Consider the following 113,960-nt stretch of genomic DNA (forward strand, 5'->3'; position numbering starts at 1 on the left):
CCGGGCCGTACAGTTCAGCGGCCTGGCGGCGTGCGGCCGTCACGGCTTCGTCGCTCAGCGCGGACGAGTCCGTACGCATATACGTGATGTAGCCGTTTTCGTAGAGGCGCTGGGCCACCTGCATGGTGCTCTTGGAGGAGAACCGCAGCTTGCGGCCGGCTTCCTGCTGCAGCGTGGAGGTGGTGAACGGCGCGGCCGGACGGCGCGTGTACGGCTTGGTGTCGACGGAGCGGACGCGGAACTCCGCGTCCTGCAGCCCCGACGCCAGGGACGTTGCGAGTTCCTCATTCAGGTGCGCCACATTGCGCGAGGTGAGTTCGCCGTCGTCGTTGAAGTCACGGCCGCTGGCCACCTTGGCGCCGTCGACGGCAGCGAGCTTCGCCTTGAACGAAGAAGCAGCCCCGGAACCGGCCCCGAACTGGCCGGTGAGGTCCCAGTAGGACGCCGACTTGAACGCCATGCGCTCCCGTTCACGGTCCACCACCATGCGTGTGACCACGGACTGGACGCGGCCGGCGGACAGGCCGCGGGCCACCTTGCGCCACAGCACGGGGGAAATTTCGTAGCCGTACAGGCGGTCCAGCACGCGGCGGGTTTCCTGCGCGTCCACGAGGTCCTGGTCGACATCGCGCAGGTTGCCCATGGCGCGCTGGATGGCTTCCTTGGTGATTTCGCCGAACGTCATCCGGTAGACGGGAACCTTGGGCTTCAGCACTTCAAGCAGGTGCCACGCGATGGCCTCGCCCTCGCGGTCCCCATCGGTTGCGAGATAAAGAGCATCAGCGTCTTTGAGCTGGGCCTTGAGTTCGGCAACCTTTTTCTTCTTGTCCGGGGACACCACGTAGTACGGCTTGAAGTCGTTTTCGATGTCGACGGCGAACTTGCCGATGGAGGTCTTCTTGAGTTCGGCAGGGAGCTCCGAAGGCTGCGGCAAATCACGGATGTGACCGATGGAGGCCTCCACGATGAAACCCTCGCCCAGGTACTTGGCGATGGTCTTGCTCTTGGCCGGAGACTCTACGATCACGAGTTTTTTGCCGGTTTTGGCCTTGCTTGGCACGGTGCTCCTACAGAAAAAGGTTGGCTCGGGCAGATGAGCCCATACTCGCCTAGTTCACCATATTTTGCAGGATGATGCGCATTCATGTGGAAAACGGGTGCCGGGCATCACTTACGGTCGTCAGGAACCATGGACCACATTGTGGCCATCCGTTCGGCGCCTTCCGGGACGTGGTCCGGGTCCTCGAGTTCGTATTCCCGCAACAGGCCAAAGACCTTCGCGGTCAGCTCGGAGCGTTGCTCCGAGGTCAGATAGAGCAGGCTGGTGGAGAGCGCCACCACTGAGGACGCTTCGGCCGGCTCTCCTTTCTTAAGCCGTTCATCCCGGACTTTCGCGTACGCATTGACCCGACGACGGAAGGCGTCCAGTTCCAGGTCCAGCACGGCGAACTCGGGACTGGCCACCCCGCCGCCGGAATTGATGGTGAAGTCCGTCCCGGCGGCCCGCCACCTGCGCTCGCGTGCGTCCCCGGCCGTGGCCGCGGGTTCCACGATGCCCCACTTCTGCAGGGCCCGCAGGTGGTAGCTCATGGCGCTGGGTGTCAGCCCTGTTTGGGCGGCAAGCTCGGTGGCAGTCCTGCTGACCTGCGTGGAATACAGCTCCGAAATCACTTCCAGCCGGGCGCCGTGGGCGAGCGCGCGGATGGCCTTGGGGTCGGTGATTTCCACCTTTTTCTCCGGCCTTGCCCTGCGCGTGGCGCCCTCTTCCGGCGCCGGCTCCGTTTCCGGAGTTTTTGCATTCACGCCTCCAGTCTATCGACCAGCTGGCAACTCTGAAAGAAACGCTTGACATTCCATTCGGCGAGGGAGTACTTTCACGGACATGGGGGAGACCGCAGGGCCATCGCCTGCCTTAATACACCTGGATTCACCGCTCTGGCGGAACCGGGATTTCGTGTGGGCGAGCAGCGCCCGCTTCATGGCTGCCGCCGGCATGGGCGCCGTCGTGGTCTGCGTTCTGCTGCATCTCCAGGCAGCAACAGCCGCCGGTGGCATCCCGGTCCCCGGTCCGTGGCTGGTGGCTGCCTACCTGCTGTGTTCGGCCCTTCCGTTGGTTGTCCTGGCCCCGTGGGCGGGCAGGCTGGCGGACACGAGGGACTCCCGGACACTGGCGACGGCGGCCTCCGCCGTCAGCGCCGCGGCCGTGGCCGGCATGGGCCTGGGCATCCAATACCTGGACAACCATATTCCCTTGCTTTTTGCGCTGACGTTCGTGCTGGATGCCTGCCAGGCCGTTGCCGCCCCCACGTGGCAGGCACTGCTGCCGCGGATTGTCGGCGAGGAGCGGACACCGCGGGCCGTCGGCACGATGCAGGCAACCATCATGATCGCGGGGATGGCAGGTCCGGCGGCGGGCGGGGTGCTGAGCGGCTGGGGCGGTTCGGCCCTGGTGTTTACTGTGGCCAGCGCCTGCTATGTCGCCATGGGCGTTGGCGCCATGCTGATCCGGACGCGAAGGGGCACCGCGGCGGAACGTGCCGGCAGGCAGCTGCCTGCGCTGATGGACGGGTTCCGGCTCATCCGAAGGGACAGCCTGGTGTGGGCGCTCGTACTCGGGGCCCTGTTCTTCATTGCGGTCGGCGAAGCCACCAACGTCCTTGAGGTGTTCCTGGTGCGGGGCGAGATGGGCGCCACCGAAACCGAGTACGGCCTGCTCGTTGCCTCATTCGCCGTCGGGATGGCTGCAGGGGCCGCCCTCGCGGCGCTCATCCAGACGCCGCGCGTCCGGCTGCGCGCCCTGTTGGGGGCCATGGCCCTGACGTCGGCGGTGCTTGCCGTCATCGGGCTGGTACCAACAGTAGAGATCATGTTCGTGGCCTACACGGCCATGGGGGTGTCCTGCGGCGTCCTGAACGCCTGCTTCGGCGCGATCGTGATCCTCCGGATGCCGGAGGCAGGACGCGGGCAGGCGATGTCCATGATCGGGGGCCTGACGCGGGCCGTCTCGGTTGCCGCGCTGGCGCTGGGCGGTCTCCTGGGCGCGCTGCTGCCCGTGCGGGCCGGCTTCCTGCTCATCGGGGGAACAGGCGCGGGCGTTTCCCTCGCCATCGCGATCACTGTGCTCTGGCGTTTCCGTTCATCAGACCTGGCTGCCGCACAGGAGGCTGCCTGGCCGGAAGCTGCCGGGCACCAGCCCCGGGGCCGGAAGCGGATTCGCTGCCCGCGCCGGACACGGCCGCGCCGGAAGCGGATTCGCGGCGCGCCGCAGTGGCAGCCGCGCCAGCCGTTGCACCGGGCGCTGCCGGTTCAGCCGCCACGGGCGCTGCAGCCAGCGGTTCAGGCAGGCAGCAGGAATCCGTCGCGGACCAGGTTCCGCACCTCCGCCAGAAGACCGTCCCGGAACGTCCCGCCGTCGAACCCGTCGCCTCCGCCCAGTAGCGCTTCAAGGGCGCCGATGATCTGCCCGACGGACAGGTCGCCGTCGCACGCTGACACGAAACCGGCGAGCTCGGTGCTGAGCAGGTTGGTGCGGCGGAGTCCGGCGCCCTGGCGCAGCAGGATCACGCCGGGGTGTTCAGCCCCCGGGCGCTGGTGCCGTTCCTCGGTGACGTCCTCGGCCACCAGCAAGTGCCCGGCGGCAAGATCGTTGGCCTCGAGCCAGTCGCCCCGCTCCACAGCCGCGCCCAGGTGCGGGCCGACAGGCTGCTCGATGGGGTAGGTGATCACTTCGAAGCGTGCCAGGACCGGCCGGGCACCGTCGGCGGGGCGGCGCAGGTAGATCATGCCGAAACCGATCCCCTCCACGTCTCGTGAGGCAAAGTCGTCCAGGTAGGCGGCGTAGGCGTCCTGGTAATGCTGGCGGTCGCGGCCCTCGGAAGCATCCTGCAGCCACGTTTCGGCGTATTGCTCCGGCCCCACCTGCTCGCGCTGGATGAACCACGCGTCCACCTCCGGACCGGCCCAGCTTTGCGGCCTTTCCGACCACGCCGCCCCTGCCGCGACCTCCCAGTTGCCCAATAGCTGGGCTGTTCCGGCCGGGGCAAGGACGGACGGCAGGGCCCTGACCAGCGAAGCGACGATGTCGTCGCCGGGCAGGCCGCCGTCGCGGTACGTGAACTGGTCGGCGGCCCCCTCCCCCAGGCTCCGGGGCGTGATGACAAACGGCGGGTTGGACACCACCAGGTCGAAGGCTTCACCGGCCACCGGTTCCAGCAGCGAACCCAGCCGCAGGGTCACCCGCTCGTCCGGATCGGCCGGGTCGATCCGAAGGGCCTCGGCGTTCAGCAGCAGGTTGAAGCGGGTAAAGGCCAGCGCCCGGGCCGAAATGTCCGTGGCTGTCACGTGCTCGGCATGCTGCAGCAGATGGAAGGTCTGGATGCCGCACCCGGTGCCGAGGTCCAGGGCTTTCGCCACGTGCCGGCGGACGGTGGTTTGGACGAGGGTTGTGGACGCCTGGCCAATGCCCAGCACATGGTCATGGCGAAGCACGCCGGTCTGCTGATGGGCGGCGAGGTCGCTGGCCACCCACAGTTCCGTGCCGCCGGCCGTGTCGTCCCCCGCGGAGGCCTCCCAGCCGTACGGCCGCAGATCCGCCTTCGCGCGGACAGTTCCAGCGCCGGATCCCGCCGCGGCCGGCTCAACGAGCCCCAGCGTCAGGAGGCCCTCCGTGCGGATCCCCGGGAGGGCGGCGTCGAGCGCGTCAGTGTCCTGCGGTACCGCCAACAGCCAGAGGCGCACGACGGCGGCAAGCGCGGCCGAGTCTGGCGCACCTTTTGCGGCGGCTTCGGTGACAATCAGGGCCGGGATCAGCTGATCCCGGCTGAGGGCCGCATAGGCGGACCCGCCGAGCAGAGCGGCCACTCCGTCCACGGTGTACCCCACGCCGCGCAGGTCGGCGGCAAGCGTGGAAAGTAGCTCCGGCAGGTCGCTGCGCGGGGCGTCGGAGGTGTTGCCGGCGGTGAAGTGCATCGCTGTTTCAGTCACGGTGCAAGTCTATTGTTCCGTCCTGACCCGTTTGGACCCCGCTGCCGCGGCTTGCCTACGGCCGGAATGTCGGCAGCACCACCTAAGCTTCTGACCATGAGCCGCAAAAGTGTGATCTTCGTCGACGCAGGTTTCCTTCTGGCCACAGGCGGGCTGCGGGTCACGGGGAACTCGCTGCGCTCGGCGTTCTCCGTCCAGTACAAGAGCCTGGTGGACGGCATCCAGGGCTTCGTGAGCGAGCGCGACAGCCGGGACCTGCTTCGCATGTACTGGTACGACGCCGCCAAGGACGGCCTGTTCAGCGACGAACACAAACGGATCGGCCTGCTTCCGGGGGTCAAGGTGCGGCTGGGGCGGATGTCCTACAACGGCGAGCAAAAGGGCGTGGACCTCAAGCTCGGCCTGGACCTTGTGGGCGTCGCGCGGAACCGTTCAGCAGACGTCGCCTACCTGCTGTCCGGCGATGATGACCTTGCTGAAGCCGTGGAGGCGGCCCAGGACCTTGGCATGAAGGTGGTGCTGCTGGGGATCGAGAACCAGGGCCACCGACTGGGCGTCACGGCAGTGGCGGAGCATCTTGCGCTGCAGGTGGACGACATCGCAACCCTGCCACAGACCCTCCTTGACCGCTGCTTCGCGAAGTCGGCGCCAGTGACGGAGATCGCCGCGTACTCCGCTGCGCCGGCGGCGGGCGGCGTTTCCGGAAACGGCGCGGGTTCGCCCGGCGCGGGGCCCGTTCCGGGGCCGGGCGTCATTCCAGTTCCGGGAGCCGCCGGGACTAAGCCGGCAGGCACCGCAGCGGGGGCCCGTACCCCGGCCGGTGCTCCCGATGCTGTGTCCGCCGGAGCTTTCGGCGACCCTGCTGTTGCCGGGCCGGCAGGTTCGCCCGGCAGGCCCGTGCCTACCCCCGGCCCGCGGCGCGTGTTTCCGGATACGCGGCCGTTGCCTGCCGCCGCCGTGCGCCGCGAACCGGTGTATTCCACGGAGACCGGCGGCGCCGCGGCCCAGAGCCCGTGGTTCGATCTGGTGGAGAGCGCCGAAGCCGTGGCCATCAGCCTGGCGGATAACTGGCACGGCAGCGTCACGCAACGCGAACTCGCCGAGCTCCTCGCGGAACGCCCGTTGCTCCCGCCGAACATCGACCGCGTGCTGATCAAGGACTGCGCCGCGAAGATCGGCGAGGCAAAGACGGACCTCCAGGACATCCGCAAGGCCCTCCGGGCAGCGTTCTGGAGCCGCCTGGATGAGCTCGTGTAAGCCGGGCCCCAAGTAACTGGACCCCGCACCGCGGACGACCGATGCAGCGGCGCCGGTTGCGGATCCGGGCCGGCCAGTGCACCATGATCCTATGCATTTGCAGCAGCGATTTATCAGCCCTCGGCCGCTTTCCGGCCGCACGGGCTTCTTGTTGCGCGCATAATTCCAGCCGCCGGGGTCCGTCCGGCGCAGCGACTGAGGGTGATTTCTCCCTTGACGACGCTGCAATCAAAGGACCCGCAATGACGAACTACTATCTCTCCCTCACCGAACTCAATTCCGCCTTGGCCCTCCGCGACCTCACGGACCCCGCCTCCGGAGCCCACGCCATGCAGCGGCTGCTGGCGGATGTGATCTCGGCGCTGGAACAGCTCTGGAACGTCCCGTCCGAGATGCACCGGCTAAGCCCGCTGGTGGCCACCGCGGACAACTATGACCGGCTGGGCTATTCGCCCGACGACGTCACCCGGGACTCGCGGTATTCGCGCCACGTCAGTCCCACGGTGATGCTGCGCAGCCACACCTCGGCCGGAATCCCGGCCCTGCTGGACCAACTCCGCAGCGAGCTGGGCCGCTACGACAGGCTGCACGTGCTTCCAGGGCTGGTCTACCGCCGGGACGCGGTTGACCGCACCCATGTCGGCGCTCCGCACCAGCTTGATCTGTGGCGCATCAAGTCACGGGGGCTGCTGGGCCCTGCCGATCTACAGTCGATGATGGCTGCCGTGGTGGAGGCAGTGCTGCCCGCGGCGGAGCATCCCGGTGTCCAGTGGCGGGCCACACCCGCCACCCACAGCTACACGGCGGCAGGCAGGCAGCTGGATGTCCTGGTCACGCTGCCGGACGGCACGCGTGAATGGCTGGAACTTGCCGAGTGCGGCCTGGTGGCGGCGCCGGTCCTTCGGGGATCGGGGCTTGATCCGCGGCGGTGGGCCGGCCTTGCCTTGGGCATGGGGCTGGACAGGGCGCTGATGCTGCGCAAGGGAATGGACGATATCCGGTTGCTCCGCTCCCGGAACCCGGAGGTGCAGTCCCAGCAGCAGGACCTGGCGCCGTACCGGCCCGTTTCACTCATGCCTGCCATCCGCCGGGACCTCTCCCTGGTGCTGAGGGATCCGGCCGATGCGGACGCCGAAGTGCTCGGCGACCTTGCCCGCGGTGCCCTCGGGGCGGACGCCGAGGTCCTGGCAGCCTTGGACATCCGGGCGGTGACACCGGCGTCCGAGCTGCCTCGCGCCGCCGTCGACCGCCTTCGCATGGCGCCGGGAGACGTGAACGTCCTGCTCCGGCTGGTACTCCAACCGCTTGACCGCACGCTGACCGATGCTCAGGCCAACCTGCTGAGGGACCGCGTGTATGTCGCCCTCCATCAGGGGGTGGTGCAGGAGCTGACCGCCGGCTAGGCCGGTCCGGACCGTCCAGCTCCAGCAGGTAAGTTGGAGGCATGTTTCTACGTTCTTTCGGGCCGCACCAGCTGCCTGCGCTGAGGCGCATTATCAGTACGGCGGCTGTCGGCACCTGTCTCGTTGTGGCGGCGTCGGGCTGTTCGTCGGCCGTGTCCATCGAGAACGCCGACGTCCCATCGTGGAAGGCAACCGCCCTGCCCACAGCCAGCGGAATCGTGCTGGAGGACGCCGGCAAGATCCTCAACCGCGAGCCGCTCGTCAAGGAGGCGGCCAGCGTTCCGGCCGGAGGCTACACGCTGACCATGACCTGCGACGGCGGGGGCAAGGCCTTCTTCACCGTCACCTCGGGCAGCACCAAGATTGCCGAAGCCGGCGCTGCCTGCAACGGCAGCCGAGAGCGGACAAAAATCACGGTACCCGCCGCCGGGCCCCTAAATATCAGCACGTCCAGCGTGGACGCCCCGCTCATTTACGCCTACCACCTTGCGGCCGGAAGCTAGCTGTGACTTGCACCGCTGGCCATGCTGCGTATGCTCAGGGGCATGTCAGCTCTTTGGGGGAAGCGGATTGCTAGCGTCGCCGCAGTTGTTCCGGTTCTTTGCCTGCTCGCGGCCGGGCTGGCCGGGTGTGAATACGCGGACGACGCCAGGCCCTCGCCATCCGGCGCCGGCAACAGCAAAGTCACGCATCCTGTCCCAATGGCCTCCGTGGATCCCGAACTTGTGGCTGAGCAGGACCGTAACATGGCTGCCATCGAAATATTGATGGCGGACGTCCCCATCGGTGCTGGCGGGGCTGCGGGCAGTATCAACGGCCAGGGCAACGGTGAAGGCGGGTTGGGGTTCAGCACGCAGCTGACCGATACCGCCACGTACACGGTCACAGCCGGATGCATCGGCGCGCCCGGAGCAAAGCTTACGGTCAGCTCCGGCCCCGGCAACGCCCTGCTGGATCTCCCCACCTCGTGCGCCGGAGTGCTCAGCCACGACATAGAGCTCCAGCCTGGTCCCGTGAGCGTGAGCCTGGTGGCTGCCGGGGAGGGCTACCAGAAGGCGGCCACTGGCGTGGTGCGCGTCTACGAAGCGGCAAGCCTTTCCCCTGGCCCCCACTGACCGGTTCCGCCCCCCAATCCGACTGACCGCGGGCAGGGACCCTGGCCGCGTTGGGCTCTGGTTTGGCGGTGACCGCGGGCCTAAAGTCAGAGTATGCACACCGTGCAGGCACCACAGGTGCCGCGGCAGGCGGCCGCGGCGGCCGCGGGGGCCGCCGTCGTGCTTTCCATTGTGCTTGGCGTCGGGGCTGTACTGAGCGGCTGCGAGTACGTGTATGACGACGGCCGCGGGCCGCTGCCCAGTGCGACGGCGCCGCCTGTCACGGATGCTGCGCTGCCGCAGGACCCCCGACGGGACCTGCCGGTCTCCGGGCCCGAACTTGATGCCTGGGTCCAACAGGTCCTCCCGGAGACGGAGGGCCAGGTCTTCCACACGGGATATGGCCTGGTGGTGGCCGGCGCCACCCGGAAGGAAAGCACTGGTCAGTTGCCCAGCGGGACCTATTCCCTGACGCTGGCCTGCAAGAGTCCGGGGCGGGTGACCTTCACGATACGTGACGGCGAATTTGCGCTGGTGGACCTCAGCCTGCGCTGCGGAACGTCACGGGTGAACGTCATCCATGTGTCCGAGGACTCGGTGCTCAGCGTGGAAGTGGCTGCGCAGTCGGCCGCGAACTTCGCCTACCGGGTGAGCAGGATCTGAACTCCGTGATCCCGGACTAGGCCGCGCAGCCTTCCGGGCAGCGGAGGGTTTCAGGGCTCGAGGCGCAGTCCATGCAGTAGAGCGTGAGTGTGCGGCAGCTCGGGTCCGAACAGTTCTCGAACTTGCTGGTCGGTGCCGAACAGCGCACGCATTCGCCGATGGTCTTGGCGTCCTCGCTGAATTCGAGGTGCATGCGCTTGTCGAAGACGTAGAGGGAGCCTTCCCAGAGGCCCTGGTCCTTGAACGTTTCGCCGTAGCGGACGATCCCGCCGTCGAGCTGGTACACCTCTTTGAAACCGCGGTTCACCATCAGGCTGGAGAGCACTTCGCAGCGGATGCCGCCGGTGCAGTAGGTGACTACCGGCTTGTCCTTGAGGGCGTCGTATTTGCCGGATTCAAGTTCCTTGATGAAGTCGTGAGTAGTGGCAACGTCCGGGACGATGGCGTCCTTGAACTTCCCGATCTGCGCTTCGAAAGCGTTGCGGCCGTCGAAGAAGACCACGTCCTCGCCGCTCTGTTTCTTGTCGTCCACCAACTGGTGGAGCTCTTCGGGTTTGAGGTGCGTGCCGCCGCCCACCACTCCGTTGGTGTCCACCTTGAGTTCGCCCGGAGCGCCAAAGGAAACGATCTCATCGCGCACCTTGACGCTCAGCCTCGGGAAGTCTGCCGCGCCACCGTCGGACCACTTGACGTCGATGCCGTGGAAGCCCTTGTATTCACGGGTGGTCTTTACGTACTGCTTGACGGCATTGAGCTCGCCGCCCACCGTTGCGTTGATCCCGTCCCTGGACAGGAGGATGCGTCCGGTCAGGCCCAGCTTCTCGCACAGGGCACGCTGCCAGAGGCGCACGGCGTCGGGGTCGGCGATGGGGGTAAAACCGTAAAAGAGCACAATTCTGTTCAGAGCCACGTATTTAAGGGTACTGGCTGCCTGAAAGCGGCCGAAACGGGGACTTAGCCTCTACCGACGGCTCCGGTCACAATTCAGTAAGCAAGCCTCATTCCCGGACCACACCCCTGTTGCTGACGGCGGGGCTGGAATACTCTCATCACATGAGCCCAGACGCCATGGTTGAAGATATCACTCGCCTCGTGGAAATCTGGGTGACCGGATGGGCCGGTTGCCGAGGCTACGAGACGCGAGTGGAAGGCCGCTTCCCGGCGGCATTGCGCGCGGACACCACCAAGGAATGGGAGTACTTCGCCCACGATCCCTCCGAGGCCGAGTTCGCGGAACTCGCGGCAAAGACCGCCGAAGCCCCGGCCAGGATCCTGACCGTCCTCACCAATGACGTAGCCCGTTACAAGCACCTGGCACAGCAGCACGGCCTCAATGCCACTTCCGCGTCACAGACCATGATGATCGTGGATATGGAAACCCAGGATTCCGAGGATCCCTGGCTCTCCGACGATGATTTGAAACTTGCCACCTCCTACTCGAATGGAGTGCACCATGCCGTGGTGCACTCCGGCGAATCCGTCGCTGCGAGCGGTCGTGTTTTTGTGGTGGGACACACGGCTGTGTTCGACAAGATCGTCACCGAACCGGCCTATCAGCGGCGGGGGCTGGGAAGCTTCATCATGAAGGCCCTGGCGGCGCAGGCCTTCGAGCATGACGTGGAAAACGGCCTGCTCCTGGCGTCCCTGGACGGACAGAAGCTGTACTCGCACCTGGGCTGGACCACGTTGTGCCATGTGCTGATGCTGTCCGCCTCGGACGAAGGGGCTGACCTTTCCGTCGGCTGACCTTGCCTCACCGGCTGACCTTGCCTCACCGGCTGACCCTGCTTCACCGACGGCATTGTTGATTCCAGCACCGTTGATACCGGGCGATTTGAGCACGGATGAAACAATATTGAAGTGAACCCCCATGACTCCCTGATCCCCCTGCTGGGCCGTGGCCCGGACCCGGAACAGCTGCGTCATGTGCGTACGATTCCTGCCCGCCAGGCCGTGAACGCCCCGTGGCCGGAATGGACCCACCCCGATCTCATCAAGGCCTACGGTTCCCTGGGCATCCATGAGCCGTACCGTCACCAGATCCAGGCCGCGGACCTGGCCCACGGCGGGGAGCACGTGGTGATCGCCACCGGGACGGCCTCCGGGAAGTCCCTGGCCTACCAGCTGCCCGCGCTGGACGCGATCCACCGCTCGGAGCTCCGGGTGCTGTCCGAACCGGGAAAGATCCACGACGACGGCGCTGTTGCCCTGTATCTCTCGCCCACCAAGGCCCTGGCGGCCGATCAGCTCGCCGCTATCCGCTCGCTCAAGCTCCCGACCGTCAGGGCTGAAACGTACGACGGCGACACGGACCCGGCGTCGCGGCGCTGGATCCGGGACCACGCCAACGTGATCCTGGCCAACCCCGACATGTTGCACTTCGGCATCCTGCCCAACCATGCCTGGTGGGCCAGCTTCTTCCGGCGGCTCAAGTACGTCATTGTGGACGAGGCCCACAGTTACCGCGGTGTCTTCGGCTCCCATGTGGCCAACCTGATGCGTCGGCTGCGGCGCATCTGCGCATACTACAGCGGCAATGCCTCCCAACCTGGCCCGGTGTTCATCGCCGCCTCCGCAACGGCGTCCGAGCCGGGCACATCCTTCGGCCGGCTCATCGGGGCTCCGGTCCGGGCAGTGTCCGAGGATTCCTCGCCGCACGGAGCCACCACCGTGGCGTTCTGGGAACCGGCTCTCACCGAGCTGCGAGGAGAGAACGGGGCGAAGGAACGCAGGACTGCCGTTGCCGAAACTGCGGACCTGCTGGCCAATCTGGTCTCCTCCCGCATCCGGACCATCGCGTTCATCAAGTCACGGCGCGGGGCGGAGACCATCTCCGCCATCACCAAGCGGCTCCTGGACGAGGTGGATCCCAGCCTTCCTCAGCGGGTGGCCGCCTACCGTTCCGGTTACCTGCCCGAGGAGCGGCGGGCCCTTGAGAAGGCCCTGAGATCAGGGGAACTCCTGGGCGTCTCCAGCACATCGGCACTCGAACTCGGCATCGACATCTCCGGGCTTGACGCCGTGCTGGTTGCCGGCTGGCCCGGCACCAGGGCTTCCCTCTTCCAGCAGATTGGCCGGGCGGGGCGCGCGGGACAGGACGCCATCGCCGCTTTTGTGGCAAGCGACGATCCGCTGGACACCTACCTGGTGAATCACCCGGAAGCCATCTTTGACGTATCCGTGGAAGCGACGGTTTTCGATCCCTCCAATCCGTATGTGCTGGGCCCACACCTGTGCGCCGCCGCGGCTGAACTGCCGCTGGGCTACGCGGAGCTTGAACTGTTCGGACCCACGGCGGAGAAGCTGTTGGACCAGCTCGTGACCCAGGGCTACCTGCGCAAACGCCCGGCCGGCTGGTTCTGGACCCATCCGCAGAGCGCGGCCGCCATGGTGAACCTGAGGGCTGACGGCGGCGGCCCGGTGAGCATCGTCGATGCAGAGACAGGCTCCCTGCTCGGCACGATGGACTCCCCGCAAACGCATTACCAGGCCCACACTGGTGCCGTGTACGTGCATCAGGGCGACAGCTATGTAGTGGAAGACCTGAACGAGGGGACCATTGCGTGATGGTGCGCCGCGCCAACCCCGACTACTACACCACAGCCCGGGACGTGACCCAGATCGAAGTCCTGGGGACACTGCGGACCGCTCAGTGGGGCGACGTCGCCGTGCACTTCGGGGATGTGAAAGTGACAACACAGGTGGTCTCCTTCCAGCGCAAGGCGCTGATTTCGAATGAGATTCTGGGCGAGGAACCGCTGGAACTCGGTGCCAGGGACCTGTTCACGAAGGCTGTCTGGTTTGTGGTGGACAACCGTTCACTGACCGGGGCAGGGCTGATCGAAGCCCAGTTCCCCGGGGCACTTCATGCGGCCGAGCACGCGGCCATCGGGCTGCTCCCGCTGGTTGCGTCCAGTGACCGCTGGGACATCGGAGGGGTATCCACAGCGATTCACGCCGACACCGGAGTCCCCACGATCTTTGTGTACGACGGGCACCCCGGCGGCGCCGGATTTGCCGAACGCGGCTTCGACAAGGCCAGGGTGTGGCTCTCCGCGACCCGTGATGCCATTGCGGCCTGTGAGTGCGAGGCAGGGTGCCCCTCCTGCGTGCAGTCCCCCAAATGCGGGAACAAGAACAACCCGCTGGACAAGGCAGCAGCAATCACCCTCATAGACGTACTGCTGAAGGATGCGACCGAAGGGCCTGGAGCTTCCCAGCCTGCCCAGACAGGGCACGCGACGCACTCGGAAGAGCACGCAGCCCCCTTCTGAACCGATCGTCTCCCGGCCGATTTCCCTACGGCTTCCTTACGGCTTCCTTCAGGTGGCTCCCCCACCACGGCCGACCCGGCTGTGGCGCAGCAAGTGCCGCCCGTTGGCCCGTGCCGCCCGTTGTGGCGCGGCCACGTGCCGCCCGTTGTGGCGCGGCCACGTGCCGCCCGTTGTGGCGCGGCACACCCGACGTGTGGCACCCGACGCCGGCACCCGACGCCGGCAAGAACCGCAGGGTTGCGCTTCTCCCGCCGCCGGGTGCCGCACGGGCCAGGCCTCCGGCGGTCACGGCGGCGGGCCTGCCCTCGCGTGGCCAGTGGCCGCCCCGAACATGCTTCGTGACACAAGCTCCGTCCGGACCTCCACCGTTTCGCCACCTCCTTCTGTGCAGCCCGTTATGTTCGCCTCCTGCCGCCCGGCAACCTCTGCCGCAACGGTGCACGGCACACCCGGGCTGATCCCGCGCAGCGCATCGGCGGCGGCCAAGGCCGCCAGATCGGCGGCCGATGCGGCCCTGGAAGCCATCACGGCGGACTGGGCAAGTAAGAGCAGCAGGGCAATGGCCATCATCACCACCAACCCCAGCCCGGCGGCAAGGACCGTTCCTGACCCACGCTCGGAGGAACGCCCCGGATCCACCTGTTTTGGAGGATCCTGCCCCGGGTTTACCTGTTTTGGAGGTCCTTGTCTCTGTTCAGGCCGGGCTGGAGTGTTCGCTGGACCACCGGACGTCGGTTTCCCCTGCATCGGATTCCCGAGCGTTGGATTCCCCTGCCTTGGATTCCCCTGCGGGGTCATGACGCCGTGGCCTTCAAGGGGCGCTCCTGAAGTGGCAGCACAGGCGGGAAAGACTGCGGCGCCGCAGGACGGATGCCCGCAGATTCGGCCGTTTCGCCGCGAGCCAGTGCCCGGGCGGACAGCGTCCAAGGCACCATCGTTCCGACCGGACCGGACACCCTGCCCGAGACCGTAACGCTCAACCATTCGCCGTCAGCAGCAACCGACGACGACGCAGACGCACCGGCAAGGTGCCGGACTATGCCATCCACGGCTCCGGCGTCCTCCCCGCGGGCAAGAGCCCGCGCTCCGGCCCGCGCCGCTTCCTCAAGCCGCAACTGCGTGATCCCTGCCGCGGCGCCGGCCAGCAGAAGGGCAAGAAGGAGGATCACGGCCGGCAGTGCCACAGCGAATTCGGCAGTGACAGCTCCGCGGTCCTTCCCCGAACCACGGAGCCCAGGCGCAATAGGCGCCCTGCCGCGCACCCCCGGCGTCATGGCAACGCCAATGCCGTCCGGATCAGGTTCAGCAAGAAGCCCCGGACTTCGTCGCTGCGAAGGATAAACACCAGAATGCCGGCGAAGCCCACCGCAGCGAGTGTGGCGATGGCGTATTCCGCGGTGGCCATTCCCGCCTCGGATCCCAGGAGTCGAAGTCGCGTCCGGGCCGAAACCGGCGCCGCATAACTGGCTCCGGGATAGATTTCCCGGACTTTGGCGTCTGCTTGGGCGGCCGCACCGGAGGGGTCCTGGTGTGCATGCTGGGGGATATCTGAAGTGGTTGACATGGTGGTTCCTTTCGTTGGTTTCCGGCGGAGTTGCCGGCTGAATCGACTCTCCCGGCTCCAGTGAAGGCCGGTAAGGGAAAAGTTCGGCTAAGTGGAAAAGCCGGTCGGGCAACGGCTGTGGAGGAGCACTGGGACGCGGCGCACCTACGAGGGGCCCAGGGTCAGGTTACGGACGGCAGCATCGCGAGCAATACGGGCACCACACCGAGACAGACAAAGGCGGGCAGCGAGCACAGGCCCAACGGGACCACAAGCCTCACGCCAAGCGCGGCCGCCCGCTTTTCTGCGGCGCGGAACCGCTCCCGGCGGAGTCTTGCGGCCTGGGCGTAAAGGATGGCTGACGACGGAGCCCCTGTCAGGGCAGCGAAACCCAGCGCCTGCCGCAGGACCAGCAGCTCGGGTGTCCGGGCCTCGGAGCTGCGCCAGGCCGTTTCCCAGTCCGCCCCGATGGCCAGGGCCGAGACAACCGGCCGCAGCGACTGGTGGTATTCGGCGGAGGCCGAGTCAGCAACGAGCTCCAGTGCCCGGCCGATCCCCGAACCTGCGTCAAGCATGGCGCCGATCAGTTCCAGCATCATGGCGGTATCCCGCAGGCCGCCCTGATCCGGCGTTTCCGGCGCTTCTGCCGTCCCGTCGCCACCCCGGTTTCCGGCCCCGAGACGTGCCCGACGATGCCGGAGGAGTCTCCTGCGCGTCCTGCCGCCGCCCGCCAAAACCAGCGTCACCGCAGCCGCGAGCGCAAGTGTGACCACCAGGGACGGCAGCCCATCCGGCGTCATGGCTTTCCAATCGCGTAACGGACGAGCCTGGCGGACCAGATCCGTCCGGCCACTGTCAGGACCACACCGGCTGCGAGCGCAGCCGTCCCCAGGGGCGTGCCAAGCAGGACGGAGAGAGGGTCCACGCCAAGGGCCATGCCCAAACCGAGGCCCAATAGCGGCAGCCACGTCAGCAGCGTGACGGTCGCCTTCGGACCTGCCAGCGCGGTCTGCCTGGCGGCTTCGGCGTCGTCCTCCACCTCGAGCTGAGCTGCGAAGCGGGTCAGGACGTCTGCCAACGGACATCCGCTGGCCTCCACGATCTCGAAACAGGCGGCAAGCTCGCCCCATATCCTCCGTTCCCGGTTATGGTTTCCGGTGAAGGCGCTTCCTGACGCTGCCCGGATGGCACCGGCAACAGGAGACCCTCTGGTCGCCGCCGCCCGGGCCACAGACAACATGGACCGGGACGCCGGACTAAGGCGGGGACCGCCCTCGGTTGTGGCGGTCTGCTCCTCCTGGGCATATACGAGCCATAGTTCATCCCACAGCCGCGACGGAGTCCGGCCTCCCTTCAGCAGCGCAGCAAGTTGCTGGACAACCACCGTCATGGGCACCTCTGCGGAGCGGTGGCGCGAGAGTGCACGCCCGTTGGCGAGCCAGATCCCGGCTTTCCGCCACCCGCGGGCCCTGCTGTCGCGACCACTCCCGGAGGAATCGGGATGGGCACCGCTGAGGGCCTTCCGGATCCTCCCCGAGCGGCCGCCGGGAGGCCGGGCCACAAGCCAGGCAGCAACCGTCAGGGTGCTGACCAGCAGGATTATCATCGGCTTGCCTCAGGCGCCCCGCCGTCCGGGACACCGCCGCCCGGGACATCGTTGGCGTCCAGGCCAAGCCTGCGCGCCAGCCCCTGCCACGCCGGCCCGAAGGTTACGGTGCCCGCGTTCACTGCCACGGCCACGGTGACCTCCAGGCCGTGGACGCCGTCCTCCACAACGCCGATGCAGGCAATGTGCCGCCCAAGACGGGACCGTTCGACATGGACCACGACGTCCAAGGCACTGGCGACCTGCAACCGCATGGCGTCCTGGCCCATTCCTGCGAGGGCACCCAACGCCGTCAGCCTCGCCGGAACGGCCGCGGCCGTATTCGCGTGGATGGTGCCACCGCCGCCGGTGTGCCCGGTATTCATGGCTGTCAGCAGTTCACGCACTTCGGCTCCGCGGCACTCCCCCACCACCAGCCTGTCAGGCCGCATCCGGAGGGCCTGGCGCACCAGTTCGCCCAGGTCAACGCCACCACCGCCTTCGAGGTTTCCGTGCCTGGATTCAAGCGACACCACGTGCGGATGGACAGGGTTCAGTTCGGAGGCATCCTCAATCAGGACCAGCCGTTCGCCGGGGTGGCTAAGCCCCAGGAGCGTAGACAGGAGCGTTGTCTTCCCCGAGCCCGTGGCCCCGCTGATCAGGAAGCTCAGCCGCCGCGTGACCACGCGTTCCAGCAAGGCCTGGACCAGGCTGCCAAACATGCCGCTCTCCCTGAGCTCGTCGAGCGTGAAGACCTCGTGCCTGCGGACTCGGACGCTCAACAAGGTTCCGGCCGTCGAGATTGGCGGCAGGACGGCATGGATGCGGTAGCCGGCGTCGAGCCTGACATCCACGCAGGGGACCCGTCATCAAGGCGGCGGCCGCCGGCAGCCACCAACCTGGACGCCAAGGCACGGACCTCGCTTTCACCCGAGAATGACACCGGCGCCTGCTCCAGGCCGTTGCCCCGGTCCAGCCAGACAGAGTCCGGGGCGTTGACGAAGATGTCCGTGACTAACGGATCCCGGGTCAGCATTTGTAGCGGCCCCAGGCCGTTGAGCTCGGCGCTGATCCGCTCGACGGCGGCCAGCGACCCTGCTGTTCCCAGCAATTTGCCGGTGGCCTGGACGGCGGCGGCTACGCGGGACGGGGTTACCGGTCCGGAGTCGGCCATGACCGACTCCCTGACGGATTCCAGCAGACCGGCGTCCAGCACGCGGTTCTGCCGTCGTCGCACGTCCCCGGCCGGGCCTGACAGCCGGGAGAAGCCAGTCCGCGGCGGAGGCGTGCTCATGGAAGCTCCCCGCCCAGCAGCTCGAGGACGGAGGCAGCGAAGCGGCGCACCGTGCGGCGCCGGCCCATTTCCAGCAGCCGGCCGAGTTCGGTAGCGCCAGCCGTGCCCCGGACTTCCGGAACGAGTCCATGCAGGGGCAGCCCTACGGATTCGGCAATGAGCGGCCCGTCCAGGACTGCTCCTGCCTTGCCCCTGATCACCAACGCTGTGTCCACCGGCGGAAGCTCCTGCAGCAGCCGTGCGGAAGACACTGCGGCCTTCAGCTGCGCGGGCGCCACCACCAGGATCCGGTCGCAATCCCAGGCGAAGGCCCGCAGCGGCTCGGTTCCGCGGCCGATATCGACCAGGACCAGCTCATAGCCACGCCGGGCGGCGTCCAGCACGCCGCCCACTGTCGCAGCATCCACCGCGGCCTGACGCTCACGGCTGCCGGGCCACGAGAGAAACGAGAATCCCCCTGCCACCGGCAGCGCGTCGGACAGCTGTTCAGGATCTATGCTTCCGCTCGCGTCAGAGAGGTCGGTCCAGCGGAGGCCGGGCGATTCCTCCGCGGCCAGCGCCAGCTCCAAGCCCCCGCCCCACGGATCGCCGTCGATCAGCAGCACCCTGGCACCCCACCCGGCGGCGGCCTGGGCAAGCCAGATGGCTGCCGTCGTGGCACCGGCGCCGCCGCACCCGCCGGTCACCCCCAGAACCAGGCCCCCGGCCTCCGGAGACCGCGAACGGCTCAAATATTCGGCCAGCCAGGCGGCGGCGTCGGGGAGCACAGCCACGCGCTCGGCTCCGAGCGCTGCGGCCAGGTGCCAAAGGCTGTCGCCTTCACCGCTCAGGCCAACCAGCACTGCAGGGGCGCGGCGCCGAGGCGGCAGCTCGCGGACATCGCTGCCGACCAGCACCACCGCGGCGGTATCCCAGAAAGGGGCCGCCTCCGTGGCATCGGCTACCACCCGAAGCTGGCCGCCGGCAGCGGCCACTATCCTCTCAACCTCACCCCGGAGGAAGTCGAAACCCGTCACCAGCAGGGTCTCCGCGGACTCGGCGGGAAGCCAAGCCCCGGGCGACCGTGCGCCGGGTTTGTCGTTGGGGACCGGAGCATCGCGGTGTCCGATTTCCCGAACCGACCGTTCGCTGCCAGGCGGCTGTGCGGCCCGGGAGCGCGCTCCCCGCACATGTTCTGCCTGCACCTGTCCTGGCTGCATCCGCTCTTTCGTGGCACGCCGCTCCCGGGGCTGCCGTCCCGGTGGCTGTCGCCCCTCCGATGGCGGACCGCCTTCCGGCGGCGTTCCCGAGAGGACCGTGGATTCCGGCGTGGGGTTCTTGAGATGTTGCCTGCTCATGCTGCCACTGTGCCGGGCAGCCGGACGGCGCATAAGGCCCCGGGCGAGCCATGTGGACAAACCCGCCTTCCGGACGATTGGGGAGGGGAAGTCCACCCACCGGAAACGCCACCCGGACACAGGCTGTCCGCAATTGGCCGGCTCTGGGCGCTGAGCATGGCATGCCACAGGGCACAATTAGGGCTATGTATCTGCTGCTGTCCGCCCACCCTGACGGCGCAGCCCTACAGGAACTCGCAGCGGACGGCTCCCCTGCCCCAGCCAGCCCCAAACCGCGCCTGATCAGCGCCGGCGAGCTGGCCGGCGTCGTACGGGAACTCGAAAAGCGGCGCCCGCGCTGGATATGGCACCGCACACAGGACTGGTACCCCGCGCTGCTGGCCCGGGGCGTGGAGCTGGAACGCTGCCACGACCTCACCCTTTGCGGCGCCATCCTTGCCCATTCCGAGTTCACCGCCGACACGGCCTACGCGCGGAACGCCGAAAAGATCACCCAGGACGATGACCTGCAGCAGCCGCCCCGCAGCCTCCAGCCGCCGCCCCCGCCTGCCGATCAGGGTGCTCTCTTCGAGGATGCCGGCCTCCGCCCGGCGCCCCGGCATTCACTGGAAGAGCTGCGCGCCGAGTACACCGCCCAGCAAGATGCACTGGGCCACGCCACCACGGATGCCGGCCGCAGGCAACGGCTTCAACTGCTCCTCGCCGCGGAATCCGCCGGGGCCATGATCGCAGCCGAAATGCAGCACGCCGGCGTCCCCTGGCGGGAGGAACTGCACGAACAGATCCTCGCGGACTACCTTGGCCCCCGCCCTCCCCTGGGCCACCGGCCCGCCAAGCTCGAAGCGCTCACGACGGAACTCCGCGGCCTCCTGAACTCGCCGAACCTCAACCCGGATTCGCCACAGGAGCTCATGCGTGCCCTGCACCGGAACGGCATCGAAGTGAAGACCACCCGGCAATGGGAACTCGAGGAATCCAGCCATCCGGCCATCGAACCGCTCCTCGCCTACAAGAAGCTGTCCCGGTTGCATTCGGCCAACGGCTGGGCCTGGCTGGACGCCTGGGTGAGCAATGGCCGCTTCCAGCCCGAGTATGTGGTGGGAGGCGTTGTCTCCGGGCGGTGGGCGTCCCGCGGCGGCGGTGCCCTTCAGATTCCGCGCCAGATCCGGGGTGCGGTACACGCCGACCCCGGACACAAACTCATCGTGGCTGATGCCTCCCAGCTTGAGCCGCGGGTCCTGGTGGCACTCGCCCAGGACTCCAAAATGGCCGAAGCCGCCCGGGACAAGGATCTCTACGCCGGTATTGCCGCGCAAGGTTTCGGCGGGGACCGCGCCAAGGCCAAGATCGCCCTGCTCGGTGCCATCTACGGCGCCACCACGGGCGAATCCGGGCGCCTCATGCCGCAGTTGACCCGCACGTATCCCCGCGCCGTCGGCTTCGTGGAACAGGCCGCCCGCGATGGCGAAGCAGGCGGGACCGTCACCTCGCGGCTGGGCCGCAGCAGCCCGCCGCCGTCGGACCGCTGGCGTCAAAGCCAGAAGTCCACCACCGCCGAGGAGCAGCGGCGGGCAGAGGCGATTGCCCGCTCGCGCGGCCGGTTCACCCGCAACTTCGTGGTCCAGGGCTCAGCGGCTGACTGGGCTGCCTGCTGGCTGGCGGAATTACGACGGCGCCTCCGCGCCATGCGGTCAGCCGGCGAGCCCGCCGGTGAGCTGGTGTTCTTCCTGCACGACGAAGTCATGGTCCACTGCCCCGACGGTTCAGTGGACGCGTGCATCCAGGCAATCGAGGCGGCCGCCGCAGCCGCCAAGGAACTGCTGTTCGGCCCCATTCCGGTGGAATTTCCGGTGAGCGTGGCCGTGGTGGACTCCTACGACAAGGCAAAATAGCCCCTGGAAGTCGCTCTCTGTAACGTACCCGCGGGTAGCTTTGTGAACTGTCTCACCTCCCGGTTAAGCTGAATTAGCCGGTCCGCAGCAGTGGCAGTGCAGCACCGAAAAGGACCGGCCGATGCAACGACGCATGGATTTTTGGGGAGGCACCACAGAGTGGCTGGCACATTTGAAATTGTTAGTACGGAGGAAGAGGCTTTCTACTTCCGGCTCACGGCCGACGACGGCACGTTAGTGGCGGTATCGCCACGGTTTAAAACTTTAAAGGGCGTGGTTGCAGGCATTAATGCCGTCCGTGAGAACGCTGCAACAGGCCTGGTGGTGAACCGTTCCCGACCGAAATTGGCGTCCGGCTAACCGCCCGCCGGACGCGCGCCGGCAAGCTCAGCCGCCCGAATCACGCCTTAGTCGAGATCACACATCGATCCGGTGCAGCCGGGTACGGTCCCAGGGAACCGACCAGCCCACGTGATCGAAGAGTTCGTTCAGGATCATTCCGGTAAACCCCCAGACCACCAGCTCGTTCACCGCAAAGGCAGGGCTAAGGAAGGTCTGGCCGGCGCGGCTGACGGTAGCCATGACCCGGTTGTCGGGATCCAACAGGTCCCGCACCGGGACCCGGAACACCTGGGCGGATTCGCCGTAGTCGACTACGCGGATGGGCGACGGCGAACGCCACCAGGCCAGGACCGGTGTCACCAGGAAGTTCCCGCGGGGCAGCGCCAGCTGCGGCATGGCCCCGAGGACCTCCACGCCAGCGGAATCGAGCCCGGTTTCCTCCTCGGCCTCGCGGAGTGCCGCTTCGATGGGTGATTCGCCGGGGTCGATTCCGCCGCCGGGGAACGCCACCTGGCCTGGGTGGTCATCCAGGGTGTGGGCCCGTTCCAGCAGGAGAACGTCAAGATCGGCCGGGGCGAGCTGCTTTGCGGACGCCGCAGGGACGTTATCCAGCGCGCCGAACAGCATCAGCACGGCGGCTTTGCGGGCGACGGAGTCGTCGACAGTCAGCTCACGCCAATAGGGATTGCGCGCCGGACCGCTCCCGGCATCGATGGCGGCAATGAGATCGACGAGGTCCTGGCGGGCGGTCATTTCCCCCGCTTTTGTGATTCCATCCGGATTTCGGCAGCCCTGTGTGTCTCCGCCAGCAGTTGCGCCAGAAGGGCCTCCTGCCCCGGGGCGAGCTCGTACTTGAGGAGCTTGCGGGCTTTGTCCGGGTCCGTCTCGCCGGCCCCGTAGCTGGGGCACCAGGTGGCCACAGCGCACGCGCCGCAGGCCGGCTTGCGTGAATGGCAGACGCGGCGCCCATGGAACACCACCCGGTGCGACAGCATGGTCCAGTCCCGCGGTTCGAACAGTTCGGCGACGTCCGCTTCGACGCGCACAGGATCATCCGATTCCGTCCAGCCGAACCGGCGGGCAAGCCGGCCAAAATGCGTGTCCACGGTGATTCCGGGAATGCCGAAAGCGTTGCCCAGCACCACATTTGCAGTCTTCCGCCCCACGCCGGGAAGTGTCACCAGGTCCTGCAGCCGGGGCGGCACCACGCCGTCGTACTCGTCCACAAGCCGGTTGCACAGGGCCATCACGTTCCTCGCCTTGGCGCGGAAGAACCCGGTGGGCTTGAGGATGACCTCGAGCTCCGCCGGATCGGCCTCCGCCATGCTCCGGGCATCCGGATACCGGGCGAAGAGCAGCGGCGTGATCTGGTTGACCACCACATCGGTGGTCTGGGCGGAGAGCACCGTTGCCACCAGGAGCTCAAACGGGCTGCGGAAGTCCAGTTCGGCGTGCGCGTACGGGTAGGCCTCCGCCAGCGTCCGGTTAATCCTGCGGGCCCGGCGCTTCAACGCCAGCATTGATTCCCCGGACGCCTGCGGTGTGATGCTGCCCGGCTTCGGGGTGCCGGTTTCGGTGGCCATCGGAGTCGGCTAGCCGCGCTCGATGTTGCTGAGGTCGCGCAGCAAGCCCACCCGGCCATCGGTGTGCTGCACCAGGAATTCGTGCCCGCGGTCCTCCAGGGCAAGAACCCACCCGCCGGGTTCGATCACGAACGCGGGCATGCCCGTCCGCTCGTCGACGGCGGTGCGGGGCTGGGCCACGGCGAACCAGAACGCGTCGTGGACCGGCTGGTCCTCATGCTCTTCCGGGCGGCTGGACGGGTCCACTGTGGCACCGATGGGCTCCTGCGACATGACCTGCGGGTGGAGCATCGTTTCTGCGGGCGCCGAGGCTGCGGAGCCCGCGCCGGTTGCGGACTCCCTTGCGGCGGGAACCGCCGCTGCCCGCGTCGCTTGGGCCGCGGAAGGCTCGGGGGAAGAAGGCGCGGAGGCGGACGGCGCGACGGCGGCTGCGTGCGTCTGCCCGGCAGCGGGAGGCACGACGTCGGCAGCCTGGGTTGGCGGCGACGCGGCAGCCTGGGTTGGCGGCGGCGTGGCAGTGCGGCTGCTGCTGCCGGCGGCATCGGCTGCCCCGGCCGCAACGGCCGCGTTGCCGGACCCGGCGGACCCTTCGGACCCCGCGGTGGCCGGTGTGGCAACAACCGTCTGCGCCGATGCACGCTGCGCCTGGCCCTGCTGGACTGAGCCCTGCTGCGCCTGGCCCTGCTGGACTGAGCCCTGCTGCGCCTGGCCCTGCTGGACTGAGCCCTGCTGCGCCTGGCCCTGCTGGACTGAAGCCGGCTGGGTTGAAGCGGGCTGGGCCGTGTTCCGGGCCGCGCCTTCGTGAGTTACTCCGTCGCCTTCGTGAGTTACTCCGTACTGCGGCGCCCCGTGCTGTGCTTCACCGGCAGAAACTCCGGAATGCGGGCGGTTGCCGTTCAGGCCCGCACCCGTTTGAGGCGCACTTACATGAGCCGTACCGGTCGGGGAAGCACCGGTCGGGGAAGTACCGTTCTGAACCGCACTGCCGGTGGCGGACGCACCTCCAGCAGCACCGGCCCCGCCCGCGGCACCCGCCGTCAGGCGCTTCCCCCAACCGGCCAGCGTGCCGGAGCCGGGCTCTTTGGCGGGCTTGGGTTCCTTCGGGGTGCTGGGCTTGCGGAACGGCGCGGCGGATTCGCGGGCCACCACGTGCGCCGGCACTTCCGCGCGGTCCATGAAGTCACCGGCAAGGAACGGAATGAAGCGGCCCAGTACCGTGGCGGCAAAAAGACCCATGGACCCGATCAAAGCCACCAGCATGCTGGGAACGAATGCACCGGCAACGGCCAGGAAGAAGAACGCCAGGGCAAACGATGCAACCACGGAGGCGAACTGGTCAATGGACAGCGATCCGATTCGCACCTTGGACTCGGGGGTGAGGCGGCGGGCCACAAAAAGCGCCGTCACGATCAGCGGCAGGATGATGCCCAGCCCAAGGAAGAACAGGCTGCCCAGGTTCCACAGGTTGTACCGGGAAGCGAACATCGGGATCAGCGACGCCACAAAAAGAATCAGCGTTGACGCGAATACGGTGAGGTCACGGACGGTGAACGGGCCCAAGACCGTTTCGTTCTTCTTTGCCGTCAGCCGGTTTTCCGCAGGCTTTGGCCCTTTCGCGGCGTCGGGCTTGCCGGGGTCCGGCTGGCCGGTTGCCTGACCGGGATGCGGATGGACGGCCTTATGCTGTCCATGGCTTTGCTGGTTCATTCTGTTCTCCTTAGCATGGTGGCGCCCTGGACAGCGCCTCCTAACGGCAGGCAGGAACAGGACCGCAAGCGGTCCCGTCGCCTCCATCGGATGTCACAACTCCATCTCAGCCTAGCCAAGTGCATGGCCGATCACTAGCTGACGGGCCGCAGGCGGACGTGCCGGAATACGGAGGAATTCACCTAGCACATCCGCCTGTTTGCCGGGTGAAAGTATCGCGTTAGGACTGCCCGGCCCAGCTTCCCAGCGCGCGTGTGTAGCTCGCCGGATCATTGCGCGTCACAGCGGAAACCGCGAGGTGGCGGTTGGTGATCCGGCGGGCAAAGTGCCCCGCATACGGAAGCACAATCACGGTGTCCAGGCCGCCCTGCCACGCCGCAATCAGGGCCGGCAGGCTCTGCGGTTCCGGGGCAGCAGCGGCACGGCGTGTCCTCTGTGGCGGCTGCTCGTAGGCGTGCGGACTGCATCGTCGCAACCAGGCGCTGTAGGCGTCGCCGTCGATGCCCTCCCAGCCATACTCGGACTGCCAAAACGGCGGAATCAATGGGTTGAGGTCCCGGCCCGGCGCCGAGACCTCACGAATGAAGCCTGGCGTCGGACGGACTGTGGGGTCCGGCTCCTGCATCGAGTACCACTGCCAGGCGCGTTCCCAGGCACGGTGCCAGCGGGCTTCCCATTCCGTCCGTCCGGGTGCTTCCGGCAGCTGGGATGCACCGATATCCGGAGCCGGGTCAAGCGGCGGAACATCGGCCCCGTCCGTAATTCCCCAGGCCTGGCGGATGAACAGCAGGATGGTCAGGTGCTGCGGGGCGTCGTCCACCCGGATGATCATGTCGTGCGGCCACGGATTGCGCGGCACCGGTTCCGTGAATCTCATGTTTCCCCCAAGTCATCACGAGTTGTGGAGCTAGTCTGCCGGATGCCCGGCTTCCGCACCAGAGACCGCGGTCCCGGCCGTCCCGGAACCACTCGGCGCTTAATAAACGCCGTTCACGGCTCACTATGTGACCGGGCACACTTGCGGTGAGGGGCAGGCGTTAGTGTGTATTCCGGAACAGCTCTTTGCGGTACAGCCGTGATCAGCCGCTGCCCGACGCCGCGCACGCGGCCCGGGTGCGGCCAAGTGACGGACAGTCCCGCGCAGCAAAGATCGATGAATGATGAGGTTCACCATGTCCCAGGACACACCCAGCTCCACGGCCACCGCTGCCCACGCTGAAGTGCCAGCCAACCATGCCCCCACCGGAGCCTCCGGAGCAAACGGAGCTTCCGGAACAAACGGAACTTCCGGAACAAACGGGAACGGCGATGCCTTCGAGAACCTCTCCCACGAGAACCGGAAGTTCGCTCCCTCGGAAGAGTTCGCCGCGAACGCGGTCGTTACCGCCGCGGACTACACGGAATCCGAAGCCGACAGGCCGGCGTTCTGGGCCAGGCAGGCCCGCGAACTGCTCACCTGGTCCAAGGACTTCACCAAAACCCTGGACTGGTCCAACCCGCCCTTCGCCAAGTGGTTTGTCGGTGGCGAGATCAACGCGGCCTACAACGCCCTGGACCGCCATGTGGAGAACGGGCTCGGGGACCGGGTTGCCATCTACTTCGAAGGCGAACCCGGCGACAGCCGCTCCTACACGTACGCCCAGCTCACCGAGGAAGTGAAGAAGGCAGCCAATGCGTTCGAATCCCTCGGTGTGGCCAAGGGCGACCGCGTGGCCGTTTACCTGCCCATGATCCCCGAGGCCGTCATCACGCTGCTGGCCTGTGCCCGGATCGGCGCCATCCACTCTGTGGTGTTTGGCGGCTTCTCCGCCGAGGCCCTGCGCTCCCGGATCGACGACGCCGAGGCCAAGCTCGTGGTCACCGCCGACGGCACCTACCGCCGCGGCAAGCCCAGTTCGCTTAAGCACGCGGTGGACGACGCGTTGTCCCACGAAGGGGACGGTAGCGGCCACACCGTCCGGAACGTGGTGGTGGTCAAGCGCACCGGCCAGGACGTCGACTGGCACGATGGGCGGGACCACTGGTGGGCAGACACCGTCGGGGCAGCCTCCGCGGAGCACAAGGCCGTGGGCCACGATTCCGAGCACCCGCTGTTCATCCTCTACACCTCCGGCACCACCGGCAAGCCCAAGGGAATCCTGCACACCACCGGCGGCTACCTGGCCCAGGGCGCCTACACCCACAAGGCCGTATTCGACCTGCACCCGGAAACAGACGTGTACTGGTGCACGGCCGACGTCGGCTGGATCACCGGCCACTCCTACGTCGCCTACGCCCCGCTGATCAACGGCGCCACCCAGGTCATGTACGAAGGCACCCCGGACTCCCCGCACCAGGGCCGCTGGTGGGAGATCATCGAGAAGTACAAGGTGTCCATTCTCTACACCGCCCCCACCGCGATCCGCACGTTCATGAAGTGGGGCAAGGAGATCCCGGCCAAGTTCGACCTCTCCTCCATCCGCGTCCTGGGTTCGGTGGGCGAACCCATCAACCCGGAAGCGTGGATGTGGTACCGCGACGTCATCGGCGCCAACGCGGGCAAGAACGGGGAGAAGAAGGAGCACCCGGCCCCGATCGTGGACACCTGGTGGCAGACCGAAACCGGCGCCCAGATGATCGCCCCGCTGCCCGGCGTCACCGCCACCAAGCCCGGCTCGGCGCAGGTTCCGTTGCCCGGCATCGCCGTCGATGTGGTGGATGAACTCGGCGAGTCCGTGCCGAACGGGCACGGCGGTTTCCTGGTGATCCGCGAACCGTGGCCGGCCATGCTGCGCGGCATCTGGGGCGACGCGGAACGGTTCAGGGAGACCTACTGGTCCCGGTTCGAGACGATGTACTTCGCCGGCGACGGCGCCAAGAAGGACGAGGACGGCGACGTCTGGCTCCTCGGCCGCGTGGACGACGTCATGAACATCTCCGGACACCGGCTCTCCACCGCCGAAATCGAATCGGCCCTGGTCAGCCACCCGGCCGTGGCCGAGGCCGCCGTCGTGGGCGCCGCCGACGAAACCACCGGCCAGGCCGTGGTCGCGTTCGTGATCCTCCGCGAAGACGCCACGGACACCGGTGACGCGATCGTCCAGGAACTCCGCAACCACGTGGGCAAGGAGATCGGCCCGATCGCCAAGCCCAAGACCATCCTTGTGGTCCCCGAACTGCCCAAGACGCGCTCCGGCAAGATCATGCGGCGCCTCCTCAAGGACGTCGCGGAAGGCCGTGAAGTGGGCGACGCCACCACCTTGGCTGACAACACCGTGATGTCCCAGATCGCCCAGTCGCTCAAAAAGTAACAGGCACCCACGGAAGCCCCGCTCCAGGGGCACCACTCCGCAGGCACCAGCCGGCCCCGTTTTCCCGCCCATCGGCGGTGAAAAACGGGGCCGCAGTGTTTTGTGACGATTCAAACACGAACCGTGCCCAAAATGTTGTTTCCCGTGCTTTCCTGTTCCCTTTTGAGAGGTTATAGTCATGAATATGTGAGGTGCCTCACATCAGCTATTTTTCAAGGGAGAGAACATGGCAGCACAGTTTGATGCGTCGGCGGCCGGCTACCCGAGCCGGCGGAGCATCCTCAAGACCGTCGGCGTCGGTGCGGCAGGCCTGGCCGGCATCCCGTTCCTCGCAGCCTGCACAGGCGGCAGCGGCCCGTCCGCAACAGGTTCCGAGTCCCCCGGGCTGTCTTTCGGGTCGGGTTCCTCGGACGATGTTCCCAAGCGGGCCTACCAGGCCGTCACCGACGCCTTTACCGCCAAGACAGGGAAGAAAGTCACCACCAACGTGGTGCCGCACAATGACTTCCAGAACAAGATCAATTCCTACCTCCAGGGCTCCCCGGACGATACCTTCACCTGGTTCGCCGGGTACCGTATGCAGTATTACGCGGGCAAGGGACTCCTGGCACCGATCGACGACGTCTGGCAGAGCATCGGCGCCAACTACTCAGACGCCCTCAAGAAGGCCTCCACCGGCCCCGACGGCAAGATGTACTTCGTCCCCAACTACAACTACCCGTGGGGCTTCTTCTACCGGAAGAGCCTCTGGGCGGAGAAGGGCTACGAGGTTCCGGAGACCTTCGATGCCCTCAAGGCCCTGGCCACGAAGATGAAAGCGGACGGCATCATTCCCATCGGCTTTGCCGACAAGGACGGCTGGCCGGCCATGGGCACCTTCGACTACATCAACATGCGGCTCAACGGCTACCAGTTCCACGTGGACCTCTGCGCCCACAAGGAGTCATGGGACCAGCAGAAGGTCAGCGCCGTTTTTGACACCTGGTCCGCACTGCTCCCCTTCCAGGACCCGGCCGCCCTGGGCCAGACGTGGCAGGACGCCGCCAAGGCGCTGGAAGCCAAGAAGACCGGCATGTACCTGTTGGGGTCCTTCGTGACGCAGCAGTTCACGGATCCGGCAGTCCTGGCGGACATCGGGTTTTTCGCCTTCCCGGAGATCGCCATGGAGGGCCGGGACGCCGTCGAGGCCCCGATCGACGGCCTGCTGCTCTCCAAGAAGGGCGGAGAGAACAAGGCTGCCCGCGACTTCATGGCCTTCCTGGGAAGCGCCGAAGCCCAGAACGCCTATTCCGCCGTGGATTCGTCGAACATCGCCACGGTCAAGGGCACGGACACGTCAAAGTTCACCCCACTGAATAAGACCTGCGCGGACACCATCGCAAACGCAAAATACATCAGCCAGTTCTTCGACCGCGACGCCCTTCCGGCTATGGCCAACAACGTGATGATCCCGGCCCTGCAGTCCTTCATCAAGGACGGCAAGATGGACGTCAAGAACCTCGAGGCCCAGGCCAAGACGCTTTACGCCGCGCAGTAGTTCCAGCCCACCAGTTCCAGCCCGGTCAGCCGCGCATCGCACGTGACCAGCAGGGAAGGTACGACGACGGCGGCACTGCTTCCGCCGTCGTCGTACCTTCCCTGCATCCGGACAATTCGAGGGAAGACTTCCATGAGCAGCACTGCAAGAGAACTTATTCCGCCGGAATCCCGGGAACCCGAGGGGGCTTCCGCGAAGCGGGGTCGAACCAGACGGGCCAGGGGCGGGCGGGTCCGACGACTGTCCGGACGCGACAAGCTGGTCCTGTCGCTCATGGTGGGCATCCCCACCCTGATCGAGCTGACGCTGGTCTGGCTGCCGATGCTGATGTCGGTGGGCCTCAGCTTCACCCGGTGGAACGGCCTGGAACTGAGCGACATCCGCCCGGCCGGCCTGGCCAACTACCAGTACATCTCCCAGGACTATCCGCCGTTCTGGCCGGCGGTGCAGCACAACATGCTGTGGCTGCTGTTCCTGGCCCTCGTGGCCACGCCGCTGGGCCTGCTGCTGGCGGTGCTGCTGGACCAGAACATCCGCGGCGGCAAGATCTACCAGAGCATTTTCTTCGCACCGGTCATGCTCTCGCTGGCCCTCATCGGCATCATCTGGCAGCTCTTTTACCAGCGCGACAACGGCCTGCTGAACTTCCTGCTTGGTACGGCCGGGACCCCGAAGGCCGTTGACTGGTTCGGGGACTCCTCCGTCAATATCTGGGCCGCGATGATCGCCGCCACGTGGCGGCACGCCGGCTACGTGATGCTGCTGTATCTGGCCGGGCTCAAGGGCGTTGACCCGAGTCTCAAGGAGGCGGCGGCCATCGACGGGGCCAACGGCTTCCAGACGTTCTTCCGGGTGGTCTTTCCGGCAATGCGGCCCATCAACATCGTGATTGTTGTCATCACCATCATCGAATCGCTCCGTGCCTTTGACGTGGTTTATGTCATCAACCGCGGCACCAACGGCCTGGAAATGCTCAGCGCCCTGGTGATCCAGAACCTGGTGGGCGAAGGCCAGGTGATCGGCGTCGGCTCAGCGCTCGCCGTGGTGCTGCTGGTCATTTCCCTTGTCCCTATCGTCTTCTACCTCAGCCGCACCTTCGGCAAGGAGAACAAAGCATGAGCACCACAGCAACCCCCGCCACCCGCGCGGGCACCGCCGCCGGGGTCCGTTCCGGCAGCCGGCGCAAGCGCCACTATGGAACGCATATCTTCCTCACGGCCATGGCCGTCATGTGGCTGGTCCCACTGGGCTGGTCCCTGTTCACCGCCCTCCGCCCGGTGGCGTCAACCAACGAACACGGATATTTCAGCCTGGCGGGCGATTTCAACTTCGACAATTTCACGCAGGCCTGGACCCAGGGCGGCTTCGCCACCTACTTCATGAACTCCCTTATCATCTCGGTTCCGGCGGTGCTGCTGACCCTTTTCCTGGCCTCCCTGATGGCGTTCGCCGTGAGCCGGGTGAACTGGAAGTTCAACATCACCCTGCTCATCATGTTCACCGCGGGCAACCTGTTGCCGCCGCAGGTGCTGGCCGCGCCGCTGTTTGAGATGGCAAAGCACTTCCAGGTGCCGTACTCCTTCAGCGATTCGGGCAACATGCTGAACACGTACATCGTGGTCATCGCGGTCAACATCGCCGTGCAAATGGGATTCTGCACATTCGTCCTGTCCAACTACATGAAAGCCCTGTCCGCCGACCTGACCGAGGCCGCCCTCGTGGACGGCGCCGGCATCTGGCGCCAATACCGCGAAATCATCATGCCGTTGTGCCGGCCCGCCTTCGCCGCCCTCGGCACGCTCGAAGTCATCTTCATCTACAACGAATACTTCTGGCCCCTGCTGTTCATCCAAAGTGGCAACCGCCTCCCCATCACCACTGCCATCAACAACCTCCAGGGCCAGTTCCTGAACAACTACAACCTCCTCGCCGCCGGCGCCGTCATCACAGTCATCCCCACCCTGGTCATCTACCTCCTGCTCCAGCGGCAGTTTGTTGCAGGCCTGACTCTCGGTTCCAGCAAGGGGTAGACCATGATGGACACTGACGGGGACAGCATTCCCCAGCCGTAGCCCGAAAGGAACTCCATGCTCCCCGCAGCACGCCACCAGGCAATCGTGGACGCCGTCCAGCGCGAGAGGGTGGTCCGGGTTTCGGACCTTGCCCAGCAGCTGGGCGTGTCACTGATGACCGTTCGGCGGGACATTGAGCTGCTGGAAGAGGGCGGCAGGGTGGAACGGATCCACGGCGGCGCCAAACTGCCCGGCGATGCCAGCACGCACGAGCCCGGCTTCGAACAGAAATCCACCCAGCTGACGGCGGAAAAACGCGCCATCGCAGTCGAGGCCGCGTCCCTGGTGCACGAGGGCATGGCGGTGGGGCTCGGCGCCGGCACCACCACGTGGGCGCTGGCGAAGGAACTGGTCAACGGCCCGCGCATCACCGTGGTGACCAACTCGATCCGCATCGCCGACCTCTTCCATCACGGCTCGTCGTCAGGCGCCGGACGCTACGGTTCTACCGTGATCCTGATCGGCGGCGAGCGCACGCCGTCGGACGCGCTGGTGGGGCCCATTGCCACGGCGGCCCTCAAACAGCTTCACCTGGACCTGCTGTTCCTGGGCGTGCACGGGATGGATCCCGATGCCGGCTTCACCACCCCCAACCTGTTGGAGGCCGAGACGGACCGCGCATTCGTGTCGGCCTCGCGCAAAGTTGTGGTGGTGGCCGACCACACGAAGTGGGGCACGCAGGGCATGAGCACCATCGCCGCGTTCGAGGAGGCCGATGAAGTCATCAGCGACGCCGGACTCAGCGGGGACGCACGGCGGATTCTTCAGGAAAGCGTCAGCAGGCTGCGGATAGTAAGCGCCGTGTAGCCCGGGAGCCGGTTGCTACGGGCAGCCGCAGGACTGCCTGACCAGCAGCCGTGTCGGGAAGACGAGGTGACGGGGCGCCCCGCCGCGGTCCGCTCCGACCAGCGCGCGCACCGCGGCGTCCGCCATGTCGCGCACCGGCTGCTCCACGGTAGTCAGCGGGGGCCACGAATATTCGGCCTCCACCGAACCATCGAAGGCGGCCAGGGCAATGTCCCCCGGAACGGAAAGTCCAGCTTCATGGAGGGCCCGGAGGATGCCCACCGCCTGCATGTCCGAACTCGCAAAAATGGCAGTGGGGCGGTGTCCCGACGCCAACAGGCGTTTTCCTGCCGCGTAGCCTCCAACCCGGGTAAAGGCGCTGCGCGCGATCGGGCCCTCCGGCAGGCCGGCGGCCTCGAGTGCCTGCAGCCAGCCCTGTTCGCGATCATCGGCCTCATTGGCTGTGGTGGTACCCATGGCGAGTCCGATGTTTGTGTGGCCATGCCCGATGAGGTGTTCCACGGCAGTGCGGGCGCCCTCGGCAAGATCCACGCCGACGCTGGTGACGCCGGCAGGCCTCTCACTGTGGCTTAGCAGGACCGACGAAATCTCCGCCGCTTGCAGATCCGCAAGATCCGGTTCGGAGAGGACGCTAGCAAGCACGACGCCGTCCACCTGGCGGGCGGCCAGGTTGCGGATGTGCCGACGTTCCTTGGCGAGGTCGCCGTCGGAATTAGTCAGGAACAACGCGTAGCCGAGTTCGCCGGCCGCGTCCTCCACCGCGTGCGCCAGCAACGAAAAGAACGGGTTGCTGTTGTCCGGAATGATCAGGCCGATGGTCTCGCTGGACCCCAGTTTCAGCGCCCGTGCGGCCGCATTGGGGCGGTAGCCCAGAACGCGGATCGCGTCCTGGACTTTTGCCTCCGTGGCCGGCGCAACCCGTTTGGGTCCGCCGTTCACCACGTAGCTGACCACGGCTGTGCTCACGCCTGCGTAGCGGGCAACATCCTTGCGGGTTACCGGGCTTCGAGGTGCGTGCACTGCGGGAGTGGTCATGGAGTACATGCTAACTACTCGACCCGCGGAGCGTCGCCAAAGTCGCGGATGGGCAGGCGTTCACCGTTCTGCTGGGCCGAGGCATGAGCGACGATCCCGGGAAGGGTGAACCGCGCGGCGACCCAGGCGTTAACCGGAGGAAGCGTTCCTTCGTTGACCGCGGTCACGAAATCATCCACCAGGAACTGGTGGCTTCCCTCGTGTCCGTTCGGGGCGCCGCGGAATTCCTCGGGCAGGCGTCCGCGGTCGTGCACAGGGGCGAGGCCGGAGATGAACGCATCACGCAATTCCGGTGCGACGTCCGCGAGCGAGGGGTCATCGAGCGGGATGCTGGGCTTGGTCTCCACCTGTTCAGAGATGTCGTGGACATTCTCCTTGTCCTGCCACACCGTGACCTTGGCGAGCTGCTCGAAGCTGGCCTCGGTGCCGAAGAAGCGGAACCGGGACTCACGGATGTGGGACGGGTAGCCAACGCGGCGCATTTCGTTGGTGCGCATGGCGCCGCCGTCGTTCAGCTCGAAGAGCGCGGTGGCGTTGGAGAAGTCGTTGCCGAACATGCTGACGTCCTTGTCGAAGACGCCGTCCTCACGGTCGTCCTTGACGCCGATGCAGCTGACGCTGACCGCGTGGGACGGCAGCGCACCCAGGACACCACCGATTGCATGCGTGGGGTACAGCATCGGTGGGTAGCTCGCCGTCGACTTCCAGGCGTCTCCGCCGCTGTACTGGTAAGCGTCATAGAAGCCGAGGTCCATGTCGTGGACATAGTCGCCTTCGCTGTAGAAGATCCGGCCGAACTTGCCGGCGGCGTGCTGGTTGCGGGCATAGACCGTCGCAGGGTTGTAGTAGCTGGTCTCCCCCATGGCGTAGACGAGCCCGGTTTCCTTCACGGCCTCGATGATGCGCCCGATCTCCTCTTCGGAAACCGCCATGGGAACAGCTGAGTAGACATGCTTGCCGGCGCGCAGCGCCTGCTCCACCAGCGGCCCGTGGGTCCAGCGCTGCGTGAAAATGGCGACCGCGTCGACGTCGGACGCCAACAGTTCCTCGAAACCCGCCTTTGTGCCGTCAAGCCCCCAACGCTCCAGCGCCGCAGCGGCGCGTTCGGGCCGTTCGTCAACGACGTAAACCTGGCTGACTCCCGGGTGGAGCTTGAAGAGATGCGCGAAATGGCCGCCGAACTGTCCGACGCCGACGACTCCGATTGAAAACGCCATTGTTTGCCTTTCCTTGGCTGGCCCGCGGTTCCGGGCGCGAATTGGCCCTAAGTGGGCTTAGGAAGAGTCTTTCACCGCGATCTACTCGAGTCAACGAATATTCCAACGGGCAACGTAACTTTCAGTATTTGTAGGAAAAAAAGCTTGCCCACCTGAATCTACTCGTGTAGATTTCCATTAGTTGTTACCCACATCACAGTCAGGAAAGGGTCGAAGATGACCACCCTTACCAAGCAACAACAGGACCCGGCAGCCCGGGCCGGACTCCCCAAGGCAGGCAAGACCGCCCGCAGGAGCCTCACCAACCGCCTCGGCGACCTGAAGGTCGCCCTGTTCTTCATATTCCCGGCGATGATCGGCTTCGTTCTCTTCTATTTGGTCCCCACCATCCGGGGCGTCTACCTCAGCTTCACCGAGTACAGCATCCTGGGTGACCCCACCTGGATCGGCATCAAGAACTACACCGCCATGCTGGGCGATGAACTGTTCTGGAACGCCATGGGGGTCACCGTCCAGTACGTCGGGTTGAACATCGGATTCCAGACCCTCATAGCGCTGGGGCTGGCACTCCTGATGCACCGCGTGGCAAAATCCACCTTCATCCGCGGCGCATTGCTGCTGCCCTTCCTGGTGGCCAACGTGATCGTCGCGCTGCTGTGGTTCTGGATGCTCGACTACCAGATGGGCATCGTCAACGAAATCATCAGCTGGATGGGCCTGCCCCGCATCGCCTTCTTCGGCAGCGAGCAATGGGCCATTCCCACCATCGCCGCCGTCAATGTCTGGCGCCACATGGGCTACACCGCCCTCCTGCTGTTCGCCGGCCTGCAGTCCATCCCCAACCACGTCTACGAGGTTGCATCACTCGACGGCGCCTCCCCCACCCGTACCTTCTGGAGCATCACCATGCCGCTCCTGCGCCCCGTCATGGTGCTGGTGTTGGTGGTCACCGTAATCGGGTCCTTCCAGGTGTTCGACACAGTGGCAGTGACCACGGCCGGTGGCCCCGTCAATGCCTCCCGCGTCATCCAGATGTACATCTACCAAAAGGCCTTCGGCGAATCGGACTTCGGCTACGCATCGGCACTGTCCGTCATTCTCTTCCTCATTCTTGCCCTGGTGGCCTTCGTGCAAATGAAGTTCCTCAAGGGCAACGAATCGGATCTGGACTAAGGAACCCCAGCCATGAGCACCTCCACACTCACCCGCAAGAAGTCCGTCAATAACAACTCTTCCCACAGGAATTCCGTAAAGAAGCCGGTCAACTGGCGTCGCGTCGGAGCCTGGGCCCTGGTGGCCATCGCCGTAGCTGTCACCGTGGCACCGTTCCTGTGGATGCTGCGCACCGCGCTGTCCAGCAATGCCTCGCTGGCCTCCAACGCCGGCAACCTGCTGCCCGCGGACTTCAGCTTGGGCGCTTTCAAACGGGTCCTAGGGATGCAGACCCCGGAAGAGGCCATCGCCGAGGGAGGTTCGGGAGCCGCCATCAACTTTTGGCTGTACCTGCGGAACTCGGTCATCTTCGCCAGCGTCACCACTGCGGGGCAGGTCTTCTTCAGCGCGATGGCAGCCTACGCGTTCTCCCGGCTCCGCTGGCCCGGACGGAACGCCGTGTTCGGCCTGTTCCTGGCCACCATGATGGTCCCGCCGATCTTCACCGCGCTGCCCAACTTCCTCATGATCAAGAACCTGGGGCTGCTCAACACCTTTGCCGGAATGACGCTGCCCTTCCTGTTCATGACCCCGTTCGCAATCTTCTTCCTGCGCCAGTTCTTCCTCAGCATGTCCCGGGAAGTGGAAGAAGCCGCCATGCTCGACGGCGCCAAGCACCTGAGGATCTTCTTCCAGATCGTCCTGCCGAATGCCGCTGCACCTCTGGCCACCCTGGCGCTGCTGACCTTCATCGGCCAGTGGAACGAATACTTCTGGCCGCTTCTGGTGGGTCAGGACGAAAGCGTCCGGGTGCTCACCGTGGGCCTGGGCGTCTTCAAGTCCCAGTCCCCGCAGGGCGCCCCGGACTGGACCGGGCTGATGGCCGCCACCCTGGTGGCCGCCGTCCCCGTGCTCCTGCTGTTCATCGCCTTCGGCAAGAAGGTAGTGAACTCCATCGGCTTCTCCGGAATCAAGTAGCCCTTCACTTCACCCCTCCCCTGCAACACCCTCGAAAGGTCCATCATGAAGAAAACCATCGGCGTCGCAGCTGCCGCCGCGGCAATCGCCCTGTCCCTCTCCGCCTGTGGCGGAGGCACCCCCGCCTCGAGCGAGGCCAAGGGTGAAATCAACTACTGGCTCTGGGACGCCAACCAGCTCCCCGCCTACCAGCAGTGCGCTGACGATTTCACCAAGGCCAACCCGGACATCAAGGTCAAGATCACCCAGCGCGGCTGGGACGACTACTGGACCACGCTGACCAACGGCTTCGTCGCCGGCACCGCCCCGGATGTCTTCACCAACCACCTCTCCAAGTACGGCGAGTACGCCGCGAAGAAGCAGCTGCTCTCCCTCGACGACGCCGTCGCCAAGGACGGCGTCAAGCTGGACAGCTACACCAAGGGCCTGCCGGAACTCTGGGTCGGCCAGGACGGAAAGCGCTACGGCCTGCCCAAGGACTGGGACACCGTGGGCCTGTTCTACAACAAGGCCATGACGGACTCCGCAGGCCTCACCGCCGAGCAGATGGCCAACCTCGAGTGGAACCCGAAGGACGGCGGCAGCTACGAAAAGGCCATCGCCCACCTGACGGTGGACAAGAACGGAAAGCGCGGCGACGAAGCGGGCTTCGACAAGAACAACGTGGCCACCTACGGCCTGGGCCTGGCAGGCAGCGGTTCCGGCCAAGGCCAGACCGAATGGAGCTTCCTCAGCGCCACCACGGGATGGTCCCACACCGACAAGAACCCCTGGGGCACCAAGTTCAACTACGACGACCCCAAGTTCCAGGAGACCATCACCTGGTGGGCCGGCCTGATCGAGAAGGGCTACATGCCCAAGCTGGAAACCACTGTGGGCGCCAGCCTGGCTGACAGCTACGGTGCCGGCAAGGCCGCCATCAACACCACGGGTGACTGGCTGATCGGCCAGTACAACACCTATAAGGGCGTGGAGACCGCATTCGCCCCCACCCCCAAGGGTCCTGACGGCAAGCGCGCCAGCATGTTCAACGGCCTGGCCGACTCCGTCTGGGCCGGCACCAAGAATCCCGCCGCCTCCGTCAAGTGGGTCGAGTACCTCGGCTCCACCGCCTGCCAGGACGTCGTGGCCTCCAAGGCCGTAGTGTTCCCCGCCATCACCAGCTCCTCCGAGAAGGCGGCCGAAGCATTCAAGGCCAAGGGCACCGACGTCTCTGCCTTCACCACGCACGTGAAGGAAGGCACCACTTTCCTCTTCCCCATCGCGGACAAAGCGGCCAAAGTTGATGGCATCATGAAGCCTGCAATGGACGCCGTGCTCTCCGGCAAGAAGCCCGCCAGCTCCTTGACCGAAGCCAACAACCAGGTGAACGCCCTCTTCAAGTAGGCCGAACCTGAAGTGGCTGCGTAGTGGTCGCAGTCACGGCCCCGGCTGCCGCCGTTTCATCCTCGCGAAACGGCGGCAGCCGGGGCACTCCACCCATACGCATACGAAACCGACGGGCCAGCGTCACGACACGCTCACCGCCAAAACGAAAGAGAACCCCTATGAATCCCCTGCACCTCCGCTCCGCCGGCACCAGCCTGGTGATCAGCTTCGACAGCGGGGAGGCCGAGGTCATTCACTGGGGCGCCGATCTGGGCGCATCACTGCCTGATCTGGCCATCCTCGGCGCACCGATCCCCAACTCAGCCATCGACGCCACCGTCCCTGCCGGGCTGTTGCCGCAGGCATCCTCCGGCTGGCGCGGACGTCCGGCCCTGCGCGGGCACCGGATCACAGACGGCGTCCCCGGCTACGACTTCTCCGTCCGCCTCCGCGTTTCCGCCGTAGAAAGCGGCGGAAATACCGCCGTAATTCTTCAGTCCGATCCCGATGCCGGCATCACCGTGGAATCCACGCTGGAACTGCACGACGGCGGCCTGCTGGAAATGCGCCAAACCGTCACCAACACCGGCACATCTCCTTTTCAGCTCGACGAGCTGGCCACTGTACTGCCGGTGGCTCCCGACGCCGTCGAACTCCTTGACCTGACCGGCCGCTGGTGCCGTGAACGCCACCCGCAGCGCCGGGCCATCCAGCAGGGCACCTGGGTGCGGACCGGGCGGCACGGACGCACCGGCCACGATTCCTCCCTGCTGCTTGCAGCCGGCACGGCAGGCTTCGGCAACCGCCACGGCAAGGTCTGGGCAACCCACCTTGCCTGGAGCGGCAACCACGAGCAGTTCGCAGACAGCATCGCGGACGGGCGGACGATGATCGGCGGCTCCGAGCTGCTGGGCCCGGCCGAGGTAGTCCTCCAGCCGAACGGCAGCTACACCACTCCCGCCCTCTTCGCGGCGTATTCGGACCGTGGCCTGGACGGCATCAGCGAAGCCTTCTACAGCTGGTTCAGGAACCGGCCGCACCACGTGCTGCCTGCAGCTGGCGGCGGCTCCGGCACCCGCACCGGCAAGCCGCGGCCCGTGGTCCTGAACACCTGGGAAGCGGTCTATTTCGACCACAACCTGCCCACGCTGATCGAGCTGGCCGACTCTGCCACCGACCTCGGCGTCGAACGCTTCGTCCTCGACGACGGCTGGTTCCGCGGACGCCGCGACGACCACGCGGGCCTGGGCGACTGGTACGTCGATGAGGGGCTCTGGCCCAACGGGCTGACGCCGCTGGTCGACGCAGTGACCTCCCGCGGCATGGAATTCGGGCTCTGGGTGGAGCCGGAAATGATCAACCTCGACTCCGACGTGGCCCGGGCCCATCCGGACTGGATCGTCGGACCCGCAGCGGCCTCGCACAAGGACGGCGGCCGTCTGCCCCTGGAATGGCGGAACCAGCACATCATCGACCTCGTCAACCCCGAGGCCTGGCAGTACATTTTCGACCGGATCGACGCCCTGCTGAGCGAAAACAACATCAGCTACCTCAAGTGGGACCAAAACCGGGACCTGACCGAGCACGGCCACGCAGGCCGCGCTTCGGTGCACGAACAGACCCTGGCCGCCTACCGGTTGTTCGATGAGCTCCGCAAGGCCCACCCCGGCGTCGAGATCGAAAGCTGCTCCTCCGGCGGAGCCCGCGTCGATCTGGGCATCCTGGAGCGGACCGACCGGATCTGGGCCTCGGACTGCAACGACGCCCTGGAACGGCAGACCATCCAGCGCTGGACCGGACTGGTGGTCCCGCCGGAACTCGTCGGCGGGCATATCGGTCCCACCACCTCGCACACCACCGCACGCACGCACGACCTCTCCTTCCGCGCCATCACCGCCCTCTTCGGGCACTTCGGCATGGAATGGGACGTGCGGGAAGTCCAGGGCGCCGAGCGCGAGGAACTCAAGCGCTTCATCGGGATCTACAAGGAACACCGCGACCTCATCCACAGCGGCCGGATGGTCCGCGCCGATGTCCCGGACGACTCCCTGATGCTGCACGGCGTGGTCGCCTCAGCCCCTGTCGCCCCCGGCGGCACGGCAGCCCTGTTTGCCCTGGTCAGCACCCGGACGGCCTTCGCGGAACAGCCCGGGCGCGTTGCCATCCCCGGACTGGACGCGGACCGCAGCTACCGGGTGGAGGCCATCTTCCCGGCGCCCGGCGACGCCGATTACGCGCACACGTTCACGCAGATCCATCCGCCGGCTTGGCTGGCCACTGGGGCCGAAGCGACGGGACGCTTCCTGGCGGAGGTGGGCTTGCCGATGCCCGGTCTCAATCCGGAACACGCGCTGCTGCTGCGTCTCTCGGCAGTATAGTTTTCACCGCCGCGTATGAGCCTGCCGGCCGGGTAACCTCCCGGCCGGCAGGCCGTTGCCGCAGCCCGGTTAGCGGGCGTCTACAAGGACAACCTCGTACTTGCTGGCCCCGGGGACGCCGAACTTCGCGTTGACCAAGGCGAGAGTATCGCCGAACAGGGCGGCCGTCGTCGGGACCTGGAAGTCTGTGCTGGTGATGACGCCCTTGACCTCGAAGGACTCCAGCCGCGAATCAAGCCGCACCCGGCTCACCTGGTTGAGCATGTTCTGTACGGCCCACAGGGTGTTCCCGTTCACCACAATGCCGTCGACATAGGGCAGGCCGGCACCGGTGATTTCAGCGCTGGCGCCGGATTCCGGATCCACCGTGTAGAGGGCTTCGTTGGCCGTATGCGCAACTATCAGGGTCCGGCCGCCACGGACGGCCGCGATGCCGTTGAGGTTGAAGTCCCCAGAGGTGGCTGCCGCCGGGCCGGTGAGCGTGAGGGTCTTGAGGTCGCCGGGTTTGCCGTGGCGGTCCACGGGGACAAAGTACAGCTCACCCTTTAGCGAGTTGGTGAACCAGGCGCCGTCATCGGTGACCGCGACGTCATTGATGAACGCCGGCTGCTGCTCCGAGACTTCAGTCAGCTGGTACGTGGCCACCGTCTTGCGCGTGTCGGTGTCGTAGACGTAGGCCTGGCCGGTGGCGCCGCCGGCAACGAAGAGCAGGCTGTTCTCCACGTCCACTTTCATGCCGACTGCCATCCGGCCGTCTGGTACGTCTATGTAGAGCCTGGCCGTCCCGCGACGGATATCGCCGCGGAAAATGTCGCCTTTGGCAAGGTCCCCGGCGAAAAAGGTGGTGCCGTTGCCCTCGGCAATGCCTTCGGCGGATGAGGCCCCGGGAAGCTCAATGACCTTGTCGTGGCCGTTGGCTGACGGGGGTCCGGCAAACGCTACGGGCGCCGGAACGAACAGTGCTGCGAGGGCCACAAGTCCCACGGCGGCACGGCGAACTGCTTTTCCTGATTCCACATTTTTGCAGCGCATGATGACGCTCTCTCCAGATCGGGCTTTCCGCGCGAGCTGACCGGTACGGGAGCTCCGCACGATGGTCCTTCAAGTCTAGGCACGGCGGATCGGAGTGGCCAGAGGCGCGTGCTGGCCTGCGGCCGCCGGCACCGCCCGCCCGCGCCCGAAGCCCGCCCGGGCAGCCCACCCCTGCGGCCGTCCCTGGCGGCAGCCGTAAAGAACCGCTCCCCGGCACGTGAAGCGATAGATTGGCACACATGACTGAAGCCTCCCCCGCCACCGACGCCGGCCGCCCCACCATCCTGGTCCTCAACGGTCCCAACCTGAACCTGCTGGGAACCCGGGAGCCGGAAAAGTACGGCACGGCAACGCTCGCCGACGTCGAACAGCTCGCCAAGGACGCCGGTGCGGCACACGGCGTGGAGGTTGAATGCTTCCAGTCCAACCACGAAGGTGCCCTGGTTGACGCAATTCACGCCGCGCGCGGCAAGGCGATCGGCATTGTCCTCAACGCCGGAGCGTACACCCACACGTCCGTGGCCATCCGCGATGCCATCTCCGCCGTGCAACTGCCGGCCGTGGAGGTCCACATCACCAACGTCCACGCCCGCGAGGAATTCCGGCACCACTCCTACCTTTCGGACATCAGCAAGGCCGTCATCGCGGGCGCCGGCGTCATGGGCTACCGGTTCGCCGTCGAATACCTCGCAGAGCTGAACGCCGGCAGGGCCTGAGATGCCATCCGCCGGCGCGGGGAAGGCGGGCACGGCGGACTGGTACCGGAACTTCGGTACGGTCGATGCCCCGGCCTCGTCGCCGTGTTATGCCGAATGGTCGGTGGGGATCGCCGACGATCCTGAGCTGATCGGGCGCATCGAGCGGTGGCCGCACAACAAACGCCAGCCGCTGCTGATCCTGGCCGCCGCGCGCTTCCTCGGGGCCAAGATCACTCCGTACGCCGAATTCCGGGAATTCCTCATGGCCCGCTGGGACGAGGTCTCCCGGATTGTGCTCTCCCGCGCCACCCAGACCAACGAGGCAGGCCGTTGCGCCACTCTGCTGCCCTCCCTCGCCGCCATCGCCGGCTCCACTGGCCGCCCGTTGGCCCTGATCGAGGTGGGCGCCTCTGCCGGCCTGGCGCTGTATCCCGACAGATATGTCTATGAGTACGACGACGGCGCGTCCGTCACGCGGCTGGCACCGCGGACACGGGATTCCAGCCCCACTGCGGCAGGCGGACCGCCTGTTCTTCGTTGCACGGTGAAGGGCGGCGTCCCCCTGCCCGCGGAGCTCCCGGAGGTGGTGTGGCGGGCCGGGATAGACCTCAACCCGCTGGACATCAGCGATCCTGACGACGTCGCCTGGCTCGAGGCCCTCATCTGGCCGGAGCAGGACTTCCGGCGCGACAGGCTGCGCCGGGCCATCGCCATTGCGCAGCAGGATCCGCCGCTGCTGGTGGCCGGCGACCTCAACGAACAGGTGGAGTCACTGGCCCGGCAGGCGCCGCAGGACGCGACCCTGGTGGTCTTCCACAGCGCCGTTATGGCGTACTTGGACTCGTCCCAGCGGGAAGCGTTCCGCTCCACCATCAGCAGGCTTGCGGCCGAGCGCGGCTGCCACTGGCTGTCGAACGAGGGACACACCGTGCTCGCCCAGGCGGACGGCTCCACGGTGGTGCCGGAAATGGACGAGGCAAGGCTGCGGGGTCGCTTCCTCCTTGTCCAGGACGGGCTCCCCGTGGCCATCGCGGGGCCGCACGGCCAAACCCTGGAGTGGCTCTGGGGTTCATTCCCGGGGTGAGTGGCTGCTGCAGATTGTTCGGGCCGTTACTTTTGGATGCACTGCCCTGAGGAAACGGCACCACTCAGGCCCGCGGCCTGAGCCGCCACGGGAGCGAGATCGTCCATGGTGATGGCGAAGCCGACAGCCGCGTCGGTGGTGGCCTTGGCGAAGATCACGCCGGCCACCTGGCCGTCGGTGGTCAGGAGCGGGCCGCCCGAGTTGCCCGGCTGGACATCGCCGGCGAGCCTGTAGACGTCTTCCGGCGCGGGGTTGTTGCCGTAGATGTCCGGCACGAGCACCGTTGCGATGTCCTGGATTGTTGCCGGCTTGGACTGGAACGGCCCGCCGTGAGGATAGCCGGCGAAGGCTGCGGCGGTGCCGGCAGGCAGGTCCGCCGTCAGCTGCAGCGGTGAGGAAGGCAGGCCGTCCACCGCGAGGACAGCGAGGTCGTGCTGGCTGTCGAAGTAAACGACGCGGCCGGGCATGGCGCCCCCTCCGGGGATCTCCACCACAGGCTGCGACACGCCCGCCACCACATGGGCGTTGGTCACAACCCGCCCGGGCGAAACAACGAAGCCCGTTCCCGTCTGGTTCTGGCCGCATTCGTACGCGGTGCCGGCGATTTTCAGGACCGACTCGGCGGCCCGGTTGAGCGCCAGGGTGTCTGTGCTCGCGTTCGGAATGGCCACCTGCTTGCCCGGGCCGATCCCCTCGATCAGGGTGGGGATGCCGTCGCCGATCACGGTGGAGCGCAGTTGGGCAACGGCGGTCTTCACGGGGACGGGCGTCAGACCGTCAATGAAGCGGATCACCCTGGACTCCGCCAATTGCTGGGAGACGAACGGGACACCCAGCGCGCTGATGCTGAAGGACAGCATGGACATGACCAGCGCAGCGACCACTACGTTGACTCCGCCGCCCAGCACACGGTCCATGGCCCGAAGGGGCTGGATCCGCACGGCGCCGCGGATCCTGCGGCCGATCATGGTTCCCAGCGCATGGCCCAGCACTATCAGCACAACAGCCGTGGCCACGATCGCCGTAAGCCGCCAGCCGCTGTCCGCCACGAGGTTGCTGACGATGGGCACTGACACAAAAGCGGCGAGGGCACCGGCAACGAACCCGGCGATGCCGCCGAGGGTCACCAGGAAGCCATTGCGAAGGCCGTAGATCAGGTAGGACAGCAGCGTCAGGATCAAGGCCAGGTCCAGGATGGTCAAGCCGAACACAAGGGCTCCTCACAAAAACAGGTAAGCCCCAATTCTAGAGGGGAACCCTGACAGTTTCCCGACGAAGGCGGCGGCCAGGGTGACCCGCAAAAACCCAAAAATGCCGTCACCGGACAACGGCAATTGCCACCTGGGAGGCCGTCGGGGCGCCGTTTCAGGCGTTTCACGTGCCAAGTACGTCACAGAACGTTGAAAATTCTGAAACAATGGCTGAAGCGCCCCAGCCGACACATTTACTCAGGAGATTACATGGACATCGAGGTATTGCGCCGCGCACCCTTATTTGCCACGCTCGACGACGAAGCATTCCGCCTGCTCACGGACGAACTTACCGAGGTGGACCTGTCACGCGGAGCATCGGTCTTCCGTGAAGGCGACCAGGGTGATCAGCTCTACTTCATCGTCTCCGGCAAGGTTAAGCTTGGCCGCACGTCCCCCGACGGACGCGAGTCCCTGCTGGCGATCCTCGGCCCGGGCGAGCTCTTCGGCGAGATGGCACTTTTCGACCCGAGCCCCCGCACGGCAACGGCAACGGCCGTCTCGGAGACCCGCCTCGCCGGCCTGAAGAACGAAAGCCTCAACGCGCTACTCCGGACCCGCCCGGAAGTTTCGGCCCAGCTCCTGCAGGCTCTGGCCCGCCGCCTGCGCCGCACCAACGATTCGCTCTCCGACCTCGTGTTCTCCGACGTTCCGGGCCGCGTGGCCAAGGCGCTGCTGGACCTGGCCGACCGCTTCGGCCGCCCGGCAACCGACGGCGTCCTGGTGGCGCACGAGCTCACCCAGGAAGAACTGGCCCAGCTGGTGGGCGCCTCCCGCGAAACGGTGAACAAGGCCCTGGCCGAGTTTGTGCAGCGCGGCTGGCTGCGCTTGGAAGCCCGCGCCGTCGTGATTCTGGACATGCAGCGCCTCCGCCAGCGCTCCCGCTAGTCAGTTTCACTAGGTGAGGCCCTAAGGCTGCCATCCTCCGCGTGCTGCTCCTTCGTCGCTTTGACGCACGCTTCCGGATGCCCGCCTCAGGGCCTCTCTTGCGTCCAACCCGGGATATTGCTGGTCGAGCCTGTCGAAGCCACGATCTCGATCAGCGGGAGAATGACGCGTAAAAATCCCGGGGACACAGAAAATGCCTGGCGACACCCGAATCCCGGTGTCGCCAAGCATTTTCTGCGTCGTCAGCCACTTTGCGTGGCGTCACCGTTCGGCCTCCCGCACCGAGAGCGACAAGAACTGCAGGAGCGTCGCAGAAAAAGCGACGGGAACTGCGAGAGCGTCCGAGAAAGCCGGGCGGCGGTCTTTCGCGTAGGAGCACATCGCGGCGCATCGGGCTCCGGAGGTCGCCAGCGACCGTAGGAGCCCCTATGCGACGTGTCTACGCGACGGCGTAAGGCTGCCGTTCGGCGAACCCAACCAAGGGGCCGGCGCCTGGCGAACCCAGCCTGCAGCGAAGAAAGACTACCGCTCCCTCTGCGGCTCTCCCGCGACGGTCTTTGCGGCCTCGACTTCGAGCATCAGCTGGCCCTCTTCCTGGACCAGCTTCGGCTGGTACACGTGGGGTTTGCGCTTGTAGCTCAGGTAGGCGATGCAGCCGTTGGCGGCCGCCATTTTTTCGAACATGATCTCGGAGCCGGGGACAAGGAGTTGGCCAAGTTTCAGGCCAACGGTGTTTTCCTGGCCCACTTCGTCACCAAGCGCAGTGGTGTCACGCTCCTGGATGACCCTGCTGGCGCAGACCCAGCGGCCCCACACTCCCTTGCTTTCCAGCAGGGTGGGCTGCTGGTTTACAGGCACCGTGGCGGCAAAGTAGCGGGTGTTGAAACGGCGGTGGGCGAAGTCGGGGCTCAGCCAGTTGACCAGCGGCTTGAGCAGGTCCGTCCGGACGGAGAGCCCCCGTTTGGCCAGGACATCCGTGAAGGACTTTTCCTGCCCGGCAACAGCTATCCGGGCGCGCATCCATTCCACCGTGGAAGTGGCTTCCACGGTGGTGGACAGGTCCGGGCCGGCAAGGAGCACGCCGGTTTCCTCGAAGAGTTCGCGGATGGCACCGACGATGTGGCGGCGCGCCAGCCCGACGTCGTTCGTTCCCATCTGTTCCGCCCAATGCTGCGGCGAGGGGCCAAGCCAGCCGACGGCGTCGTCGTCGGACGCCTCCAGCGAGCCGCCGGGAAAGGCGAGGACACCGAGCGGGGAAGTACCCGGGCGGTAGCCCAGCCAGGTTTCCAGACCTGTGGGCGAGTCCCGCAGCAGGACTACGGAGGAGGCGAGGCGTGCGGCGCGGGGCGTCCGCTCGCCGTGATCAAGCCAGCTTTGTGCTGCCCCCTCGAGATCGGGAGGCAGCACAAACAGGCGACGGGCTAATTGGGGCAAGGGAAGTGACCGGCCTTCTAGCTAAATTCGGCGATCAGTTCGACCTCGACCGGCGAGTCCAGCGGCAGGACCGACACGCCGACGGCGGAACGGGCGTGCTGGCCGGCGTCGCCGAGGACCTTGCCCAGGAGTTCCGAGGCACCGTTGATGACACCCGGCTGGCCGGTGAAGGACGGATCGCTGGAGACAAATCCCACAACCTTGACGATCCGGGTGATCCGGTCGAGGTCGCCGATGACGCTCTTGACCGCTGCGAGTGCGTTGACAGCGCAGACGGCGGCAAACCGCTTGGCGTCTTCAGGAGACACAGTGGGCTCATCCGCATGGCCTTCGGTTCCGGTGGACACCTTGCCCGTAGCTTCGAGTTTGCCGTTAATAAAGGGCAGCTGGCCGGAGGTGTAAACGTGGTTCCCGGAGATGACTGCCGGGACGTACGCGGCCACGGGTGCAGCTACCTCGGGCAGGGCCAGTCCCAGCTCGGCCAGCCGCTGTTCGACGGCGGATGCCGGGGCTCCGTTTTCCGGGCTGGTGGCCTGATTTTCGGCGTAGGCCGGGGATTCCGGCGCCGTGCCTGCAGTGCTTGTCATAACTACTGCTTCTCCCTCTTAAGGTAGGCAACGAGGCCGTTGCCGTCAGGTCCGGTGACGACCTGGACGAGCTCCCAGCCGTCCTCTCCCCACTGGTCCAGGATCTGCTTCGTGGCGTGAATAATGAGCGGAATCGTGGCGTACTCCCATTTGGTCATGACCTAAAGACTAGTCCTTGCCGGTAAAGTGGAAAACATGGCGACTGGTAAGAACCCTTTATTCGACACGGCCACCACCCTCGGAAAGATCCTTGCTTTCCTTGGCGTGAGCGCGATTTGTGGTGTCCTGGTGGCAGGCCTCCTGGTCCCTGCGGCGGCTGTTTCCGGCAGCACGGCCAGCGGTTCCATCGAATTCTTCGACACCCTCCCGGCAGAGCTGCAGGTGGACCCGCCCAGCCAGTCCACCAAGATCCTTGCCTCTGACGGCAGCCTGATCGCCAACCTCTACGCGGAAAACCGCACCCGCGTTTCACTGGACCAGATGTCGCCATACATCAAGGACGCCGTGATCGCCATCGAGGACAGCCGCTTCTATGATCACGGCGGCGTGGACACCACGGGCATCATGCGCGCTTTGGTCAGCACCGCACGCGGCAACAAGCAGGGTGCATCCACCATCACCCAGCAGTATGTGAACAACGTCATAAACTCGTCCCTCGAGGCCGAAGGCAAGAACGAGGACGTCAAGCTCAACGGTGTCAACAAGGGCGTCGGGGACAAACTCCGGGAAATGAAGCTGGCCATCGCCCTGGAGAAGAAGTTCACCAAGGAGCAGATCCTCGAGGGCTACCTCAACATCGTGTTCTTCAACCGGGACGCCTACGGCATTGAAGCCGCGTCCAAGCTGTTCTTCAGCACGTCCGCGAAGGACCTCACCCTCCCGCAGGCTGCCCTGCTTGCCGGTGTGGTTAATAGCCCAACTTTCTACGACCCCACCACCAACCCGGACAACGCGAAGAACCGCCGGGACCTGGTGCTTAAGGCCATGTACACGCAGGGCAAGATCAAGCAGGCCGAGTATGACGCCGCGGTGGCCACGCCGGTGGAAACGAAGGTGACCCCTGCCCGCCAGGGCTGCGCCTATGCTGCCACCGCCCCGTATTTCTGTGACTACGTCCTGCACCTGCTGCTGAACAACCCGGCCTACGGCGCCGATGCCACGGAACGCGAGCGGAAGATCTTCCGCGGCGGCCTGACCATCACCACCACCCTTGACCCGAAGGCACAGACCGCGGCGCAGGGCCAGGTGGACGCGTCCGCCGGCGCCAACCCGGACAAGTGGGGCGCGGCGCTGGTGTCCGTCCAGCCGAACACGGGCAAGATCGTCTCGATGGCGCAGAACACCGTGTGGCTTCCCTCCGAGGGAAAGTTCCAAGCTGAGCAGAACTTCAACGTGGACTCCAAGGACGCCAACGGGAACGACCTCAATGGCCTCGGCGGATTCCAACCCGGTTCCACTATGAAGCCGTTCACGTTCGCCGAATGGCTCAACGAAGGCAAGTCCATGAGCACCCAGCTGAACGGTGCTGTGCGGCGCTATCCGCAGAACTTCCCGTGGAAGAACACCTGCCCAGCACAGACCGTCGGCTGGTACGACGCCTCCAATGGCACTAAGGATCTGCAGAACGCGGAAGACGGCTACTACAAGTACATGTCCGTCCTGGACGGCCTGGCCAACTCGATCAACACCATGACATTCGCTTCCGCGTCCCAGGTTGACCTGTGCGGGATCCAGAAGATCGTGGACGCCGTTGGCATCCACGGCGGCCTGCCCAACGCCGAATCACCAAACCCCCAGGTGCCGATGACGACGCTGGGTAACCTGATTGGTTCCACCCAAACGGCGCCGCTGACTATGGCCAGCGCATTCGCCACATTCGCCAACGACGGCAAGTACTGCGAGCCGATCGCCATCGCCTCCGTGACGGACCAGACCGGCGCCCAGCTCCCGGCGCAGGCAACGAGCTGCCGGGACGCAGTCAAGCCTGAGGTGGCCAGGGGCGTCGCCTATGCGATGCAGGAAGTTCTGAACCGCGGCTCGGGGTCACTGATCCAGCCCCGCATCTCTACCAAGACGAACTTCCCCATCGCCGCCAAGACTGGCACCAACGACTCCAACGGCTCCACCTGGGTTGTGGGGTACACCACCGGCCTGGCCACCGCCACCTGGTTCGGGGATGCCTTGGGGACCAGGGCCGAGCCGGGCAGAACGTCACCGTTAACGGCAAGTTCTACAAGGGCATCGACGGCTACATGATTGCCGGCCCCCAGTTCTCCAACTACATGGCGCAAATAGCTCCGGCATACGGCACTAACCCGTTCCCGGCCCCTCCGACGAGCATGATCAGCGGGGCGCCCACCCGCCAGACCACGCCGTCCACGCAGAGTTCCTCGCCTGCGCCGGCACCTTCCACGCCCGCTCCGGAGCCCACCAAGAGCAACGGCAAGGGCAACGGGTAGCGCCGATGGCTGACGCACGGTCCCTGGCAAGCCGCGCCCGTAGCATCGGGCGCGGCTTTGCCGTAACTGCGGCGGCCGGCGCCGCCGCAGGACTGGCAACGGCGGGGTACGGTCTGTGGGAAAAGAACCAGTTCGTCCTGCGTGAGGAATCCCTGCCCATCCTTCCCCGGGTTTTGGTCCGATCCGGATCCTTCACCTGAGCGACATCCACTTTGTCCCAGGGCAGCACCGGAAGGCGCAGTGGCTGTCCTCGCTGGCCGAACTGGAACCGGACCTGGTGGTGAACACCGGGGACAACCTCAGCCACGTCAAAGCCATTGACCCGCTGCTGCAGGCGCTGGCCCCGCTGCTGGAATTTCCGGGAGTGTTCGTGCCCGGTTCAAACGACTACTTCGCGCCCACCATCAAGAATCCGGCGTCCTACCTTCTGGGTCCTTCAACAGCCCAGAAGAAGCCCGTGGAGCTCGACTGGCCCCGGCTGCGCTCCTACTTTGGAATGTCCGGCTGGGTTGACCTGACCAACCGCAACCAGTCCGTGGCCCTGAACGGGCTGCGCTTTGATTTCTCCGGCGTGGACGATCCGCACCTGGGCCTGGAGAGGTACGCCGGTTGGCCCCGCGGGACGAAGGGCCAGGACACCACGCCGCACCTGCGGGTGGCAGTGATCCATGCCCCCTACCAGCGCGTGCTGGACCACTTCACAGAGGATGGCGCCGACCTCCTGCTGGCCGGCCACACCCACGGCGGCCAGATCTGCGTCCCCGGCTACGGCGCTCTGGTGGCCAACTGCGATATCCCCACCTGGCGGGCCAAGGGCCTCAACAACTGGGAAAGCAACGGCAGCACGACGCCGGTCAACGTCTCCGGCGGGATCGGCACCTCCCGCTTTGCCCCGGTCCGCATCGCCTGCCGGCCCGAGGCCGTGCTGCTGACGTTGTCGGAACGCTAACCCACCGGTGATCCGGCCGGGCCCTCGCCAGCCGGATTCGCTGGGCGAGCTTAGGGGCGGGGGGAGCGAGATCCGGGTTTCGACACGCTCAACCACCGGTGGGACCGGGCTCCCCCGCCCGCGCGGGTATTGCAAAACGCAATGACTGGGCAAGATCCGCGCGCCGGGCCGAAACCTGTGAAACGTGTCACTCGATGGCATAGGGTAGTTGCTAAAGGAAACTACATTCGCAGTTGAGCTTTAAGAAGCGGGCATGGCCAAGCAGACTCCATTCTTCACGTCAATCAGCCGACTTTATCCCCATGTGAAGCCGATCATCCCCCGGCTTTTTATGGGACTCCTGTGCGCCCTGCTGGCCAGCGTCGTGGCCCTCGCCATCCCGCAGGTGCTGCGGGTGCTGATCAATGATTCACTCCAGCCGGGCGGCGCCACGGATGCGGTCTGGATCGCCTCGCTGGTCATTCTGGGCCTGGGCACCGCCGAAGCCGGACTGGTTGCCCTCCGCCGCCAGTTCGTCATCAACCCGGCTACCACCGTTGAAACGCGGATGCGGGTATCCCTCTACGGCCATCTCCAGGACCTCACGGTGTCCTTCCACGACCGCTGGGGCTCCGGGCAGCTGCTGTCGCGGGCCATGACGGACCTGAACTTCCTGCGGCGCTGGATGGCGTTCGGCGCCATCATGCTTGTGGTCACCACCCTGACCGTGGTGATCGGCGTCGTCGTGATGTTCTCCATGAGCTGGCAACTGGCCCTGATCTTCCTGGCGGCGGCCGTTCCGATCATGATCTACGGATTCCGGTTCCGGACGCGCTTCAGCAAGGTGGCGCGCCGGAGCCAGGACCAGGCCGGCGACCTGGCCACCACGGTGGAGGAATCGGTGCACGGTATCCGCGTGCTGAAGGCGTTCGGCCGCAGCCGCGAGGCCCTGGAAAACTTCAACGAGCAGGCCGAAGAGCTCCGGCAGACTGAGATCGCCAAGGCGAAGCACCTTGCCACCTTCAGCATGGTGGTCACCCTCCTCCCCGAACTGGCACTCGGCGCCGGCCTTGTGGCCGGGGTGATGCTGGCCGCGGACGGCCAGCTCAGCATCGGTTCGCTGGTGGCCTTCTTTGCGACGGCGGCCGTCATCGCCGCGCCGGTGGAGTTCTGCGGCATGCTGCTGGCCATGGCGCTGACCGCCAAAACGGCCATCGACCGGCATTTTGAGGTCATGGACGCAGCGAACACCATCACCAGCCCGGAGCAGCCCCGGCAGCCTGCCGAGGTCAGCGGGGCGCTCAGCTTCAACTCGGCCACGTTCGCGTTCGAGGACGCCCCGGACAAGCCGATCCTCAAGGACGTCAACCTCGCCATCCGGCCCGGCGAGACCATGGCCCTGGTGGGCATCACCGGCAGCGGCAAGAGCGCGATGCTCCAGCTGGTCCCCCGCCTCTACGACGTCACCGAAGGGTCCGTCACCATCGACGGTGTGGACCTGCGTGACTTCTCCGTCGAGGAACTGCGCACCGTGGTGGCGGTGGCCTTCGAAGACACCACCCTGTTCTCCAATTCCGTACGTGACAACGTCCTCCTCGGTGCCCGTGAACGGAGCGAGGAGGCGCTGGAAGAGGCCCTCGAGGTTGCCCAGGCACAGTTTGCCTACTCCCTCCCCGAGGGCCTGGACACGCTGATCGGCGACGAAGGGCTGAGCCTCTCCGGCGGGCAGCGGCAGCGGATCGCCCTGGCGCGCGCCATCGCCGCGAAGCCCAAGGTGCTGGTGCTGGACGATCCCCTGTCTGCCCTGGACGTGAATACCGAGGAACTCGTGGAGGCCCGGCTCCGCGAAGTCCTGGCCGACACCACCACGCTGATCGTCGCCCACCGGCCGTCCACCGTGGCGCTGGCGGACCGGGTGGCGCTCCTCGAGGAGGGCCGGATTGCCGCCGTCGGGACCCATACGGAACTGCTGGAACACAACGATCACTACCGCTACGTGATCGCCAGCCTGTCAACCGAGCCCCGGGACCTGGATTCCGAACTGTCGGACCTCTCAGAATTAACGGACGAGTCCGAGGAGATTTCCCGATGAGCACCGCAACGTTCGGCACCGCCAACGAGGACAACGCCCACCTGAGCAAAAGCGAAAGCAAAACCGTACGACGCCGGTCGCTCGCCCTGCTGGGCTCCCTGATCCGGCCCGCCCGGCTGAGGTTTTGGCTGACCATAGCAATGGTGGTCCTTTCCCAGGCCGCCCGCGTGGCCGGACCGGCGCTGATCGCCTTCGGCATCGACCATGCTCTGCCGGCCCTCCGGGCCGGGGACAACGTGCCGCTGGTGCTCACCGGGGCCGCCTACCTGGCAGCGGCGGTGGCCACGGCCGGCCTCACGGCCCTGTACGTGACCTCCACCGCGAAGCTCAGCCAGGCGATGCTGCTGGACCTGCGGGTCCGCGTCTTCCGCCAAACCCAGCGGCTCAGCCTCGAGTTCCACGAGAAGTACACCTCCGGCCGCATCATCGCCCGCCAGACCTCGGACCTTGAGGCGCTCCGCGAACTGCTGGACTCCGGCGTCAGTTCGCTGGCCTCTGGGATGCTCTTTATGGTGTTCACTGCCGCCACCATCTTCGCCCTGGACTGGCGCAGCGGACTCCTCGTGCTGGCTGCCGGGGTCCCCATGTTCTTCTTGGCCCGCTGGTACCAGAAGCACTCGCAGATCGTCTTCCGCGAATCCCGGGTCGTCTCGGCACGGCTGATCGTGCACTTCGTGGAAACCATGACCGGCATCAGGGCCGTCAAGGCCTTCCGCAAGGAACGCGAAAACGCCGAGCGCTACGGCGAGCTGTCCGAGGACTACCGCAGGGTCACGGTCCGCTCCATCAACCTCAACGGCATCTTCCAGCCGGGCCTGGTGCTGATCGGCAACGTCTGCGTCGCGGTGGTGCTGCTCTTCGGCGGTTTCCGGGTCATGGGCGGGGAACTGGCCGTCGGCGTGCTGCTGGCCCTGATCCTGTCCACCAAACGCTTTTTCCAGCCCGTGGACCAGATGGCCATGTTCTACAACTCCTTCCAGAGCGCCCAGGCGGCCCTGGAAAAGGTCTCCGGCCTGCTGGAGGAGGTTCCCACCGTGCGGCCGCCCAGGAACCCCGTGGCGCTGCCTGAGGCGCTCGGCACCGTCGACTTCCACGGGGTGGAGTTCAAGTACGGCGACGGGCCGGTCATCATACCGAAGCTGGACCTGCATATCCCGGCCGGGCAGACCGTGGCCCTGGTGGGCCAGACCGGCGCGGGCAAGTCCACGCTGGCCAAGCTGATCGCCCGCTTTTACGACGTCTCCGAGGGGTCTGTGACGCTCGACGGCGTGGACTTGCGCAGCCTCACCACTGCAGACCTGCGGCGGAACGTGGTGATGGTTACGCAGGAAGCCTTCCTGTTCAGCGGGTCCGTGGCGGACAACATTGCCCTGGGCCGTCCCGAGGCCTCCCGTGAGGAGATCGAGGAGGCAGCCCGTGCCGTTGGCGCCCACGAGTTCATCATGGAACTGCCCGATGGCTTCGACACGGACGTGAACAAACGCGGCGGGCGTGTTTCCGCCGGCCAGCGGCAGCTCATCAGCTTTGCCCGGGCTTTCCTGGCCCGCCCCGCCGTCCTGATCCTGGACGAGGCCACGTCCTCACTGGACATCCCTTCGGAACGCCTGGTCCAGCACGGGCTCGCGAGCCTCCTGCAGGGCGTAGCGGGGCACGACGCCGGGCGCACGGCACTGATCATCGCCCACCGGCTGTCCACGGTTGAGACAGCCGACCGTGTCCTGGTGGTCCATGACGGCCGCCTTGTGGAGGACGGCACGCCGGCGGAACTGATCGGCGGCGGCGGGCGGTTCGCTGAGCTGCACGGGGCTTGGAAGGACTCGCTCGTATAGACCCCGCGGCACCGTCGGGACAGCCAACCGGACGCCGATTTCACATCCGGGGCAAGCATCCGCTATTCTTGTAAAGTTGCTTTTGCAGCGGATCGGGATGTAGCGCAGCTTGGTAGCGCGCTTCGTTCGGGACGAAGAGGTCGCAGGTTCAAATCCTGTCATCCCGACCAAAAAGTAAGAGGGTCTTCCATTCGGAAGGCCCTCTTTGCTTTACCTCCGGCTGTTCCGAGAGGCCGGCGGGAGTCCAGAAGCCGTCGACGGGGTTTCCCTGTGTCCCTGGGCAAAAAAATAGCCCCGGGACATGGTTCGCACATGTCCCGGAGCCGGTGTTTCCCTTGCGGGAAGTCGCATCAGCCCTCTACATCGGGTCCGGCCAGTTACCGATGAAAGCCGGGAATGCCATGGGGTCCGGCCAGTTACCGATCGCCTGGGCGGCTTGCATGGGATCGGGCCAGTTGCCGATCGCAATAGTGCTTCCCAGTTGATCCGCCCAGTTGCCGACGGGCCCGGCAGACAACACTGCGGGGGCCGCGGCTGAAAACGCCAGTGCGCCTGCCAGAACGGCGGCGGCTGCGATCTTCTTCAACATTAGGTTTCCTCAATACGAGTCGGATTCGTTACAAAGTCAGCACTGCCCTTGTTGACATACATTGTAAAATGTTTTCCACAGAGACTGTCAAGCATTTGGTATAAAGACTGTCCGGAATAAGGAGGAAACCCGTGGGGAACGGATTCGGGGAGAAGCTCCGCGCCGAACGACTCGAACGTGGGTTGACGCAAGCAGAACTGGGAAAGGACCTCTATTCTCCCAGCTACATCTCCCTCTTGGAAACAGGTCGGCGTGAACCAACCGCCGATGTTATAGAAGAGTTAGCTCGCCGGCTCGAGCTGGCGCCCAAGGCTCTGGAGGCCTGGAGCCAGCCCATCTCGGTCAGCGACGCCGAGTACGTGCTGGCCGGCCTGTACGCCCGCCAGGCCTGGGACCTCCGGGACTACCCCCTGGCGGCCGCCCACGCCGCCACAGCGGCCCAGATAGCCCTTGAGGGGAAGAACACCAGCGCCTGGTGGAACATGACCTACATGCAGGCGGAATGCCTCATGAAGCAGGGCCAGCTGCACGAATGCCAGAACATCATGCAGCACCTCCTCGAACACCCCATGGCCACCGAGTCGGCCGGCCTGGGGGTGCGTGCCCGGCAGATGCTCGCCGCCGTGTGCCACGGGCAGGGCCAGCTGGCCACCGCCGTCGAGCATGCCCAGAAGGCCGTTGAACTTTGCGCCCAGCTGCCCAAGGGGTCAACGCTGATCATCGGTGCCCTGCGTGCGCTGATCGGCGCGCTGGCCGAAAGCGGCCGCCTGGACGAGGCCTGGACGTACTGCCAGGCCATGAACGACCAGATGGACGACCAGTCCATCTCACAGCTCGCAGGCGAAGTGGCGTGGGTGATCGGCAACGTGGCCTTCATGCGGCACGACTACCCTGAGGGCATCAAGTACCACGAGCGGGCGGCCAAACTGCTCTCGCCGGCCAACGACATCGAACTGTGGGCACGCTTCAACAAGGCATCAGCGGCCGTGCGGCTCTCCTCAGGAATTGTGGAACCGGAAACCCTCTCCGCCATCGAGCGCGCCGAACTGGCCCTGTCGATCGTGGGCGGAAACAAGACGGACCAGCTGGAAGTGGCGTTCATCCGCGCACGCTGGCTCTACCTCACGGGAGACATCCCGGCTGCAGTGGAGAAACTCCGCGAAATCCACGCCGAGCGCAAGGCCCTGGCCCGTCACACCGCCGGCGAGGTGTCACTCCTGCTGGGGAAGTCGCTCAAGGCCGCCGGGGAATCCGACGAAGCCCTGGTGCTCCTCGAGGAAGCACAGAAGGAATTCAGTGCCGCCGGAGCCTCGGACCGGGTACAGCAGGCCATGGACGCCGTGCTGGAGATCAAACTGGCCCAGCGGCGCGCTGCCGCGGCCGAAGCCGCGGCAGCGGCCAGCTAAACGAACTTCAGCCCGGTGAGCTTTTCGTAGGCTTCAACGTAGCGGCCGCGGGTGCGGGTCACCACGTCCTCCGGCAACGCCGGTGGGGGCACGTCGGAGGCGCGGTCCCATCCTGACTCGGCGGACGTCAGCCAGTCACGCACATACTGCTTGTCGTAGGACGGCTGGGACTTGCCCGGCTCATAGGTTGCCGCATCCCAGAACCGTGAGGAGTCCGGGGTCAGGACCTCATCGCCCAGGGTGATCACACCGGTTGCGACGTCGAAGCCGAACTCCACCTTGGTGTCGGCCAGGATGATGCCGCGCGTACGGGCGATTTCCTCGGCCTTGGTGTAAATCTTGAGCGTGAGCTCACGCAGGCGTCCGGCAACATCCTCCCCCACGAGCTGCACAACGGCGTCGTAGGTGATGTTTTCATCGTGCTCCCCCACCTCGGCCTTTGCCGACGGGGTAAAGATGGCCTCGTCGAGGCGTGACCCGTCCACCAGGCCCTCCGGCAGCGGAATGCTGCACACAGTCCGGGACTGCTGGTACTCCAGGAGCCCGGAGCCGGTGAGGTAGCCGCGGGCGATGCATTCCACCGGGAACATGTCCAGCTTCTTGCAGATCATGGCCCGGCCCTCCACCGCGGCAGGAACTCCGCCTTCCACGGTGGATGCCAGCACATGGTGCTCAACGTCCAGCTGGCCGAACCACCACAGGCTCAGCTGCGTGAGGATGCGGCCCTTGTCCGGGATTTCGCTGGACAGCACGTGGTCGTAGGCGCTGATGCGGTCGCTGGCGACCACCAGGACGCAGTCCTGGCCGAACTGCTCCTGGATGGACTCATCGACGGGAACGTAAAGGTCCCGGACCTTGCCCGAGTAGACGTGGCGCCAGCCCGGAAGGTCCAGCGCCTCAGTCGCCAGGCCCGCCGTGGCGGCCGGTACAAGCGGGGAATTCTCAGTCATGCTATGCCTTCGTCTTCGTCACGGGCAGCGACCCGGTTGCGCTGGACGATACTTTGATCTCGCCCCGGGCAGCCTTGCGGCCGATGTCCGTGCGGAACTGTCCGCCTTCAAGCTGGACCAGCTCCACGCCGTCGTACGCCCGTTCGCGGGCCTCCACGAGGTCGGTGCCCAGCGCCACCACGGCAAGCACGCGGCCGCCGGCGGAGACCACTTTGCCCTCGTCGTCCAGCTTGGTGCCCGCGTGGATCACGTGCACACCGTCGAGCTCATCGACCTTCTTGAGCCCGCGGATGCGGTCCCCCGTCCGGGGGGTGTCCGGGTAGTTTTCGGAAGCAACGACGACGGCGACAGCGGTGTCCTTGGACCAGCGCAGCTCTTCCGCCTTGTCCAGTTCGCCCTTGGCGGCTGCCATCAGCAGGGAACCCAGCGGCGTCCTGAGCCGGGCCAGGACCGCCTGGGTTTCGGGATCGCCGAAGCGGACGTTGAACTCGATGACGCGGGTGCCGCGCGAGGTCAGGGCGAGGCCCACGAACAGGACGCCGACGAACGGGGTGCCGCGGCGGGCCATCTCATTGACCGTGGGCTGGGCCACGCGGTCGATGACCTCCTGGACCATGCCTTCCGGTGCCCATTCCAGCGGGGTGTAGGCGCCCATGCCGCCGGTGTTGGGGCCTTCATCGTTATCGAAGATCCGCTTGAAGTCCTGTGCCGGGGAGAGCGCCACGGTGTTGCGGCCGTCGCACAGGACGAACACCGAAACCTCAGGGCCGTCCAGGAACTCCTCGATCACCACGGAGCCGCCCACATCAAAGCAGCTCTGGGCGTGCGCCAGGGCTTCGTCCCGGTTGTTGGTGACCACCACGCCCTTGCCCGCCGCAAGGCCGTCGTCCTTCACCACGTAGGGGGCACCGAACGTGTCCAGGGCATCGGCGGCTTCTTCAGCGTTGCTGGCCACGCGCGCCATGGCGGTGGGGACGCCGGCCTCGGCCATGACCTGCTTGGCAAAAGCCTTGGACGCCTCGAGCTGGGCTGCCGCCTTGCTGGGCCCGAACACCGGTATGCCGGCTGCGCGGACGGCGTCGGCGACACCGGCGGCCAGCGGCGCTTCGGGCCCGACCACCACCAGGTCCACGCCCAGCTTGGTGGCCAGGGCGGCTACCGAGTCCGGATCGTTGCCGTCGATGGCGTGGGTGGGAACCAGCTTGCTGATGCCCGCGTTGCCCGGAGCCGCATGGACTTCGGAAACGTTGGGGTCTGCAAGCAGGGAGCGGACAATGGCGTGTTCGCGGCCACCGGGGCCAATGACGAGTACCTTCACAGTCTCCAAGGGTACTTTGTGCACCCGGTCCGCTCCTAAGCCGTGACCTGCCGCCATCAATCCGGATGGCCCGCGGCTACGAACTCCCGGCATGAAGAAGCTCACGAACCGGTTCAAAGGCCCCACCGCGCTGGCCGCGTTGGCCGGCGTCGCTGCCGCCGCCGTCGTTCTTTCCGTTGCGGAACTGATCGGCGCCTTCTTCACGGCGCGGGCCACGCCGCTCATTGCGCTCGGCTCCACCTTTATCGACTTCACGCCGCCGTGGCTGAAGGACTTTGCCATTGCCACCTTCGGCACCAATGACAAGGCGGCACTGTTCGGCGGCATGGGACTGACAATCCTCCTGCTCGCCTGCTTGCTGGGCGTTGCGGCCTACCGGAAATGGGCCCTGGGCGTTGCCGGTGTGCTCCTGATGGGCACGGTCATTGTTGCCAGCGTGGTCACCCGGGCCAGCGTCAAGCCAGCAGACGCCATCCCCTCCCTGATCGGAACGGTGGCGGGGCTGGTGGTGCTGCGCCTCCTGGTCACGCGGCTGTGGCGGATGAGCTCATGGCCGGCTGTGGCCTCGGATGTGGCAGCCAAGGGCGCCGAACGTCCCGCCACCACCCGCCGCGCATTCTTCGCCACCACCGGGATTACGGCAGGCGCCGCGGCCATCGCGGCCACCGGGGGCCGGCTGCTCAGCGCGGCCCGGAGCAACGTGGCCCGGGCCCGCGAATCCCTGCAGCTGCCCTCGCCGGCCAAGGCTGCCCCGGCCGTCCCCGCCGGCGTCCAGTCAGCCACCCCGGGCGTCACGCCATGGGTCACGCCCAACAATCAGTTCTACCGGATCGACACAGCCCTGAGCGTGCCGGAAATCAAGGCACAGGACTGGGAGCTGCGCGTCCACGGCCTCGTGGAACAGGAAGTCACCCTGACGTTCCAGGACCTGCTCGACGCCGAGCTGGTCGAGTCGCACGTAACCCTCACCTGTGTGTCCAATCCCGTGGGCGGAAACCTGGCCGGCAACGCCAAATGGCTGGGCCTGCCCATCCGCGAAGTCCTCAAGATGGCCCGCCCCAAGGACGGGGCGGACATGGTCCTGTCCACGTCCGAGGACGGGTTCAGCGCCTCAACGCCGCTCGAAGTGTTGCAGGATGACCGCGATGCCATGCTGGCGATCGGCATGAACGGCGAGTCGCTTCCGCTGGAGCACGGCTACCCCGTCCGGATGGTGGTCCCGGGCCTGTACGGATTCGTTTCCGCCACCAAGTGGGTGGTTGACCTCGAAGTCACGCGCTTCGCGGACAGCAAGGCGTACTGGACTGACCGCGGCTGGTCCGAGCGCGGACCCATCAAGACCATGGCCCGGGTGGAAGTGCCCAAGTCCTTTGCCCAGGTTCCGGCCGGCAAGGTGGCAGTCGGCGGCACCGCCTGGGCGCAGACCCGCGGCATCACCAAGGTGGAGGTGCAGATCGACAACGGCCCCTGGACCGAAGCCGTGCTGTCCACCGAAGCCTCCCTGGTGACGTGGCGGCAGTGGTCCTTCGAGTGGGATGCCACGCCGGGCCCGCACTACATCAAGGCCCGCGCCACGGACGGCACCGGCGAGGTCCAGACCGACAAGCGGGCCGATCCCGTGCCCGACGGCGCGTCCGGCTGGCAGTCGGTGATGGTGACAGTTCAATAGCCCGGCCATGTGGCCCCGGATTGCCCGGGTTTCCGGCAGCTGCACCATAGACTTTAGGCATGCCGGAAAATCCCCATGCCACATTCACCGTGGAGTCCGCCGTCGAACTGGCAGTCGTGGAACGAAGCGGTTTCGTCGAATCGCGGCACATCGGCGCAGCCGTGGTCCTTGCCGCCGACGGAACGGTGGTCACGCAGCTCGGTGACATCACCACACCCATCTACGCCCGCTCGGCGCTGAAGCCCCTGCAGGCCCTGGCCGCCATGCAGGCAGGCGTGCCCCTGCGCGGTGCCCAGGTTGCACTGGCCTGCGCCAGCCACACCGGGTCGCTGGACCACATGGATGTGGTGGAGGGGATGCTCAAGGCCGCCGGCGTGAAGGAGGAACAGCTGCAGTGCCCCGCCGCCTGGCCGCAGGACGAGAATGCCCGCCACTGGCTCATCCGCTCCGAACAGGGCAGGTCCAAGCTCGCGTTCAACTGCTCGGGGAAGCACGCCGCCTTCCTGTGGGCCTGCACGGAGAACGGCTGGGACACGCACAGCTATCTTGAGCCCAACCATCCGATGCAGCAGCGCGTCCGGTCCGTGATCGAGGAGTACTCCGGCGAACGGATCGCGCACCTGGGCATCGACGGCTGCGGCGCTCCGGTGGCCGCCATCTCCCTGACCGGCCTGGCACGGGCCTACTCGCGGCTGGCCAAAGCTCCCGGCGACAAGAATTCCAACGCGCGTGCTGCCACCATCGCCACGTCCATGCTGGACTACCCGTGGGCCGTGCAGGGCAAAGGCGAGCCCAACACGGTCGTGATGGACGAACTGGAGATCATCGCCAAGATCGGCGCCGAGGGGGTCCTGGCCCTGGCCACCAGCACGGGCGTTTCCGTGGCCATCAAGGTGCTGGACGGCAACCAGCGCGCCACCACCCTGGTGGGGCTCACCCTGCTGGCCGCCTCCGGCGCCGTGGACATCCCGGGCGTCTCCAGCGTCCTGGAAAAAGTCGTGGAGCCTGTGCTGGGCGGGGGACGGCCTGTGGGCAAGATCCGGCTAGGCCACGCCGTGTCGGCGCTGCTGGACTGACATGGCAGTTTCACGCCGACGCATTGACGTCGAAGAAGGCCGCGCCGCGCTGGCCGCCTGGCTGGAAGCGGGCGTCCCGGCGTCGGGCGTTCCGCGTGCGGTGACCGCGACGGCGGTGCGCTACACACTGGAGGAGGTCACCGCGAGGGCACCGGGCAACTCCGTGGAGGTGCGCGTTCCGCCATTCGGCGTCACGCAGTGCGTGGAGGGTCCGCGGCATACGCGCGGCACTCCGCCTAACGTCATTGAGTGCGACGCCGCCACCTGGCTGGCGATGGTCTCCGGCCAGTTGAGCTGGGCCGACGCCGTCGCCTCCGGGAAGGTGGCCGCTTCAGGGCTGCGGGCGAACCTGTCGGAGCTGCTCCCGCTGTAGCGGCCGGCAGGGCGCCTCAGTGGACCTTGGCCGGAAGCTCGAAGGACAACGCGCAGCCCCGCCCCGGTCATTTCCGGGGCGGGGCTGCTGTGGTGCGGTTCTGCTGTTTCGGGTTGCGCGGCCGTTGCGCTATTCGTGGTTGATGGCGGCCGAGCTGTGCTCCGGCGGACCTGCGTGGGCGCCGGGCCGGCTCATTTGGAATCCGGGGATGTCCTCGAGGTTGGGACCGCCGCGGAACTTGGGCGACGGCGACCCTCCTCCGCTGATCCGCTCGAGTTCCTGGTCCTCGAAGTCATCCTCGACGCCGAGCATGATGGCCGAATCATGGTTGGTGATTTCGCCCCGGAACGCACGGAGCATGACGCTGCGGTCGAACTGGCCCTCCCACTTGGAGACCACGAAGGTTGCCACGCAGTTCCCCAGCAGGTTGACCACAACCCGCATGGAGTCCATGAGACGGTCCGCGCCAAGGAGCAGGGCGACGCCGGCAACCGGGAAGATCCCGAGGGCGGCCGCAGTGGCGGACAGCGCGAGGAACGAGGAGCCGGGGACCCCGGCCATGCCCTTGGACGTCAGGAGCAGCACACCGAGGGCGGCCAGCTGCTGGCCAAGGTCCAGGTGGTGGCCGAAGGCCTGGGCAAGGAACAGCAGCGAGATCGAAAGGTAGATCGCGGCGCCGTCGAGGTTGAACGAATAGCCGGTGGGAACCACCAGGCCGGTGGTGGCGCGTGAGCAGCCGGCGTTGGTCAGCTTGGTCATGATGCGCGGCATCACAGCCTCGGTGGAGGCGGTGCCGAGCGCCAGCAGGAACTCCTCGCGGGTGTATTTCAGGAAGTGCCAGAGGGGAACCCGGGCAAATCCCCAGGCCACGAGGAACAGCAGCGCGATGAAGACAATGGCGGCGCCGTAGCAGGCGGCGATCAGCTTGGCGTAGGTGCCCAAGGTACCCAGGCCGTACTGGCCGATGATGAACGCCATGGCACCGAAGGCACCGATCGGCGCCACCTTCATGATCCAGGACATGATCTTGAAGATGAGTTCCAGGACGGTCTCCATGAGGCTGATGACCGGCATGCAGCGCTCGCGTCCAATGACCACGATGGCCGCGCCGAAGAACACCGAGAAGAACAGGACCTGCAGGAGGCTGTTGCTCGCGAAGGCGCCGATCACACTGGTGGGAATGATGTCCAGGATGAAGGACGCCGCATCCTTGGCCACGGCGTGGCCGGTCTTGGCATCCACGGCTTCCTGGGACAGCGTGCTGGGGTCGATGTTCAGCCCGGCACCGGGCTGGACGATGTTGCCTACGATCAGGCCGAAGACCAGCGCGAAGAGCGTGGCCGCGGTGAAGTAGAGAAGGGCTTTGACTCCGACCCTTCCGACCGCTTTGACGTCGCCTACGGCCGAAATGCCGGTGACGATCACCAGGAAGATCAGCGGCGCGATGATCATCTTGATGAGCTGGATAAATCCATCACCGAGGGCCTCAGCTGCGAGCCAAGGTCCGGCCAGAAATGTCCGATAAGAACACCTGCCACGACGGCGATCAGAATTTGGAAGAAGAGCGACCTATACAGGGGCTTCTTCTTCGACGGCGCCGAACTCGCCTTCAGCGCCGCGGAATCTGGGATCTTCATTGATCTGTACCTATCAATCGGGAACAGCCCCGGAGATCGGGGTCTGTTTCCAAAGTAACCCCGCTCACACTATTCCGCAAGGGGAAATTGAGTTTTCACAATGTGAAAACTTACGAAGACTTGGGAGCATGAAAAATCCGCCACGGCATTGGACATCCGCACCCGGGAACGCAGGTGCGGATGTCCGCTTCCGTAGCGGAAAGTTGTGGAGTCTTCTGTTGTCAGCCCCGGCCGATGAACGGCATGCCGGCGGCGGTGATCACCACCGAGCCCACGCTGGCCGACGGCGGCATGCCTGCCATCAGGAGCACGGCACGGGCCGCGTCCTGCACCGGGAACGTGGGCTCCGTCCTGTGGCTGCCGTCCGCCTGCAGGGCACCGGAGTCCACGCCGATGGTGCCCATGATGTCCGTGGCCGTGTTGCCGATGTCGATCTGGCCGCACGTGATGCCAAATTCCCGGCCGTCCAGCTCGATGCTCTTGGTCAGGCCTGTCATGGCGTGTTTGGTGACCGTGTAGGCCACCGTCCGTGGCCGCGGCGAATGGGCGGAAACGGATCCGTTATTGATGATCCGTCCGCCCTGCGGCTCCTGGGCCTTCATGGCCCGCACGGCGGCGGCGGCGCACAGCATGGAGCCGGTTAGGTTCACCGCCACCACGGCGTCCCAGTCAGCCACGGCGATCTCATCCACCGACGCCGCCGGGCCAAACACGCCGGCGTTGTTGAACAGGACGTCCACCCTCCCCCACTTCTGGAGGGTGGCAGCGAAAAGGCGCTCGACGTCGTCGGGCTGTGTGACATCGCAGGGCACCGTCAGTGCCTGGCGGTGGCCCGCCGCGGACTCCAGCAACGGAGCCTCACGGCGGCCGGCCAGCACCACGCGGTACCCCTCGGCCAGCATGAGCCGCGCCACCGCACGGCCGATCCCGGAACCTGCACCGGTCACGACGGCGACCGGCCCCGGCCGGTGGGTGGTACGGGCCGGTGGGTTGCAGTCATTCGTCGCTCCTTGCGTTGGTGCTACGGCGCAGCGGGCACTTCCGCTGCCGTTATTGGCCAGCCTACGACGGTCTTGGGCCGCGGGCTGGCGTAGGTCCGGACTTTGGACGTGGACAGCCCCAGCCGCACGAGGGACTCCGCGATGGTCACGGCCGCGGCCACGCCATCAACCACCGGGACGCCGGCGCGCTTGCGGATCTCCTCGTCCAGCCCGGCCATCCCGCCGCAGCCAAGGACTATGACTTCGGCTTTGTCCTCACGGACGGCAACCAGGGCTTGTTCGATGATCGCTTCGACGGCCCGTTCCGGCTCCTCCTCCAGCTCCAGGACAGCCATGCCGCTGGCCCGCACCGAGGCGCACCGGGCATCGAGACCGGCCAGCTTCAGCCGGTCCTCGATGAGCGGAACCGCCCGGTCAAGCGTGGTGACCACCGAGTATTTGTGGCCAAGGAACATGGCAGTGGAGGCGGCCGCCTCGGTGATGTCGACGACGGGAACGTCCAGGAGCTCCTGCAGCCCTTCCCGGCCGTGCTCGCCGTATCCGGCCTGGATGACGGCGTCGAACGGCTCCGGGTAGTTCACCACGGCGTCCATGACGGCGATGGCTGCCAGGTAGCTTTCGAAGTTGCCTTCGCAGGAGTCCGCTCCGAACCGCGGCGTGAGGCCAATGATCTCGGTCCCTGGTGCCGCAGCGGCCCGTGCCTGGGCGGCGATGGAATCCGTCATGGACTGCGTTGTGTTTACGTTCGCAACAAGAATGCGCATGGCTTGTCTCTTCCGTTCTTCAGTGCCGGGGGCGTCAGTGGGTGCTGGCGACGGCGATCGATTCGCCGTCGACATCTTCGAGCCGCTGCGAGCGGTCCGCGATGAAGTAGTACACCACCGCGGCGATGCCGGCCGCGAAGAACCAGGCGAACGGGGCGGCAACTTCCAGCGCCGGGACGAAGGCAATCAGGAGCGCGACGGCGGCTGCCGGGACGAGCGCGATGATCGCCCGTGGGTTCACGCCCTTCTTGTAGTAGTAGGCTCCGGCGGGGTCAGCCGTGTAAAGCTCGGGACATTGACCCTGCCGCGGCGCAGCAGCCAGTAGTCGGCCATGACGACGCCGAACAGCGGGCCGAGCAACGCCCCGAGGCCGCCGAGGAAGTACACGATCACCAGCGGGTTGTTGTACAGGTTCCACGGCAGGATGATGAGTCCGATCGTGCCGCTGACCCAGGCCGCCTTGCGGAAGTTCAGGTGCCTCGGGAACAGGTTGGTCAGCGCATAGACCGGAGCCACGAAGTTGGCCATCAGGTTCACGGCGATGGTCAGGACGAGCAGGGCGAGGCACGCGAGGACCAGGAACAGGGTGTTCGGAATGGTCTGCACAATGTCCGACGGGCTCTGGATAACCGTGCCGTTGATCTTGAACTGGCCGCCGGCCATGACTACCACGATGGAGCCAAACAGGAGCATGTTGATCGGGATGCCCCAGAAGTTGCCGCGGACCACTGCCTTCTTGGAGACGGCGGACCGGGTGAAGTCGCAGAAGTTCAGGACGAAGGTTCCGTAGATGGACACCCAGAGGGCGCCGCCGGCGAAAATGGTGCGCCACATGTCCGCGCCTTCGAGTGCCTTGTCCGAAGTCCAGGCGATGGAGCCGCCGGCCTCGACGAAGATCCAGATGGCGATGGCCGCCATGGTCACCAGGATGATGGGGCCGGCGAAGGCCTCGTACTTGCGGATCATTTCCATGCCGAAGCTGACGATGACCAGCTGGACGATCCAGAGGAACGCGAAGGCGGCCCAGCCGAGCGTGGACAGGCCGAGAACGGAGTTGGTGTCCAGATCGTGCAGCGAAGGAACCATGGCCACGAGCATGACGCGAAGCACCACTGATGCCAGGTACGTCTGGATGCCGAACCAGGCCACCGCCACCGCCCCGCGCAGGAGGCTGGCGATCTGGGCGCCCCGGATGCCAAAGCTGATCCGGCTCATGACGGGGAACGGCACGCCGGTCTTGACGCCCATGAAGCCCGAGAAGCTCAGGAGGGCGAACAGCAGGACGGCACCGACGCCCAGGGCCAGGAGAATCTGCCAGCCGCCGAGTCCGAGTGCGAAGAGCCCGATGGCAAAGGCATAGTTTCCAAGGCTGTGGACGTCATTGGCCCACAGGGTGAAGATGCTGTAGCTCGTCCAGCGCCGGCCCTGCCGCTTCGTCGGGGCAAGGTCGATGTTGTAGAGGCTGGGGCTGATGGTGCGCCCGGATGCGGCGCTTGCTGATTCGCACAGGGCTTCGATGCCCGTTGCAGGATGGACCGGCTGTCCCGACAACTCTGTCGGGGCGGGAGCCGTTTCGACGCCGACTGATGGGGTCGTCTGCATCTGGATCTCCAGTTCTAGGGGATGGTCATGGGTGGAAGTCTGAGTTTCCGTGAGGCTAATTCCACTAAGCGGAAATTAGGTTTTGAAGAGTGGAATAACTCTATGATCTGGATCACCTTGCGGTCAAGGAGTTTTCGCGGGGCGGACGGTCACAATCGGTCCGCAGGGTCGGCCACCGGCGCGCGGCGGGCCAACCGCGCGCCACCGCCTTGACCGTTCGCCGTCTTCTGCATAATCTCGAATGGCAAGAATGTTTTCTCACAATATGAAAACTTAGAGCCCAGACATTCAAAGATGAAAAGAGGCTGCCGTGGCTGCAGGAGAAGATACCTCCCATATCCTCAGCGGGTTGACTAACCAGCTGCCTGATCGTGATCCGGAAGAGACCGCCGAATGGATTGAGTCCCTGGATACGCTGATCAGGGAACAGGGCACCGAGCGTGCCCAGTACATCATGCGCAGTCTCCTGCAGCGTGCCGGCGCCCAGAGCGTCGGGGTTCCGATGGTCACCACCACGGACTATGTGAACACCATCCCCGCGGACCAGGAAGCGGAGTTCCCCGGCAACGAGGAATACGAACGCCGGTACCGGGCGTACATGCGCTGGAACGCCGCGGTGATGGTGCACCGGTCCCAGCGGCCGAACATCGGGGTGGGCGGGCACATCTCCACCTATGCCGGGGCCGCGACCCTGTACGAGGTCGGGTTCAACCACTTCTTCCGCGGCAAGGACCACCCCGGAGGCGGGGACCAGGTCTTCTTCCAGGGCCACGCCTCCCCGGGCATGTACGCGAGGGCGTTCATGGAAGGACGCCTGACCGAGGAGGACCTGGACGGGTTCCGGCAGGAGAAGTCCAAGGCCGGGCACGCCCTGTCCTCCTACCCGCACCCGCGGCTGATGCCGAACTTCTGGGAATTCCCCACCGTGTCCATGGGCATCGGTCCGATGAACGCGATCTACCAGGCCCAGTCCAACCGGTACCTGCACAACCGCGGCCTGAAAGACACCTCGGACCAGCAGGTCTGGGCGTTCCTGGGCGACGGGGAAATGGACGAGCCCGAGTCCCGCGGCCTGCTCCAGCTCGCCGCGAACGAGAACCTGGACAACCTGAACTTCGTGATCAACTGCAACCTCCAGCGCCTGGACGGGCCGGTGCGCGGCAACGGCAAGATCATGCAGGAACTCGAGGCGTTCTTCCGCGGCGCGGGCTGGAACGTGATCAAGGTCGTCTGGGGCCGGGAATGGGATGACCTGCTCAGCCGCGACTCCGACGGGTCGCTGGTGAAGATCATGAACGAAACCCTGGACGGGGACTACCAGACCTACAAGGCCGAGTCCGGCGGGTTCGTCCGCGAACACTTCTTCGGGAAAACCCCGCAGACCAAGGAAATGGTCGCGGACCTGTCCGATGACCAGATCTGGAACCTCAAGCGCGGCGGCCACGACTACCGCAAGGTCTACGCCGCGTACAAGGCAGCAACCGAATTCAAGGGCAAACCCACCGTGATCCTGGCCAAAACGGTCAAGGGCTACGGACTCGGACCGCACTTCGAAGGCCGCAACGCCACCCACCAGATGAAGAAACTCACCCTGGATGACCTCAAGTCGTTCCGTGACCACCTGCGCATCCCCATCACGGATGAGCAGCTTGAGGGCGATCCGTACCAGCCGCCGTACTTCCACCCCGGCGCGGACGCACCCGAGATCGCCTATCTCCTTGAAAGAAGGAGGGAACTGGGCGGCTACACGCCCGAGCGCCGTCCCAACCACGCGGCCATTGAGCTGCCCGAAGCCAAGACGTTTGACGTCGCCAAACGGGGCACTGGCAAGCAGCAGGCTGCCACCACCATGGCCTTCGTCCGTCTGCTCAAGGACCTCCTCCGCGACAAGAAGTTCGGGCACCGGATTGTTCCCATCGTGCCGGACGAATCGCGCACCTTCGGCATGGACGCGTTCTTCCCCACGGCGAAGATCTACAACCCCAAGGGACAGAACTACCTGTCCGTGGACCGGGACCTGGTCCTGGCCTACAAGGAGTCCACCCAGGGCCAGCTGATCCACCCCGGCATCAACGAAGCCGGCGCCGTGGCAGCGTTCACCGCCGCCGGCACCGCCTACGCCACCCACGGCGTCCCGCTGATCCCGGTGTACGTGTTCTATTCCATGTTCGGCTTCCAGCGCACCGGCGACGCCTTCTGGGCCGCCGCGGACCAGATGACCCGTGGCTTCATCATCGGCGCCACCGCCGGCCGGACCACCCTGACCGGCGAAGGACTCCAGCACGCCGACGGCCACTCCCCCATCCTCGCCGCCACCAACCCGGCAGTGGTCACCTACGACCCCGCCTACGGCTACGAAATGGGCCACATCATGCGCTTCGGGCTCGAACGCATGTACGGACCGGATTCCGAAGGAAACAATGGGGACCGGAACCTGATGTACTACATCACCGTCTACAACGAACCCATCACCCAGCCGAACGAGCCCGAGAACCTCGACGTTAAGGGTGTGCTGAAAGGCATTCACCGGGTATCTGAGTCGGGTGCTGAAGGCCCCAAGAGCCAGATCTTGGCCTCCGGAGTCTCGGTTCCGTGGGCGCTGGAAGCCCAGCGGATCCTGGCCGAGGACTGGGGCGTCTCCGCGGACGTCTGGTCCGTCACGTCCTGGAACGAACTGCGCCGCGACGGCCTCGCCGCCGAGGAGGAAGCGTTCCTGAACCCCGGCGAACCGGCCCGGGTACCGTTCGTGGCCCGGCAACTCGCCGATGCGCAGGGCCCGGTGGTGGCGGTCTCGGACTACATGAAGGCCGTCCCGGACCAGATCCGCCAGTTCCTGCCGCACCAGTTCGCTTCGCTCGGCGCGGACGGCTTCGGCTTCTCCGACACCCGCGCCGCGGCACGCCGCTTCTTCAAGAACGACACCCACTCCATCGTGGTGAAGACACTGCAGCTGCTCGCGGCGAGGGGCGATGTGGAGGAGGGCGCGCCGTCGTACGCCATGGACCGCTACAAGCTCCTGGACGTCAACGCCGGCACCACCGGCGGAGCAGGCGGCGACGCCTGACGGGCCGGTTCGTGCGACAGCCGACGGCGGTGTTCCTTTGGGACGCCGCCGTCACCTGTCATATGGGGTGGATAGGCTGGGGCGATGGCTGACCCGAATGAACCGCGCACGACGGCGGTGCTGCTCGCTGCCGGGGCGGGCACCCGTTTGGGGCGCGGTCCCAAAGCCCTGCTGCCGTTCCGCGGCCGGACCCTGGTGGAAGTCCTGGCCGGCGTGGTGCTCGACGGCGGTTGCCGCGAGGTGGTGATCGTACTCGGCGCCGACGCCGCGAAGGTCCGTGAAACCACCGGCCTCACCCAGTACACCGTCATCGAAAACCCGGGCTGGCAGTCCGGAATGGGCAGCTCGTTCCGGCGGGGAGTTGCCGCGGCGGCAACCGAAGACAATGTGCTGATGGCGCTCGTGGACCAGCCCGGCCTCACGCCGGAAACGGTGGCCCGACTCCTGGACGCCCACCGGCCCGGCCGTGTAACAGCAGCCGCCTACCGCGGACCGGACGGCGCCCTCCGGCGCGGCCATCCGCTGCTGCTGGATGTCACCCTCCGGTCCGAAGCGGCAGAGTCGGCAACGGGCGACGCCGGCGCCCGGCTCTTCCTTCAGGCCCACCCGGATCTCATCGACCTGGTGGACTGCAGCGACCAGTCCGGCGGTGAAGATCTCGACACCCCGGACCAGCTGCGGCTGCTGGACTAGTCCCAACCACGAGCCGGACCACACGCCGGCAGACCGTCCTACTGCCGCATCCCCGCTGAGAGCAGCTCCTCCAACCCCCGCTTGAAGCCGGACCGGCCGCCGTGGGCGGGATGCCTGATTTTCGGCGCCTCCAGACCGCTCCGCTGCAGGCTGCGGTGGGCCACGTTACCCACGGCCACCACGGTTTCGATGGGATACAGCTCTGTCAGCGCCTGCCAAAACGGAGTTCCAAGGGCCGCTTCGGAAGCCGTTGGGGTGCGGTTGGACAGTGGCCGCCCCGGCACATGGGTATGCCAGGGGCAGGCGCTCCACAGCACGGGAAGGAAGTCCAGTTCTGCCAGTACGTCCCACATCACTGTGGCCGTCGGCTCCGCCGCTACCCCCTCAGCCTCTGCCACTGCCGGCAGCACGTAGCCCTTTCCCGGCCCGAACAGTCCGAAGGTGTTTGCGGGCCCCTCGAACATGGTGCGGTTGGTGAAGGGAACGCCGGTGACCCGCATGCCCCTGAAGCCTGGCGCTTCCCCCACCAGCAGCACTTTCGGACGGCGGTCCAGCATCTCCTGCAGGTAGATTCCCAGGTTCCGGCGCCGCTGCGCATTGGCTGGCGTCGCGTGATCGAAGAAGTTGTTGCACCCGTGCCCTGTTGCCACCTCCGCGAGCCGGTCAATAAAGCCATCAATGGAGGATGAGGTCATTGCAACGCCCGCTTCCCTTGTCAGCTCGTACGCCAATCAGAATATCCGGACCGGTTCACCGCACCTCCAAGCTCAGGCCCGCCCGAGTCACCGCCGCCTTAGCATTGGGGCATGACGGACATGACCATCTTCACGATTGGGCACTCCACTCATCCCATCGAGGAGTTCATCGGCATCCTGAAGGCCCACGGCGTCAGGAAACTGATCGATGTGCGCACCGTCCCGAAGTCGCGGCACAATCCGCAGTTCAATTCGGACGCCCTGGCGGCGAGCCTGCGTGCCAGCGGGATCACCTACCGGCGGATGCAATCCCTCGGCGGGCTGCGGCACGCCCGGAAGGACAGCCCCAACGATGCCTGGCGCAACGCATCTTTCCGGGGCTACGCGGACTACATGCAGACCGAAGAATTCTCAACTGCCATCGACCAGCTGATGGAGCGCGGGCGGACCAACAACGCGGTGATCATGTGCGCGGAAGCCGTCCCCTGGCGCTGCCACCGCTCACTGATCGGTGACGCGCTCCTGGTCCGGAACGTCGAGGTGCTGGACATCATGACGGAAAAGTCCGCCAAACCCCACACCCTGACCTCCTTCGCACGGGTCGATGGAGAGCGGGTGTGGTATCCGGCAGGCTAACCGGCGTTGAAGGAAGAAGCGGTCATTCACCGGACCGCGTTAAGACGGCGGCCACACTTTCGGCGGCTGCCTGGTCCGCCTTGGCCAACCGTGACTTCTTGAGGTTCTCCCGCACGATCCAGCGCACATCCTTGTCCTCGCTGGCAGCCCACCTTTTCAGGCGCCCGAAGCCCTCCGCCGGTGCTGCCGCAATTGCAACACTCCAGCAGTAACCCAGCCCCTGTCGCAGCACACGAAACTCTTCGGCACGCCGCGACTGAACATTTAGGCCCCGGACTGACATTGTGATCCGGTCCAGGGCATCCAGGGCCCGGACGGCATCCTCCGTAGCGCCAAGCAGGCGGGGTTCACAGATACCGGCCGCGATGGCGCGTTGTACCAGCGGCGGACCATCCACCCAACCCCGGGCCAAGGCCCACAACCCGGGCATGTTCGCATCTCCAAGCCGCTGCAGGGCCATGGCAACTCCCTCGCGCACCCGCCAGCGGGAATCGGCTGCCAGCGCCCTCAACACTTCCGCGGCCCGCACCTGGCCGTCGGCAAGCAAACGGCCAAAGCCGACGGCGCCGCAGGTCGCCAGGTATTCATCCCGGCTCTCCGCGCACTCTCGGATCAATGCCGGGTCAGCCACATCGGCAAAAGCCTCCGCAAGCTCTATGTTCCCGCGGGGGCCGGGAAGGCCGGATTCGCCGTTCAGGTAGGCCACCCACTGGTCAGGGGGAGCGACTCCAGCACCGCCCTGTAGTCCGCTCGTTTGGTCATAAGCCAATTCCTCGCTCCCGAAGCGCCCCTGACCGTGAAGAAATATTGGCCGCTACCAGCGCGGATGGATCGATTCGCGGAAGTAGCGGTCGTAGATTTCCCGGACGCCGACGTCGAACGTTGCGTCTATGCCGCCGGCATCCGCCGCGGCGGCGTTGGAGCGGGCCTGGTCCACGTTCCGCGCACCCGGGATCACTGTGCTGACGCCGTCCTGCGCCGCGATCCAGGCGATGGCCGCTTGGGCGGTGCTGACGCCGTCGGGCACCAGTTCCTCGAACTCGGCCACCGCTTTGAGGCCCTCTCCGAAGTCCACACCGGAGAACGTCTCCCCAACGTCGAAAGATGAGCCGTCGCGGTTGTAGTTCCGGTGGTCGTTCTCCGCGAAGAACGTGTCCGCAGTGTATTTGCCGGACAGCAGGCCCGAGGCGAGCGGCACGCGGGCGATGATGCCCACCCCTGCGGTCGCCGCCGCCGGCAGCACCTCGTCCAGCGGCTTCAGGCGGAAGGCGTTGAGGATAATCTGCACCGTGGCCGTGCCCTCGTGCCGCATGGCTTCGAGGGCTTCGTCGGTCCGTTCCACGCTGACGCCATAGTTCCGGATGACGCCCTCGGCCACGAGGGTGTCCAGCGCGTCATACACTTCGGCGTTGCTGTACACGGCGGTGGGCGGGCAGTGCAGCTGGACCAGGTCCAGCTGTTCCATGCCCAGGTTGCGCCGGGACCGGTCCGTCCACTCGCGGAAGTTGGCGAGGTTGTAATTCTCCGGCTGCTGTTCCACCCGGCGGCCCATCTTGGTGGCCACCGTGATGTCCAGGCCGGGGTTGTCCGCCAGGAACGCGCCGATGGCCTGCTCGCTCCGGCCGTCGCCATAGACGTCCGCAGTGTCGAAGAACGTGACACCCGTTTCCACGGAGGCGGCCAAGATGGCCCGTGCCTGGGCGGGGTCCACATTGCCCCAATCCGCGCCAAGCTGCCAGGTCCCCAGTCCAACAATGGAGACGTTCCGTCCGGTCTTGCCCAATGTGCGCTTTTCCATCATCCGACTATAGGCCGTTAGCGCTCTCAAGGTGCGAGGCCAGGCCCGCTTCCTTCAGTCCCAGGTAGATCTTGTCCCTCGCGATGGGCAGCTCGGTGAACCTCACGCCCGTGGCGTTCCGAATGGCATTCGCGAGCGCCGGAGCCACCGGATTGAACGGGCTTTCGCTCATTGACTTCGCCCCGAGCGGGCCCAGTTTGTCGCTGGTTTCGGCGAAGTACACCTCGCTCCGGGGCACGTCCGCGAAGGTGGGGATGTGGTACTGCCGGAGGATGTCCGTGGTGACCTTCCCGCCGTCGTCCACTTTGACTTCCTCGTACAGCGCGGCGCCGAGGGCCTGTGCGATCCCGCCTTCGATCTGGCCGCGGCACTGCCGGGGGTTGACCACCACGCCGGCGTCGGCGGCCTGGACGCTCTGCAGGATCTTCAGCTCCCCGGTTCCGGTGTTGACCGCCACCCGGAAGCCCTGGACGTTGAAAGCGACCGACCGCGGAGTCCCGCCCCAGTGCCCTTCGGTGGCAAGCTCGACGCCGGCAGCCTCCGCGGCGTCGAAGATTTCCGTCAGCGGCACCCGGGTCCCTTCGCACACCACGGCGTCCTCCTCCATCACGCAGCCGGAGGACTGCACCCGCCGGATGCCGGCGGCAAACGCACGGATCCGGACAGCCAGCTCTTCAGCCGCGGCCAGGGTGGCCTTGCCGGCCACCACGGTCCCGGCCGAGCCGAAGGCGCCGGTATCGTGCTCCACGAGGTCCGTGTCCGACTGCCGCACGGTGACGCGCCCGGCCGTCGTGGACAGCGCGGTGGCCGCGAGCTGCGCGTGGACGGTAGTGGTGCCGTTGCCGAATTCGGCGGTCCCGACGTCGGCCGCGTACCTTCCGTCCGGAAGGAGCCGGAGCTTTGAGTGGGCAAAGTGGCCGCGCGGGGGGACAGTGTCGATCATGGACAGAGCCGTCCCCTCCCCCGTGACCCAGTCCGGACCCAGGTCGTCCAGCCCGGCGGCCCGGTACCGTTCGAGGCCGCGGGCCAGGGCGTCCTGCACCAGCCGGGTGCACTGGTCCAGCCCGTAGCTGCCGTAGTGGACGTCCTCTTCCGGATCGGAATGGGTGGAGAGCATGTCGTCACCCTCGAGGACCATGTTGCGGCGGCGGAACTCCAGCGGATCCATCCCGATCCCGGTGGCGAGCTCGTCGATGCCGGACTCGATGGCGAAGATCATCTGGCTCAGGCCGTAGCCCCGGAACGCCCCGGACGGAACCGTGTTGGTGTACACCGCGTGGGCGTCCACCTTCTTGTTGGCACACTTGTACACCCCAGGGATTCGCCGCAGCCGTGGAACATCACGCCGGGGGCATGGTTGCCGTAGGCGCCGGTGTTGGTGAGCACATCCAGCTGCAGCGCGGTGAGCCGGCCGTCGCTGCTCGCGCCGGCTTTGAGGTGGATGGTGAAAGGATGCCGGGTGGTGGAGGCCGTGAACTGCTCCGTCCGGGTGAATTCGAGCTGCACCGGACGCTTGAGCTTCAGCGCCGCCAAGGCAACAACGTCCTCGGTGAGCACCTCCTGTTTCCCGCCGAAGCCGCCGCCCACCCGGCCGGCGACCACGCGGATCTGCTCTTCCGGCATGGCAAAGACCCGGGACAGCGTGCGCCGGACCAGGAACGGCACTTGGCTGGAGGTGCGGACCTGGAGCCGGCCGTCAGCGTCCACGGATGCGATGGAGGCGTGCGTTTCCAGCGCGGCGTGCTGCACCCGGTGGGTCCGGTACGTCTGTTCATGGATGAAATCGGCCTCGGCAAATCCCGCTTCGACACTGCCGAGTTCCGAATGCAGCTCCGCCACGACGTTCCGTTCAGGCCGGCCGATGCGTGCGGTGGCCGCGTCCTTTTCGCCGTGGATCGCGGGGGCGCCCGGCAGCATTGCTTCCTCGGGCGTGAAGACGGCGTCCAGCACCTGGTACCCGACGTTGAGCGCGCGCACGCCGGCTTCCGCCGCCGCCACGGAATCGGCGACGACGGCGGCAACCTTCTGTCCGATGAACCGGACGACGTCGTCCAGGACGCGGGTATCGTCCGGGTCGTCCGTGTAGAGCTCATGCTGGGCGGTGGAAAACAGCTGGGCAGGGGCGTCCTCGTGGGTGAAGACGGCCACCACACCGGGGATTTCCAGGGCCGCGGTTGAGTCGATGGAGAGCACCCTGGCATGGGCATGCGGCGAGCGCAGGAGCTTCAGGTGCAGTAGCCCCGGCAGTTCATCCGCGGGCACGTCCAGGGTGTAGCGGGCCTTTCCGGTCACGACGGCGAGGCCCGCGGGGGCCGGAACATCGTCGCCGAGCTGGCCCGGCTTGGGCCCGGGCTGCCCTCCGCCGGCGATCCCCGAACCGAGCCCCTTGGGATCCGGGTGTCCCTCATGGCCGCAGACGGCATCCTCGATGGCCCGGTATCCGGTGCAGCGGCAGAGGTTTCCCTTGAGGTTGCGGGGCAGGTTTTCCTTCTGCTCCTCGTCGAACGTCGCGGCCGTCATCACCATGCCGGCGGTGCAGAATCCGCACTGGAATCCCTGGCGGTCCAGGAACTGCTGCTGCATCGGGTGGAGGGCGCCGGCGGTTCCTGCCGTGTTGGCGCCGTTCCTGTCGGTGCCGTCCGCGTCAGTCGTTCCGGATCCGCAGGTGCGGGCCAGTCCCTCGATGGTGGTGACAGCGTGGCCCTCGGCCCGAACGGCCGGGTAGATGCAGCTGTGCACGGGTGTGCCGTCCACGTGGACGGTGCAGGCCCCGCAATCGCCGCCGTCGCAGCCCTTCTTGACGCCGAAGTTGCCCTGTTCCCGCAGGAACGTGCGGAGGCACTGGCCGGGACGGGGCTCGGCCTCGGCCGTGACGCCGTTGATTTCAATGGCACGCGTGGTGTGGTTGGCCATGCTCAGGCCCCTTCCTGCTGAGGCGAAACCTGCGATGAGGCCGGGTGCTGTGTGTTCCGCTGCTGTATATTGCGCAACGGTGACGTGCGCCGCGGCGGCCAAAAATCCCCGGAAACGCGGGCAGGCGGAACACCGGCCGGTGCTTCCAGTTCAGCGCGGATTTCCTCGGCGAGGCGGTACGTCATGTCTTTCCGCCAGGCCGGCAGGCCGTGGATGTCGTCGTGGTACAGCTCGGTCGGAATGGCGGCGTCGAGCGCTTCGACGAGGGCAGCTGCAGACGTCGAAGCGCCGGACTGAGCATCCCCCGTCGGAGCCGGGAAGCGCAGCTGCACGGGGCGCTTGGTGGCCGCGGTGACCGTGAGGACCAGGGTGCCGCCGGCGTCGAGCCTTCCTATGAGCAGCACCCCCGACCGGCCCATGTTGCTGAGCGACAGACGCCGGAACGCCACCCGGGCGGCGAGCGCTGAGGCCGGGAGGTGGAGGCCGCGCAGGAGTTCGCCGGGGGCAAGGCAGTTCTTGCCGTCGCCGGTGACGAACTCGGTCACGGGCACGGTGCGGCGGGCGCCGCCCGGTCCGAGCACGGTGGCCTCCGCGTCGAGCGCGGCACAGAGCGAAATCATGGGACCGGCGGGCAGCGAGGTGCAGAGGTTGCCGCCCACCGTGGACATGTTCCACACCTTGAAGGAGGCCACGAAGGAGTCGCAGCAGGGGCGGACAAGGTCCAGGGCGGGCCAGGCGGCTGCCCACTCCCCCAGGGCGTCCGATTCAGGCAGCGCATACATCTCCGCCACAGTGCAGGTTGCCGCGAGCTCGACGCCCGAATCCGTGACCGTGACGGCGGGCCAGCCGGCGGCGCCGAGGTCCAGCAGCCGCCGGAGCGGCTCCCTGCCGAACGCGAAGCTCCCGTAGGAGAAGAGCACCGTTCCGCCGGCGAGCCAGGCATCCCCGTCGCGCCATTCGGCCGGGTCTTCGGTGCGGACCACGGCCTCGATGGTATTCATGTCCATGGGGTCTCCTGGCGTTGCGTGGTGTTGGCGTTGTGAATGGGACCGGTATGAATGGGGCCCCGGCCGTCCTTCAGCGACGACGCCCGCACGGAGGCACCGGCGGCGCGGCTCCGGCCGGCCACGAGCTCCGCCGTGATGGACACGGCCACTTCGGCCGGCGTCACTGCGCCGAGGTCCAGTCCGATGGGCGAATGCAGCCGGGCAAGGGCCTCCGCGGTTACTCCAGCGGCGAGCAGGGAATCAACGCGCTGCCGGTGGCTTCGCCGCGATCCCATGGCGCCCACATAAGCCAGGTCCAGGCTCAGCGCGGTTTCCAGCAGCGGGATGTCGAACTTGGGGTCGTGGGTCAGGACGCAGGCCACGGTCCGGGCATCGATCCGCCCTGCCGCGGCTTCCTCCGCCAGATAGCGGTGCGGCCAGGCCGTGACCACCTGGTCCGCGCCGGCGAACCGGGACTGGCCCGCGAAGGCCGGCCGCGCATCGCACAGCGTCACGTGATAGCCCAGCAGCTGGGCCGCGGGCAGCAGCGCCGCGCCGAAGTCGTTGGCACCGAAGATCAGCAGGCGGGCCGGCGGAAGCCGGCTCTCCACGAGCAGCGTGATGGGCTCCGGGCTGGCGTCGGCGCTTGGCGCCACGGCTGTGCCGGATAGGCAGCCCTCCGGCGGCGCGAGCCGGACCAGTCCGGTCCGGCCACCCCGCAGCAGCGGTTCCAGCTGGGCAGCGGCCGCCCGCATCAGCCGCCCGGCTGCCGGTGCGCCAAGTGAGGCCAGTCCCAGCAGCGCCGCGAGTTCGGTGGAAGACGCCACGGATTGTCCCAGCAGGAAGCCTGCCGGATCCGGGATTACTACGGCGCCGCCTCCGTGGGCGTCCACCCTGCGGATCAGTGCCAGGCCGGTGGCGGCCCCGTGGCCGGCGAGCACCTGCAGGTTCTCCAGCCGGAGTCCGCCGGGCGCCGAGCCCAGCGGCTCGATGTGGATCTCCAGTTCCCCGCCGCAGGTGAGCCCGACGGCGAACGCATCCTCGGCGCTGTAGCCAAAAAACTCGCGGCGGGTGCCGCCGTCGTGCATTGCCTCCAGTGCTGCCTCCACGACGGCGCCTTCAACGCAGCCGCTGGACAGGCTGCCCAGGACTTCGCCGGCTTCGGAGACCAGCATGGACGTGCCCAGCGGCCTCGGCACGGATCCCCCGGTGCCCACCACGGTGGCCACGGCGCAGCGCTGGCCGGTGGCGGCGGGCTGCCATTCCTTCAGTGAAGGCATCAGATCCAACATTGCTGCACTCCCTTTTCCTGTGCCGCGATGGTGTCCATATTCTCGTTCCTATCCTGCGCCGGGGGAAGCACCGGCAGTTGTGGCGCCTGCGCCAGTTTTATTGCAGTTGAGCTGACCGGCAGTTTGGTGGACCGGGGCCGGCCCCATCTGCCTGCCCCGGTCCGGTCTAAGGGGGTCCCTACGCGCCGAGGAGGGCGTTGATGGGACCGCGGGCGAAGTAGATCAGGAAGCCTGCCGTGACCACCCACATCAGGGGGTGCACCTTCCGGATCTTGCCGGAGCAGGCACTGATGACTGCCCAGGAGATGAAGCCCACGCCGATGCCGTTGGCTATGGAGTAGCTCAGCGGCATGGTGACGATGGTCAGGAATGCCGGCAGCGCCACGGAGAACTTGCTGAACTTGATCTCGCGGATCTGGGCCATCATCATCGCGCCCACCACCACCAGGGCGGCCGCGGCAACTTCCAGCGGGACCACTGACGTGAGCGGAGTCAGGAACATCGAGCCCAGGAACAGCACCCCCGTAACCACGGAGGCCAGTCCGGTGCGGGCTCCTTCCCCGATGCCCGCGGCGGAATCGATGTACACCGTGTTGGACGAACCGGAGGTGGCACCGCCGGCCACGGCTCCCAGGCCTTCGACGATGAAGGCGGACTTCAACCGCGGGAACGTCCCGTCCTTGTGCGCCACGCCGGCGCTCTTGGCCAGGCCGGTCATGGTTCCCATGGCATCGAAGAAGTTGGTGAACACGAGCGTGAACACCAACATGGTGGCGGCGAGCCCGCCGATCCGGCCAAAGGCACCGAACAGGTCGAAGTGTCCCACCAGGCCCAGGTCGGGAGCCGAAACGAGCTGCCCGGAGAGCACCGGGGTGTTCAGGTGCCAGCCGCCGGGGTTGCTTTCGCTGCCCGGGCCGATCTTCAGGAACGCCTCCACCACTGCGGCCAGCACGGTGGTGGCCACAATGCCGATCAGCAGGCCGCCCTGGACCTTGCGGGCCACGAGGATGCCCATGACCAGCAGGCCCACGATGAACACCAGGGTGGGAACGGACGTGATGGAGCCGTTGTCGCCCAGCTGGACCGGAGGGCCGGCCGTGGTGGCCCGGACAAAGCCGGAATCCACGAAGCCGATGAAGGCGATGAACAGGCCGATGCCCACCGTGATGGCGGCCTTCAGCTCCTTCGGCACAGCCCGGAAGATGGCTGTCCTGGCGCCGGTGACGCCGAAGAGGACGATCAGGATGCCGTTGATGACCACCAGGCCCATGGCCTCGGCCCACGTGACTTCGTGGATCACCGCCACAGCAAGGAAGGAGTTGATGCCCAGTCCGGCTGCCAGTCCGAAGGGCAGGTTGGCGATCAGCCCGAACAGGATGGTCATGACGCCGGCGGTGAGGCCGGTGACGGCGCCCACCTGCGCTGCGGACAGCCAGCCCCCGGCAACATCGGTGGGGGCGTTGTCCGCGCTGAAGCCGCCGAGGATCAGCGGGTTGAGGATGACGATGTAGGCCATGGTGAAGAACGTGACCAGACCACCGCGCACCTCGCGGGCCAGCGTGGAACCGCGCTTGGTGATCCCGAAGAAACGGTCCAGGAAAGCGTTCGACGGCTGCGGGCGCTTGGGGGCGGCAGGCTGCTGCCGCTCTTCGGTGGTGGTGTCCAGGATTGTCATGTCAGCCACCGGCCCTAGTAATCAATCCTGGAGTCGAGCGTGTTCCAGGTGTTGAACGGTTCGAGGATCGGAGGAGCCTGGGGGTCCACGAGTTCCAGCTTGGCCACCGGCATCAGCGCATCGCGCCGGTGGTTTTCGAAGTACTCGTAGAACACGGCGTCGTCGAAGCCCACGGACGCGGCGTCGTGCCGGTCCGCCGCGAACACCACGCGCTCCACCCGGGCCCACAGCGCCGAGGCCAGGCACATGGGGCACGGCTCGCAGCTGGTGTAGAGGGTTGCGCCGGTGAGGTCAAAGGTGCCCAGCTCGCTGCAGGCGCGGCGGATGGCCGTGACTTCGGCGTGGGCTGTGGGGTCGTTCGTGGCGGTGACGCGGTTGACGCCGTCGAACGTTTTTCCGTCTGCCGTGACAATGACGGCGCCGAACGGACCGCCGCTGTTCAGGACGTTGGCCGTGGCCAACTCGATGGATTTGGCCAGGAAATCCTGGGCCGTGACGGTGGTACTCATGATGCGACTCCCTTTGCTGGGAAGCCGGTACGCCGAGGTGGAACGAAAGGGCCAGATGCGACGGTTACCAGGCTTCAGCATGTGCTTTTGAAGGTTAAGTTGCGCCTGGTAGATAGCTTCCCCGGAGTCCGGGGGCCCGCCTTTGGCAAAATCGAGATTAGCACCGGAACGTGAGCTGCGCCATAGGTTTTGGAAAGTTAATTTCGTGATGTGAAATTTGGATGTCCAAGTTGTCACATCAGGCTGGGTCAACCCGGATCGTTGACGCGGCCCTTCCCGCCGTCCTACGCTGATGCCCAACCGGCGCTCGCCGCCGGGAGCCTGGATCAGCAGACAGGCCTTCACTGAGCTGGCACTTCATCCGCACACTCAGACAGGAGCGCCCACATGCCCACGCAACCCTCGCACCCCCCGGAATCCCGGCTCTGGATCCGGAATCCGCTCGCAGCCTTCACCGCCAACACCCTGGACGCCTCCGGCGGCATCGTGGTGAGCGGCGGAGTCATCACCGAAGTGCTCGCCGCAGGCCAGCTGCCGTCCGCACCCTGCCAGGAAACGTTCGACGCCGGTAGCCACGTCCTGCTGCCCGGCCTGATCAACACGCACCACCACTTCTACCAAACGCTCACCCGTGCCTGGGGCCCCGTGGCCAACGCGCCGCTGTTCCCGTGGCTGCAGAACCTGTACCCGGTCTGGGCCCGGCTCAGGCCGCGGGACCTGGAACTGGCAACCACTGTTGCGCTCGCGGAACTGCTGCTCTCCGGCTGCACCACGGCCGCGGACCACCACTACCTCTTCCCCGACGGCATGGAAGGCGCCATCGACATCGAGGTCCGGGCGGTGCGGGAGCTGGGCATGAGGGCAACCCTCACCCGCGGTTCCATGACACTCGGGGAGGACGACGGCGGCCTGCCGCCGCAGTCCACCGTCCAGCTGCCGGAAGTGATCCTGGCGGACAGCGAACGGCTCGTCCGCGAGTACCACGAGCGCGGCGACGGCGCCGTCATCCAGATTGCCCTGGCCCCTTGCTCGCCGTTTTCCGTGACCAAGGAGATCATGGCCGAAAGCGCCCTGATGGCATCGCGGCTGGACGTGCGGCTGCACACGCACCTCGCCGAAACGCTGGACGAGGAAGACTTCTGCCGCGAGATGTTCGGGCTTCGCACCGTGGACTACCTGGACAGCGTGGGCTGGCTTACGGACCGCACCTGGCTGGGCCACGGCATCCACTTCAGCGACGCCGAGATCGCCCGACTGGGAGCCGCGGGCACCGCCGTCGCGCATTGCCCCACCTCAAACATGCGGCTGGCATCCGGGACCGCGCGGGTCCTGGAACTGGAGGCCGCGGGAGTTCCCGTGGGGTTGGGAGTGGACGGATCGGCGTCGAACGATGCCTCGAACATGATCCTCGAGGCGCGGCAGGCGCTGTACCTGCAGCGGCTGCGCTACGGGGCCCAGGTGCCGGTGGAACGGGCGCTGGGCTGGGCGACGCGCGGGTCGGCGGCGGTACTGGGCCGCCCCGATCTGGGACAGCTGGCTCCGGGGATGCAGGCGGACCTGGCCCTGTTCAAGCTGGAAGAGCTGCGGTTCTCCGGCAGCCACGACCCCCTCGCCGCGCTCCTGCTCTGCGGTGCGGACCGGGCCGACCGCGTGATGGTGGGCGGGCAGTGGCGCGTGGTGGACGGGCATATTCCCGGGCTGGACGTTGCTCCCCTGATCGCAGAGCACTCGGCCGCCGCCCGGAAGCTGGTGAACGGCTAGGCCCTCCGCCGTTTCTACGGTTCCCTGCCCACTCGGCGTTCATCGGCGTCGCGCCTCAAGGGGACCGTTGAAACCGGGCCTATGCCGTTTTCATCCGATCGTTGCTAGCGTGGCGGCATGACTCCGTCGAAGACCCCGGCCGAGATCCTCGATATTGCCGGTACCGAGGTTCGCATCTCCAGTCCGGACAAGGTGGTGTTCCCCGAGCCCGGGCTGACCAAGCTCGACCTGGTGCGCTACTACCTGGCGGTCGCGGATGGTGCGCTGCGGGGCGCCGGCGGCCGGCCAATGGTGCTCAAGCGTTTTCCGAAGGGCATCGACGCCGAGCCGTTCTTCCAGAAGCGCGTGCCCGAAAACCATCCCGACTTCATCCACACGACAACACTGCACTACGCGTCGGGGACGTCGGCCGAGGAGGCCGTGATCCGGGATGCCGCAGGCCTGGCGTGGGTAGTGAATCTTGGCTGCCTCGACCTCAACCCGCATCCCGTGCGCGCCGAGGACGTTGAGCACCCCGACGAGCTGCGGGTGGACCTCGATCCGATGCCGGGAGTCGACTGGTCCCAGATCGTCGATGTCGCGTATGTCGCGCGGGAGGTGCTCCACGACGTGGGACTGGTGGGGTGGCCGAAGACGAGCGGGTCGCGCGGACTCCACATTCTGGTGCGCATCGCGCCGCAGTGGTCATACCGCGACGTACGGCTCGCCGCAGAGACCCTCGCCCGCGAGGTCGAAAACCGCGCTCCGGGCCTGGCCACCGCGCGGTGGTGGAAGGAGGAGCGCGGCGAGAGCGTGTTCGTCGACTTCAACCAGAACGCGAAGGACCGCACGGTGGCATCCGCGTACTCCATCCGGGCGCTGCCTGACGCCCGGGTCTCGACGCCGCTCACCTGGGATGAGGTCCGCTCCACCCGGCCGGAACAGTTCACGGTGCGCACAGTGCCCGGGCGCTTCGCCGACTTGGGCGACCCTCACGCCGGCATCGATGACGCGGTCGGCTCACTTGACGGGCTCCTCGCGCTGGCGGCCGAGCTCGGCCCCGCCGAGAAGCCGCCGCGCAGCGGTGACGGCTCCGGCCGCCGGCAGTCGGCGATGCCGCTCATTGAGGTGGCCCGCACCAGGACCAAGCCCGAGGCGCTCGCGGCACTTGACGAGTGGAAGACCCGGCATGCGGACCTCGTCCCGGCCCTGCACCCCGCCGATGTGCTCGTCGACGGTATGCGCGGATCGAGCTCGCTCTGGTACAGGGTGCGGGTGAACCTGCAGCACGTCCCCGAAACGGACCGCCCGCCGCAGGAGGAGCTCATCGCCGACTACGACCCCTGGGCCGGCAAGGAGTGGCCGGGGCGTCCGGGGTCCTGAGACCTCCGCCGCGCACCCGCCTGGCCGCGCAAAAGGAATGGCGACACCTGGATTCGGGTGTCGCCATTCCTAATGCGTGTCGCTTAGCGGATTGCGCGTCGCTCGCTTCCGAAGACCGGGAGCGCCCGCAGCCAGCGGGAGAATCCGCGGTCGGTGCGGTCGCAGTCCGCCGGGATGTAGAAATCGGGGTCCGTGGCTCCGAACGGCAGGTACAGCTCCTGGCCGGGTGCCGGAAAGTCAGCGACGTTGTTCTTATCCTGCGGGTCCATCTGTTCCTCCTCGTTCTAGCGTGTTTCATTTTCCGCAATTCGGAAATTGTTTATTGATATATGGAAATTCTAGTAGTGAGCCCCGCGACGGTCAAGACCCCCGGCCGCCGCTGCGCGGGACGAGGAATGGACCAGCCGGTCACAATCTGATTTTTCGATTAGTGATGTACACCACGGCAAAGCTCGGCTACGCTTTAAGTCAACTCGTGGCGTAGGTCACGTAACCTGGGAGCAGCAGGCAGGGTCGTAATGAGCTGGCGTCATTGGATGCCGGCTCTTTTTTGTTGGGTCGGCACCATCAGAAACGCGTGGGAAACACGCGCTTAATTTCAATGATGGAACCTTGGTTCCACATCACGGAAGTTGGGAACAGACCATGAGCAGCAAAATCATCCTCGGCCAGAACCAGTACGGCAAGGCCGAAGTCCGGGTTGTCAAGATCACCAGGGACACCGACCGCCACGAGATCGAAGACCTGAACGTCACCTCGCAGCTCCGCGGGGACTTCGCAGCCGCCCACCTCGAAGGCGACAACAGCCATGTCGTGGCCACGGACACGCAGAAGAACACCATCTACGCCTTTGCCCGCGAAGGCGTCGGCTCGCCGGAGGCGTTCCTCCTGCGGCTGGGCGAGCACTTCACGTCCAGCTTCGACTGGGTCACCGGCGGACGCTGGGAAGCCGAGTCCTACAGCTGGGACCGCATCCAGGCCCACGGCGCAGAGCACAACCACTCCTTTGTCCGCAACGGCCAGGAAGTCCGCACCGCGGTGCTGGTCCGCGACGGCGGGGCAGCCCACCTCATCTCGGGCCTGAAGGACCTCACGGTCCTCAAGTCCACCCAGTCCGGGTTCGCGGGATACCCGAAAGACAAGTACACCACCCTGCCTGAAACCACGGACCGCATCCTGGCCACGGACGTTTCCGCACGCTGGCGCTTCAACGCCAACACGGACTTCAGCGCCCTCGATTTCAACAAGAGCTACGAAGACGTCAAGAGCCTCCTGCTGGAGGGCTTCACCGAGAAGTACTCGCATGCGCTGCAGCAGACGCTGTTCGATATGGGCGCGAAGGTCCTGGAAGCGCACAGCGAGATCGACGAGATCAAGTTCTCGATGCCCAACAAGCACCACTTCCTGGTGGACCTCTCGCCGTTCGGCCTCGACAACCCCAACGAGGTTTTCTTTGCCGCCGACCGCCCGTACGGCCTGATCGAGGCCACGGTCCAGCGCGAAGACGCAGCCCCTGCGGACATCGCCTGGTCCGGCATCGCAGGCTTCTGCTAAACCCTCGCCTGTTTAGGGGTGCCGCGCCCGGAGTCTCTGTTCCCACACGGAAAAGCGCTACGGGCGCGGACACCACGCCGCCCGAAACATGAACGGGCCGATCCGCAGGCGGCCAGATCAAAGGGCCGCCCGCCCAAGTTCCAAGCTGTTAGCCAGACAACGTTAGCCAGACAAAGTCGTCTGCCATGAACACCAAGAAAGTCTGCCATGAACACTAAGAAGAAATCGGCCGCTGCAGTGGCCGGCACAAGCCGCAAACAGTCCGACCGCCCGGAGGACCAGCGGCTGCCTATCGGAAGCACGTTCGCCTACGGCTTCCAGCACGTCCTCACCATGTACGGCGGCATCATCGCGCCGCCGCTGATCATCGGCGCCGCCGCCGGCATGTCCTCGCAGGACATCGGCCTCCTGATCGCCGCCTGCCTCTTCGTCGGCGGCCTTGCCACGATTCTGCAGACTGTCGGCATCCGGTTCTTTGGATCCCAGCTCCCGCTGGTCCAGGGTGTCTCCTTTGCAGGCGTCTCCACGATGGTGGCGATCGTCCACGGCGGCGGCGGCATCCAGGCGGTCTTTGGGTCCGTCATCGCGGCTTCCTTGATCGGCCTGCTCATCACCCCGCTGTTCTCCAAGATCATCCGTTTCTTCCCGCCGGTGGTCACGGGCACGGTGATCACCACCATCGGCCTGACGCTGATGCCGGTCGCGGCCAACTGGGCCATGGGCGGCAACAGCAAGGCGCCCAACTACGGAAGCATGGCCAATATCGGCCTGGCCGCGGCCACCATGGCGATCGTCCTGCTGCTGAGCAAGGTGGGCAACGCGGCCATCTCGCGGCTTTCCATCCTGCTGGCCATGATCCTGGGAACCGCCATTGCCTTCGTCTTCGGCATGGCCGACTTCTCCAAGGTGGGCCAGGGCGAAATCGTGGCGTTCCCCACACCGTTCGCGTTCGGTCCGCCCACGTTCGAAATCGCTGCGATCATCTCCATGCTGATCGTCATCCTGGTGACGCTCACAGAGACGTCCGCTGACATCATCGCAGTCGGCGAGATCGTGGGCACCAAGGTTGACTCCAAGCGCATCGGCGACGGACTGCGGGCGGACATGCTCTCCAGCGCCATCTCGCCGCTGTTCAACTCCTTCACCCAGAGCGCCTTCGCCCAGAACGTGGGCCTGGTAGCCATCACCGGTGTCAAGAGCCGCTTCGTGGTCAGCGCCGGCGGCCTGATCCTGGTGATCCTGGGCCTTCTGCCGGTTCTTGGCCGGGTGGTCGCAGCGGTGCCGACTCCCGTCCTGGGCGGCGCCGGCGTCGTACTCTTTGGAACTGTTGCCGCAAGCGGCATCCGGACGCTTGCCAAAGTGGAGTACAAGAACAACATGAACCTGATCATCGTGGCCGCGTCCATCGGCTTCGGCATGATCCCGATCGCTGCACCGGCGTTCTACGATAAGTTCCCGTCCTGGTTCGGCACCATCTTCCACTCGGGCATCAGCTCGGCGGCAGTCATGGCCATCCTGCTGAACCTGCTCTTCAACCACCTCAAGGCCGGAAACTCGGAGAACCAGTCGGTCTTTGTGGCAGGCACGGGCCGCGTGGTCCAGGAAGAGGACCTCAAGTGCCTGGCCGACGGCGACCGCTTCGAAGGCGGCAAGCTGATCGACTGTGACGGCAAGGAAGTCCCGGTGGAGTCGGCGTCGAAGTCTGACCACTAAGGCGCCCATCCACCCGGCCAGCCACGCGCCGGCACACAAGCGCGAACTGACAGTTGCGGCCTGCCTACGGCCCACCTGGGCCGACAACAAGAACAGTCCCGGCGCCAAAGGCGCCGGGACCGTTCTTGTATCCGGGATCAAACGACAAGCGGCACGGGGTGGATCTCGTCGGCGGGGTGCCCTGTCCGTTCGTGAATACGTTTGACGGCATCCGCAGAAGGAGCCTCGGAGAGGCAATAGACGACGCCGGATTCCGGGTCCGCCCATGCCTGTTTGAAATCAACTTGTTCGTCACCTTGGATCTCCAGGTCGGCGTTGTGCGCAGCCTGGAGTTGCTCCGCTGTGATACCGACCATGTTGTGGTGAACATCCATGAATTGCGCCATGATAGCCCCCGATGGGTCCGAATCCAATGAGATGGGCCTGATCGTACGCCCGCAGCCACGCTCGGTCAACGGACTGAAGATAGGCCTCTTCAAGGGCCGCAAGTGTCCGTTCGCGCCCGACGGCGGCGGGAGGCGGAGAGGGAGCGACGTGCCTATGCCTGGTTGAGCTCGTCCGAGATCGCCTGGGCTGCTTCGCGCAGCAGCGGCACGGCGCGTTCGGCGAACGACTGGTCCACGCGGGACACCGGCCCGGACACCGAGATGGCCGTGGGCGTCGGCGCATTCGGGACCGCCATCGCGAAGCAGCGGACGCCGATCTCCTGCTCCTCCTCGTCGATGGAGTAGCCGCGTTCGCGGATCAGCTTCAGGTCCAGGAGCAGGGAATCGACGTCGCCGATGCTCTTCGGGGTGGGCGTCGGCATCCCCTGGCGTCCCACAATCCCGCGGACCGTATCATCGTCCAGCTGGGCGAGGATCGCCTTGCCCATGCCCGTGGCGTGCATGTAGCCGCGTTTGCCCACCTCGGTGAACATCCGCATCGAGTGCAGCGACGGGACCTGGGCCACATAGATCACCATGTCGGAATCCAGGACACCCATGTTGGCTGTCTCCCCCAGCCGGTCCACGAGGGACTTGAGCTGCGGCCGGGCCAGTGCACCGAGCTGCTTGCTGGCGCCTTCGCCAAGCCGGATGAGCCGCGGACCGAGTGCATACCGCCGGTTCGGCAGCTGGCGGATGTAGCCCAGGGTGACCAGGGTGCGCAGCAGCCGGTGGATGGTGGGGAGCGGCAGATCGGTGGAGGAAGACAGCTCGCTGAGCGTGACGTCTCCGCCGGCGTCAGTGATCAGTTCCAAAAGTTCGAAGACGCGCTCAACGGACTGCACGCCTCCCGGGGCTTTTTCAGCCATAACCGTGGTCTCCTGCGGTATCGGTTCCGACAACTCTTATCCACATCGTGAAAAAAATTGCTTAGAAGACCCAAGATACAGCACGGTTCAGCTATCGTCGATGCGCGGCAGGGGCTTGTGTTTCCACCAAGTAGATAATAATATCCATAATACGAAAACATTTGATTGAACAGTAAGCCCTGGTGCGCACGCATCCGGGCCCCGACCAGGAGAAACATTCAATGGCGAACCCGAGCCCCGGAAATTCGATCACCCTGCGCGTAGAAGCACCGTCCAGCTTTACCGCGACGAGCGAGCTGGCCGCCGCCGTCGGAGCTGCCGGCGCAGCCATCACCGCCCTGGACGTCACCGAGTCCCACCACGAGACCCTGGTTGTGGACGTCACCTGCAACACCACCGACGACGAACACGCCGCCCGCGTCAAGGACGCCCTGAACGCGCTCGACGGCGTCACGGTCCAGCACGTTTCCGACCGCACCTTCCTGATGCACCTCGGCGGCAAGCTCGAGGTCGTTCCGAAGGTTGCCCTCCGCAACCGCGACGACCTTTCCCGCGCCTACACCCCAGGCGTCGCCCGGGTCTGCCTGGCCATCGCGGAGGACCCCTCAGCGGCCCGCAACCTCACGGTCAAGCGCAACACAATCGCCGTCGTCACCGACGGCTCCGCCGTCCTGGGCCTGGGCAACATCGGTCCGGCCGCCGCACTCCCCGTCATGGAAGGCAAAGCCGCCCTCTTCAAGCAGTTCGCTAACGTGGATGCATGGCCGGTCTGCCTGGATACCCAGGACACCGAGGAAATCATTAAGATCGTCAAGGCGCTCGCCCCTGTTTATGGCGGGGTGAACCTCGAGGACATCGCCGCCCCGCGCTGCTTTGAGATCGAAAACCGCCTCCGCGAGGAACTGGATATCCCGGTCTTCCACGACGACCAGCACGGCACGGCAATCGTCACCCTGGCTGCCCTGGTCAACGCCCTGCGCGTCGTCGGCAAGAAACTGGATGAGGTCAGGATCGTCGTCTCCGGAGTCGGCGCCGCAGGCTCGGCCATCATCCAGCTCCTCAAGGCCCAGGGTGCGCAGCACATCATCGCCGCCGGCCGCTCAGGCGCCATCCACTCCGGCGCGGAATACGGCGACCAACACCGCAGCTGGATCGCGGCCAACACCAACGAGGAAGGCTTCTCCGGGACCCTGCATGAGGCACTCGTGGGGGCGGACGTGTTCATCGGCGTCAGCGCCCCGCACGTGATCGGCGAGGAGCAGGTGGCCGCAATGGCACAGAAGGCGATCGTATTCGCCATGGCCAACCCCACACCGGAAATCGACCCGGTGGTAGCGTCAAAGCATGCGGCAGTGGTGGCTACGGGGCGCAGCGACTTCCCCAACCAGATCAACAACGTACTGGCCTTCCCGGGATTCTTCCGCGGGCTGCTGGATGCCGGCGCCTCGGACATCACACCGGACATGCTGGTTGCCGCAGCGGAGGCGATTGCCAACCGCGTGGCGGACGATGAACTCAACGCCAGCTACATCATCCCCAGTGTCTTCGACCCGCACGTTGCCGCCGACGTGGCAAGCGCCGTGGCAAATGCGGCGCATGCGAACGCATCCAAAACCGCCGCAGCTCCGTCAGCCGCCGCAGCCGCAAACCTAGAACCCGCCAACGCCTGATTCGCAGCCTAGAAAGGACCCGGACAATGGCTCTCTCAGTCACAGACCCGCAGCCGATTGCACGAGCAGAGGAAATCCTCACCCCGAAGGCCCTGGCCTTCGTCGAGGAACTCCACAAGCGGTTTGCGGGCACCCGCGCCGAACTCCTCAAAGCCCGCGTGGCCAAGCGCGAGCAGGTAGCCCGGACCGGAAAGCTTGATTTCCTGCCGGAAACCAAGGATGTCCGCGAGGGCGACTGGAAGGTTGCGCCGGCGCCTGCCGCGCTGCAGGACCGCCGCGTGGAAATGACCGGCCCCGCGTCGCCGGCCAAGATGGCCATCAACGCCCTCAACTCCGGCGCCAAGGTGTGGCTGGCCGACCTCGAGGATGCCAGCACGCCCACCTGGGCCAACGTCATCGACGCGATCCTGAACCTGCGCGACGCTGCCACCGGAACCCTGAGCTACACCTCGCCCGAGGGCAAGGAATACCGGCTCCGCACGGATGCGCCGCTCGCCGTCGTCGTGGCACGGCCCCGTGGCTGGCACATGGACGAACGCCACCTCCTGCTCGACGGCGAACACACCGTGGGCGCGCTGGTGGACTTCGGCCTGCACTTCTTCCACACCGCCAAGCAGCTTCTCCTCAACGGCCAGGGCCCGTACTACTACCTGCCCAAGATGGAGAGCCACCTCGAGGCGCGCCTCTGGAACGAAGTGTTCGTCTTCGCGCAGGACTTCCTGGGCATCCCGCAGGGCAGCATCAAGGCCACCGTGCTGATCGAAACCATCCCTGCGGCATTCGAGATGGACGAAATCCTGTACGAACTCCGCGACCACGCCGCCGGGCTCAACGCCGGACGCTGGGACTACCTGTTCAGCATCATCAAGTACTTCCGCGACGCCGGAGCGGACTTTGTGCTTCCGGACCGTGCCACAGTGGCCATGACGGCGCCGTTCATGCGCGCCTACACGGAGCTGCTGGTCAAGACGTGCCATTACCGCGGCGCCTTTGCCATGGGCGGCATGGCCGCCGTCATCCCCAACCGCCGCGAGCCCGAGGTCACCGCCCAGGCGTTCGAGAAGGTCCGCGCAGACAAGACGCGCGAGGCCAACGACGGCTTTGACGGCTCCTGGGTGGCCCACCCGGACCTGGTGCCTGTGTGCCAGGAAGTGTTCGATTCGGTCCTGGGCGAGCGCCCCAACCAACTGGACAAGCAGCGTCCCGAGGTCAGCGTCACCGCGGACCAGCTGCTGGACATCGCCTCCGCCGACGGCACGGTCACGGAGGCCGGGCTGCGCCTGAATCTCTACGTCGCCGTCGCGTATACGGCTGTGTGGATCTCGGGCAACGGCGCGGTGGCCATCCACAACCTGATGGAAGACGCCGCCACGGCCGAGATCTCCCGTTCGCAGGTCTGGCAGCAGATCCGCAACGGAGTGGTCCTGGCTGACACCGGCAACACCGTCACGCGCGAACTGGTCAGCACCATCCTTGCCGAGGAAACCGCGAAGCTCCGCGGCGAGGTGGGAGAGGAAGCATTCGCCAAGTACTATCTCCCCGCCAGCGACCTGATCGCTGACATCTGCCTGTCGGAGGACTACACGGACTTCCTCACCACCCCGGCTTACGAACTGGTGGGCTGAGGCATGGCAGCACCCTCCGGATCACTCACCCCAAACGATCTGGCGCAGATCGACGCGCGGCTGGCCGCCACGGACCAGCTCCTGGAGCGCAACTATCCGGGCGACGACGGCTCCCGCCAGCCCGTGCATACCGTGTATGTACCGGCTGACCGTTTCGCGCCGTCGTTAGCTTCTGACTGGGGCACCCAGGCGCTGGCGGTGGCGGACGCCCACGGCGGCCTGGATCGCCTGGGCCACCTGCTGGGCCAGGACGCGGATCTCGCCGAGGCAGTCGCGTCCCGTGTCCAGGCGAAGCTGGAACGCGAACCCATCGAGGACCTGCGCCTGGACTTCGAGGACGGGTTCGGGGACAGGGGCGACGACGCCGAGGACGCCGCCGCTGTTGCTGCGGCTTCCGCCGTGGCCGCCGCCGCTGCGGCCGGCAGCGCCCCGCCGTTTATCGGCATCCGCTTCAAGTGCTTCGAGGCGGCCACCCGCGCCCGCGGCCTTCGCACGCTGGACCTGTTCGTCTCGGGCCTGGCCGCGGCCGGCGAACTGCCCAAGGGCCTGATCCTCACGCTGCCCAAGGTCACCACCGTGGCGCAGGTCCAGGCCATGGACTTCGCCGTCTCGCGGCTGGAGGAAGTCCACTCCCTTCCGGCGGGCCGGCTGCGGTTCGAGGTGCAGGTGGAGACGCCGCAGCTCATCCTCGGCCCGGAAGGCACGTCGCCGGTGGCACAGCTTCCGCACACCGTCCCGGGCAGGATCAGCGGGCTGCACTACGGCACGTACGACTACTCCGCCTCGCTGCAGATCTCGGCGGAGTACCAGTCCATGGAGCACCCCGTGGCCGACTTCGCCAAGGAAGTCATGCAGCTGGCGGTGGCCGGGACCGGCATCCGCTTGTCGGACGGTTCCACCAACATCATCCCGGTGGGCGACAACGTGGAGAACGCGTGGCGCCTGCACGGCCGGCTGGTGCGGCGTTCCTTGGAACGCGGCTTCTACCAGGGCTGGGACCTGCATCCGGCCCAGCTGCCCAGCCGTTTCGCGGCCACCTACGCGTTCTACCGCCAGGGGCTGCCTGCCGCGGCGGCCCGGCTGCGCAACTACGTGGAACGCACCGAGGGCGGGGTCATGGACGAACCCGCCACCGCCCGGGCGCTGGCCGCATTCGTGCTGCGCGGCGTCCAGTGCGGCGCCGTGGGCGCCGAAGACGTCCAGGCGCTTGCCGGCGTCGGAATCCCCCAACTGACCGGCCTTGCGCACCCGCGGCTGGCACACTCCACTTCGAAGTAAGGATCCCACGATGGGCAAGTACTACTACCCCCAGGGCGGCCTGCCGCCGCAGACCCACCTCACCACGGAGCGGGCCATTGTCACGGAGGCCTACACGGTCATCCCCAAGGGCGTCATGACCGACATCGTGACCAGCAACCTGCCTGGGTTCTCCAACACGCGGTCCTGGATCATTGCCCGGCCGATCTCCGGCTTTGCCACCACGTTCTCCCAGCTGATCGTTGAGATCGGCCCGGGCGGCGGTGCTCCCAAGGCCGAGTTCGAGGCAGGCGTTGAAGGCGTTGTCTTCGTCACCAAGGGCAAGGTCAACCTGACCCTCGACGGCGAACTGCACCAGCTTGAGGAGGGCGGCTACGCCTACCTGGCTGCCGGTTCCACCTGGGGACTGGAAAACGTCTCGGACGAAATCGTTTCCTTCCACTGGATCCGCAAGGCCTACGAGCGGCTCGAGGGTTACGCGGCCAAGTCCTTCGTCACCAGTGACGCGGAAGTCGAAGCCGGCGCGATGCCCGATACCGACGGCGTCTGGAAGACCACGCGCTTTGCGGACCCCAACGACCTGGCGCACGACATGCACGTGAACATCGTGACGTTCCAGCCGGGCGGTGTGATCCCGTTCCCGGAAACCCACGTCATGGAACACGGCCTGTACGTCCTGGAGGGCAAGGCCATGTACCTGCTCAACAACGACTGGGTGGAGGTGGAGGCAGGCGACTTCATGTGGCTGCGCGCCTTCTGCCCGCAGGCCTGCTACGCCGGCGGCCCGGGCCAGTTCCGCTACCTGCTGTACAAGGATGTCAACCGCCAGATCCGCCTGACGTAGTCCCAGCTGGTTCCACCCGCACGGAGCAACGCCGAGATCGCCGGAAGCCTGCCAATTCGCCGCGGCGCTTCCGGCGATTTCGCGCGTTTCCGGCGAATGGGGCTGATGCCGTGGCCGGATCCGCCGGCCCTTGACGCGTCCGGACGGGCTGAGGAACATGAATTTCGTGGCTTGGATTCGCACCCTGCCGTTCCGGCTCGTGGCCGCAGCCACGGCGGTGGCGCTCGCGGCTTTAACGGGCGGCTGCACCGCGGCCCCGGATCCCCCGGAGCAGCTCACGTCCCTTGCCCGCCTGTCAGAGGCGCTGGAAGGGTTCGGGAACAGGATGCTCGACGACGGCGCCCCCGCCGTCCTGATGCAGGCCAAAGTGCGGGGCGAGGAGTGGTCCCGGGCTTCCGGCGTCCGGCGCCTGGAGGGCCAGGAGCCCGTCGACATCCGCGATCCCCTGCATGTAGGGAGCGTGACGAACAGTTTCGTGGCAGTGTCCGTCCTGAAGCTGGCGGCGGAAGGAAAGCTGGGGCTGGAGGACCCCGTGAGCAAGCACGTGCCGGACTTCGACAGCATCATGCATCCGCCCGGACCGGTCACGATCCGACAGCTCCTGCAGCACCGGTCAGGGATGCCGGACTACATCATCCCGCTGCTTCAGCAAGGCAGCCTGAAGGAGGTGCTGGCGACGAGCAGGAGCGACCGCGAGCTGCTCGCCCTGGCCGCGACCCGGCGCTGGGAGGGGAAGCTGGCCCAGGGGTTTGAATACTCGAATTCGAATTATGTGGCTCTGGGCATGGTGGTGGAACACCTTCGCGGCAGGCCCATCGCCGAGGTGCTGCGCTCCGATATCGTGGAGCCGCTCGGGCTGGAGGCAACGTGGCTTGCTGCACCCGGTCCGCCCCCGGTGTCCGTGGTCCACGCCTACATCACCATCTTCGGCGAGCGCCTGGACGTGACCTATCCCGCGCTCCACTCCGGCTCGGCCGCCGGCGGCCTCGTGTCAACGGTCGGTGACCTGAACACGTTCTATGCGGCGCTTCTGCAGGGCCGGCTGATCCCCGCTGCCATGGTCGCGGAAATGCAGAGCCCGCTTTACGCCCGGTACGGCCTGGGCATCCAGCGCTGGAACGATACCTGCACCAACAATTTCTACTACGGCCATGCCGGTGACACTGTGGGCTACGGAACCATTTCGATGTCCAGCGCCGACGGTACGCGCCAGGCATCGGCGTCGCTCTCCTACCCTCCGGCACCGTTCGGCTTCGCCGACAACGGCATCGTGGACGAGATGGCCGGCGTGGTGGAGGAGGCGCTCAACGCCAGCTGCTAGGACCGCCGGCGGCCCAGGATGTAGCCGGTCCGGAAAGTAAGCACCAGCAACCCGGCGCCGGCCAGCATGAAGCCTGCCTTGGTCTGGGCGCTGAGGAAGAAGAGGCCACCCGAAACAAGAGCCTGTGAGGACAGCGGCGCATGGGCGACCCAGCCGAACGACTCCTGGCCCCTTCCTGTGACGGCGAGGAGTGCACCCGCAATGGCGAGGAGAGCACCCGCGGTCAGGAGAGCCAAGGCAGCGAGCGGCATCGCAATCCCCGCGGTCCGGGTGGTACGGGCGGGCCGCCGGTCATCATCCCCCAATGAATCCATGGAGCCACCCTTTCGCCGGAGCGGCTCTTCTTGTGGGACGGGTCGGGACGTAGAGTGAAGCATGCCCACCGCAGCCGGCGAGGTTCTGACAAACTATCTGGCACAAGAGCTTAAAGAGCTCAAGAACCAGGAACCACTGGTGCGGCAGGAAATACCGGACTCTGTTCATCAGATGCGGATGTGCGCCCGCCGGCTGCGGTCTGTGCTGGCCACCGGGAAGAAGCTCCTCGACGACGGCGCTGTCACCGACGTGCGGGCGGAACTGAGGTGGCTCTCCGAGGTGCTTGGCTCAGCGAGGGATCCCGAGGTTATCCACGACCGGCTCCGGGATCTGCTTGCCAGCGAGCCGGATGCCTTGGTCTTTGGCCCGGCTGCACAGCAGATCGGCAAGGAACTCGATTCCGCCTCCGCAGCCGGCCACCGCGCCGTTCTTGAGGCCCTCGACGGCGCCCGCTATGCCAGCCTCGTCGCCCGCCTTGAGGAGCTGGTGACGGCCGTTCCGCTACCCGCAAAGGCCGCTCGTAGCGCCCGCAAGACCATGCTGAAGCTCGTGGCCAAGGACGCCGCGAGGGTCCGGCGCAAGGTCTGCGACCTGACGGAACACTCCAACGGCGGCAGCCCCGCAGCCGGCCCGGGCCACCAGGGTTCGGCGGGCCACCAGGGTTCGGCGCACGACGCGGGCCTTCACGAGGTCCGTAAGGCTGCTAAACGGCTCCGGTACGCCGCCGAGGCTGCCGCGCCGGTGGCGGGGAAGAAAGCCGCCACGATGGCCACGCACGCCCACAATCTGCAGAAGATCCTTGGCCTCCACCAGGACAGCGTGGTGGCCCGAAACCTGCTGGCTGATCTTGGCACCCGGGCCTTCCGCAGCGGCGAGAGCGGCTTCACGTACGGCCGGCTGCACGCCCGGGAGGAAGTCCTGGCGCACCGGTCCGAGGCCGAATTCCGAAAAGCCTGGAAGAAGTTCCCACGGGACTAAAGGCTAGGGCCTCGTGGCGAGTTTGCCTATCGCGCTGTCGCGCAGGTTTGTCAGGAGATCCCGCGGACTTTCACGGATCTCCACAGCTCCGGCCTCCAGCAGCTCTGCCGCGCCGGTGCCGCCACAGGTCAGTCCGATCGTGGGAATTCCCAGCCTGGCCGCGGCGTAGACGTCCCACACGGCATCGCCCACGTACACCACATCCCCGGCCTGCAGCCCGGTAGCGTCCAGGGCGGCCTCCAGGATGTCCGGATCCGGCTTGCTTCTCTTGGCATCGTTGGCGCTGGTGGCGGCATGGATAAACGAATCGGCGCGCAACGTGGAACGCAGCGCCTGAAGGTCCTGCTCGCGGGCTGAGGATGCCAGCGCGACGGCGAAGCCGCTTTCATAGCACTGGGCCAGGAGGTCCCGCGCCCCGTCAAAGGCACGCAACGCCGGCCAGAAGGTGGAAAACACCGCGCCATGGGCGGCCATGATGGATGCATCCCGCGATGTGTCGCGGCCCGGCGGAAGCAGTCGGTTCAGCAACTTGTCCCCGCCCATACCCACCGAACGGTGGATGGACGCCATGGGGATATCCAGCCCGGCCTGCCGGAACGCCTGCCACCACGCCACTGTGTGGAGGTAGGAGGAATCCACCAGGGTTCCGTCGACATCGAAAAGCACGCCGAGTTTTCGCCTGCCGCGGGATCCGTTAGTCGGCATGGCCGCCTTTGCTGTCAGTGATGCTTGCCGTCAGTGTTTCGTGCCGTCAGTGATGCGTGCGCGCCCGTTTTTGCCCGGTGACCCCCGTGGGCCGGCCGGAGCCAAGTACGCCGATGTTTTTCGGCGATTTGATGTGCTGGCGGACCGGCGGCTGTTTGAGGGGCTCGGAGTCCTGGCTGACGCTCAGGTCCCGGATCAGCCCGGTTCCTGCGATCTCCCGTGCTTTGACCACGCCGGCGGCGGCTGCCCGTTTGGTCGGAAATGTCACCGAGATGGCCATCAGGTTTCCGGCTCCGTCGATGAGCTTGACGCGGTAGCCGCCATCGGGGCATCAACCAGCTCGAAATGTCCAGCCATTGCAACTCCTCCGTTTGTCACCCCAATATGAGGTATTAGTAAGTATACTTACCTATACGCTTTACGGAAGTCCCGAGCGACTGACAAGCCCAAATCACTCAGGCCTGCGGACGGGCGTCAGGATCCGGCTGCCTGCCGCAAGACCTGGCGCTGGCGGCCAAGCCCTTCGGCTTCAAGTTCCAGCACATCGCCATCCCGGAGGTAAGGAAAGCGCCCGGAGAGGGCCACGCCTTCGGGGGTGCCGGTCAGGATCACATCGCCGGCTTCCAGCACCATGAACTGGCTCAAGTGATGGACGATTTCAGGGACGTCGAAGATGAGGTCCGCCGTGGAGGAGTCCTGGCGGGGCTCGCCGTTCACCCAGGTCCGCAGGCGCAGGGCCGAGGCATCCAGGTCTGCGGCGGGCACGAACCACGGGCCCAGGGGCGTGGAGGCCGGGAGGGATTTCCCCTTCACCCACTGCCCCGCCGCGCCAGGCAGCTGGTAGTCGCGCTCGGAAAGGTCGTTGGCCAGCACATAGCCGGCGATTGCGTCCGCCGCCTCGTCCACCGACCCCAGGTAAGAGGCGCGCCGTCCGATGACAACGGCCAACTCAACTTCCCAGTCGTACTTTCGGGAAAGCGGCGGGATGGGCGCGTCGTCGAACGGGCCAGCCACGGTATTGGCGGGTTTGAGGAAAACCACCGGGACGTCCGGAATTGCGGCGCCGGACTCGGCCGCGTGGCCGGCGTAGTTGAGGCCGATGCCCACCACCGCGCCCGGGCGGGCCAGCGGGGCGCCCAGGCGAAGGGCGCCGGCGCCAGTAATCTCGGGCAGCGTCCCGGCGGCGAGCGCCTCACGGGCCTGCTCCACACCCCCGGTTTCCAGGAACGTGCCGTCAATGTCGGATGTGACGCCGGCGAGGGAATACCACTTCCCGTCGCCTTCCGGGCCGCCGTGCTGGACGGCCGGCTGTTCCTTGCCTGGATCTCCGAGACGCGCAAATTTCACCGGTCCACACTCCTTCGTGCCTGTTCCAACTAGGTTCCGTGACCATGGAACCACGCAGCACCGCGTTGCCCCCAGCTGAACGAAATGTGACCGCCGCGGCCCTCCGGTGCCTGGCCGACGGTTCAGGTGCCGTGGACAGGTGCATCGCTGCGATGCACGCCGTCCGCGTGCAGCTCCAGTGCACTCATGACCATCGCGAAGTGGCTAAATGCCTGCGGCGTGTTCCCGAGTTGGCGGCCGCTTTCCACGCCCCATTCCTCGCTGAGCAGGCCCACGTCGTTGCGCAGTGCCAGCAGTCTTTCGAACAGTTCCTTCGCCTCATGGCGCCGGCCCACTCCGATAAGGGCCTGCACCAGCCAGAAGGAGCAGGCAAGAAACACGCCCTCGTCCCCCGGCAGCCCGTCGTCGACCTCGGCCGGCCGGTACCGGAGCAGGAAGCCGTCGTGGGTGAGCTCCCGCTGAATCGCGTCAATCGTACCCACCACCTTGGGATCGTCCGGCGGCAGGAACCCGACGCGCGGGATAAGCAGCAGGCTCGCGTCGAGCTCCGGACGCCCATAGGCCTGCACGAAGGTGTTGCGTTCTGCGTCGAACCCGTTCGCCATGATGTCGGCACGGATGGTGTCCCGCATTTCCTCCCAACGGTCGGCGGGGCCAACCAGTCCGAAGTCGCGGACGCCCTTGACCATGCGGTCCGCCGCGACCCATGCCATCACTTTCGAATGCGTGAAGTGGCGGCGCGGGCCGCGCATTTCCCACAGGCTGTTGTCCGGACCCTGCCAGGCGCCCTCCAGGTGTTCCATCAGGGCAACCTGGACGTCCCAGGCCTCGTCGGTGTGCTTCAGCAGGGAGTTGCGGGTCAGGGCAAGGCAGTCCAGTACTTCGCCCCACACATCCAGTTGGAGCTGCCCGGCGGCGCCGTTTCCGATCCGCACCGGGGCGGACTGCTCGTAGCCCTCCAGCCACGGGAGCTCCATCTCCGGCAGCCGGCGCTCCCCGTGGATGCCATACATGATCTGAAGGTCCGCCGGGTCCCCGGCCACCGCCCTCAGCAGCCAGTCCCGCCAGGACGCGGCCTCGCCCGTATAACCGGCGGCGAGCAGTGCCTGCAGAGTGAGCGTGGCATCGCGAAGCCAGCAGTAGCGGTAATCCCAGTTGCGGGGTCCGCCCAGCTGTTCGGGCAGGGACGTGGTCACCGCCGCCACAATTCCCCCGGTGGGGCATAGGTCAGCGCCTTGAGCGTGATCAGCGACCGCTGGATGGCTTCCCTGTACGGGCCGGTGATCTTGCATTTCGCAGACCATTCCCGCCAAAACGTCTCGGTCGATTCGAGGACCGCCTCCGGGTCGAGGGACCGCGGGCGGCGGAGATGGCTGGGCGTCCATGTCAGCACGAACGGGATCCTGTCCCCCGCCCGGACGGTGAAGTCACTGACCGTCTGCATACGTTCGCCGCGCAGGGGTACATCAGTGACCAGGTAGGCGGCATCCGGCCCGGCGATGGCGTGGATGCCGTAGTCGTCGTGCCGGACCCAGGGCACGATGTGGCCGTAATCGAACCGCAGCGCCAGTTCGCCGCGCATCCTGACTGTTCCACGGACGCCGACCACTATCCGTACGATGTCAGCCACCTCGTCACGCGGCGGCATGAAGTCGATGACCTTCACCTTGCCGCCGGGCGTTTCCCATTCGGTTTCCAGAATGAGCGTGCCCTTGCGGTAGTGGCGTCGTGTGCAGTCTCCGGCGCCAGCGGGCGCCAACAGCCACCGGCCAGCCTTCGGGGTGTCCAGCAGCGCGTTGAAGCACGCCGGCGAATCAAACCGCGGAAGGCACAGCCAGTCGATGGAACCTTCGGTGCTGATGAGCGCCGCTGTGTGCAGGTCGCCCACCATCGCGTAATCCTCGATGCGTGCCATGGGACTTACAGTGCCACACCCGGTCTGAGGCGACTACTATCCAAGGCATGCTGCCACGGAATTGCGAAAAGCTCCGCCCGCCCGTATCCGCCCCCGCCTCCGCCTCCGCCGACTGACGGCAGGGGACCTGTGGGGATTCGCATCGGCACCTCCGGCTGGAGCTACGACCACTGGGAGGGCGTGCTGTACCCGCCGGGCCTTCCGGCGCGTGACCGGCTGGCGCACTACACGGCACGCTTCAGCACGGTGGAACTCAACGCGAGCTTCTACCGCTGGCCCCGGGAGGCTTCGTTCGCGAGTTGGCGCCGCCGCCTTCCCGAAGGGTTCGCCATGTCGGTCAAGGCACCGCGCGGCCTGACCCACGGGAAGAAGCTCTATGGCCCCGAGGTCTGGGTGGATCGGATCATCCGGTGCTGGCATGAACTGGGCGACAAACGTGCCGTGCTGCTGGTCCAGCTCCCGCCGGATTTTGGCCGGGACGATGCCCGCCTCGCTTACTTCCTTGGGGCGCTGCCGCCGTGGATCAGGGTGGCCGTGGAGTTCCGTCACCCCAGCTGGGACCACCCTGACGTTTACGCCCTGCTCGAACGGCACCAGGCGGCCTACTGCATCATGAGCGGCGCCAACCTGCCGTGCATCCTGCGGGCCACGGCCCCGTTCGTCTATGTCCGGTTGCACGGGCCGGACCACCAGTACCTCTACGGCGGTTCCTATTCAGAGGAGGACCTCCGCTGGTGGGCTGACCGCATCCGGGAATGGCAGGGGTCGGGTAAGGATGTGTTCGTCTATTTCAACAACGACGGCGGCGGTAACGCCGTGCGCAACGCCGACACCTTGCGGTGGCTGCTCGGGGACGGCTGACTTCCCTGCGGACTTTGAGTCGCGGATTCCGGTTGCTGACTTCACCGCGCGGCCACCTGCTGTTGTTACAGAACCCCGGTGCCGCACAGCCCCGTTGTGGCAGAGTGGAGGCATGGAATTGGCGTCGCAGGAATCACCGTTGCCGGGAAGTCACGCACTTCGGCTGGCACACAAGGTCTCGGATACGGCCAACAACGTCCGCATCCAGCTGGCCCGGCGCTGGAATTTTGCTGCGCAGACCGTTGCCTACCAAGGCTACGGCTCCACTTCGTGGGTGCGGATCCTTGGCCGTGTGGTCCTGACCAGCAAGACAAAACCGGGCAGCCGGGCTGAGCACGCCGCCAGGAACGGTACCCAGAACGTCCGTGGCTGGAGGGCGTTCACCAGTGTGCCCCTGCAGTTCACCGAGGTGGAGATCGAAATCGAGGGCGTCACCACGCGCGTCAATGCGGACCGCGGCGGCTTGGTGGACACGGTGGTCAACGTTTCGCTCTCCCCCGGCTGGCACACGGCAACGCTGCGCGCCGAAGGCACCGAAGCGGTGCTGGCCAACATCCTGGTGATCGGACCTGACACCAAGTTTGGCATCGTCTCCGACATTGACGACACGGTGATGGTCACCGCCCTCCCCCGGCCCTTCCTGGCTCTCTGGAACACGTTTGTGCTGAGCGAGCGCGCCCGGATGGCCACTCCCGGCATGCCGGTTCTGATGGACCGGCTGGTAGTGGAGCACCCCGACGCCCCGGTGATCTACCTGTCCACCGGGCCGTGGAATGCCGCCCCGACGCTGGCTCGGTTCCTCAGCCGCAACATGTATCCCGCGGGTCCGCTGCTCCTGACGGACTGGGGGCTCACGCAGGACCGCTGGTTCCGCAGCGGCCAGGAGCACAAGAACGGAAACCTGGACCGGCTTGCCCGGGAATTCCCGGACGTCCGGTGGCTGCTGATCGGGGACAACGGCCAGCACGACGAACAGATCTATTCCAGGTTCGCACGTGACCACGGCGACCGGGTGGCCGCAATCGCCATCCGCCAGCTCTCGGTAGGCGAATCTGTGCTGGCCGGCGGCCACTCGGAATCCGGGGATCACAGCGCCTCGGCGGTCCCGTGGATCTACTCCCCCGACGGCGCCGGCATCTCGAAGGGCCTTGTCGACCTGAAGATCGTCTGACCCAAGACACTCTCCCCGCCGGCCCCGCGTGCGGCTGCCGGGCGTCCGCCGGCCCCGCGTGTGTGAGGCACCGGGTCAGGCCACCGGCTCCGGTTCCCCTTCAGCCGCGGGCGGTTGAGCCGGCTGGGCGGGGACGGAGCCGGCGTCGGATTCTTCCGTCGTGGCGGCGGCCACCGCGGCGGCCCTCCTCCGCTCTGCCTGCAGCTCCTGGAGCCAGTAATAGGATGCTTTGGGCGTCCGGTCCAGAGTGTCGAAGTCGACATGCAGGAGGCCGAACGGCTGCTTGTAGCCGGCTGACCACTCAAAGTTGTCCAGCAGGGACCACACGTAATAACCGCGCAAATCAACCGATTCCGCAGGACCGCCGGGGGCCGTGGCCATCAGGGCGCTGGAAATATGTTCGGCGAGATAACGCAGGCGACGTTCGTCCGGAACGATGGTCCGGCCCCCGGCCACGTCACGGACAACTGTGTCCTCAAAGCTTGCCCCGCCCTCGGTAATGAATACGGGTGGAAGGTCGGGGTAGCGCTCGGCCATTTCCGCGAGTGCCACTTGCATGTAATCAGGCCTGATCGGCCAGCCGTAGGCGGTTGTTTCTGAATCAGGGAACGCGGTGATGTGGAAAGGAGCACCCGGCGCGGTTCCGCTGAGATCGTCACCCATAGCCTCTGCCATGCCTGTAGGTACAGCTCCCTCTCCAGGGCCGGCGGCGACACGGGTTGGCATGTAGTAATTCAAGCCATAGAAGTCCACTGGCCGCGAGATCAGTTCCATGTCTTCGTCTGAGGGGCTGAACGGGGTGAAGAACGTGGCAGCCCGGATGACGTCCGGGTACTTTCCGAGCAGGACCGGGTCGGCGAACAGCCTGTTCTGGAAGATGTCCATGAGGCCCGAGCTCAGCTTGTCCAATGGGTTGCCCGAAGCGGGAACCATAGGTGAGTACACATTTGTCATGCCGATTTCGCCGTGGACTTTCGCTGCTCGCAGCGCCTGCATGGCCAGGCCGTGGCCAAGCAGTTGGTGATGGACGGTGGGTAGGGCCTGAAGGAGCTGCGATTCGCCCGGTGCATGAAGGCCAAGCGCGTAGCCGTTGGTGGTCACTGTGGCGGGTTCGTTGACCGTCACCCAGCGGGCCACCCTGTCTCCATAGGCCGCGGCCGCAATCGCGGCAAACTCACCTAGCCGGTAGGCCGTGTCCCGGTTCATCCAGCCGCCGGCCTCGTCCAGGGGAAGCGGCGTGTCCCAATGGTAGAGGGTCACCATCGGCGAAATACCACTGGCGAGCAACTGGTCCAGCAGTCTGTCGTAGAAATCGAGCCCCGCCCTGTTGACCGGGCCCTTGCCGCCCGGCTGGATCCGGGACCAGGACAGTGAGAACCGGTAGGAGTCGATCCCCAGTTCCTTCATCAGGGCAACGTCTTCGGGCATGCGGTGGTAGTGATCGCAGGCCACTGCGGGGCTGTGGTTCTCCACAATCGCCCCCGGCTTCTTAACGAAAACGTCCCAGCCGGATGGTCCACGGCCATCCTCGTCCAGCGCACCCTCAATTTGGAAGGCGGCGGTTGCGACCCCCATGGTGAAGGACGGCGGGACCATGGCGGCCATGTCTTTGGCGGAGAAGTTCATCGGCTTGACACCTTATGTAGTTACCGGGTGGTGGATTGATTTTAGTGGACCGCCTCGTCTGCGCCGAAGAGAAATTCCTTGGCGTGCCCCAAGGCTTTCTTGAAGGCATCATTGCGGAGCGTGACCAGGTGCTCGGAGTCGTCCGCGGAGGCTTCAAGGTATCCGGTGAAGCCCGGCCGCAACACCCAGATGTCCCCGGAGGGAGGGAGGTAAAAGACACCGAAGGACCGGTGCTGGCTGTCATCAGGTGTCCAGATTGGGACTACGGCCAGCGCCGCGCCTGTTTCGGGGTGGATCCACTGGGCCCGCGGGAGCGGCTCCTCGTGGGCTTCGGGGTCGAGGAATGGTGCGGTGCCCATACCCCAACGTTGTTCAAAGCGTTCGTGGAACGCGGGAATCAGATGGGAATCATACCGGCGCCATGCGCTCATGGACTGCTCCTTCTTTTGTTATCCGGCTTTTGTTATCCGGGCCCGGCCCATTGACCGGCCCAACGTGGGCCCCCGCCTGGTGCCCGCTAAGTGTCAGGTCCCCGCCCAGGGCCCCCGTTCCCAACGGACAGGTCTAACCCGAAGCAGGGGAGGCTGTTCGCTTTGGACTCGGCGCACCGGAACACTGCGGGCCCCGCTGCGGTAGGTGTTCGGGGCGGACAGCGTTCTGTCGTATTCGGCACGGGTCATCGGATCCCGAAGCACCGCAAAGGCCTCCATGATTTCCGGCAGGCTGTCCGCTCCGCCGCTGTCCGTGCCGTCGCCGGCAGCGGCGCTGCCGGAACCGCCCGGGACGTCGGGATGGTGGATCCGCATGAGGGCCCGGTAGGCACGCGAAATTTCCTGTCGGGTGGCCGTCCGGGCCACCTTCAGCACCGCGTAATAGTCCGGCTGGCGTCGCATGTCCTTGGTCCCTGGTGCGTGCGCGGGGCGCTTGCCGTTCGTCAACGGCAAACGCCCAGGGCCTCCGTTGCCGGCTAAGTGCTGATTTCGTGCATCCTGCCCTGTTTGCTTTCGATTTCGATCTTGCGGGGCTGTGCCTGGGCGGCGACCGGGATTCGGAGCGTCAGGACACCGGCGTCGTAGCTTGCCTTGATCTTGTCAGTCTCCAGCGTGTCACCGAGGATGAGTTGCCGGCTAAACACACCGCGGGGCCGCTCGCCGACCACCAACTCCACATTGGGTTGCGTGGCATCGCGCCGCTCGGCCCGTACCGTCAGCACGTTCTTCTCAATACTGAGGTCAACGGAGTCGACGTCGACGCCCGGCAAATCAAACGCGACGACGAACTCCCCGTCTTCCTGCCACGCATCTATCGGCATGGCCGCCGGACGGGCCGCGGTTCCAAATACCTGCTGGGTCAGCCTGTCCAGTTCACGGAACGGGTCCGTGCGCATTAACATCATTTCCAACTCCTTCAGCATTTGGTGTTGTTGTTTCCAGGGCTACCCGCCAGCGATTACCTGTCGTGGCGGATATAGATTTTTTATAGCACTAGTGAGAAACTGTGGCAAGGGAAACGCACCAGGAATTCCAAGGAGGAACATGCCAGCACACGGAGCAGAGACCGGCGTGTACGCCATCTCCGTAGTGGCCCAACTGCTAGGCACGGGCCAACAGAACATCAGGCTCTACGAGCGGCGTGGCCTGCTCACTCCGGACCGTACGTCGGGAGGAACCCGGCAGTACAGCGATTCGGACCTCGCAGTACTAAAGCGCATCGGCGAACTGCTGGACGAGGGGCTCAACCTGGCCGGGGTGGCCAAGGTGCTGGAACTCGAAGCGGCAAACGCCAAGCTCCGGATCGACCTGAAAAGGGCCCGGGCGCGTTCAGGGGCCTGAGCGGGGGTTACTTGCTCCCGCCGGCGATCAGGTAGGACTCCTCCAGCAGCTCTCCGAGTTCCTTCACGTCGACCCGGTCCAGCCGAACCAGCACCAACTGCGGCGACCGCTCGTGGTGGGGAGTCCAGAAGAAGGTATGCGGGTCAGTTCCGGCCAGGGCTTCCCGCTCACCGGTTTTCAGGGTGAGGACCCCGTCCTCCCAGATCCGGGCCATGAGCGTCCGGGCGAACCATGCGGGCCGGTTCCAGCTGGGCCTCTCTGTGACTCCCGGCAGGGCCAGGCAGATGCGGCGGACGTCCATTTCAGTGACCATGGCCATCAGCTTTCGACGGTGTCCGCCTTGGACAGTTCCCCGGTGATCTGTTCGCCCGGAACCCGGGCGGTGCGCCAGGTGTCCAGTGCGATGACAGCACCCAGGACCACAAAGGAAATGAACAGCGATGCCAGCGCGTCACTGACCCAGTGGTAGCCGAGATAAAGCCGGCTGATGGAGGCCAGGAAAATCCCCAAGCCGGCAGCAGCGAATCCTGCCACCGCGGGCCACGTGCTTTTCCGCCGCGAGAACACCAGGAAAGCGGTGACCAGGAGGAAATCACAGGCACCCAGCACATGCCCGGAGGGGAAGGAGAACGTGACATCCGGGCCGAACAGCATCAGATCCAGGGGCGGGCGCTGCCTGCCCACGGACCGTCCGATGATCTGCGCCAGCGCAACGCCGGTGAGCATTGCCCCGGCCAACAGCAAAGGGCGCCAGGCGTGCTTGGCGGCGATGCCCCAGACCACGGTGACCACCAGGACGATGATCGGCAGCGCCACCGGCCCGAAAACGATCGCCAGGAAAATCATGGCGGCGGTGAGCGGCTCTGACCGCTGGCCCACCAACCAGGAACGGACAGGCTCGTCCATGAAGACCAGGCCGTCCCTTCCAAGGACACCCGTCAGGGCAAGGACGAACAGGCCGGCGCCGAGGACCATCAAAATCGCGGCGATCCGGTAGAGATTCTTCCGCGAAGCCTCGCTCATGTAACGCTCTTCAACCACGAATTTGTCGTGGAAGACCCGCCACCAGTGAGGCGATTTCCGTGATCGATCTTCAGCCATCGTGCCGCTTCCGCCTCAGCAATTGTGAAAGATGTGTCTCCGCTGAAGATTATCCCTGTTCCGCGATTTTGGCTTGCGCCGGGCCGGGACGCCCGGGCCGGCGGCCATGCGGGCAGCGGCCCTTCCGGCACGCGCCGGGCGGCCGTGACGGTAGCCTGACTGAATGGGTGCCATGAACGAACTGATTGACCAGGCCGCTGTTGGCACGCTGGTCCGCGTGCTGGCGGACGCCGCCCCCAACGTCGCGTGGTCGGGTGTTGCTGACGCCGGCGCATCGCTTGCGAAACTTAGCCTCCGCGAACGCACCGACCACGTGAGCCGGGCGCTCCTTGCCGACCTCGCTGCCGCATCCGGCCCGGCGGAATATTCGACGGCGGCGCGCATCTTCCGCCGCGCCTTGCGGAACAGTGACTTACGTCACCGTGGATGACGCCGCGTGGGCAACCTTCTGGCTCACAGGAGACTTCGGCGCCTCAGTCGAAGCATCCCGTGTGGCGACCGGCCAGAAGAACAGCCTTCAGATAGAGATGTACGGCACCGACGGCGCGTTGACCTTCAACCTGGAGTCGCTGAACGAACTCAGGTTCCTGGACGCGACCCTGCCGGTTCGAGAGCAGGGCTTCCGCCGGATTCTCGTCAACGAACCCGAACACCCCTACATGGATGCCTGGTGGCCGCAGGGCCATGTGATCGGCTGGGAACACACCTTCACGCACCAGATCCGGGACTTCCTTCTGGCTGTCGATAGCGGGTCCGCGCCGTTGCCGTCGTTCGAGGAAGGCCTCAACGTCCAGCGCGTCCTGGCCGCCGTCGAAGGATCAGCCAAAAGCAAGAGCACGCTCACCCCCGTTGGCCACAAGTCTTTAGACACAGTTGAAGGATCCTGACATGTCCCGCCCGTATACCCTGTTCACCGGCCAGTGGGCCGACCTGCCCTTCGAGGAAGTCGCGCGCCTCGCCTCCGGCTGGGGCTACGACGGCCTCGAAATCGCCGTCTCCGGGGACCACCTGGACGCCTGGCGCTGGGACGAGCCCGGCTACGTCGAGTCCAAACTCGCCGTGCTGGAGAAGTACAACCTGAAGGTCTGGGCCATCTCCAACCACCTCAAGGGCCAGGCCGTCTGCGATGACCCCATCGACTTCCGGCACGAAGCCATCGTCGGGTCCCGGGTCTGGGGCGACGGCGACCCCGAAGGCGTCCGCCAGCGCGCCGCGGAGGAAATGAAGCACACCGCCCGGCTCGCCAAAGCCCTCGGCGTCGACACCGTCGTCGGATTCACCGGCTCCTCCATCTGGCAATACGTCGCGATGTTCCCGCCGGTCCCGGAGAAGGTCATCGAGGCCGGCTATCAGGACTTCGCGGACCGCTGGAACCCCATCCTGGACGTCTTCGACGAATGCGGGGTCCGCTTCGCCCACGAGGTCCACCCCTCCGAAATCGCCTACGACTACTGGACCACCGTCCGCACCCTCGAAGCAATCGGGCACCGCCCGGCGTTCGGGCTGAACTGGGACCCGTCCCACTTCATGTGGCAGGGCATCGACCCCGTCTCCTTCATCTGGGACTTCAAGGACCGGATCTACCACGTGGACTGCAAGGACACCAAGCTCCGCCCCACCGGCCGCAACACCGTGATGGGCTCGCACCTGCCCTGGGGCGACCCACGCCGCGGCTGGGACTTCGTCTCGGCCGGACGCGGCGACGTCCCCTGGGAATCCTCCTTCCGGGCGCTGACCGCGATCGGCTACCACGGCCCCATCTCCATCGAGTGGGAAGACGCCGGCATGGACCGCCTCCACGGCGCCCCCGAAGCCCTCGCAGCGCTGAAGAAGTTCGACTTCCCCGCCTCCCAGACAAGCTTCGACGCCGCCTTCAGCAGCAAGGACTAGCCGTGGCTGGTTCTCAGTGGGTGGAATCAGCAGGGGTTCCATCCTTGGGTTTTCACCGGATGGGAACAAAGACCATGGGCTCAGTCCGGCAGTCGCAGGCACCGCACACGCTCATACCTGAATGCATACCGGATCCCTCAGCGGAGCCGGTGAGATGCCGAGATGACGACCGAAGCCGAGATGTGTGCCTTATTTTGGCGGTCCGGGCAGGCGCTATGGATGCCTCGGGCCTGTTGTATCAGGCGCACCGGAAGGCCGCCTTGGCGTTCGCCCGGTCAATAGTCCGGGACACGAACGACGCTGAAGACGTCTTTCACGAGGCTTTCACCAAGACCATCCAAGCGATCACCAACGGCGCAGGCCCATCGGAGAACTTCTTGGCTTACCTAAACACCGCGGTCCGAACGACGGCGGCCGGTTGGTGGAAGCGCAACTCTCGGGAACTGCCCGTCGAAACCGGCGATCTGGACCACTGCGTCCCCCGCGACCCACGTGATGAGGAGGACCTCCTCGACCACGCCGCCTACGAACACGTCATCGCAGCGCTGCTATCCCTGCCCGAGCGGTGGCAGAAGGTCCTCTGGTACGCCGACGTGCTTCAGCACAAACCACGCCACATCGCAACACTGATGGGCATCACTCCCAACGCTGCTTCCGCGCTGATACTGCGTGCCCGCAACGGCCTTCGCGGGGCCTACGCCGATATGCTCAAGGCATAGGCCCCAAAAGGAAACCTGTGGGTTCAGCTTGGCTGAACTGTTTGTGATGCTGCAGCCGGCCCGGAACTTCGTTGTTCCCTGGCGGCGCGGCTTTCGTGGTCATACGTGGGTGTCGCGATGAACGGCGGTCCGCCGCTGGTGAGTGGCCACCGTGGTTCGCCCTGGGCGGCGGACCGCCCGACGTTTGGAAGGTTCCTGGTCCTCTTCTGGTGAGTGGCCGGGCGGCGTATTGGGGGAAACGCCGCCCGGCACTTGTTCTACTTTACTGGGTGTCTTCGGTCTGGGTTTGGTGCTTGTCGAGGATGATCTGTTCGACTTCGCTGGCCTTGTATCTTCTCCGGACTACTGTCCGTCGTCAACACTCATTGTGGCTGGCGGCTGTTCTTAGGCTCCGCTTTGTGACTGGACGGTACGGCCTTGGCTAAGAAGAGTGGTACTCAGTTCTTTCTGTATCCCGTCGCCGTCTCTGTCTTTTTCCGGTCCCGTGCAGTACGTCAAACCCACGGTTATCTGCGGCTTCTGGGACGAGGGGTCCGCTGGCCGCACAATTTACTGCGGCATGGACGGGCGCAGAGTCGACCTGGCCCGATTACATCGGGCCCCGAAGTTATGGATAGGCCGGCTAACCCGGTGGAAACTCGGCGAGTCCCCAATTTCAGAGAAGGCAGCCCACTGCCGACTTGGCGTTTGGATCTATAGGTAGTCACTGGCTCGTTCGCGGGCGATCTCCAGCAGGGTGGAGTGAAAGGCAACCTCGGCCGGGGCGTAGACCTTGTCCTCACGCTGAGCCAGCAGTACCCGCCGCAGCGGGGCAGCGGAGCCCAGACTCAGCACCGTCACGTCGGGATGCTGAAGTGCCACAGCGGTCTTGGGGACAATGGCCACGCCCATTCCGACGCTGACCATGGCCTGGGCCTCCTGGTAGTCGTTGGCCAGGAAGGCGATCTTCGGTTCGAACCCGGCGTCGTGGGCGGAACGCTGCAGCACCTCCACCACCGGGTGGGCCTCGGCGCGCACGATCCACGACTCGTTGCGTAGGTCCGCCATGCTTACCTGCTCCCGGTCGGCGAGCGGGTGGCTGCGGGCCACCAGGATCACGGTGCTCTCGCGGAAGACCTCTGTTACGCGGATGGAATCGTCCCGGAACGGATTCCAGGGGTAGTCCCAGAGCAGGCATAGCCCGGTGACCCCGGACTGCAGATCCGCCACAAGTTCATCGAAGCGAGCGCTGCGCAAAGAGAGGCCGATGGCCGGGTAGCGCTTCTTGAAGGTCCGGATGACGATGGGCAGGAAGGAACCGGCCAATGTTGGGAATGTACCCACGGTCAGGGACCCCCGGTTGAGGCCGGCAATCTGGCCCAGGTCGGACCGGGCTGCCTGCATCTGCCATACAATCTTGCGGGCGTGCCCAGCCAGCACCTGACCAGCCTCGGTCGGCACGACCCCACGGGAACGGCGGTTCAGCAGCGGCTGCCCGACCTCCTGTTCAAGCTTGCGCAGCTGCTGGGAGACTGCAGACGGCGTGTACATCATCAGCTCGGCGGCGGCTGTGATGGATCCCTGCTCCACGACCTCCAACAGCAGGGCCAAGCGCCTCATGTCGAATAACTCCTGAGCTTCGTCGTTAAGCAATGCTTTATCCTCCTGCTTTTTTAGTTCATCCCCTGCAGAAACGCCACGTCTCCTGTCTTTCTTAGCGGAAGTAGCACCTCTGGATCTGCTGGACTATGGTGCCGCCGCGCATCCACTGCGCTTTAATCTTCATGGTGTTTCCCGCTTCTCCTCGTGCCTCGGATTTCGATGAGGTCCTGAGAAAAGATTGAGCCAGATCACAGCTTTAGACAATGTTGGATTTTCGAGGGGGATGTAGCATTGCTTAAGTCATTGTGGTTAAAAGGCTGAGGCCCAAGCAAGTGCTGGGTGTTCGAAGCGGAGCATCTGCAGGAGGGCGGCATCAGCCTGGATGTGCTGCTGCCCCGGCTGTTCGGCAGTCCCGATCCCCGCCAGGTCGACGGCGTGGGCGGGGCCACCTCCACCACCAGTAAAGCCCTGATCCTGCACCGGCCCGGCGCCGACGGCGTTGACGTTGAGTACACCTTCGCCCAGATAGGCATCGAAGAGGCCGCCGTGGACTGGGGCAGCAATTGCGGGAACGGCTCAGCTGTAGTGGGCCTGTACGCCGTCGAGAAGGGGTGGGTGCTGCCCACTGGAGACGTCACCCGGATCGTCACCCGCAACACCAACACTGGCCGGATCATCATCCAGCGTATGGCCACCCCGGACGGCGCCCTGGCGGAGGTTCCGGACGCACGGATGCCCGGCGTACCGTTCCCTGGCTACCCCGTTGGGTTGGCTTCCAGGATCCTGCCGGCAAGACCACAGGGGCGTTGCTGCCCACCGGGGCGGCAACCGACACCATCACCGCCGGCGGTACCCGGTGGACCGTGTCGATGGTGGACGCCGGAGCGCCGGTGGTGATGCTCCGCGCTGAAGAGCTGGGCCTGGACCCGGCCCGGTACGACAGCTGGCGCGCCGGGGTGGAGCTCCAGCTGGACACCCTGGAACAGGTCCGGCGGCAGGCGGCGGTCCGGATGGGTCTGGCCCCCACCACCGCCGAAGCGGCCCGGGCGATCCCCAAGCTCGCCATCGTGGCCGCCCCCTTCGAGGCCGACCCCGGCTGCGACGCCAACGTCATGATGCTTTCCATGGGCAGGCCGCATCCGGCCGTGGCCATCACCGGCAGCATCGCGCTGACCCTCGCCGCCCGCACCCCGGGCACCGTAATGAACAGCATCACTGGCGACGCTGCGGGAACCACGCTCCGGATGCGCACCCCCCGCAGGCGTGATCGAGACGCGGAGCGAGGAACACAACGGGAGCCTCCTCGTGGGCGTCAACCGCACGGCCCGCACCATCATCCACCTCCCTGAGGTTTCCGGCAGCGCCATCGCTGCCTCCCTCGCGGGAGCCACACGCTAAGGAGACGATCATGACCAAGACTGAAGACCGCACCATTGCCGCTGCGGGCGAGACGCGGGGCGAGGGTCCCAAGCGTCCCACACGTCGCCGCCGTATCCTACTGATGGCGGTGGCCGCCGGTTTCGCGATCCTGGCTTTGATTGCCCTCGTGCTGGGGGAACATCTTCACCCCAGGGGCCACCGCGGAACCGGAGCACACCATGACCGCTGTCCAGATCATCCCGCCCGTCATCCTCGTTGTCATGTTCGTCGTGGCCACCAAGTGGCCGCTGAACATTGGCGTGATGGGGCTGGTCGCATCCTTCGGCGTCGGCTACTTCATGCTAGGCATGACGGACAAGCAGATCCTCGAGGAGTTCCCCGCCAGCATCGTCCTGACGATCATCGGCGTGACCTACTTCT

At 66.1% G+C, this 113,960-nt stretch carries 94 protein-coding genes, 1 tRNA gene and 12 pseudogenes (2 of these 107 only partly in view); 53 read left to right on the top strand and 54 right to left on the bottom strand.

The features are described 5' to 3' along the window. Together topA and FCN77_RS21235 are read right to left on the bottom strand one after the other, a co-directional pair. On the bottom strand, positions 1-1,060 hold the beginning of the coding sequence (gene topA, locus FCN77_RS21230; protein ID WP_137323863.1) for a type I DNA topoisomerase. 1,679 nt of this gene lie to the left of the window's left edge; the window shows 1,060 of its 2,739 coding nt (coding positions 1-1,060); the start codon lies at positions 1,058-1,060; its stop codon lies off the left edge, out of view. Between the two features lie 107 nt (positions 1,061-1,167). Beyond that, on the bottom strand, positions 1,168-1,803 hold the full coding sequence (locus FCN77_RS21235) for a helix-turn-helix transcriptional regulator (protein ID WP_137323864.1): 636 nt from the start codon (positions 1,801-1,803) through the stop codon (positions 1,168-1,170). Between the two features lie 190 nt (positions 1,804-1,993). Between FCN77_RS21235 and FCN77_RS21240 the strand changes: the two are divergent. Then, positions 1,994-3,115: pseudogene (locus tag FCN77_RS21240) on the top strand (MFS transporter); the annotation flags it as partial. Between the two features lie 221 nt (positions 3,116-3,336). On the opposite strand, the gene FCN77_RS21245 reads toward FCN77_RS21240, so the two are convergent. Continuing rightward, positions 3,337-4,968 (bottom strand): methyltransferase, encoded by a 1,632-nt coding sequence (locus tag FCN77_RS21245; RefSeq protein WP_137324900.1) that lies wholly within the window; start codon positions 4,966-4,968, stop codon positions 3,337-3,339. A 111-nt stretch (positions 4,969-5,079) separates the two neighbouring features. On the opposite strand from FCN77_RS21245, the gene FCN77_RS21250 reads away from it, so the two are divergent. From FCN77_RS21250 to FCN77_RS21270, 5 genes are all read left to right on the top strand, one after another. Continuing rightward, positions 5,080-6,240: an NYN domain-containing protein gene (locus tag FCN77_RS21250; RefSeq protein ID WP_254678676.1), complete on the top strand. Its 1,161-nt coding sequence runs from the start codon at positions 5,080-5,082 to the stop codon at positions 6,238-6,240. Between the two features lie 242 nt (positions 6,241-6,482). Beyond that, positions 6,483-7,643, top strand: coding sequence for a hypothetical protein (locus FCN77_RS21255; protein ID WP_137323866.1), 1,161 nt, complete (start codon positions 6,483-6,485; stop codon positions 7,641-7,643). Between the two features lie 41 nt (positions 7,644-7,684). Next, positions 7,685-8,146: a hypothetical protein gene (locus FCN77_RS21260; protein ID WP_137323867.1), complete on the top strand. Its 462-nt coding sequence runs from the start codon at positions 7,685-7,687 to the stop codon at positions 8,144-8,146. A 42-nt stretch (positions 8,147-8,188) separates the two neighbouring features. Continuing rightward, on the top strand, positions 8,189-8,758 hold the full coding sequence (locus FCN77_RS21265) for a hypothetical protein (protein ID WP_175417348.1): 570 nt from the start codon (positions 8,189-8,191) through the stop codon (positions 8,756-8,758). Positions 8,759-8,851: 93 nt separating this feature from the next. Further along, the gene (locus tag FCN77_RS21270; RefSeq protein WP_254678677.1) at positions 8,852-9,400 is read left to right on the top strand and encodes a hypothetical protein; all 549 of its coding nucleotides are present in this window, start codon (positions 8,852-8,854) and stop codon (positions 9,398-9,400) included. 16 nt (positions 9,401-9,416) lie between these two features. On the opposite strand, the gene FCN77_RS21275 is transcribed toward FCN77_RS21270, so the two are convergent. Further along, positions 9,417-10,310, bottom strand: coding sequence for a rhodanese-related sulfurtransferase (locus FCN77_RS21275; protein WP_137323869.1), 894 nt, complete (start codon positions 10,308-10,310; stop codon positions 9,417-9,419). Between the two features lie 143 nt (positions 10,311-10,453). On the opposite strand from FCN77_RS21275, the gene FCN77_RS21280 reads away from it, so the two are divergent. Continuing rightward, the gene (locus FCN77_RS21280; RefSeq protein WP_137323870.1) at positions 10,454-11,146 is read left to right on the top strand and encodes a GNAT family N-acetyltransferase; all 693 of its coding nucleotides are present in this window, start codon (positions 10,454-10,456) and stop codon (positions 11,144-11,146) included. Positions 11,147-11,260: 114 nt separating this feature from the next. Next, a pseudogene (locus FCN77_RS21285) lies at positions 11,261-13,674 on the top strand (DEAD/DEAH box helicase). A gap of 285 nt (positions 13,675-13,959) precedes the next feature. On the opposite strand, the gene FCN77_RS21290 reads toward FCN77_RS21285, so the two are convergent. The 7 genes and pseudogenes from FCN77_RS21290 to ssd form a co-directional block, all read right to left on the bottom strand. Beyond that, positions 13,960-14,313 (bottom strand): Rv3654c family TadE-like protein, encoded by a 354-nt coding sequence (locus FCN77_RS21290; RefSeq protein WP_254678678.1) that lies wholly within the window; start codon positions 14,311-14,313, stop codon positions 13,960-13,962. A 155-nt stretch (positions 14,314-14,468) separates the two neighbouring features. After that, positions 14,469-14,948 (bottom strand): TadE family type IV pilus minor pilin, encoded by a 480-nt coding sequence (locus FCN77_RS21295; RefSeq protein WP_137323872.1) that lies wholly within the window; start codon positions 14,946-14,948, stop codon positions 14,469-14,471. Next, positions 14,945-15,238: a DUF4244 domain-containing protein gene (locus FCN77_RS21300; RefSeq protein WP_137323873.1), complete on the bottom strand. Its 294-nt coding sequence runs from the start codon at positions 15,236-15,238 to the stop codon at positions 14,945-14,947. The genes FCN77_RS21295 and FCN77_RS21300 overlap by 4 nt, the downstream gene beginning before the upstream one ends. A gap of 161 nt (positions 15,239-15,399) precedes the next feature. Continuing rightward, positions 15,400-16,017, bottom strand: a complete 618-nt coding sequence (locus tag FCN77_RS21305; protein ID WP_137323874.1) for a type II secretion system F family protein — start codon at positions 16,015-16,017, stop codon at positions 15,400-15,402. Beyond that, a complete protein-coding gene (locus tag FCN77_RS21310; protein ID WP_137323875.1) occupies positions 16,014-16,823 on the bottom strand; it encodes a hypothetical protein in 810 nt (269 codons plus the stop codon). The genes FCN77_RS21305 and FCN77_RS21310 overlap by 4 nt, the downstream gene beginning before the upstream one ends. Continuing rightward, a pseudogene (locus FCN77_RS21315) lies at positions 16,820-18,096 on the bottom strand (TadA family conjugal transfer-associated ATPase). The gene FCN77_RS21310 and the pseudogene FCN77_RS21315 overlap by 4 nt, the downstream one beginning before the upstream one ends. After that, the gene (ssd, locus tag FCN77_RS21320) at positions 18,093-19,433 is read right to left on the bottom strand and encodes a septum site-determining protein Ssd (protein WP_368074295.1); all 1,341 of its coding nucleotides are present in this window, start codon (positions 19,431-19,433) and stop codon (positions 18,093-18,095) included. The pseudogene FCN77_RS21315 and the gene ssd overlap by 4 nt, the downstream one beginning before the upstream one ends. A gap of 185 nt (positions 19,434-19,618) precedes the next feature. On the opposite strand from ssd, the gene FCN77_RS21325 reads away from it, so the two are divergent. Beyond that, positions 19,619-21,325 carry a bifunctional 3'-5' exonuclease/DNA polymerase gene (locus FCN77_RS21325; protein WP_137323876.1) on the top strand — a complete coding sequence of 569 codons (1,707 nt, stop codon included), beginning with the start codon at positions 19,619-19,621 and terminating at the stop codon, positions 21,323-21,325. A gap of 159 nt (positions 21,326-21,484) precedes the next feature. Next, the gene (locus FCN77_RS21330) at positions 21,485-21,685 is read left to right on the top strand and encodes a YegP family protein (protein ID WP_137323877.1); all 201 of its coding nucleotides are present in this window, start codon (positions 21,485-21,487) and stop codon (positions 21,683-21,685) included. A gap of 57 nt (positions 21,686-21,742) precedes the next feature. On the opposite strand, the gene FCN77_RS21335 is transcribed toward FCN77_RS21330, so the two are convergent. The 4 genes from FCN77_RS21335 to FCN77_RS21350 form a co-directional block, all read right to left on the bottom strand. After that, positions 21,743-22,420: a CoA pyrophosphatase gene (locus FCN77_RS21335; RefSeq protein ID WP_137323878.1), complete on the bottom strand. Its 678-nt coding sequence runs from the start codon at positions 22,418-22,420 to the stop codon at positions 21,743-21,745. Continuing rightward, positions 22,417-23,250, bottom strand: coding sequence for an endonuclease III (gene nth, locus FCN77_RS21340; protein WP_137323879.1), 834 nt, complete (start codon positions 23,248-23,250; stop codon positions 22,417-22,419). Before nth ends, FCN77_RS21335 begins: the two co-directional genes overlap by 4 nt. A 9-nt stretch (positions 23,251-23,259) precedes the next feature. Further along, positions 23,260-24,957, bottom strand: a complete 1,698-nt coding sequence (locus tag FCN77_RS21345; RefSeq protein WP_137323880.1) for a hypothetical protein — start codon at positions 24,955-24,957, stop codon at positions 23,260-23,262. A gap of 220 nt (positions 24,958-25,177) precedes the next feature. Further along, positions 25,178-25,816 carry a hypothetical protein gene (locus FCN77_RS21350; protein WP_217496176.1) on the bottom strand — a complete coding sequence of 213 codons (639 nt, stop codon included), beginning with the start codon at positions 25,814-25,816 and terminating at the stop codon, positions 25,178-25,180. Between the two features lie 313 nt (positions 25,817-26,129). Between FCN77_RS21350 and acs the strand changes: the two genes are divergently transcribed. After that, the gene (gene acs, locus FCN77_RS21355; RefSeq protein WP_137323882.1) at positions 26,130-28,247 is read left to right on the top strand and encodes an acetate--CoA ligase; all 2,118 of its coding nucleotides are present in this window, start codon (positions 26,130-26,132) and stop codon (positions 28,245-28,247) included. Positions 28,248-28,473: 226 nt separating this feature from the next. Continuing rightward, positions 28,474-29,784 (top strand): ABC transporter substrate-binding protein, encoded by a 1,311-nt coding sequence (locus FCN77_RS21360; protein WP_137323883.1) that lies wholly within the window; start codon positions 28,474-28,476, stop codon positions 29,782-29,784. Here FCN77_RS21360 and FCN77_RS26100 read toward each other — a convergent pair. After that, positions 29,769-29,927: a hypothetical protein gene (locus tag FCN77_RS26100; RefSeq protein ID WP_175417349.1), complete on the bottom strand. Its 159-nt coding sequence runs from the start codon at positions 29,925-29,927 to the stop codon at positions 29,769-29,771. The two genes, FCN77_RS21360 and FCN77_RS26100, sit on opposite strands and share 16 nt — an antisense overlap. Between FCN77_RS26100 and FCN77_RS21365 the strand changes: the two genes are divergently transcribed. From FCN77_RS21365 to FCN77_RS21375, 3 genes are read left to right on the top strand one after another with little or no spacing between them, the layout of a single operon-like run. After that, the gene (locus FCN77_RS21365; protein WP_137323884.1) at positions 29,917-30,903 is read left to right on the top strand and encodes a carbohydrate ABC transporter permease; all 987 of its coding nucleotides are present in this window, start codon (positions 29,917-29,919) and stop codon (positions 30,901-30,903) included. The genes FCN77_RS26100 and FCN77_RS21365 overlap by 11 nt on opposite strands. After that, entirely contained in the window at positions 30,900-31,814 is a 915-nt protein-coding gene (locus tag FCN77_RS21370) for a carbohydrate ABC transporter permease (protein WP_137323885.1), read from the top strand. Before FCN77_RS21365 ends, FCN77_RS21370 begins: the two co-directional genes overlap by 4 nt. Positions 31,815-31,871: 57 nt before the next feature. Further along, a complete protein-coding gene (locus tag FCN77_RS21375) occupies positions 31,872-32,663 on the top strand; it encodes a DeoR/GlpR family DNA-binding transcription regulator (RefSeq protein ID WP_137323886.1) in 792 nt (263 codons plus the stop codon). 15 nt (positions 32,664-32,678) lie between these two features. Here the strand turns inward: FCN77_RS21375 and FCN77_RS21380 are convergent, their stop codons facing one another. Then, complete coding sequence (locus tag FCN77_RS21380; protein WP_137323887.1) at positions 32,679-33,698, bottom strand: LacI family DNA-binding transcriptional regulator; 1,020 nt, start codon at positions 33,696-33,698, stop codon at positions 32,679-32,681. Positions 33,699-33,712: 14 nt separating this feature from the next. Further along, the gene (locus FCN77_RS21385) at positions 33,713-34,915 is read right to left on the bottom strand and encodes a Gfo/Idh/MocA family protein (protein ID WP_137323888.1); all 1,203 of its coding nucleotides are present in this window, start codon (positions 34,913-34,915) and stop codon (positions 33,713-33,715) included. Positions 34,916-35,131: 216 nt separating this feature from the next. Between FCN77_RS21385 and FCN77_RS21390 the strand changes: the two genes are divergently transcribed. From FCN77_RS21390 to FCN77_RS21405, 4 genes are all read left to right on the top strand, one after another. Next, a complete protein-coding gene (locus FCN77_RS21390) occupies positions 35,132-36,088 on the top strand; it encodes a carbohydrate ABC transporter permease (protein WP_137323889.1) in 957 nt (318 codons plus the stop codon). Between the two features lie 12 nt (positions 36,089-36,100). Beyond that, a complete protein-coding gene (locus FCN77_RS21395; protein WP_137323890.1) occupies positions 36,101-37,045 on the top strand; it encodes a carbohydrate ABC transporter permease in 945 nt (314 codons plus the stop codon). Positions 37,046-37,090: 45 nt separating this feature from the next. After that, the gene (locus FCN77_RS21400) at positions 37,091-38,431 is read left to right on the top strand and encodes a sugar ABC transporter substrate-binding protein (protein ID WP_137323891.1); all 1,341 of its coding nucleotides are present in this window, start codon (positions 37,091-37,093) and stop codon (positions 38,429-38,431) included. A 161-nt stretch (positions 38,432-38,592) separates the two neighbouring features. Beyond that, the gene (locus FCN77_RS21405) at positions 38,593-40,791 is read left to right on the top strand and encodes an alpha-galactosidase (protein ID WP_137323892.1); all 2,199 of its coding nucleotides are present in this window, start codon (positions 38,593-38,595) and stop codon (positions 40,789-40,791) included. Positions 40,792-40,860: 69 nt separating this feature from the next. On the opposite strand, the gene FCN77_RS21410 is transcribed toward FCN77_RS21405, so the two are convergent. Further along, positions 40,861-41,823 (bottom strand): hypothetical protein, encoded by a 963-nt coding sequence (locus FCN77_RS21410; protein WP_137323893.1) that lies wholly within the window; start codon positions 41,821-41,823, stop codon positions 40,861-40,863. A 239-nt stretch (positions 41,824-42,062) separates the two neighbouring features. Between FCN77_RS21410 and aroQ the strand changes: the two genes are divergently transcribed. Next, positions 42,063-42,539 carry a type II 3-dehydroquinate dehydratase gene (aroQ, locus tag FCN77_RS21415; RefSeq protein WP_137323894.1) on the top strand — a complete coding sequence of 159 codons (477 nt, stop codon included), beginning with the start codon at positions 42,063-42,065 and terminating at the stop codon, positions 42,537-42,539. A gap of 1 nt (position 42,540) precedes the next feature. Beyond that, positions 42,541-43,605 carry a DUF2332 domain-containing protein gene (locus FCN77_RS21420; RefSeq protein ID WP_137323895.1) on the top strand — a complete coding sequence of 355 codons (1,065 nt, stop codon included), beginning with the start codon at positions 42,541-42,543 and terminating at the stop codon, positions 43,603-43,605. Between the two features lie 26 nt (positions 43,606-43,631). Here the strand turns inward: FCN77_RS21420 and FCN77_RS21425 are convergent, their stop codons facing one another. Further along, positions 43,632-44,816 carry a MarP family serine protease gene (locus FCN77_RS21425; protein ID WP_137323896.1) on the bottom strand — a complete coding sequence of 395 codons (1,185 nt, stop codon included), beginning with the start codon at positions 44,814-44,816 and terminating at the stop codon, positions 43,632-43,634. Positions 44,817-45,065: 249 nt separating this feature from the next. Between FCN77_RS21425 and FCN77_RS21430 the strand changes: the two genes are divergently transcribed. Continuing rightward, entirely contained in the window at positions 45,066-45,743 is a 678-nt protein-coding gene (locus FCN77_RS21430; RefSeq protein WP_011693220.1) for a Crp/Fnr family transcriptional regulator, read from the top strand. A 522-nt stretch (positions 45,744-46,265) separates the two neighbouring features. Here FCN77_RS21430 and FCN77_RS21435 read toward each other — a convergent pair. From FCN77_RS21435 to FCN77_RS21445, 3 genes are read right to left on the bottom strand one after another with little or no spacing between them, the layout of a single operon-like run. Then, positions 46,266-47,177: an NUDIX hydrolase gene (locus FCN77_RS21435; protein ID WP_137323897.1), complete on the bottom strand. Its 912-nt coding sequence runs from the start codon at positions 47,175-47,177 to the stop codon at positions 46,266-46,268. Between the two features lie 17 nt (positions 47,178-47,194). Beyond that, positions 47,195-47,764 (bottom strand): RidA family protein, encoded by a 570-nt coding sequence (locus FCN77_RS21440; protein ID WP_137323898.1) that lies wholly within the window; start codon positions 47,762-47,764, stop codon positions 47,195-47,197. A 2-nt stretch (positions 47,765-47,766) separates the two neighbouring features. Next, positions 47,767-47,922 carry a DUF4177 domain-containing protein gene (locus FCN77_RS21445; RefSeq protein ID WP_011693223.1) on the bottom strand — a complete coding sequence of 52 codons (156 nt, stop codon included), beginning with the start codon at positions 47,920-47,922 and terminating at the stop codon, positions 47,767-47,769. 37 nt (positions 47,923-47,959) lie between these two features. Here FCN77_RS21445 and FCN77_RS21450 point away from each other — a divergent pair. The 5 genes and pseudogenes from FCN77_RS21450 (at position 47,960) to FCN77_RS21470 (ending at position 55,242) form a co-directional block, all read left to right on the top strand. Continuing rightward, positions 47,960-50,223: pseudogene (locus FCN77_RS21450) on the top strand (transglycosylase domain-containing protein). Between the two features lie 5 nt (positions 50,224-50,228). Further along, positions 50,229-51,172, top strand: a pseudogene (locus tag FCN77_RS21455) (metallophosphoesterase). Between the two features lie 253 nt (positions 51,173-51,425). Continuing rightward, positions 51,426-53,243 (top strand): ABC transporter ATP-binding protein, encoded by a 1,818-nt coding sequence (locus FCN77_RS21460; RefSeq protein ID WP_137323899.1) that lies wholly within the window; start codon positions 51,426-51,428, stop codon positions 53,241-53,243. After that, positions 53,240-55,072, top strand: coding sequence for an ABC transporter ATP-binding protein (locus tag FCN77_RS21465; protein WP_137323900.1), 1,833 nt, complete (start codon positions 53,240-53,242; stop codon positions 55,070-55,072). Before FCN77_RS21460 ends, FCN77_RS21465 begins: the two co-directional genes overlap by 4 nt. Before the next feature lie 93 nt (positions 55,073-55,165). Then, positions 55,166-55,242, top strand: a tRNA-Pro gene (locus tag FCN77_RS21470). A gap of 188 nt (positions 55,243-55,430) precedes the next feature. Here the strand turns inward: FCN77_RS21470 and FCN77_RS21475 are convergent. Further along, a complete protein-coding gene (locus tag FCN77_RS21475) occupies positions 55,431-55,661 on the bottom strand; it encodes a hypothetical protein (RefSeq protein WP_137323901.1) in 231 nt (76 codons plus the stop codon). Positions 55,662-55,792: 131 nt separating this feature from the next. On the opposite strand from FCN77_RS21475, the gene FCN77_RS21480 reads away from it, so the two are divergent. Then, positions 55,793-57,067 carry a helix-turn-helix domain-containing protein gene (locus FCN77_RS21480; protein ID WP_137323902.1) on the top strand — a complete coding sequence of 425 codons (1,275 nt, stop codon included), beginning with the start codon at positions 55,793-55,795 and terminating at the stop codon, positions 57,065-57,067. On the opposite strand, the gene FCN77_RS21485 is transcribed toward FCN77_RS21480, so the two are convergent. Further along, a complete protein-coding gene (locus FCN77_RS21485) occupies positions 57,064-58,017 on the bottom strand; it encodes a phosphoribosylaminoimidazolesuccinocarboxamide synthase (protein WP_137323903.1) in 954 nt (317 codons plus the stop codon). The genes FCN77_RS21480 and FCN77_RS21485 overlap by 4 nt on opposite strands. A gap of 1 nt (position 58,018) precedes the next feature. Continuing rightward, positions 58,019-59,335: a phosphoribosylamine--glycine ligase gene (purD, locus tag FCN77_RS21490; RefSeq protein WP_137324903.1), complete on the bottom strand. Its 1,317-nt coding sequence runs from the start codon at positions 59,333-59,335 to the stop codon at positions 58,019-58,021. A 91-nt stretch (positions 59,336-59,426) separates the two neighbouring features. On the opposite strand from purD, the gene FCN77_RS21495 reads away from it, so the two are divergent. From FCN77_RS21495 to FCN77_RS21505, 3 genes are read left to right on the top strand one after another with little or no spacing between them, the layout of a single operon-like run. After that, on the top strand, positions 59,427-61,004 hold the full coding sequence (locus FCN77_RS21495) for a molybdopterin-dependent oxidoreductase (RefSeq protein ID WP_137323904.1): 1,578 nt from the start codon (positions 59,427-59,429) through the stop codon (positions 61,002-61,004). Between the two features lie 59 nt (positions 61,005-61,063). Next, positions 61,064-62,080: an asparaginase gene (locus tag FCN77_RS21500; protein ID WP_137323905.1), complete on the top strand. Its 1,017-nt coding sequence runs from the start codon at positions 61,064-61,066 to the stop codon at positions 62,078-62,080. A gap of 1 nt (position 62,081) precedes the next feature. Continuing rightward, positions 62,082-62,453 carry a sterol carrier family protein gene (locus tag FCN77_RS21505; RefSeq protein WP_137323906.1) on the top strand — a complete coding sequence of 124 codons (372 nt, stop codon included), beginning with the start codon at positions 62,082-62,084 and terminating at the stop codon, positions 62,451-62,453. A 129-nt stretch (positions 62,454-62,582) separates the two neighbouring features. On the opposite strand, the pseudogene FCN77_RS21510 reads toward FCN77_RS21505, so the two are convergent. The 4 genes and pseudogenes from FCN77_RS21510 to FCN77_RS21525 all read right to left on the bottom strand — a co-directional run bounded on the left by FCN77_RS21510 (position 62,583) and on the right by FCN77_RS21525 (position 67,457). Continuing rightward, a pseudogene (locus tag FCN77_RS21510) lies at positions 62,583-64,090 on the bottom strand (cation:dicarboxylase symporter family transporter). A 221-nt stretch (positions 64,091-64,311) separates the two neighbouring features. Beyond that, on the bottom strand, positions 64,312-64,992 hold the full coding sequence (locus tag FCN77_RS21515; protein WP_254679050.1) for an SDR family oxidoreductase: 681 nt from the start codon (positions 64,990-64,992) through the stop codon (positions 64,312-64,314). A 119-nt stretch (positions 64,993-65,111) separates the two neighbouring features. Next, positions 65,112-65,855, bottom strand: a complete 744-nt coding sequence (locus FCN77_RS21520) for an aspartate/glutamate racemase family protein (RefSeq protein ID WP_137323908.1) — start codon at positions 65,853-65,855, stop codon at positions 65,112-65,114. Positions 65,856-65,889: 34 nt separating this feature from the next. Beyond that, a pseudogene (locus tag FCN77_RS21525) lies at positions 65,890-67,457 on the bottom strand (NCS1 family nucleobase:cation symporter-1). Positions 67,458-67,767: 310 nt separating this feature from the next. Here FCN77_RS21525 and aceE point away from each other — a divergent pair. Then, positions 67,768-70,521, top strand: a complete 2,754-nt coding sequence (gene aceE, locus FCN77_RS21530; protein WP_137323909.1) for a pyruvate dehydrogenase (acetyl-transferring), homodimeric type — start codon at positions 67,768-67,770, stop codon at positions 70,519-70,521. An 84-nt stretch (positions 70,522-70,605) separates the two neighbouring features. Beyond that, positions 70,606-71,214 (top strand): nicotine blue oxidoreductase, encoded by a 609-nt coding sequence (gene nboR, locus FCN77_RS21535; protein ID WP_137323910.1) that lies wholly within the window; start codon positions 70,606-70,608, stop codon positions 71,212-71,214. A gap of 38 nt (positions 71,215-71,252) precedes the next feature. Here the strand turns inward: nboR and FCN77_RS21540 are convergent, their stop codons facing one another. Continuing rightward, a complete protein-coding gene (locus FCN77_RS21540) occupies positions 71,253-71,909 on the bottom strand; it encodes a uracil-DNA glycosylase (protein WP_137323911.1) in 657 nt (218 codons plus the stop codon). A gap of 111 nt (positions 71,910-72,020) precedes the next feature. Between FCN77_RS21540 and FCN77_RS21545 the strand changes: the two genes are divergently transcribed. Beyond that, positions 72,021-72,545, top strand: a complete 525-nt coding sequence (locus FCN77_RS21545) for a DUF488 family protein (protein WP_137323912.1) — start codon at positions 72,021-72,023, stop codon at positions 72,543-72,545. 22 nt (positions 72,546-72,567) lie between these two features. Here FCN77_RS21545 and FCN77_RS21550 read toward each other — a convergent pair whose 3' ends face one another. From FCN77_RS21550 to FCN77_RS21580, 8 genes and pseudogenes are all read right to left on the bottom strand, one after another. Continuing rightward, a complete protein-coding gene (locus FCN77_RS21550) occupies positions 72,568-73,314 on the bottom strand; it encodes a HEAT repeat domain-containing protein (RefSeq protein ID WP_254678679.1) in 747 nt (248 codons plus the stop codon). Between the two features lie 45 nt (positions 73,315-73,359). After that, the gene (locus FCN77_RS21555; protein WP_137323913.1) at positions 73,360-74,343 is read right to left on the bottom strand and encodes an aldo/keto reductase; all 984 of its coding nucleotides are present in this window, start codon (positions 74,341-74,343) and stop codon (positions 73,360-73,362) included. A gap of 7 nt (positions 74,344-74,350) precedes the next feature. Then, a complete protein-coding gene (locus FCN77_RS27830) occupies positions 74,351-75,562 on the bottom strand; it encodes a xanthine dehydrogenase family protein molybdopterin-binding subunit (protein WP_368074346.1) in 1,212 nt (403 codons plus the stop codon). Further along, positions 75,539-77,256: pseudogene (locus tag FCN77_RS27835) on the bottom strand (molybdopterin-dependent oxidoreductase); the annotation flags it as partial. The pseudogene FCN77_RS27835 and the gene FCN77_RS27830, both read right to left, overlap by 24 nt. Positions 77,257-77,258: 2 nt before the next feature. Next, complete coding sequence (locus tag FCN77_RS21565) at positions 77,259-78,263, bottom strand: xanthine dehydrogenase family protein subunit M (RefSeq protein WP_137323914.1); 1,005 nt, start codon at positions 78,261-78,263, stop codon at positions 77,259-77,261. Next, on the bottom strand, positions 78,254-79,534 hold the full coding sequence (locus FCN77_RS21570) for an XdhC family protein (protein WP_137323915.1): 1,281 nt from the start codon (positions 79,532-79,534) through the stop codon (positions 78,254-78,256). Before FCN77_RS21570 ends, FCN77_RS21565 begins: the two co-directional genes overlap by 10 nt. 178 nt (positions 79,535-79,712) lie before the next feature. Beyond that, positions 79,713-81,209 carry an NCS2 family permease gene (locus FCN77_RS21575; protein WP_137324904.1) on the bottom strand — a complete coding sequence of 499 codons (1,497 nt, stop codon included), beginning with the start codon at positions 81,207-81,209 and terminating at the stop codon, positions 79,713-79,715. 14 nt (positions 81,210-81,223) lie between these two features. Beyond that, on the bottom strand, positions 81,224-81,718 hold the full coding sequence (locus FCN77_RS21580; RefSeq protein WP_137323916.1) for a nucleoside deaminase: 495 nt from the start codon (positions 81,716-81,718) through the stop codon (positions 81,224-81,226). A 387-nt stretch (positions 81,719-82,105) separates the two neighbouring features. On the opposite strand from FCN77_RS21580, the gene FCN77_RS21585 reads away from it, so the two are divergent. After that, positions 82,106-83,479 (top strand): 8-oxoguanine deaminase, encoded by a 1,374-nt coding sequence (locus tag FCN77_RS21585; RefSeq protein WP_137323917.1) that lies wholly within the window; start codon positions 82,106-82,108, stop codon positions 83,477-83,479. Between the two features lie 117 nt (positions 83,480-83,596). Next, positions 83,597-84,841 (top strand): non-homologous end-joining DNA ligase, encoded by a 1,245-nt coding sequence (gene ligD / locus FCN77_RS21590; protein WP_137323918.1) that lies wholly within the window; start codon positions 83,597-83,599, stop codon positions 84,839-84,841. Between the two features lie 83 nt (positions 84,842-84,924). Here ligD and FCN77_RS21595 read toward each other — a convergent pair whose 3' ends face one another. Next, a complete protein-coding gene (locus FCN77_RS21595; protein ID WP_137323919.1) occupies positions 84,925-85,110 on the bottom strand; it encodes a hypothetical protein in 186 nt (61 codons plus the stop codon). Positions 85,111-85,486: 376 nt separating this feature from the next. On the opposite strand from FCN77_RS21595, the gene pucL reads away from it, so the two are divergent. Then, positions 85,487-86,395 carry a factor-independent urate hydroxylase gene (gene pucL / locus FCN77_RS21600; RefSeq protein ID WP_137323920.1) on the top strand — a complete coding sequence of 303 codons (909 nt, stop codon included), beginning with the start codon at positions 85,487-85,489 and terminating at the stop codon, positions 86,393-86,395. A gap of 207 nt (positions 86,396-86,602) precedes the next feature. Next, positions 86,603-88,108 (top strand): nucleobase:cation symporter-2 family protein, encoded by a 1,506-nt coding sequence (locus FCN77_RS21605; protein ID WP_137323921.1) that lies wholly within the window; start codon positions 86,603-86,605, stop codon positions 88,106-88,108. 137 nt (positions 88,109-88,245) lie between these two features. Here the strand turns inward: FCN77_RS21605 and FCN77_RS21610 are convergent, their stop codons facing one another. Together FCN77_RS21610 and FCN77_RS21615 are read right to left on the bottom strand one after the other, a co-directional pair. Next, a complete protein-coding gene (locus FCN77_RS21610; protein WP_137323922.1) occupies positions 88,246-88,494 on the bottom strand; it encodes an SCO4226 family nickel-binding protein in 249 nt (82 codons plus the stop codon). Between the two features lie 152 nt (positions 88,495-88,646). Next, a complete protein-coding gene (locus tag FCN77_RS21615; protein WP_137323923.1) occupies positions 88,647-89,402 on the bottom strand; it encodes an IclR family transcriptional regulator in 756 nt (251 codons plus the stop codon). A gap of 221 nt (positions 89,403-89,623) precedes the next feature. On the opposite strand from FCN77_RS21615, the gene FCN77_RS21620 reads away from it, so the two are divergent. The 5 genes from FCN77_RS21620 to FCN77_RS21640 all read left to right on the top strand — a co-directional run bounded on the left by FCN77_RS21620 (position 89,624) and on the right by FCN77_RS21640 (position 96,119). Continuing rightward, positions 89,624-91,072 (top strand): NAD-dependent malic enzyme, encoded by a 1,449-nt coding sequence (locus FCN77_RS21620; protein ID WP_137323924.1) that lies wholly within the window; start codon positions 89,624-89,626, stop codon positions 91,070-91,072. Between the two features lie 26 nt (positions 91,073-91,098). Then, positions 91,099-92,697 carry a malate synthase A gene (gene aceB, locus FCN77_RS21625; RefSeq protein ID WP_137323925.1) on the top strand — a complete coding sequence of 533 codons (1,599 nt, stop codon included), beginning with the start codon at positions 91,099-91,101 and terminating at the stop codon, positions 92,695-92,697. 3 nt (positions 92,698-92,700) lie between these two features. Beyond that, on the top strand, positions 92,701-93,975 hold the full coding sequence (locus FCN77_RS21630) for an aldolase (protein WP_137323926.1): 1,275 nt from the start codon (positions 92,701-92,703) through the stop codon (positions 93,973-93,975). Positions 93,976-93,985: 10 nt separating this feature from the next. Further along, positions 93,986-94,798 carry a bifunctional allantoicase/(S)-ureidoglycine aminohydrolase gene (locus FCN77_RS21635; protein WP_137323927.1) on the top strand — a complete coding sequence of 271 codons (813 nt, stop codon included), beginning with the start codon at positions 93,986-93,988 and terminating at the stop codon, positions 94,796-94,798. Positions 94,799-94,955: 157 nt separating this feature from the next. Further along, positions 94,956-96,119 (top strand): serine hydrolase, encoded by a 1,164-nt coding sequence (locus FCN77_RS21640; protein ID WP_254678680.1) that lies wholly within the window; start codon positions 94,956-94,958, stop codon positions 96,117-96,119. Here the strand turns inward: FCN77_RS21640 and FCN77_RS21645 are convergent. Next, complete coding sequence (locus tag FCN77_RS21645) at positions 96,116-96,433, bottom strand: hypothetical protein (RefSeq protein ID WP_137323929.1); 318 nt, start codon at positions 96,431-96,433, stop codon at positions 96,116-96,118. The genes FCN77_RS21640 and FCN77_RS21645 overlap by 4 nt on opposite strands. A gap of 61 nt (positions 96,434-96,494) precedes the next feature. Between FCN77_RS21645 and FCN77_RS21650 the strand changes: the two genes are divergently transcribed. After that, complete coding sequence (locus tag FCN77_RS21650; protein ID WP_137323930.1) at positions 96,495-97,412, top strand: CHAD domain-containing protein; 918 nt, start codon at positions 96,495-96,497, stop codon at positions 97,410-97,412. Between the two features lie 3 nt (positions 97,413-97,415). Here the strand turns inward: FCN77_RS21650 and FCN77_RS21655 are convergent, their stop codons facing one another. From FCN77_RS21655 to FCN77_RS21670, 4 genes and pseudogenes are all read right to left on the bottom strand, one after another. Further along, the gene (locus FCN77_RS21655; protein ID WP_137323931.1) at positions 97,416-98,117 is read right to left on the bottom strand and encodes an HAD family hydrolase; all 702 of its coding nucleotides are present in this window, start codon (positions 98,115-98,117) and stop codon (positions 97,416-97,418) included. Between the two features lie 46 nt (positions 98,118-98,163). Further along, positions 98,164-98,474: pseudogene (locus FCN77_RS21660) on the bottom strand (hypothetical protein). 117 nt (positions 98,475-98,591) lie between these two features. Further along, complete coding sequence (locus FCN77_RS21665; protein WP_137323932.1) at positions 98,592-99,464, bottom strand: fumarylacetoacetate hydrolase family protein; 873 nt, start codon at positions 99,462-99,464, stop codon at positions 98,592-98,594. A 122-nt stretch (positions 99,465-99,586) separates the two neighbouring features. Continuing rightward, positions 99,587-101,379, bottom strand: a pseudogene (locus FCN77_RS21670) (glycoside hydrolase family 15 protein). A 129-nt stretch (positions 101,380-101,508) separates the two neighbouring features. Here FCN77_RS21670 and FCN77_RS21675 point away from each other — a divergent pair. Then, positions 101,509-102,240: a DUF72 domain-containing protein gene (locus FCN77_RS21675; RefSeq protein ID WP_137323933.1), complete on the top strand. Its 732-nt coding sequence runs from the start codon at positions 101,509-101,511 to the stop codon at positions 102,238-102,240. 112 nt (positions 102,241-102,352) lie between these two features. Continuing rightward, the gene (locus FCN77_RS21680) at positions 102,353-103,411 is read left to right on the top strand and encodes an App1 family protein (RefSeq protein ID WP_137323934.1); all 1,059 of its coding nucleotides are present in this window, start codon (positions 102,353-102,355) and stop codon (positions 103,409-103,411) included. 75 nt (positions 103,412-103,486) lie between these two features. Here the strand turns inward: FCN77_RS21680 and FCN77_RS21685 are convergent, their stop codons facing one another. The 4 genes from FCN77_RS21685 to FCN77_RS21700 form a co-directional block, all read right to left on the bottom strand. After that, positions 103,487-105,037 carry a GH1 family beta-glucosidase gene (locus tag FCN77_RS21685; RefSeq protein WP_137323935.1) on the bottom strand — a complete coding sequence of 517 codons (1,551 nt, stop codon included), beginning with the start codon at positions 105,035-105,037 and terminating at the stop codon, positions 103,487-103,489. Positions 105,038-105,078: 41 nt separating this feature from the next. Next, positions 105,079-105,468 (bottom strand): hypothetical protein, encoded by a 390-nt coding sequence (locus FCN77_RS21690; RefSeq protein ID WP_137323936.1) that lies wholly within the window; start codon positions 105,466-105,468, stop codon positions 105,079-105,081. 93 nt (positions 105,469-105,561) lie between these two features. Beyond that, positions 105,562-105,930 carry a J domain-containing protein gene (locus FCN77_RS21695; protein ID WP_137323937.1) on the bottom strand — a complete coding sequence of 123 codons (369 nt, stop codon included), beginning with the start codon at positions 105,928-105,930 and terminating at the stop codon, positions 105,562-105,564. 74 nt (positions 105,931-106,004) lie between these two features. Then, on the bottom strand, positions 106,005-106,430 hold the full coding sequence (locus FCN77_RS21700) for an Hsp20/alpha crystallin family protein (protein WP_137324905.1): 426 nt from the start codon (positions 106,428-106,430) through the stop codon (positions 106,005-106,007). A 142-nt stretch (positions 106,431-106,572) separates the two neighbouring features. Here FCN77_RS21700 and FCN77_RS21705 point away from each other — a divergent pair, with 142 nt between their 5' ends. Continuing rightward, a complete protein-coding gene (locus FCN77_RS21705) occupies positions 106,573-106,869 on the top strand; it encodes a MerR family transcriptional regulator (protein ID WP_137323938.1) in 297 nt (98 codons plus the stop codon). Between the two features lie 7 nt (positions 106,870-106,876). Here the strand turns inward: FCN77_RS21705 and FCN77_RS21710 are convergent, their stop codons facing one another. Together FCN77_RS21710 and FCN77_RS21715 are read right to left on the bottom strand one after the other, a co-directional pair. After that, positions 106,877-107,182 carry an MmcQ/YjbR family DNA-binding protein gene (locus tag FCN77_RS21710; RefSeq protein WP_137323939.1) on the bottom strand — a complete coding sequence of 102 codons (306 nt, stop codon included), beginning with the start codon at positions 107,180-107,182 and terminating at the stop codon, positions 106,877-106,879. Between the two features lie 5 nt (positions 107,183-107,187). After that, on the bottom strand, positions 107,188-107,970 hold the full coding sequence (locus FCN77_RS21715) for a phosphatase PAP2 family protein (RefSeq protein ID WP_137323940.1): 783 nt from the start codon (positions 107,968-107,970) through the stop codon (positions 107,188-107,190). A 163-nt stretch (positions 107,971-108,133) separates the two neighbouring features. On the opposite strand from FCN77_RS21715, the gene FCN77_RS21720 reads away from it, so the two are divergent. The 4 genes and pseudogenes from FCN77_RS21720 to FCN77_RS21735 all read left to right on the top strand — a co-directional run bounded on the left by FCN77_RS21720 (position 108,134) and on the right by FCN77_RS21735 (position 110,579). Then, on the top strand, positions 108,134-108,400 hold the full coding sequence (locus FCN77_RS21720; RefSeq protein WP_217496177.1) for a hypothetical protein: 267 nt from the start codon (positions 108,134-108,136) through the stop codon (positions 108,398-108,400). Then, positions 108,387-108,857 (top strand): annotated as a pseudogene (locus FCN77_RS21725) (Gfo/Idh/MocA family oxidoreductase); the annotation flags it as partial. The gene FCN77_RS21720 and the pseudogene FCN77_RS21725, both read left to right, overlap by 14 nt. A gap of 1 nt (position 108,858) precedes the next feature. After that, a complete protein-coding gene (locus tag FCN77_RS21730) occupies positions 108,859-109,860 on the top strand; it encodes a sugar phosphate isomerase/epimerase (protein ID WP_137323941.1) in 1,002 nt (333 codons plus the stop codon). A gap of 215 nt (positions 109,861-110,075) precedes the next feature. Next, a complete protein-coding gene (locus FCN77_RS21735; RefSeq protein ID WP_175417351.1) occupies positions 110,076-110,579 on the top strand; it encodes an RNA polymerase sigma factor in 504 nt (167 codons plus the stop codon). Positions 110,580-111,272: 693 nt separating this feature from the next. On the opposite strand, the gene FCN77_RS21740 is transcribed toward FCN77_RS21735, so the two are convergent. Then, the gene (locus tag FCN77_RS21740; RefSeq protein ID WP_254678681.1) at positions 111,273-112,178 is read right to left on the bottom strand and encodes a LysR family transcriptional regulator; all 906 of its coding nucleotides are present in this window, start codon (positions 112,176-112,178) and stop codon (positions 111,273-111,275) included. A gap of 321 nt (positions 112,179-112,499) precedes the next feature. Between FCN77_RS21740 and FCN77_RS21745 the strand changes: the two are divergent. Both FCN77_RS21745 and FCN77_RS21750 read left to right on the top strand, forming a co-directional pair. Next, positions 112,500-113,558: pseudogene (locus FCN77_RS21745) on the top strand (PrpF domain-containing protein). Between the two features lie 200 nt (positions 113,559-113,758). Then, positions 113,759-113,960 carry the 5' end (the start) of an SLC13 family permease gene (locus FCN77_RS21750; RefSeq protein WP_137323944.1) on the top strand. It continues 1,055 nt past the right edge of the window, so the window shows 202 of its 1,257 coding nt (coding positions 1-202); its start codon is at positions 113,759-113,761; its stop codon lies beyond the right edge, outside the window.

The sequence above is a fragment of the Arthrobacter sp. 24S4-2 genome (assembly GCF_005280255.1).
Lineage (GTDB): Bacteria > Actinomycetota > Actinomycetes > Actinomycetales > Micrococcaceae > Arthrobacter.

Excerpts from the sequence above, each read along its gene's own strand:
- FCN77_RS21245 (WP_137324900.1), bottom strand. The coding sequence starts at position 4,968 with ATGCACTTCACCGCCGGCAACACCTCCGACGCCCCGCGCAGCGACCTG.
- FCN77_RS21250 (WP_254678676.1), top strand. The coding sequence starts at position 5,080 with ATGAGCCGCAAAAGTGTGATCTTCGTCGACGCAGGTTTCCTTCTGGCC.
- FCN77_RS21255 (WP_137323866.1), top strand. The coding sequence starts at position 6,483 with ATGACGAACTACTATCTCTCCCTCACCGAACTCAATTCCGCCTTGGCC.
- FCN77_RS21260 (WP_137323867.1), top strand. The coding sequence starts at position 7,685 with ATGTTTCTACGTTCTTTCGGGCCGCACCAGCTGCCTGCGCTGAGGCGC.
- FCN77_RS21265 (WP_175417348.1), top strand. The coding sequence starts at position 8,189 with ATGTCAGCTCTTTGGGGGAAGCGGATTGCTAGCGTCGCCGCAGTTGTT.
- FCN77_RS21270 (WP_254678677.1), top strand. The coding sequence starts at position 8,852 with ATGCACACCGTGCAGGCACCACAGGTGCCGCGGCAGGCGGCCGCGGCG.
- FCN77_RS21280 (WP_137323870.1), top strand. The coding sequence starts at position 10,454 with ATGAGCCCAGACGCCATGGTTGAAGATATCACTCGCCTCGTGGAAATC.
- FCN77_RS21295 (WP_137323872.1), bottom strand. The coding sequence starts at position 14,948 with ATGACGCCGGGGGTGCGCGGCAGGGCGCCTATTGCGCCTGGGCTCCGT.
- FCN77_RS21300 (WP_137323873.1), bottom strand. The coding sequence starts at position 15,238 with ATGTCAACCACTTCAGATATCCCCCAGCATGCACACCAGGACCCCTCC.
- FCN77_RS21305 (WP_137323874.1), bottom strand. The coding sequence starts at position 16,017 with ATGACGCCGGATGGGCTGCCGTCCCTGGTGGTCACACTTGCGCTCGCG.
- FCN77_RS21310 (WP_137323875.1), bottom strand. The coding sequence starts at position 16,823 with ATGATAATCCTGCTGGTCAGCACCCTGACGGTTGCTGCCTGGCTTGTG.
- ssd (WP_368074295.1), bottom strand. The coding sequence starts at position 19,433 with ATGAGCAGGCAACATCTCAAGAACCCCACGCCGGAATCCACGGTCCTC.
- FCN77_RS21325 (WP_137323876.1), top strand. The coding sequence starts at position 19,619 with ATGTATCTGCTGCTGTCCGCCCACCCTGACGGCGCAGCCCTACAGGAA.
- FCN77_RS21335 (WP_137323878.1), bottom strand. The coding sequence starts at position 22,420 with ATGACCGCCCGCCAGGACCTCGTCGATCTCATTGCCGCCATCGATGCC.
- nth (WP_137323879.1), bottom strand. The coding sequence starts at position 23,250 with ATGGCCACCGAAACCGGCACCCCGAAGCCGGGCAGCATCACACCGCAG.
- FCN77_RS21345 (WP_137323880.1), bottom strand. The coding sequence starts at position 24,957 with ATGAACCAGCAAAGCCATGGACAGCATAAGGCCGTCCATCCGCATCCC.
- acs (WP_137323882.1), top strand. The coding sequence starts at position 26,130 with ATGTCCCAGGACACACCCAGCTCCACGGCCACCGCTGCCCACGCTGAA.
- FCN77_RS21360 (WP_137323883.1), top strand. The coding sequence starts at position 28,474 with ATGGCAGCACAGTTTGATGCGTCGGCGGCCGGCTACCCGAGCCGGCGG.
- FCN77_RS21365 (WP_137323884.1), top strand. The coding sequence starts at position 29,917 with ATGAGCAGCACTGCAAGAGAACTTATTCCGCCGGAATCCCGGGAACCC.
- FCN77_RS21370 (WP_137323885.1), top strand. The coding sequence starts at position 30,900 with ATGAGCACCACAGCAACCCCCGCCACCCGCGCGGGCACCGCCGCCGGG.
- FCN77_RS21375 (WP_137323886.1), top strand. The coding sequence starts at position 31,872 with ATGCTCCCCGCAGCACGCCACCAGGCAATCGTGGACGCCGTCCAGCGC.
- FCN77_RS21380 (WP_137323887.1), bottom strand. The coding sequence starts at position 33,698 with ATGACCACTCCCGCAGTGCACGCACCTCGAAGCCCGGTAACCCGCAAG.
- FCN77_RS21385 (WP_137323888.1), bottom strand. The coding sequence starts at position 34,915 with ATGGCGTTTTCAATCGGAGTCGTCGGCGTCGGACAGTTCGGCGGCCAT.
- FCN77_RS21390 (WP_137323889.1), top strand. The coding sequence starts at position 35,132 with ATGACCACCCTTACCAAGCAACAACAGGACCCGGCAGCCCGGGCCGGA.
- FCN77_RS21395 (WP_137323890.1), top strand. The coding sequence starts at position 36,101 with ATGAGCACCTCCACACTCACCCGCAAGAAGTCCGTCAATAACAACTCT.
- FCN77_RS21400 (WP_137323891.1), top strand. The coding sequence starts at position 37,091 with ATGAAGAAAACCATCGGCGTCGCAGCTGCCGCCGCGGCAATCGCCCTG.
- FCN77_RS21405 (WP_137323892.1), top strand. The coding sequence starts at position 38,593 with ATGAATCCCCTGCACCTCCGCTCCGCCGGCACCAGCCTGGTGATCAGC.
- FCN77_RS21410 (WP_137323893.1), bottom strand. The coding sequence starts at position 41,823 with ATGCGCTGCAAAAATGTGGAATCAGGAAAAGCAGTTCGCCGTGCCGCC.
- aroQ (WP_137323894.1), top strand. The coding sequence starts at position 42,063 with ATGACTGAAGCCTCCCCCGCCACCGACGCCGGCCGCCCCACCATCCTG.
- FCN77_RS21420 (WP_137323895.1), top strand. The coding sequence starts at position 42,541 with ATGCCATCCGCCGGCGCGGGGAAGGCGGGCACGGCGGACTGGTACCGG.
- FCN77_RS21430 (WP_011693220.1), top strand. The coding sequence starts at position 45,066 with ATGGACATCGAGGTATTGCGCCGCGCACCCTTATTTGCCACGCTCGAC.
- FCN77_RS21440 (WP_137323898.1), bottom strand. The coding sequence starts at position 47,764 with ATGACAAGCACTGCAGGCACGGCGCCGGAATCCCCGGCCTACGCCGAA.
- FCN77_RS21445 (WP_011693223.1), bottom strand. The coding sequence starts at position 47,922 with ATGACCAAATGGGAGTACGCCACGATTCCGCTCATTATTCACGCCACG.
- FCN77_RS21460 (WP_137323899.1), top strand. The coding sequence starts at position 51,426 with ATGGCCAAGCAGACTCCATTCTTCACGTCAATCAGCCGACTTTATCCC.
- FCN77_RS21465 (WP_137323900.1), top strand. The coding sequence starts at position 53,240 with ATGAGCACCGCAACGTTCGGCACCGCCAACGAGGACAACGCCCACCTG.
- FCN77_RS21475 (WP_137323901.1), bottom strand. The coding sequence starts at position 55,661 with ATGTTGAAGAAGATCGCAGCCGCCGCCGTTCTGGCAGGCGCACTGGCG.
- FCN77_RS21485 (WP_137323903.1), bottom strand. The coding sequence starts at position 58,017 with ATGACTGAGAATTCCCCGCTTGTACCGGCCGCCACGGCGGGCCTGGCG.
- FCN77_RS21495 (WP_137323904.1), top strand. The coding sequence starts at position 59,427 with ATGAAGAAGCTCACGAACCGGTTCAAAGGCCCCACCGCGCTGGCCGCG.
- FCN77_RS21500 (WP_137323905.1), top strand. The coding sequence starts at position 61,064 with ATGCCGGAAAATCCCCATGCCACATTCACCGTGGAGTCCGCCGTCGAA.
- FCN77_RS21505 (WP_137323906.1), top strand. The coding sequence starts at position 62,082 with ATGGCAGTTTCACGCCGACGCATTGACGTCGAAGAAGGCCGCGCCGCG.
- FCN77_RS21515 (WP_254679050.1), bottom strand. The coding sequence starts at position 64,992 with ATGCTGGCCGAGGGGTACCGCGTGGTGCTGGCCGGCCGCCGTGAGGCT.
- FCN77_RS21520 (WP_137323908.1), bottom strand. The coding sequence starts at position 65,855 with ATGCGCATTCTTGTTGCGAACGTAAACACAACGCAGTCCATGACGGAT.
- nboR (WP_137323910.1), top strand. The coding sequence starts at position 70,606 with ATGGCTGACCCGAATGAACCGCGCACGACGGCGGTGCTGCTCGCTGCC.
- FCN77_RS21540 (WP_137323911.1), bottom strand. The coding sequence starts at position 71,909 with ATGACCTCATCCTCCATTGATGGCTTTATTGACCGGCTCGCGGAGGTG.
- FCN77_RS21545 (WP_137323912.1), top strand. The coding sequence starts at position 72,021 with ATGACGGACATGACCATCTTCACGATTGGGCACTCCACTCATCCCATC.
- FCN77_RS21555 (WP_137323913.1), bottom strand. The coding sequence starts at position 74,343 with ATGGAAAAGCGCACATTGGGCAAGACCGGACGGAACGTCTCCATTGTT.
- FCN77_RS27830 (WP_368074346.1), bottom strand. The coding sequence starts at position 75,562 with ATGATCTTCGCCATCGAGTCCGGCATCGACGAGCTCGCCACCGGGATC.
- FCN77_RS21565 (WP_137323914.1), bottom strand. The coding sequence starts at position 78,263 with ATGGACATGAATACCATCGAGGCCGTGGTCCGCACCGAAGACCCGGCC.
- FCN77_RS21570 (WP_137323915.1), bottom strand. The coding sequence starts at position 79,534 with ATGTTGGATCTGATGCCTTCACTGAAGGAATGGCAGCCCGCCGCCACC.
- FCN77_RS21575 (WP_137324904.1), bottom strand. The coding sequence starts at position 81,209 with ATGACAATCCTGGACACCACCACCGAAGAGCGGCAGCAGCCTGCCGCC.
- FCN77_RS21580 (WP_137323916.1), bottom strand. The coding sequence starts at position 81,718 with ATGAGTACCACCGTCACGGCCCAGGATTTCCTGGCCAAATCCATCGAG.
- FCN77_RS21585 (WP_137323917.1), top strand. The coding sequence starts at position 82,106 with ATGCCCACGCAACCCTCGCACCCCCCGGAATCCCGGCTCTGGATCCGG.
- ligD (WP_137323918.1), top strand. The coding sequence starts at position 83,597 with ATGACTCCGTCGAAGACCCCGGCCGAGATCCTCGATATTGCCGGTACC.
- FCN77_RS21595 (WP_137323919.1), bottom strand. The coding sequence starts at position 85,110 with ATGGACCCGCAGGATAAGAACAACGTCGCTGACTTTCCGGCACCCGGC.
- pucL (WP_137323920.1), top strand. The coding sequence starts at position 85,487 with ATGAGCAGCAAAATCATCCTCGGCCAGAACCAGTACGGCAAGGCCGAA.
- FCN77_RS21605 (WP_137323921.1), top strand. The coding sequence starts at position 86,603 with ATGAACACTAAGAAGAAATCGGCCGCTGCAGTGGCCGGCACAAGCCGC.
- FCN77_RS21610 (WP_137323922.1), bottom strand. The coding sequence starts at position 88,494 with ATGGCGCAATTCATGGATGTTCACCACAACATGGTCGGTATCACAGCG.
- FCN77_RS21615 (WP_137323923.1), bottom strand. The coding sequence starts at position 89,402 with ATGGCTGAAAAAGCCCCGGGAGGCGTGCAGTCCGTTGAGCGCGTCTTC.
- FCN77_RS21620 (WP_137323924.1), top strand. The coding sequence starts at position 89,624 with ATGGCGAACCCGAGCCCCGGAAATTCGATCACCCTGCGCGTAGAAGCA.
- aceB (WP_137323925.1), top strand. The coding sequence starts at position 91,099 with ATGGCTCTCTCAGTCACAGACCCGCAGCCGATTGCACGAGCAGAGGAA.
- FCN77_RS21630 (WP_137323926.1), top strand. The coding sequence starts at position 92,701 with ATGGCAGCACCCTCCGGATCACTCACCCCAAACGATCTGGCGCAGATC.
- FCN77_RS21635 (WP_137323927.1), top strand. The coding sequence starts at position 93,986 with ATGGGCAAGTACTACTACCCCCAGGGCGGCCTGCCGCCGCAGACCCAC.
- FCN77_RS21640 (WP_254678680.1), top strand. The coding sequence starts at position 94,956 with ATGAATTTCGTGGCTTGGATTCGCACCCTGCCGTTCCGGCTCGTGGCC.
- FCN77_RS21645 (WP_137323929.1), bottom strand. The coding sequence starts at position 96,433 with ATGGATTCATTGGGGGATGATGACCGGCGGCCCGCCCGTACCACCCGG.
- FCN77_RS21650 (WP_137323930.1), top strand. The coding sequence starts at position 96,495 with ATGCCCACCGCAGCCGGCGAGGTTCTGACAAACTATCTGGCACAAGAG.
- FCN77_RS21655 (WP_137323931.1), bottom strand. The coding sequence starts at position 98,117 with ATGCCGACTAACGGATCCCGCGGCAGGCGAAAACTCGGCGTGCTTTTC.
- FCN77_RS21680 (WP_137323934.1), top strand. The coding sequence starts at position 102,353 with ATGGAATTGGCGTCGCAGGAATCACCGTTGCCGGGAAGTCACGCACTT.
- FCN77_RS21685 (WP_137323935.1), bottom strand. The coding sequence starts at position 105,037 with ATGAACTTCTCCGCCAAAGACATGGCCGCCATGGTCCCGCCGTCCTTC.
- FCN77_RS21690 (WP_137323936.1), bottom strand. The coding sequence starts at position 105,468 with ATGAGCGCATGGCGCCGGTATGATTCCCATCTGATTCCCGCGTTCCAC.
- FCN77_RS21695 (WP_137323937.1), bottom strand. The coding sequence starts at position 105,930 with ATGCGACGCCAGCCGGACTATTACGCGGTGCTGAAGGTGGCCCGGACG.
- FCN77_RS21700 (WP_137324905.1), bottom strand. The coding sequence starts at position 106,430 with ATGTTAATGCGCACGGACCCGTTCCGTGAACTGGACAGGCTGACCCAG.
- FCN77_RS21705 (WP_137323938.1), top strand. The coding sequence starts at position 106,573 with ATGCCAGCACACGGAGCAGAGACCGGCGTGTACGCCATCTCCGTAGTG.
- FCN77_RS21710 (WP_137323939.1), bottom strand. The coding sequence starts at position 107,182 with ATGGTCACTGAAATGGACGTCCGCCGCATCTGCCTGGCCCTGCCGGGA.
- FCN77_RS21715 (WP_137323940.1), bottom strand. The coding sequence starts at position 107,970 with ATGGCTGAAGATCGATCACGGAAATCGCCTCACTGGTGGCGGGTCTTC.
- FCN77_RS21720 (WP_217496177.1), top strand. The coding sequence starts at position 108,134 with ATGGGTGCCATGAACGAACTGATTGACCAGGCCGCTGTTGGCACGCTG.
- FCN77_RS21730 (WP_137323941.1), top strand. The coding sequence starts at position 108,859 with ATGTCCCGCCCGTATACCCTGTTCACCGGCCAGTGGGCCGACCTGCCC.
- FCN77_RS21735 (WP_175417351.1), top strand. The coding sequence starts at position 110,076 with ATGGATGCCTCGGGCCTGTTGTATCAGGCGCACCGGAAGGCCGCCTTG.
- FCN77_RS21740 (WP_254678681.1), bottom strand. The coding sequence starts at position 112,178 with ATGAGGCGCTTGGCCCTGCTGTTGGAGGTCGTGGAGCAGGGATCCATC.